Annotated in this window: 88 protein-coding genes and 1 riboswitch; of the genes, 54 read left to right on the top strand and 34 right to left on the bottom strand. The window is 73.1% G+C overall.

Annotation, left to right across the window (positions count from 1 at the left end):
- Window positions 1-186 precede the first annotated feature (186 nt).
- A complete protein-coding gene (locus ABT112_RS18285; RefSeq protein WP_351510753.1) occupies window positions 187-960 on the bottom strand; it encodes an SDR family NAD(P)-dependent oxidoreductase in 774 nt (257 codons plus the stop codon).
- Window positions 961-1143: 183 nt separating this feature from the next.
- Between ABT112_RS18285 and ABT112_RS18280 the strand changes: the two genes are divergently transcribed.
- Window positions 1144-2103: a LysR family transcriptional regulator gene (locus ABT112_RS18280; protein ID WP_351510751.1), complete on the top strand. Its 960-nt coding sequence runs from the start codon at window positions 1144-1146 to the stop codon at window positions 2101-2103.
- 78 nt (window positions 2104-2181) lie between these two features.
- Here the strand turns inward: ABT112_RS18280 and ABT112_RS18275 are convergent, their stop codons facing one another.
- A complete protein-coding gene (locus ABT112_RS18275) occupies window positions 2182-2487 on the bottom strand; it encodes a WhiB family transcriptional regulator (protein ID WP_351510749.1) in 306 nt (101 codons plus the stop codon).
- A gap of 374 nt (window positions 2488-2861) precedes the next feature.
- On the opposite strand from ABT112_RS18275, the gene ABT112_RS18270 reads away from it, so the two are divergent.
- The 4 genes from ABT112_RS18270 to ABT112_RS18255 all read left to right on the top strand — a co-directional run bounded on the left by ABT112_RS18270 (window position 2862) and on the right by ABT112_RS18255 (window position 7381).
- Window positions 2862-3473, top strand: a complete 612-nt coding sequence (locus ABT112_RS18270; RefSeq protein WP_003948568.1) for a response regulator transcription factor — start codon at window positions 2862-2864, stop codon at window positions 3471-3473.
- Between the two features lie 506 nt (window positions 3474-3979).
- Window positions 3980-4582: a sigma-70 family RNA polymerase sigma factor gene (locus ABT112_RS18265; protein ID WP_351510747.1), complete on the top strand. Its 603-nt coding sequence runs from the start codon at window positions 3980-3982 to the stop codon at window positions 4580-4582.
- A gap of 69 nt (window positions 4583-4651) precedes the next feature.
- Window positions 4652-6154, top strand: coding sequence for an IMP dehydrogenase (gene guaB, locus ABT112_RS18260; RefSeq protein WP_351510745.1), 1503 nt, complete (start codon window positions 4652-4654; stop codon window positions 6152-6154).
- 99 nt (window positions 6155-6253) lie between these two features.
- A complete protein-coding gene (locus ABT112_RS18255) occupies window positions 6254-7381 on the top strand; it encodes a GuaB3 family IMP dehydrogenase-related protein (RefSeq protein WP_351510743.1) in 1128 nt (375 codons plus the stop codon).
- 311 nt (window positions 7382-7692) lie between these two features.
- Here the strand turns inward: ABT112_RS18255 and ABT112_RS18250 are convergent, their stop codons facing one another.
- From ABT112_RS18250 to ABT112_RS18240, 3 genes are all read right to left on the bottom strand, one after another.
- Window positions 7693-8220 (bottom strand): hypothetical protein, encoded by a 528-nt coding sequence (locus tag ABT112_RS18250; RefSeq protein WP_351510742.1) that lies wholly within the window; start codon window positions 8218-8220, stop codon window positions 7693-7695.
- Window positions 8221-8402: 182 nt separating this feature from the next.
- Entirely contained in the window at window positions 8403-8999 is a 597-nt protein-coding gene (locus ABT112_RS18245; RefSeq protein ID WP_351510740.1) for a hypothetical protein, read from the bottom strand.
- Window positions 9000-9156: 157 nt separating this feature from the next.
- Window positions 9157-10419 carry a nucleotide sugar dehydrogenase gene (locus tag ABT112_RS18240; protein ID WP_351510738.1) on the bottom strand — a complete coding sequence of 421 codons (1263 nt, stop codon included), beginning with the start codon at window positions 10417-10419 and terminating at the stop codon, window positions 9157-9159.
- A gap of 215 nt (window positions 10420-10634) precedes the next feature.
- Here ABT112_RS18240 and ABT112_RS18235 point away from each other — a divergent pair, with 215 nt between their 5' ends.
- Window positions 10635-12341, top strand: coding sequence for a glycerol-3-phosphate dehydrogenase/oxidase (locus ABT112_RS18235; protein WP_351510735.1), 1707 nt, complete (start codon window positions 10635-10637; stop codon window positions 12339-12341).
- Between the two features lie 254 nt (window positions 12342-12595).
- On the opposite strand, the gene ABT112_RS18230 is transcribed toward ABT112_RS18235, so the two are convergent.
- The gene (locus ABT112_RS18230) at window positions 12596-13861 is read right to left on the bottom strand and encodes an SUKH-4 family immunity protein (protein ID WP_351510733.1); all 1266 of its coding nucleotides are present in this window, start codon (window positions 13859-13861) and stop codon (window positions 12596-12598) included.
- A 91-nt stretch (window positions 13862-13952) separates the two neighbouring features.
- Window positions 13953-15152, bottom strand: a complete 1200-nt coding sequence (locus tag ABT112_RS18225; RefSeq protein WP_351510731.1) for a serine hydrolase domain-containing protein — start codon at window positions 15150-15152, stop codon at window positions 13953-13955.
- Window positions 15153-15350: 198 nt separating this feature from the next.
- Between ABT112_RS18225 and ABT112_RS18220 the strand changes: the two genes are divergently transcribed.
- The 12 genes from ABT112_RS18220 (at window position 15351) to ABT112_RS18165 (ending at window position 32760) form a co-directional block, all read left to right on the top strand.
- Window positions 15351-17372, top strand: coding sequence for a protein kinase domain-containing protein (locus tag ABT112_RS18220; RefSeq protein WP_351510729.1), 2022 nt, complete (start codon window positions 15351-15353; stop codon window positions 17370-17372).
- A gap of 387 nt (window positions 17373-17759) precedes the next feature.
- Window positions 17760-20426: a serine/threonine kinase C-terminal domain-containing protein gene (locus ABT112_RS18215; RefSeq protein ID WP_351510727.1), complete on the top strand. Its 2667-nt coding sequence runs from the start codon at window positions 17760-17762 to the stop codon at window positions 20424-20426.
- A 386-nt stretch (window positions 20427-20812) separates the two neighbouring features.
- Window positions 20813-22501 (top strand): serine/threonine-protein kinase, encoded by a 1689-nt coding sequence (locus tag ABT112_RS18210; RefSeq protein WP_351510725.1) that lies wholly within the window; start codon window positions 20813-20815, stop codon window positions 22499-22501.
- Window positions 22502-22922: 421 nt separating this feature from the next.
- Window positions 22923-23786 (top strand): conjugal transfer protein, encoded by an 864-nt coding sequence (locus ABT112_RS18205; RefSeq protein ID WP_351510723.1) that lies wholly within the window; start codon window positions 22923-22925, stop codon window positions 23784-23786.
- Window positions 23787-23820: 34 nt separating this feature from the next.
- Window positions 23821-24069: a hypothetical protein gene (locus ABT112_RS18200; protein ID WP_351510721.1), complete on the top strand. Its 249-nt coding sequence runs from the start codon at window positions 23821-23823 to the stop codon at window positions 24067-24069.
- Window positions 24069-24662, top strand: a complete 594-nt coding sequence (locus tag ABT112_RS18195; protein ID WP_351510718.1) for a hypothetical protein — start codon at window positions 24069-24071, stop codon at window positions 24660-24662. Before ABT112_RS18200 ends, ABT112_RS18195 begins: the two co-directional genes overlap by 1 nt.
- Window positions 24659-27208: an ATP-binding protein gene (locus ABT112_RS18190; protein ID WP_351510716.1), complete on the top strand. Its 2550-nt coding sequence runs from the start codon at window positions 24659-24661 to the stop codon at window positions 27206-27208. The genes ABT112_RS18195 and ABT112_RS18190 overlap by 4 nt, the downstream gene beginning before the upstream one ends.
- Window positions 27205-27756 (top strand): hypothetical protein, encoded by a 552-nt coding sequence (locus tag ABT112_RS18185; RefSeq protein ID WP_351510714.1) that lies wholly within the window; start codon window positions 27205-27207, stop codon window positions 27754-27756. Before ABT112_RS18190 ends, ABT112_RS18185 begins: the two co-directional genes overlap by 4 nt.
- Complete coding sequence (locus tag ABT112_RS18180; protein ID WP_351510712.1) at window positions 27756-29897, top strand: TrbL/VirB6 family protein; 2142 nt, start codon at window positions 27756-27758, stop codon at window positions 29895-29897. Before ABT112_RS18185 ends, ABT112_RS18180 begins: the two co-directional genes overlap by 1 nt.
- Window positions 29898-29995: 98 nt before the next feature.
- On the top strand, window positions 29996-30829 hold the full coding sequence (locus ABT112_RS18175; protein WP_351510710.1) for a hypothetical protein: 834 nt from the start codon (window positions 29996-29998) through the stop codon (window positions 30827-30829).
- Window positions 30816-31967: a C40 family peptidase gene (locus ABT112_RS18170; RefSeq protein ID WP_351510708.1), complete on the top strand. Its 1152-nt coding sequence runs from the start codon at window positions 30816-30818 to the stop codon at window positions 31965-31967. The genes ABT112_RS18175 and ABT112_RS18170 overlap by 14 nt, the downstream gene beginning before the upstream one ends.
- A gap of 49 nt (window positions 31968-32016) precedes the next feature.
- The gene (locus ABT112_RS18165; RefSeq protein ID WP_351510706.1) at window positions 32017-32760 is read left to right on the top strand and encodes a hypothetical protein; all 744 of its coding nucleotides are present in this window, start codon (window positions 32017-32019) and stop codon (window positions 32758-32760) included.
- A gap of 37 nt (window positions 32761-32797) precedes the next feature.
- Here ABT112_RS18165 and ABT112_RS18160 read toward each other — a convergent pair whose 3' ends face one another.
- Genes ABT112_RS18160 through ABT112_RS18145 form a run of 4 tightly spaced genes read right to left on the bottom strand, consistent with a single transcriptional unit; the run spans window position 32798 to window position 36798 of the window.
- Window positions 32798-33772, bottom strand: a complete 975-nt coding sequence (locus tag ABT112_RS18160; RefSeq protein ID WP_351510704.1) for a hypothetical protein — start codon at window positions 33770-33772, stop codon at window positions 32798-32800.
- Complete coding sequence (locus tag ABT112_RS18155; protein ID WP_351510702.1) at window positions 33769-34260, bottom strand: hypothetical protein; 492 nt, start codon at window positions 34258-34260, stop codon at window positions 33769-33771. The genes ABT112_RS18160 and ABT112_RS18155 overlap by 4 nt, the downstream gene beginning before the upstream one ends.
- A complete protein-coding gene (locus tag ABT112_RS18150) occupies window positions 34257-34967 on the bottom strand; it encodes a hypothetical protein (RefSeq protein ID WP_351510700.1) in 711 nt (236 codons plus the stop codon). Before ABT112_RS18150 ends, ABT112_RS18155 begins: the two co-directional genes overlap by 4 nt.
- Before the next feature lies 1 nt (window position 34968).
- Window positions 34969-36798, bottom strand: coding sequence for a type IV secretory system conjugative DNA transfer family protein (locus tag ABT112_RS18145; protein ID WP_351510698.1), 1830 nt, complete (start codon window positions 36796-36798; stop codon window positions 34969-34971).
- A gap of 378 nt (window positions 36799-37176) precedes the next feature.
- On the opposite strand from ABT112_RS18145, the gene ABT112_RS18140 reads away from it, so the two are divergent.
- Window positions 37177-38805, top strand: coding sequence for a succinic semialdehyde dehydrogenase (locus ABT112_RS18140; RefSeq protein ID WP_351510696.1), 1629 nt, complete (start codon window positions 37177-37179; stop codon window positions 38803-38805).
- A gap of 94 nt (window positions 38806-38899) precedes the next feature.
- Window positions 38900-40726 carry a GMC oxidoreductase gene (locus tag ABT112_RS18135; protein ID WP_351510694.1) on the top strand — a complete coding sequence of 609 codons (1827 nt, stop codon included), beginning with the start codon at window positions 38900-38902 and terminating at the stop codon, window positions 40724-40726.
- Window positions 40727-41026: 300 nt separating this feature from the next.
- On the opposite strand, the gene ABT112_RS18130 is transcribed toward ABT112_RS18135, so the two are convergent.
- Window positions 41027-42082 (bottom strand): LAETG motif-containing sortase-dependent surface protein, encoded by a 1056-nt coding sequence (locus ABT112_RS18130; protein ID WP_351510692.1) that lies wholly within the window; start codon window positions 42080-42082, stop codon window positions 41027-41029.
- Between the two features lie 893 nt (window positions 42083-42975).
- Window positions 42976-43299, bottom strand: a complete 324-nt coding sequence (locus tag ABT112_RS18125) for a chorismate mutase (RefSeq protein WP_351510690.1) — start codon at window positions 43297-43299, stop codon at window positions 42976-42978.
- A 233-nt stretch (window positions 43300-43532) separates the two neighbouring features.
- Here ABT112_RS18125 and guaA point away from each other — a divergent pair, with 233 nt between their 5' ends.
- The 6 genes from guaA to ABT112_RS18095 all read left to right on the top strand — a co-directional run bounded on the left by guaA (window position 43533) and on the right by ABT112_RS18095 (window position 50764).
- Complete coding sequence (gene guaA, locus ABT112_RS18120; RefSeq protein WP_351510759.1) at window positions 43533-45242, top strand: glutamine-hydrolyzing GMP synthase; 1710 nt, start codon at window positions 43533-43535, stop codon at window positions 45240-45242.
- Window positions 45243-45346: 104 nt separating this feature from the next.
- Window positions 45347-45970: a Uma2 family endonuclease gene (locus ABT112_RS18115; protein WP_351510688.1), complete on the top strand. Its 624-nt coding sequence runs from the start codon at window positions 45347-45349 to the stop codon at window positions 45968-45970.
- A gap of 202 nt (window positions 45971-46172) precedes the next feature.
- On the top strand, window positions 46173-46958 hold the full coding sequence (locus ABT112_RS18110; RefSeq protein ID WP_351510687.1) for a class II aldolase/adducin family protein: 786 nt from the start codon (window positions 46173-46175) through the stop codon (window positions 46956-46958).
- 92 nt (window positions 46959-47050) lie between these two features.
- The gene (locus tag ABT112_RS18105) at window positions 47051-48145 is read left to right on the top strand and encodes a hypothetical protein (RefSeq protein ID WP_351510685.1); all 1095 of its coding nucleotides are present in this window, start codon (window positions 47051-47053) and stop codon (window positions 48143-48145) included.
- A 309-nt stretch (window positions 48146-48454) separates the two neighbouring features.
- The gene (locus tag ABT112_RS18100) at window positions 48455-48988 is read left to right on the top strand and encodes a DoxX family protein (protein ID WP_351510683.1); all 534 of its coding nucleotides are present in this window, start codon (window positions 48455-48457) and stop codon (window positions 48986-48988) included.
- Between the two features lie 423 nt (window positions 48989-49411).
- Window positions 49412-50764, top strand: coding sequence for an HAD family hydrolase (locus tag ABT112_RS18095; protein WP_351510681.1), 1353 nt, complete (start codon window positions 49412-49414; stop codon window positions 50762-50764).
- A gap of 290 nt (window positions 50765-51054) precedes the next feature.
- On the opposite strand, the gene ABT112_RS18090 is transcribed toward ABT112_RS18095, so the two are convergent.
- Both ABT112_RS18090 and ABT112_RS18085 read right to left on the bottom strand, forming a co-directional pair.
- The gene (locus ABT112_RS18090) at window positions 51055-51252 is read right to left on the bottom strand and encodes a hypothetical protein (RefSeq protein ID WP_351510679.1); all 198 of its coding nucleotides are present in this window, start codon (window positions 51250-51252) and stop codon (window positions 51055-51057) included.
- Window positions 51239-52528, bottom strand: coding sequence for a PspC domain-containing protein (locus ABT112_RS18085; protein WP_351510677.1), 1290 nt, complete (start codon window positions 52526-52528; stop codon window positions 51239-51241). The genes ABT112_RS18090 and ABT112_RS18085 overlap by 14 nt, the downstream gene beginning before the upstream one ends.
- Window positions 52529-52670: 142 nt before the next feature.
- Here ABT112_RS18085 and ABT112_RS18080 point away from each other — a divergent pair, with 142 nt between their 5' ends.
- From ABT112_RS18080 to ABT112_RS18055, 6 genes are all read left to right on the top strand, one after another.
- The gene (locus ABT112_RS18080; protein WP_351510675.1) at window positions 52671-54494 is read left to right on the top strand and encodes a serine/threonine-protein kinase; all 1824 of its coding nucleotides are present in this window, start codon (window positions 52671-52673) and stop codon (window positions 54492-54494) included.
- Window positions 54495-54750: 256 nt separating this feature from the next.
- Window positions 54751-56055 carry a PspC domain-containing protein gene (locus ABT112_RS18075; RefSeq protein WP_351510673.1) on the top strand — a complete coding sequence of 435 codons (1305 nt, stop codon included), beginning with the start codon at window positions 54751-54753 and terminating at the stop codon, window positions 56053-56055.
- Window positions 56052-56213: a hypothetical protein gene (locus ABT112_RS18070; protein WP_351510672.1), complete on the top strand. Its 162-nt coding sequence runs from the start codon at window positions 56052-56054 to the stop codon at window positions 56211-56213. Before ABT112_RS18075 ends, ABT112_RS18070 begins: the two co-directional genes overlap by 4 nt.
- A complete protein-coding gene (locus ABT112_RS18065) occupies window positions 56210-56908 on the top strand; it encodes a LuxR C-terminal-related transcriptional regulator (protein WP_351510670.1) in 699 nt (232 codons plus the stop codon). Before ABT112_RS18070 ends, ABT112_RS18065 begins: the two co-directional genes overlap by 4 nt.
- A gap of 266 nt (window positions 56909-57174) precedes the next feature.
- Window positions 57175-57345: a hypothetical protein gene (locus ABT112_RS18060; protein ID WP_351510668.1), complete on the top strand. Its 171-nt coding sequence runs from the start codon at window positions 57175-57177 to the stop codon at window positions 57343-57345.
- A gap of 238 nt (window positions 57346-57583) precedes the next feature.
- Complete coding sequence (locus ABT112_RS18055) at window positions 57584-58159, top strand: dihydrofolate reductase family protein (protein ID WP_351510666.1); 576 nt, start codon at window positions 57584-57586, stop codon at window positions 58157-58159.
- 84 nt (window positions 58160-58243) lie between these two features.
- Here the strand turns inward: ABT112_RS18055 and ABT112_RS18050 are convergent, their stop codons facing one another.
- Complete coding sequence (locus tag ABT112_RS18050) at window positions 58244-58648, bottom strand: ATP-binding protein (protein ID WP_351510757.1); 405 nt, start codon at window positions 58646-58648, stop codon at window positions 58244-58246.
- Between the two features lie 295 nt (window positions 58649-58943).
- Between ABT112_RS18050 and ABT112_RS18045 the strand changes: the two genes are divergently transcribed.
- Together ABT112_RS18045 and ABT112_RS18040 are read left to right on the top strand one after the other, a co-directional pair.
- Entirely contained in the window at window positions 58944-59726 is a 783-nt protein-coding gene (locus ABT112_RS18045) for a helix-turn-helix domain-containing protein (RefSeq protein ID WP_351510755.1), read from the top strand.
- Window positions 59723-59974, top strand: coding sequence for a DUF397 domain-containing protein (locus ABT112_RS18040; protein WP_351510664.1), 252 nt, complete (start codon window positions 59723-59725; stop codon window positions 59972-59974). The genes ABT112_RS18045 and ABT112_RS18040 overlap by 4 nt, the downstream gene beginning before the upstream one ends.
- Before the next feature lie 79 nt (window positions 59975-60053).
- Here the strand turns inward: ABT112_RS18040 and ABT112_RS18035 are convergent, their stop codons facing one another.
- The 5 genes from ABT112_RS18035 to ABT112_RS18015 all read right to left on the bottom strand — a co-directional run bounded on the left by ABT112_RS18035 (window position 60054) and on the right by ABT112_RS18015 (window position 64272).
- Entirely contained in the window at window positions 60054-60428 is a 375-nt protein-coding gene (locus ABT112_RS18035; RefSeq protein ID WP_351510662.1) for a hypothetical protein, read from the bottom strand.
- A 254-nt stretch (window positions 60429-60682) separates the two neighbouring features.
- Window positions 60683-61117 carry a roadblock/LC7 domain-containing protein gene (locus ABT112_RS18030; RefSeq protein WP_351510660.1) on the bottom strand — a complete coding sequence of 145 codons (435 nt, stop codon included), beginning with the start codon at window positions 61115-61117 and terminating at the stop codon, window positions 60683-60685.
- A gap of 37 nt (window positions 61118-61154) precedes the next feature.
- Window positions 61155-61940 carry a transcriptional regulator gene (locus ABT112_RS18025; RefSeq protein WP_351510658.1) on the bottom strand — a complete coding sequence of 262 codons (786 nt, stop codon included), beginning with the start codon at window positions 61938-61940 and terminating at the stop codon, window positions 61155-61157.
- A complete protein-coding gene (locus tag ABT112_RS18020) occupies window positions 61937-62413 on the bottom strand; it encodes a hypothetical protein (RefSeq protein WP_351510656.1) in 477 nt (158 codons plus the stop codon). Before ABT112_RS18020 ends, ABT112_RS18025 begins: the two co-directional genes overlap by 4 nt.
- Before the next feature lie 794 nt (window positions 62414-63207).
- A complete protein-coding gene (locus ABT112_RS18015) occupies window positions 63208-64272 on the bottom strand; it encodes a C40 family peptidase (protein ID WP_351510654.1) in 1065 nt (354 codons plus the stop codon).
- Between the two features lie 242 nt (window positions 64273-64514).
- Here ABT112_RS18015 and ABT112_RS18010 point away from each other — a divergent pair, with 242 nt between their 5' ends.
- A complete protein-coding gene (locus ABT112_RS18010; RefSeq protein ID WP_351510652.1) occupies window positions 64515-64868 on the top strand; it encodes a hypothetical protein in 354 nt (117 codons plus the stop codon).
- A gap of 186 nt (window positions 64869-65054) precedes the next feature.
- Here the strand turns inward: ABT112_RS18010 and ABT112_RS18005 are convergent, their stop codons facing one another.
- Window positions 65055-66203 (bottom strand): C40 family peptidase, encoded by a 1149-nt coding sequence (locus ABT112_RS18005; RefSeq protein ID WP_351510650.1) that lies wholly within the window; start codon window positions 66201-66203, stop codon window positions 65055-65057.
- Window positions 66204-66211: 8 nt separating this feature from the next.
- A riboswitch (cyclic di-AMP (ydaO/yuaA leader) is annotated at window positions 66212-66389 on the bottom strand.
- 280 nt (window positions 66390-66669) lie between these two features.
- Here ABT112_RS18005 and pcrA point away from each other — a divergent pair.
- Entirely contained in the window at window positions 66670-69144 is a 2475-nt protein-coding gene (gene pcrA / locus ABT112_RS18000; RefSeq protein ID WP_351510648.1) for a DNA helicase PcrA, read from the top strand.
- Window positions 69145-69364: 220 nt separating this feature from the next.
- Here the strand turns inward: pcrA and ABT112_RS17995 are convergent, their stop codons facing one another.
- Both ABT112_RS17995 and ABT112_RS17990 read right to left on the bottom strand, forming a co-directional pair.
- Window positions 69365-71263 carry a M23 family metallopeptidase gene (locus tag ABT112_RS17995; RefSeq protein ID WP_502975385.1) on the bottom strand — a complete coding sequence of 633 codons (1899 nt, stop codon included), beginning with the start codon at window positions 71261-71263 and terminating at the stop codon, window positions 69365-69367.
- Window positions 71264-71482: 219 nt separating this feature from the next.
- Complete coding sequence (locus ABT112_RS17990) at window positions 71483-72337, bottom strand: esterase/lipase family protein (RefSeq protein ID WP_351510644.1); 855 nt, start codon at window positions 72335-72337, stop codon at window positions 71483-71485.
- Between the two features lie 322 nt (window positions 72338-72659).
- Between ABT112_RS17990 and icmB the strand changes: the two genes are divergently transcribed.
- Complete coding sequence (icmB, locus tag ABT112_RS17985) at window positions 72660-73070, top strand: coenzyme B12-dependent isobutyryl CoA mutase small subunit (protein ID WP_351510642.1); 411 nt, start codon at window positions 72660-72662, stop codon at window positions 73068-73070.
- A 335-nt stretch (window positions 73071-73405) separates the two neighbouring features.
- Here icmB and ABT112_RS17980 read toward each other — a convergent pair whose 3' ends face one another.
- Entirely contained in the window at window positions 73406-75184 is a 1779-nt protein-coding gene (locus tag ABT112_RS17980; protein ID WP_351510640.1) for a DUF5691 domain-containing protein, read from the bottom strand.
- Between the two features lie 124 nt (window positions 75185-75308).
- A complete protein-coding gene (locus tag ABT112_RS17975) occupies window positions 75309-76691 on the bottom strand; it encodes an SWIM zinc finger family protein (protein ID WP_351510638.1) in 1383 nt (460 codons plus the stop codon).
- 328 nt (window positions 76692-77019) lie between these two features.
- Between ABT112_RS17975 and ABT112_RS17970 the strand changes: the two genes are divergently transcribed.
- From ABT112_RS17970 to ABT112_RS17960, 3 genes are read left to right on the top strand one after another with little or no spacing between them, the layout of a single operon-like run.
- Complete coding sequence (locus ABT112_RS17970) at window positions 77020-78132, top strand: ATP-binding protein (RefSeq protein WP_351510636.1); 1113 nt, start codon at window positions 77020-77022, stop codon at window positions 78130-78132.
- Entirely contained in the window at window positions 78129-80990 is a 2862-nt protein-coding gene (locus ABT112_RS17965; RefSeq protein WP_351510634.1) for a DUF5682 family protein, read from the top strand. Before ABT112_RS17970 ends, ABT112_RS17965 begins: the two co-directional genes overlap by 4 nt.
- On the top strand, window positions 80987-82165 hold the full coding sequence (locus ABT112_RS17960) for a VWA domain-containing protein (RefSeq protein WP_351510632.1): 1179 nt from the start codon (window positions 80987-80989) through the stop codon (window positions 82163-82165). Before ABT112_RS17965 ends, ABT112_RS17960 begins: the two co-directional genes overlap by 4 nt.
- Window positions 82166-82557: 392 nt before the next feature.
- Here the strand turns inward: ABT112_RS17960 and ABT112_RS17955 are convergent, their stop codons facing one another.
- Window positions 82558-83421, bottom strand: coding sequence for a peptidoglycan-binding protein (locus tag ABT112_RS17955; protein ID WP_351510631.1), 864 nt, complete (start codon window positions 83419-83421; stop codon window positions 82558-82560).
- Between the two features lie 228 nt (window positions 83422-83649).
- Complete coding sequence (locus ABT112_RS17950) at window positions 83650-84255, bottom strand: DUF6519 domain-containing protein (RefSeq protein WP_351510629.1); 606 nt, start codon at window positions 84253-84255, stop codon at window positions 83650-83652.
- A gap of 456 nt (window positions 84256-84711) precedes the next feature.
- Here ABT112_RS17950 and sucC point away from each other — a divergent pair, with 456 nt between their 5' ends.
- Both sucC and sucD read left to right on the top strand, forming a co-directional pair.
- Window positions 84712-85884, top strand: coding sequence for an ADP-forming succinate--CoA ligase subunit beta (sucC, locus tag ABT112_RS17945; RefSeq protein ID WP_351510627.1), 1173 nt, complete (start codon window positions 84712-84714; stop codon window positions 85882-85884).
- 19 nt (window positions 85885-85903) lie between these two features.
- Window positions 85904-86788, top strand: coding sequence for a succinate--CoA ligase subunit alpha (gene sucD, locus ABT112_RS17940; RefSeq protein ID WP_351510625.1), 885 nt, complete (start codon window positions 85904-85906; stop codon window positions 86786-86788).
- 300 nt (window positions 86789-87088) lie between these two features.
- On the opposite strand, the gene ABT112_RS17935 is transcribed toward sucD, so the two are convergent.
- On the bottom strand, window positions 87089-88405 hold the full coding sequence (locus ABT112_RS17935) for a sigma factor-like helix-turn-helix DNA-binding protein (RefSeq protein ID WP_351510623.1): 1317 nt from the start codon (window positions 88403-88405) through the stop codon (window positions 87089-87091).
- 146 nt (window positions 88406-88551) lie between these two features.
- Here ABT112_RS17935 and ABT112_RS17930 point away from each other — a divergent pair, with 146 nt between their 5' ends.
- The gene (locus ABT112_RS17930) at window positions 88552-91320 is read left to right on the top strand and encodes a cell division protein PerM (RefSeq protein ID WP_351510621.1); all 2769 of its coding nucleotides are present in this window, start codon (window positions 88552-88554) and stop codon (window positions 91318-91320) included.
- A gap of 180 nt (window positions 91321-91500) precedes the next feature.
- Here ABT112_RS17930 and ABT112_RS17925 read toward each other — a convergent pair whose 3' ends face one another.
- A complete protein-coding gene (locus ABT112_RS17925; protein WP_351510619.1) occupies window positions 91501-92031 on the bottom strand; it encodes an SMI1/KNR4 family protein in 531 nt (176 codons plus the stop codon).
- 41 nt (window positions 92032-92072) lie between these two features.
- Window positions 92073-93089 (bottom strand): hypothetical protein, encoded by a 1017-nt coding sequence (locus ABT112_RS17920; RefSeq protein ID WP_351510618.1) that lies wholly within the window; start codon window positions 93087-93089, stop codon window positions 92073-92075.
- A gap of 288 nt (window positions 93090-93377) precedes the next feature.
- Here ABT112_RS17920 and purN point away from each other — a divergent pair, with 288 nt between their 5' ends.
- A complete protein-coding gene (gene purN / locus ABT112_RS17915; protein ID WP_351510616.1) occupies window positions 93378-94016 on the top strand; it encodes a phosphoribosylglycinamide formyltransferase in 639 nt (212 codons plus the stop codon).
- Window positions 94003-95595 (top strand): bifunctional phosphoribosylaminoimidazolecarboxamide formyltransferase/IMP cyclohydrolase, encoded by a 1593-nt coding sequence (gene purH, locus ABT112_RS17910; protein ID WP_351510614.1) that lies wholly within the window; start codon window positions 94003-94005, stop codon window positions 95593-95595. Before purN ends, purH begins: the two co-directional genes overlap by 14 nt.
- 368 nt (window positions 95596-95963) lie before the next feature.
- On the opposite strand, the gene ABT112_RS17905 is transcribed toward purH, so the two are convergent.
- The 3 genes from ABT112_RS17905 to ABT112_RS17895 form a co-directional block, all read right to left on the bottom strand.
- Window positions 95964-97571 carry a serine/threonine protein kinase gene (locus tag ABT112_RS17905; protein ID WP_351510612.1) on the bottom strand — a complete coding sequence of 536 codons (1608 nt, stop codon included), beginning with the start codon at window positions 97569-97571 and terminating at the stop codon, window positions 95964-95966.
- Window positions 97568-98320, bottom strand: a complete 753-nt coding sequence (locus ABT112_RS17900) for an FHA domain-containing protein (RefSeq protein ID WP_351510611.1) — start codon at window positions 98318-98320, stop codon at window positions 97568-97570. The genes ABT112_RS17905 and ABT112_RS17900 overlap by 4 nt, the downstream gene beginning before the upstream one ends.
- A gap of 135 nt (window positions 98321-98455) precedes the next feature.
- Window positions 98456-99034 carry a hypothetical protein gene (locus ABT112_RS17895; RefSeq protein ID WP_351510609.1) on the bottom strand — a complete coding sequence of 193 codons (579 nt, stop codon included), beginning with the start codon at window positions 99032-99034 and terminating at the stop codon, window positions 98456-98458.
- A gap of 220 nt (window positions 99035-99254) precedes the next feature.
- On the opposite strand from ABT112_RS17895, the gene ABT112_RS17890 reads away from it, so the two are divergent.
- The 9 genes from ABT112_RS17890 (at window position 99255) to ABT112_RS17850 (ending at window position 111668) form a co-directional block, all read left to right on the top strand.
- Complete coding sequence (locus ABT112_RS17890; RefSeq protein ID WP_351510608.1) at window positions 99255-100118, top strand: bifunctional methylenetetrahydrofolate dehydrogenase/methenyltetrahydrofolate cyclohydrolase; 864 nt, start codon at window positions 99255-99257, stop codon at window positions 100116-100118.
- Window positions 100119-100140: 22 nt separating this feature from the next.
- The gene (locus ABT112_RS17885; RefSeq protein WP_351510606.1) at window positions 100141-100932 is read left to right on the top strand and encodes a DUF3017 domain-containing protein; all 792 of its coding nucleotides are present in this window, start codon (window positions 100141-100143) and stop codon (window positions 100930-100932) included.
- A 610-nt stretch (window positions 100933-101542) separates the two neighbouring features.
- Entirely contained in the window at window positions 101543-102616 is a 1074-nt protein-coding gene (locus tag ABT112_RS17880; RefSeq protein ID WP_351510604.1) for a helix-turn-helix domain-containing protein, read from the top strand.
- A gap of 662 nt (window positions 102617-103278) precedes the next feature.
- On the top strand, window positions 103279-104268 hold the full coding sequence (locus tag ABT112_RS17875) for a malate dehydrogenase (protein ID WP_351510602.1): 990 nt from the start codon (window positions 103279-103281) through the stop codon (window positions 104266-104268).
- 294 nt (window positions 104269-104562) lie between these two features.
- Window positions 104563-106065 carry an aldehyde dehydrogenase family protein gene (locus tag ABT112_RS17870; RefSeq protein ID WP_351510600.1) on the top strand — a complete coding sequence of 501 codons (1503 nt, stop codon included), beginning with the start codon at window positions 104563-104565 and terminating at the stop codon, window positions 106063-106065.
- Window positions 106066-106125: 60 nt separating this feature from the next.
- Window positions 106126-107664 (top strand): GMC family oxidoreductase, encoded by a 1539-nt coding sequence (locus ABT112_RS17865; protein WP_351510598.1) that lies wholly within the window; start codon window positions 106126-106128, stop codon window positions 107662-107664.
- A complete protein-coding gene (locus tag ABT112_RS17860) occupies window positions 107664-108728 on the top strand; it encodes a quaternary amine ABC transporter ATP-binding protein (protein ID WP_351510597.1) in 1065 nt (354 codons plus the stop codon). The genes ABT112_RS17865 and ABT112_RS17860 overlap by 1 nt, the downstream gene beginning before the upstream one ends.
- Complete coding sequence (locus ABT112_RS17855; protein ID WP_351510595.1) at window positions 108728-110692, top strand: ABC transporter permease; 1965 nt, start codon at window positions 108728-108730, stop codon at window positions 110690-110692. Before ABT112_RS17860 ends, ABT112_RS17855 begins: the two co-directional genes overlap by 1 nt.
- Before the next feature lies 1 nt (window position 110693).
- Complete coding sequence (locus tag ABT112_RS17850) at window positions 110694-111668, top strand: ABC transporter substrate-binding protein (protein ID WP_351510593.1); 975 nt, start codon at window positions 110694-110696, stop codon at window positions 111666-111668.
- Window positions 111669-111917: the final 249 nt, after the last annotated feature.

Here is a 111917-nt window from a genome sequence, read left to right as displayed (position 1 = left end):
CGCGGAAGTAGCCGCCGCGGGCCGGAAGCTTCCGTGTATTTGTGGCCCCCCGGGCCGTAAATATACGTTCCGGAACCCCCCACCCCGGAGGCCCCGTCACCCGCCCCCACACCGACCGGCCGCGCCCCGACCGGCCCGGCAGGGCACCCCGCACCCCGCACCCCGAACCCCGCCCCGCCAAGACCGTCAGCGCGGCCCGTACCGCCGCCCCGTCCGAGACGTGATCCCGCTCAACGCCCCCCGAGGCGCCAGCTTCGCCAGCCCCGCGAGCGCCTTGTACCGGGGATCCGGCACCGACAGCGTCCGCCCCCGCGCCAGATCCTTCATCGCCGCCGCCACCAGCCGGTCCGCGTCCAGCCACATCCAGCCCGGCACATTGCCGGTGTCCATCCCGGCCCGCTCGTGGAACTCGGTCCGCACGAACCCCGGGCAGAGCGCCATCAGCCGCACCCCCGAACCGGCCAGGTCCCGCGCCGCACCCTGGGTGAACTGCACGACCCAGGCCTTGCTCGCGCCGTACGTCCCGCGCGGTACGAACGCCGCCATCGAGGCCACGTTCACCACCCCGCCGCGCCCCCGCTCCCGCATCCCGGACACCGCCGCGGACGTCAGCCGGAGCACCGCCTCGCAGTGCACCTTGAGCATCGTCAGCTCGTCCGCCATGGAGACCTCGAGGAACGTCCCCTTGTTGCCGAAGCCGGCGTTGTTGACCAGCAGGTCCACCGGATGCCTGCGTTCGGCCAGCCGGGCCTCGACCGCCGCGATCCCGGCCTCCGTCGCGAGGTCCGCGACCAGGACGTCGGCCTCGATTCCGTGCCGGTCGTGGAGTTCGGTGGCCTGTTCGGCGAGCCGCCCGGCGTCCCGGGCGACCAGCACCAGGTTGTGCCCGTCGGCGGCGAGCCGCCGGGCGAAGGCCGCCCCGATACCCGCCGTGGCTCCTGTGATCAGTGCAGTCGTCATGCGCGAACGCTAGCGGCCGTCCTCCCGCCAGGCCATGCCCGGTGGCCCGCAGCGGATGCAGCCCCTCCGCCGGCGGCCCGCCCCCGCCCCACGCCCCCGCCCCACGACCCCACCGCAGTCCCGCCCCACGCCCCCGCCACAGGCCCCGCCCCCGCCCCCAAAGCCTCCCTTATGGTTGAGGGCATGATCGAGGCCCGCCATCTGAGAGTGCTCCGCGCCGTCGCGGCCACCGGCTCGTTCTCGGCCGCCGCCCGTGAGCTCGGCTGCACCCAGCCCGCCGTCAGCCAGCAGATGAAGGCCCTCGAACAGTCCGTCGGCACCCCGCTGCTGGTCCGCGCCGGCCGCGAGATGCGCCTCACCGAGGCCGGGGAGGCCCTGGTGCGGCACGCCGCCGGCATCCTCGCCGGGCTCGCCGCCGCGGAGGAGGAGGTCGCCGCGATCGCGGGGCTGCGCGCCGGACGGGTCCGGCTCGTCTCGTTCCCCAGCGGCAGTTCCACGCTCGTACCGACGGCGCTCGCCGAGATGCGCGCGGACCACCCCGCCACCCGGATCTCCCTGGTCGAGGCCGAGCCGCCGCGCTCGGTGGAGCTGCTGCGGGCCGGTGACTGCGAGATCGCACTGGCCTTCCGCTATCCGGAAGTGCGGGGCCGCTGTCCGGAAGTGCGGGGCGCCGACCCGGCCGCCGTCGCGGAGTGGGATGACCTGGTCGTCCGGCCGCTGCTCACGGACCGGCTGGTGGGGGTGGTGCCCGAGGGGCACCGGCTCGCCGCCGCGGAGCGGGCCGGCATCACGGAACTGGCCGACGAGCCCTGGATCGCGGGGTGCCCGCGCTGCCGCCGGCATCTGGTCGAGGTGTGCGAGGAGGCGGGCTTCTCGCCGCGGATCGACTACGCCACGGACGACTACCCGGCGGTGATCGGGCTGGTCGGGGCGGGGCTCGGGGTGGCGCTGCTGCCCGAGCTGGCCCTGGCGGGCCCGTCCGTCGGCGGTGGCTGGGGGGCCGCGCCGGCCAAGGGCGTCGCGACGGTGCGTGTGGAACCGGCCGTGCAGCGCGAAGTCGTGGCGCTCACGCTTCCCGATCTGGCCCGGGTTCCGGCGGTCGGGGCCATGCTCGACCGGCTGGCCCGCGCCGCGCTGCGCTGATCCGGTCGGCAGAATCCCCGGTCGGCGGCGTGCGAGCCGTGATGAATCGTTTCTTCAGTTCCCGTTCCCGCTGTCCTGTCAGTTGCTCGTGGTGGCGATGACCCGGTGCCGGGCCCGCCCCATCAGCTCCTCGCGCTCGTCCTCCGTCAGCCCGCCCCAGACTCCGTAGGGCTCACGGACCGCCAGCGCGTGCGCCGCGCACTCGGCACGTACCGGGCACCGCATGCAGACCTCTTTGGCCGAGGCCTCACGCGCACTCCGGGCCGCGCCGCGCTCGCCCTCGGGGTGGAAGAACAGCGAGCTGTCGACTCCGCGACAGGCGGCCAGGAGCTGCCAGTCCCACAGGTCGGCGTTGGGACCGGGAAGGCGGGAGAAATCTGCCATTGCTTATCCCCTCGGAGGTGTTCCGGTGCGGATACAGCCCGACCGTACATCCACTGTGTAAGTAGATGTAAATATGACTCATTGCGAATCTAGCGACAGACACCGGCAGATGTGAAGAAAAGCCGCCAAATAGGGCATAGTCCATCCGGAGGGCCCGGCCGCGCGGTGTGCTCGATGCGTGTCCGCGCCCTCACGTAGAGTGTTGAGAGCAGCCGACGTAGCCCGTAACTCTTTCGGGTGACCGTCGTTGAGAGTGCGGAGGCGGTTGACGACACAAGTACTCGGGCGCACGTCCGAGGCGGTCAATCGCTCAGGTGACGATTCGTACCAGCCTGGAGGCTCAAGGTGACGCGCATCAGCTGCGGAGGGCGGCCATGACATCCGTCCTCGTCTGCGACGACTCCCCGCTTGCCCGAGAGGCGCTCCGCCGCGCGGTTGCCACCGTGCCCGGCGTCGAGCGCGTGACGACGGCCGCCAACGGCGAGGAAGTCCTCCGCCGCTGGGGTGCCGACCGCTCGGACCTGATTCTGATGGACGTACGGATGCCCGGACTCGGCGGTGTCGAGACCGTGCGGCGGCTGCTGTCCGCCGACCCCGGCGCCCGGATCATCATGCTCACCGTCGCCGAGGACCTGGACGGTGTGGCGCTGGCGGTGGCGGCCGGTGCCCGCGGGTATCTGCACAAGGACGCCTCGCGGGCCGAGCTGCGGGCGACGGTGACCCAGGCGCTCGCGGACCCGACCTGGCGGCTCGCGCCGCGCCGGCTGCGGTCCGCCGAGATGGGCGCCGCGCCCACGCTGACGGCGCGGGAGATCCAGGTGCTGGAGGGGATGAGCCACGGCCGTTCCAACGCCGAGATCGGCCGCGAGCTCTTCCTCTCCGAGGACACGGTCAAGACGCACGCCCGGCGGCTCTTCAAGAAACTCGGCGCCTCGGACCGCGCGCACGCCGTCGCGCTCGGTTTCCGCTGGGGCCTGGTCCGCTAGGCCGGTCCCGTGTCCTGTCGGGCCGGCTCCGGGGTGCCCCGTGCCGCGGGCCGGGGGAGTTCTGTGGACGCCCCCGCCCCGCCCCACGGCTGCCCACCCTCCGGACGCACGGCCGTCCGTTCCGTGCGGAGCTCCGGGGCCCGGGAGGCACCGCGTGCCCGGCCCCGGAGCCGGGCGGCCGGCGGCTCCGTGCCGGGCCGCGGGCCGTCGCCGGGGTGGCGGATGTCACCGGGACGCGGCGGCCCGGGCGTGAGATGGCGAACAGTTCCAGAGCCGGTCGGGGCGGTCCGCCGCAGGAAAAGGGCGGCCCCCGCCGGCACCGCAGCGGGCGGGGTGAGTACGTTTCGCGCGCTCTGCCGCATCCTTGAAGCATGGAGTGTCTCGGGGACGGCTCGGCCGGGGGGAGGGCGCAGGACGTGACAACCGGCGCACCTGCTCATAACGCTTCGGTGCACAACTACGGACGCGGTGCCGAGGAGCATCCCGCGTCAAGGCACCATGGACCGATGCGCGAAGACGAGAACCGGGGCTCCCCCATGGCCTCAGGCCCTGGGGGCATCGCCGCGCTCGTCCATCGCGCGGTCGAGGGTGACGAGCGCGCCACCCACGATCTGCTGGCCCATGTGCACCCGCTCGCACTGCGCTACTGCCGGACCAGGCTGTCGCGGCTTCCGGGGGACGCCCGGCACTTCGTGGACGACCTGGCCCAGGAGGTCTGCCTGGCGGTGCTCTGCGCGCTGCCCCGCTACCGGGACACCGGCCGGCCGTTCGAGGCCTTCGTCTTCGCGATCGCCGCGCACAAGGTCGCGGATCTGCAGCGGGCGGCGATGCGCGGTCCGGGCAGCACGGCCGTGCCGTCCGACGAGATGCCCGAGCAGCCGGACGACTCGCTCGGGCCGGAGGAGCGGGCGCTGCTGAGCAGCGACGCGGAGTGGGCCAAGAAGCTGCTGGCGAATCTGCCGGAGAACCAGCGCGAGCTGGTCCTGCTGCGGGTCGCCGTCGGGCTGACGGCCGAGGAGACGGGCCAGATGCTCGGGATGTCGCCGGGAGCGGTCCGGGTGGCCCAGCACCGGGCCCTGAGCAGGCTCCGGGCGCTGGCCGAGCAGTAGCCTCCGACCACCCCCCGGCGGCCGTTAGCATGGGAGTCCGCGCTGGGCAAGAGCACTGGGGAAGGTGTCATGACTGACAACGTCGACGGAACGCCCGAGAAGTTCGCGATGCTCGGGCTGACATACGACGATGTGCTGCTGCTGCCGGGCGCGTCCGAGGTGCTCCCGAACGCGGTCGACACCTCGTCCCGGGTGTCCCGCAACGTCCGGGTCAACATCCCGCTGGTCTCGGCGGCGATGGACAAGGTCACCGAGGCCCGGATGGCCATCGCCATGGCCCGCCAGGGCGGCGTCGGTGTGCTGCACCGCAACCTCTCCATCGAGGACCAGGCCAACCAGGTCGACCTGGTGAAGCGCTCGGAGTCCGGGATGGTGACCGACCCGATCACCGTCCGGCCGGACGCCACCCTGCGCGAGGCGGACGCCCTCTGCGCCAAGTTCCGGATCAGCGGTGTGCCGGTGACCGACGCCGCGGGCAAGCTCCGCGGCATCGTCACCAACCGCGACATGGCGTTCGAGATGGACCGCAGCCGTCAGGTCCGCGAGGTCATGACGCCGATGCCGCTGGTCACCGGCAAGGTCGGGATCTCCGCCGAGGACGCGGTGGAGCTGCTCCGCCGCCACAAGATCGAGAAGCTTCCGCTGGTCGACGAGGCCGGCGTGCTCAAGGGCCTGATCACGGTCAAGGACTTCGTGAAGGCCGAGAAGTACCCGAACGCCGCCAAGGACGCCGAGGGCCGGCTGATCGTCGGCGCCGCGGTGGGCGTCGGCGACGAGGCGCTGGACCGGGCGCAGGCGCTGGTCGAGGCCGGGGCCGACTTCCTGGTCGTGGACAGCGCGCACGGCCACAGCCGCGGCATCCTCGACATGATCGCCAAGGTCAGGTCCAACGTCCCGGTGGACGTCATCGGCGGCAACGTCGCGACCCGGGACGGCGCCCAGGCGCTGATCGACGCGGGCGTGGACGGCGTGAAGGTCGGCGTCGGGCCCGGCTCGATCTGCACCACGCGGGTCGTCGCGGGCATCGGCGTGCCGCAGGTCACGGCGATCCACGAGGCCGCGCGGGCGTGCAACGCGGCCGGTGTCCCGCTGATCGGCGACGGCGGCCTGCAGTTCTCCGGTGACATCGCCAAGGCCATCGCGGCCGGCGCGGACACCGTGATGCTGGGCAGCCTGCTGGCCGGGTGCGAGGAGTCGCCGGGCGAGATGGTCTTCATCAACGGCAAGCAGTTCAAGTCCTACCGCGGCATGGGCTCGCTGGGCGCGATGCAGTCCCGTGGCCAGGCCGCCTCGTACTCCAAGGACCGCTACTTCCAGGACAACGTGCTCTCCGAGGACAAGCTCGTCCCCGAGGGCATCGAGGGCCAGGTGCCCTACCGCGGCCCGCTGGGCTCGGTGGCGCACCAGCTCATCGGTGGCCTGCGGGCGTCGATGGGCTACGTGGGCTCGGCGGACGTCGCGGAGCTCAAGGAGAAGGGCCGCTTCGTCCGGATCACCGCGGCGGGTCTCAAGGAGAGCCACCCGCACGACATCCAGATGACGACCGAGGCGCCGAACTACAGCCGGCGCTGACCGGAGCGCACTGCGGAGCCCGCGGGCAGAGGCCCGCGGGCTCCGGCATGCGCGTCGGGGATACTGGAACGGCAGAACCTTGAGGGAAGGGCCACACACGTGACTGAGATCGAGATCGGGCGCGGCAAGCGCGGCCGCCGGGCGTACGCGTTCGACGACATCGCCGTCGTCCCCAGCCGGCGCACCCGGGACCCGAAGGAGGTCTCGATCGCCTGGCAGATCGACGCCTACCGGTTCGAGCTGCCGTTCCTGGCCGCTCCGATGGACTCGGTCGTCTCGCCGCAGACCGCGATCCGCATCGGTGAGCTGGGCGGGCTGGGCGTGCTCAACCTCGAGGGGCTGTGGACCCGGTACGAGGACCCGGAGCCGCTGCTCGCCGAGATCGCCGAGCTGGACGAGCGGACCGCGACCCGCCGGCTCCAGGAGATCTACGCGGAGCCGATCAAGGAGGAGCTGATCGGGCAGCGCATCAAGGAGGTGCGCGACTCCGGTGTCGTCACCGCCGCCGCGCTCTCCCCGCAGCGCACCGCGCAGTTCTCCAAGGCCGTGGTGGACGCCGGGGTCGACATCTTCGTGATCCGCGGCACCACGGTCTCCGCGGAGCACGTCTCCGGCGCCGCCGAGCCGCTGAACCTGAAGCAGTTCATCTACGAGCTGGACGTGCCGGTGATCGTCGGCGGCTGCGCCACGTACACCGCGGCCCTGCACCTGATGCGGACCGGCGCGGCCGGTGTCCTCGTCGGCTTCGGCGGCGGCGCCGCCCACACCACGCGGAACACGCTGGGCATCCAGGTGCCGATGGCGACCGCGGTGGCCGACGTGGCCGCGGCGCGGCGGGACTACATGGACGAGTCCGGCGGCCGCTACGTGCACGTGATCGCCGACGGCGGCGTGGGCTGGAGCGGTGACCTGCCGAAGGCCATCGCGTGCGGCGCGGACGCGGTGATGATGGGTTCGCCGCTGGCCCGGGCGACCGACGCCCCCGGCCGCGGCCACCACTGGGGCATGGAGGCGGTGCACGAGGACGTGCCGCGGGGCAAGCGGATGAACCTCGGCGCGGTGGGCACCACCGAGGAGGTCCTGCTCGGTCCCTCGCACACCCCGGACGGCTCGATGAACTTCTTCGGCGCGCTGCGCCGGGCGATGGCCACGACCGGCTACTCGGAGCTCAAGGAGTTCCAGCGGGTCGAGGTGACGGTCGCACCGTCCCAGCACGACAACCGCTGAGCCGTCCACAACCGCTGAGCCGTACGGCGGGCGTTGAGCCGTACGGCAACCGCTGAGCTGTGCGGCGGGCGTTGAGCCGTACGGCAACCGCTGAGCTGTGCGGCGGGCGCTGAGCCGCCGGAGCGTCGGGCCGTGCCACCGGCCGTTGACCTGCGCGGCGGGCGCCGGGCCGTCCCGGCGCTCCGTACGGGACGCGTCCGAAAGCAGGGTGCGGGACGGGATGCCCGTCGGGTGATGTGCCGGAGCCCCCGGCCGCGATGCGATGCGGCCGGGGGCTCTCGTCCGTCCCGGGGGCTTGCCGTCCGCCCCGGTCAGGCGCCGAGCTTCTTCGCGGTGCTGAAGCCGGCGAAGCCCGCGAGCGCGAAGAAGAGCGCGTCGATGGGCTCCAGGCTCTTCTTCCAGGCCTGGGAGAGCAGGTCGAGGTGCTGGGTGAGCACGTCGACGACCGAGCCCTGGCCGATGTCGGAGATCACCAGGGCGAAGCCGAACAGCTGCCCGCAGTAGACGCCGACCAGGCCGAGCACCGCGCCCACGACGGGCAGCACCGGATGCCGTCCGCCGACCTTGCCCAGGACGGCGCCGACGAGGGCACCGACACCGACCGCGAGGTAGCCGATCTGGGTGCCGTCGAAGGCCTTGAAGATCCCGCCGTAGACGCCCGCGCCGATGAGCATGGCGGCCGCACCCGCGACGATCGCCAGGCCGGGGGTGCCCCGGCGCGCGGCCGGGGCCGGGGGCGGGAAGCCGCCGGGCATGCCGAAGGGCTGCTGCGGGGGCGGGTACCCGCCGGGCTGCGCCGGGCCGTACGGCTGTCCGGGCTGCTGCTGAGGCTGGTTCATCGTTCCCCCGTGAAGGTCCCTGTGGCACCGCTTCCGGAATCCGGGCAGAAATCGGACTGGCGTGCGGTTGCGTGGATTTCGGCCAGAACAGTAACAGGTGCTGACGGTCCGGCAAGGGGATTCCACGGTCCGTGACCGGGCCGGCGCCGCGGGACCGGCGGTAGCGCCGGTTCCGGGTGCCGTCAGGGCCGGCCGGGGGACGACCGGTGTTCCGCCACGCGCCGGGCGACCAGGAAGCCCTCCAGGGCGGCGACGGTGTAGAAGGCGATGTCGTTCCTGCTCAGGATCTCGTGCCGCCAGTAGGCGAGGGCCGGTCCGGCGTGCCCGGTCAGCGGATCGACGGCGGAGTACTCCGGCTCGACCGTGCCCACCTGCAGGGCCGCCGCCAGCAGTTGGGCGGCCGCGACCCCGGCCGTGGCCAGCGGGATGCCGCAGAGCGAAGCAGGCAGGGAGCGTCCGCCCGCGGTGCCGAGCGCCACGCCCACGAGCAGGCCGATCGCCAGGGCCCAGTAGCCGAGTTCGTGCCCGGTCCGGCCGAAGGAGCCCTGGGCGAAGCCCAGGACCAGGGCGGCGACCACCGCGGTCGCGGCGCCCATGGCCACCCCGGGGCCGGTGCGCCCGTCGAACGGCCCGCCGCCCGGGGCGCCGTGAGTGCTCAGGCTGCCGCGTGCAGCCGGGTGTCCGCCGGTCTCCGGGGCGCTGCTCCCGGGACTTCCGGACCGCTGCCGGACCGTCACCCCGACGTGCGCCGTCTTCTCGCGTCGCGCGGCATCGCTCACGGAGCGGCTGCGCGGCACCCGAAAGGGCGGCCGCCGGTGAGGTGTCCCTCGGTGGTGTCGTGGATTTCGCCCATCGTCAACTCTCCTGACCCGGCTCGGTGCGAGGCTACTGTCGAAACACGCCCTGGCAGCTGATTCCGGCCGCGGGCCGCGGGAATCACAGCCGGTGGGCCGCGCCCGCGGGTGTCGCGCCCCGGGTGTCCAGCAGCAGTTGGGCCTTGACCGCCAGCCCCTGGAGGTCGTACGTGCGGTGGTGCTGGAGCAGCAGCGTCAGATCGGCCTCGGCCGCGGCCTCGTACAGCGCGTCGGCCCGCGGCACCGGGCGGCCCGTCACCTGCCACTGCGGGACGTACGGGTCGTGATAGCTGAGCTGGGCGCCCATCTCCATCAGCCGGGAGCCGATCTCCCGGGCGGGCGAGCCCTCCTGGTCGCCTACGTCGGGCTTGTAGGTCACGCCGAGCAGCAGCACCCGGGCGCCGCGCGCCGACTTGCCGTGCTCGTTGAGCAGGGTCGCGCAGCGCTGGATCACATAGCGCGGCATCCGGCCGTTGACCTCCTGCGCCAGCTCCACCATCCGCAGCGGGTAGCCGAAGCTGCGGCCCCGGTACGACAGGTAGTTGGGGTCGATCGGGACGCCGTGGCCGCCGACCCCCGGCCCGGGGCGGAAGGCCTGGAAGCCGTACGGCTTGGTCTCGGCGCAGCGGACCACGTCCCACAGGTCCACCCCGATGTCGTGGCAGAAGACCGCCATCTCGTTCGCCAGGGCGATGTTGACGTGCCGGTAGTTGGTCTCCAGGAGCTTGACCGTCTCGGCCTCGCGGGGGCCGCGCGCCCGGACGACGCGGTCGGTGAACCGGCCGTAGCTCGCCGCCGCGGCCTCGGTGCACGCGGGCGTGAGGCCGCCGATGACCTTGGGCACTCCGGCGTGGCCGTGGACGCGGTTGCCCGGGTCGAGACGGCTGGGGGAGTACGCGAGGTGGAAGTCCCGCCCGGCGCGCAGACCGGAGCCCTCCTCCAGGATCGGCCGGAGGAATTCCTCGGTGGTGCCCGGGTAGGCGGTGGACTCCAGCACCACGGTCGCGTGCGGACGCAGCCGCGCGGCCAGCGTGCGGGCGGCCTCGGCCAGCGCGGACAGGTCCAGTGCCCGGTCCTCGCCGAGCGGGGTCGGCACGCAGATCGCGGCCGTGCGGACGCGGCCCAGCTCCGCCGGGTCGGTGGTGGCCCGGAAGCCGCCGGAGAGCATCCGGCGCAGTTCGGCGGCGGTGAGCGAACCGTCCACCGGGGGGCGGCCCGCCCGCAGCTCGGCGACGGTGCGGACGTCGGTGTCGTAGCCGATGGTGGGAATACCCGCGGCGGTGGCGGCCTGGGCGAGGGGGAGACCGAGATGACCGAGTCCGATGACGGCGAGGTCTGCGGGCATGGCTGCGGGCCGTCCTTCCCGAGACGAGGCTCCGTGGCTGGTTGTGCCTGATGCGCTGTATGTAAGGCTAAGCACACATATGACTGATATTGAGGATTGGCTGATGGTGGAGACCCCGGTGTTGCCGCCACGGGCGCAGGATGGCCCGGGGTGCGCAGGCACCGGGAACCGGTCGGCGACGGCAGCGGCGACCCGGATCAGGACGGGAGGCAGCGGTGAGGACAGCGACACTGGGACCGGCCGAGCGCAGTGAGGCACTCGCCCGGATGGCGGAGCGGGAGCTGGACATTCTCGTGGTCGGCGCGGGTGTGGTCGGCGCGGGCACCGCGCTGGACGCGGCGACCCGCGGACTGGCGACCGGGCTGGTCGAGGCGCGGGACTGGGCGGCCGGCACCTCCAGCCGGTCGAGCAAGCTCATCCACGGCGGGCTGCGCTATCTGGAGATGCTCGACTTCGCCCTGGTCCGGGAGGCGCTGAAGGAGCGCGGGCTGCTGCTGGAGCGGCTGGCGCCGCACCTGGTGAAGCCGGTGCCGTTCCTGTATCCGCTGGCCCACCGGGCGTGGGAGCGCGTCTACGCCGGCTCGGGCGTCGCCCTCTACGACGCCATGTCGCTCTCCTCCGGCCACGGCCGCGGCCTGCCCACGCACCGGCACCTGACCCGCACGCACGCGCTGCGGGTGGCGCCCTGCCTGAAGAAGGACGCCCTCGTCGGCGCCCTCCAGTACTACGACGCCCAGATGGACGACGCGCGCTATGTGGCGACGCTGGTGCGCACCGCCTCCGCCTACGGCGCCGAGGTGGCCAACCGGGCCCGGGTCATCGGCTTCCTGCGCGAGGGCGAGCGGGTGGTCGGGGCGCGGGTGCGGGACGTCGAGGGCGGCGGCGAGTACGAGGTCCGGGCCAAGCAGGTGGTGAACGCCACCGGGGTCTGGACGGACGAGACCCAGCGGCTGATCGGCGAACGGGGGATGTTCCACGTCCGGGCGAGCAAGGGCATCCATCTGGTGGTGCCGAAGGACCGGATCCACTCCACGTCCGGGCTGATCCTGCGCACCGAGAAGAGCGTGCTCTTCGTGATCCCGTGGGGTCGGCACTGGATCATCGGCACCACGGACACCGACTGGGACCTGGACAAGGCCCACCCGGCCGCCTCCAGTGCCGACATCGACTATCTGCTGGAGCACGTCAACTCGGTGCTGGCGGTCCCGCTGACCCGGGACGACGTCGAGGGCGTCTACGCCGGGCTGCGCCCGCTGCTGGCCGGTGAGTCGGAGGCCACCAGCAAGCTGTCCCGGGAGCACACGGTGGCCCACCCGGCGCCGGGCCTCGTCGTCGTCGCGGGCGGTAAGTACACGACGTACCGGGTGATGGCCAAGGATGCCGTGGACGAGGCGGTGCACGGTCTGGACCAGCGGGTCGCGGACTGTGTCACCGAGGACGTCCCGCTGGTCGGCGCGGAGGGCTACCGGGCGCTGTGGAACGCCCGGGCGCGGATCGCGGCGGGCTCCGGGCTGCACGTGGCGCGCATCGAGCACCTGCTGAACCGTTACGGCTCGCTGACCGAGGAGGTGCTGGAGCTCGTCCGGCGGGACCCGGCCCTGGGCGAGCCGCTCGCCGCGGCCGACGACTATCTGCGCGCCGAGATCGTCTACGCCGCCTCGCACGAGGGCGCCCGGCACCTGGACGACGTGCTGACCCGCAGGACCCGGATCTCCATCGAGACCTTCGACCGGGGCGCCCGCAGTGCCCGGGAGGCGGCGGAGCTGATGGCGCCGGTGCTCGGCTGGGACGGGAACCAGGTCGAGAAGGAGGTCGAGCACTACGAGAAGCGGGTGGAGGCGGAGCGGGAGTCGCAGCGTCAGCCGGACGACCAGACGGCCGACGCCGCCCGGCTCGGGGCGCGGGACATCGTTCCGCTCTGAACCGGCGGGCGGCGGGGGCCGGTCCGGGGCCCGTGGCGCCCGGGCCGGCGCGCCCCGGGGCCCGGACGGGCGGAGCGGCGGCTCCCGGAGAGCCGGACGGGGGGACGGCCTGCGCGGCGGCACCGCCCGGGACCGTTTCCCGCGCCGGCTGCGCTCCTCGGCAGCGCCGGTCCTCACGACGGGCGGGTTCCGGGACCGTCCGGGCCGTTCAGCCGGGGCCGTCCGGGCCGTTCAGCCGGGGCCGTCCGGGCCGTTCAGTAGCCGTCCTCGTTCAGGACGGTGACGCCGGCGGTGAAGTACTCCCAGACCTCCCCGCTGCGGCTGCCCGGGTCGAGGGTGTCCGGTGCTAGCGCGTCCAGCTCCGCGAAGAAGTCCTCCGCCGCGTCCTCACCGGGGCGCGGATGCCAGCAGGCCTCCATGTAGCGGCGCACACCTTCCAGCACGCGGGTGAAGTGGTCCAGGTCGGGGGAGAGCCGGACGCACTCGCCCTCGGTGACGATGTGGACGCCGCCCTCGTGGCGGTGCAGATACAGCTCGCCGTGCTCGCTGGAGCCGAGGAGCAGCAGATCGGCGGCCTCGACGCCGGCCGGCAGCGCCACCCCGGTCAGCTCCGCATCACTCGGCGGCGTCATCCTCGCCGCCGGGAAGGGCTCGAAGGTCGTCCAGGCGCACGCCCACCACGACGGCAGCCCGACATCGCGCAAATGCGCCCGGCTGCCGGGGTGTTCCAGGGCGTCCGGCAGCTCGTGGCCAGGCGTGCGGACGACGTCGACGGGGGCGAACGCCGCGTCGACACGGTCGGCGGTGAGCGGGCCGGCGGGGGCGGGGCGGGACGGCACGCGCCCCGGCGTGCCCGCCAGCGCGGAGGTGTGGTCGAGGCCGCCCCGCGGCCAGTCGCGCAGCACGTCCGGGTCGGTGTCCAGGAGCGCGAGGCCGCAGGTGTCCGCGACCAGATACCGGGTGCGGCCGTCCGGGGCGACGAGCGGCGTGGCGTGCGCCCAGCTCTCGGGCGCGTACAGGGCCGAGTCCTTCAGCCCGGGAACCGCGTCGTGGCGGGAGGGCAGGGGAGCGGTGGCCTCCTCCGGCGGGGCCGGTACCGGCGAACCGGTCTCCAGGTCGAGCCAGGTGTCCTCCCAGGCCGCCTTCACGCGCAGCAGCTCACGGCCGTTGTGGTGCTGCAGTCCGAGGGCCTCCGGGTAGGTCAGGTTCGGGTGGGCGGAGTAGGTCCGCACCGGGCGCCACCACGCCCATACCGTTCGCCAGGGCATCCCCGGTTCGGCTGCCGCGATCCGCTCGGCGTATGCCTCGTGACCGAGCATCGTCGCGGCGAAGTGGAGCCAGGCCGCGAATTCGGCGCGCGGTACCTCCGCGCTGCCGAATACCGCCTCGGCCTGCCGGAACACCTCGCCCCCCGGGTGGTGTCCGGGCGGTCGGCGCTCGATGTGCTCCCGTACCGCTGCCCGCCCGGCGGCCAGGAGCCGCTCGGGGGCGTCCGCCCATGCGTCCGTCTCGCTGATCATGGCTTCATCCTGGCAGCGAGGTGCGACACGCCGGCGGGCCGGGCGGGCGAGACGGTGCGCCGCGCCGGGCCGCGCTCCGGCGCGCGGCGGCTCAGGAGCGCGGCGCCGGGCTCCTGTGGCAGAACTCCGCCGCGAGGAGCCGGGGTTCCGCCTGCCGGTCGCGGATCACGTCGCTGTTGACGCGGTAGCCGAACACCCGGCGGCCGTCCGCGGTGCCGACGACCAGGACGTAGGAGCCGTTGATGACGCCGTTGTGCCCCCAGAGCGTCCGCCCGCAGGGCAGCCGCACCGGGAACAGGCCCAGCCCGTACTCCCCGTGGGTCCCCGAGGTGTCCCGCATCCGCTCCAGCTGAGCCGCGGGCAGCAGCCGGCCGCTCAGCAGCGCCTGGAGGAAGCGGCCCAGGTCGTCAAGGGTGGAGACCATCTCCCCGGCGGCCCCGGCGCTGGAGGGGTCCAGCGCGGTGACGTCCACGCGCGCCCGGCGCTGGCCGCCGGGGCCGGACGGCCTGGTGGAGTACCCCCGGCCGTGCGGCGCGGGCAGGCCTTCCCGGGTGCCCGGGAAGGAGGTGCCGGACAGCCGCAGCGGACGGAGGATCCGGCGCCGGATCTCCACCGGGTACGGGTGGCCGGTGACCTGTCGGACGATCAGGCCCAGCAGGATGTAGTCGGTGTTCGAGTAGCGGTAGCCGGTGCCCGGCCGGAACCGGGGCGGATGGCGCAGCGCCACCCGGATCAGCTGCCGGGGCGTGCGGGAGCCCGCCCGGTGCACGGGGAGCCCCCTGCCGAAGGACTGTTCCCGCAGCTCGCGGTCGCCGGTGTAGTCGAAGAGTCCGCTGGTGTGGTCGAGGAGTTGGCGGACCGTGATCCGGCGGCCGTCGTTGCCGTTGCCCCGCACCAGGCCCGGCAGGTGCCGCTCCACGGTGTCGTCGAGGCGCAGCCGGTGCTCCGCGACGAGTTGCAGCGTCACCGTGGCCACGAAGGTCTTGGTGACGCTCCCGGCCCGGAACCGGTCCTCGGGCCGGATCCGCCGCTTGCTGCGCACATCGGCCACCCCGGCCGTGCCGAACCAGGTGCGGTGCCCGTCCCTCGCCAGGGCCGCCGCGCCCGGTGCGTCACCCTCGGTCACCAGCCCCCGGACGGCGGCGGACACGCCCGGCCGCGCGGGGGCGGCGGCGGGGCGCTCCTGCGGGGCGCAGCCGCCCGCCAGCAGCGCGGCCAGCACGGCCGCCACCACGGAGGTGCGGGCGGTGCGCTGGGCCATGCCGGGCCTTTCGTCGGGTGGGTCCATCATGACCCGCTCCTCCCGGTGGGACGGCGCCAGGGTGCCCGCCCAGGCGGACCCGGGCCTTCCCCACGCCCGCGCATGAGGGAGAATGAGGGCTCTGCCGGGGGCGGGCCGCCCGAGTTGGAACCGGAAGCGCCGACAGGCCGCCATGGACAACAGCCAACTCGGCGCCATCGTGGATTGATTGCAGCGCTGAGGGGATTCATGTCGAAGGCGGAGCAGACGCAGGGAACCACAGGACGGCTCCTCGCCGGGCGCTACCGGCTCGGAGAGGTCCTCGGCCGCGGTGGCATGGGTACGGTCTGGCGCGCCCACGACGAGACCCTCGGCCGGACGGTCGCCGTCAAGGAGCTGCGGTTCTCGACCAATGTGGACGAGGACGAGAAGAAGCGGCTCATCACCCGGACGCTGCGTGAGGCGAAGGCCATTGCCCGGATCCGGAGCACCGGCGCGGTCACCGTCTACGACGTCGTCAACGAGGACGACCGGCCCTGGATCGTCATGGAGCTCATCGAGGGCTGCTCCCTCGCGGACGCCGTCCGGGACACCGGCGGCCTCACCCCGCAGCGCAGCGCCGAGGTCGGACTCGCCGTCCTCGACGTGCTGCGCGCGGCGCACCGCGAGGGCATCCTGCACCGCGACGTGAAGCCCTCCAACGTGCTCATCGCGGACGACGGCCGGGTCGTGCTCACCGACTTCGGCATCGCGCAGGTCGAGGGCGACCCCTCGGTGACCTCCACCGGCATGCTCGTCGGCGCCCCCTCGTACATCGCCCCGGAGCGCGCCCGCGGCCACAAGCCCGGCCCGCCGGCGGACCTCTGGTCGCTGGGCGGCCTGCTGTACGCCTGCGTGGAGGGCGTGCCCCCGTACGACAAGGGCTCGGCGCTGGCGACGCTGACCGCGGTGATGACCGAGCCGCTGGACCCGCCGAAGAACGCAGGCCCGCTGGAGGAGGTCATCTACGGCCTGCTGGCCAAGGACCCGGCGCAGCGGCTGGACGACGCGGGTGCGCGGGCCCTGCTGGAGGACGCGCTGAGCGCCCCGGAGGACCAGGGGCCGCAGGCCCCCGAGCCGACCCGCACGATGATGCTGCCGACGCCTCCGGTGGAGGAGGAGAAGGCGGCTCCGAAGCCGCAGAAGAAGGCCGCCCCGAAGACGCAGAACAAGGCCCGGACCACGGCGGAGCCGCGGCCGGAGCCGCAGCCGAGGACCAAGCCGCCGGCCCGCGCCGAGGCGGAGGAGCGGATGCGCGGCGCGCTGCAGGCGGTGCGCGGCGCCGCCGTCGCGGCCAAGGAGAAGTCGGCGTCCGTGGCGAAGTCGGCGGCGGCCGCCAAGTCCGCCGCCGCGGCCCGGGCGGCCGGAGCGAAGTCGTCCGCCGGCGCGCGCGGTTCGTCCCCGGCGGGCCCGGTCGGCAACGGCGGGCGGCGGACCACCGGGGTCTCCCTCACCGATGTGGTGCCCCGCCGCACGCTGGTGATCGTTGCCGTGGTCATCGCCCTCGCGGTGATCGGCCTGGTGCTGGCCTTCACGCTGAACGGCGACGACGGCAGCGTCGCCGAGGGGCCGCGGAACGGCGGGGCCACCGCCACCGGGGAGCAGACCCGGGCGGAAGGCACCGGCAAGGGAGCCGGCCAGGACGGCGAGCGGGACGAGGACGCGGGCCGGCCCACCGAGAAGCCGCAGGGCGGCACCGGGAAGGACGAGTCCCCCGAGGACGGGAAGCGCCCGCCGAAGGACGGCAAGAAGGACGGCGACGGCGGGAAGGGCGAGCCGAAGGGCTTCGCCACGGTGTCCAGCAGCCGCTTCCACTTCTCCATGAAGATGCCGGAGAAGTGGAAGCTCACCCGGGTCGCGGGCCAGAACTCGGGCGGCATCTTCAGCGCGTCCGGCGGCTTCCCCCGGGTGCAGGTCGACTTCAGCTCCTCGCCGGGGACGGACGCGGCGGGGGCGTGGCGGAGCCTGGAGCCCGCGGTGCGCAGCAACTCGTCCGGCTACCGCTCGCTGGGCATCCGGAGCGTCGACTACCGGAACTACCCGACCGTCGCCGACTGGTCCTTCGAGCGCACCCAGAACGGCCGTCAGGTGCGGGTGCTGAACCGGGGCTTCAAGGTGGACGGCGACCACGGCTACTCGATCATGATTTCCTGCGGCAAGGACGCCTGGAAGGGCAAGGAGTGCTCCACGATCCGGGACATGGCCTTCAAGACCTTCCAGCCCAAGGACTGAGGCTTCGGGGGCGGGGGGCGGTACTGAGTCCGGGGCCGGGGCCGATACCCGGGCCGATCCCCGGGCCGAGTCCGGGGTCGGGGCCGGTGCCGTCCCGGTCCTAGGGGCCGGCGGGACGGCCGGAGTTGTCCGCGGACGCGAGGACTGCCTCCCCGTCGCGGACGTCCCCGCGCCGACCGTCCGGGGCCGGACCGGCCTGCGGTGAACGGCCGCCCGGACGCCGCAGGTTGTGCCGTCCGCTCGGCAGGGTCCGGCTCCGGCACGTATCGTGAGTCCCCGCGGACCGTACGCAGCCGTAACGCGCCGGAAGTCGACTGGAATTGACGGTTCGTACGGCCGGTGGGTCCGGCTGGGTGAGGTGTGGATCGCGCGCTCCGGGGAGGCGTCGTGGAGGACTACGCGGGTCGGGTGCTCGCCGGCCGCTACCGGCTGCCCCGGCCGCCCTCCGACGTCTACGACCTGGTGGAGACCCGCGCCTTCGACACCTTCAGCGGCCAGGAGGTGCTGGTCCGGCAGATACCCCTGCCGGAGGTGGTGGAGGCCGAGGTCGTCGGCGCGGACGGCCACTACGGCGCCCCCGCGCCCGGGCGTCCGGGCCGGCGTCCCGACGACCCGGCGGTGCGGCGCGCCATCGACGCCGCCGCGGCGGCCGCCGCGATACCCGACCACCCTCGGCTCGACCAGGTCTTCGACGTCTTCGCCGACGACGGCAGTCTCTGGGTCGTCAGCGAACTGGTGGCCGCCCGCCCGCTGGCCGCCCTTCTCGCCGAGAAGCCGATGTCCCCGCACCGCGCGGCCGAGGTCGCCGCCGATGTGCTGACGGCCCTCCGCGCGCTCCACGCCCACGGCTGGATCCACCGCAACATCACCGCGCGCACCGTCCTGGTCTGCGACGACGGGCGGGCCGTGCTCACCGGCCTCGCGGCCGGCGCCGCGGAGGAGGCGCTGTGCGGCTACGACCCGGTGCCGCGGGCGTATGACGACGGCCCCGCGGTGTCCGGCGGCCCCGGTGCGCCGCCGGAGCCGGCGGGGCGGGAGCACCCGGCGGAGGAGAGCGAGGGCCGGGCGGTGGGGAGCGCGGGCCCGGACGACGCGGACCCCGGCACCGGCCCGGACGCCGACGAACCCGGCGCCGGCCTGGGCCCCGAGGCGCACGTGCCCTGGCCCGGCCCTGCCGCGTCCCATGGCGGACCGGACGACCGGGCCGCTCGTGACGCCCGTGACGCTCGTGACGACTGTGCCGCCCGCGACGACCGGGCCGCTCGTGCGGAGGCGATCGCCGCCTACCGGGCGGGTGCCCGGGCTGCGGCCCGTTCGGACCTCCGGCCCGGGACGGAGGCCGCCCCCGGGCTGCCCGCCCCGCGCCGTAGTACCGACGCCGGCCCGCGCGCCGAGGTCACCCCTTGGGCCGCGCCCGCGCCCGGCGACGCCCCGCCGGCGCTGCCCGCCACCCGCGGTGACCTGCCCGCGAGCCCGCTCGAACGCCACCGGGACGGCGACCGGCCTCGGGGCGAAGACCGGCCCTGGGACGACAACCGGTCATGGGGCGGCGATCGGCCCTGGGGCGAAGACGGGCCCTGGGGTGTGCCCGCCGCCCGCCGGGCCGAGCACTCGGAGCACTCCGAGAGCTCCGGACACGCCGGTCTCTCCGGGCATGCCGGCCTCTCCGGGCACTCCGCGCGCGGGCACGGGTACGGACACGCCGCCGGACGTCCGGACGGAGAGCCGCTTCGCGGCGGGTCCCACGGCCGGGCCGACGCCCCGGCCGCCGTCGTCCACCGCGGCCCCGAGACACCGCTGGCCGCCGAACGGGCCCGGCAGGCGCGCATCCTCGTGGTCGGCGCCGTCACCGAGCGCTGGGCTCCCGAGCAGGCCGGTCCGGTCCACGGCAACTGGCAGCTCGCGCCGCCCGTCGGCCCCGCCACCGACCTCTGGGCCCTCGGCGCCCTCCTCTTCCGCGCCGTCCAGGGGCATGCCCCCTTCCCCGAGGAGAGCGCGGCAGAGCTGGTGCAGATGGTGTGCGCCGAGCCGCCCGCCTACGCGGAGGAGTGCGGTGCGCTGCGCCCCGTCGTCGAGTCGCTGCTGCGCCAGGATCCCCTGGAGCGCCCGGACTTCGAGGAGCTGCGTGGCTGGCTCCGCTCGTTGATCCGGTCGGCGCCGGAACCCGACCTCGGCAGCCGTACGGTGACCGTCCCCTCGCTCGGCACCGGCGAGCCTGCCGATCCCCGCCGGCTGCCGGTGCTGCGCCGCCGGGGCGAAGTGGTGCGCAAGCGGCGCGCCACCGACCCGGCCGTGGCGCACGGTCGGCACAAGCGGGGCCGGGAGAAGGCCCGGAGAGGTCCGCGCGCCCTCGGTCTGACGCTGCTGGCGCTGATCCTGCTCGCCCTGGCCGGGGCCGTGGCGTACGCGGTGCTGTTCATGCCGGGGGCCACCGAGGACCGGGGCGCCGCCCGTACGGGGACGGCCGGTTCGGTGAGCCCGGCCCCCGACCCGGCGGGTGAGGGCGGCCCGGCGGACGGGGACGACCGAGGGAGCGGGGGCGCCGGTGGCACGGCGGACTCGTCGTCCCGGGAGACGCTGTCCACCGAGTCCGCCGACCTTCCCGAGGGCTTCGCGGTCCGCAAGGACCCCGCCGGCTTCCGGCTGGCCGTCCCCCGGGACTGGGAGCGCCGCGGCGAGAACTCCCGCGGCCAGGTGCGCTATCTCGGCGGCGACTGCGAGCTGATCGTGGTGCCCGGCCGGGACCGGGTCGCCCGCTTCGGTGGCGACCCCATGGCCTACCAGCAGGACCGGGAGCAGGAGCTGGCGTCGTTCCGGGCGTCCCAGTGGGCCTCGGCCTCCGGGCTCCGCCGGATCGACGTCGGGACCACGGCGATGGCCGAGGGCACCTTCCGGTGGAAGGACAGCAGCGGCCGCCAGGTCTACGGCCGCAACCTGGCGATGATCCTTCAGGGCCGCTACCACCTCGTCCTGGTCCTCGGCCCGGACGACCGGCGCGAGGACGTCGACCGCTTCTTCCGGCACGCGAGCGTGACGTACCGGGTGACGGGCTGAGGCTGACGGGCTCACCGGCCCCTCGGCGGACGGACCCCTTTCCGCCGGAACCGTCTCCACTGGAAGCCGTCCCCGCCGGAACCGTCTCCACCGGAAACCGTCTCCGCCGGAAGCTTCGCTGCCGGAGCCGTGCCGGAACCTTGGCTGCCGGAACCTTGGCTGCCGTAACCGCCGCTTCGGGCCGCGCACTCCGGGCTCGCGCCCGTCGGCCCGCGCCCGCGCACTCCGTAGCCCGAGCTCCGCAGCACGCGCGCCCGCCGCGCTCCGCCTCGCCCCGGACGAACCCCGTGTCAAGCCGACGAGCCGGGCAACACGCCGCACATCCAGGGAAGTCCACCCCGATGGCCCTGTCCCGGCGGGGACACCGGTGGGGCAGGATGGGCCTCATGGTGAGCTACGGCGGTGGCGAGAGCGGACGGCTGCTCGCCGGTCGGTACCGGCTGGGCGCACGGCTGGGGCGCGGCGGAATGGGCGTCGTGTGGCGGGCCACCGACCAACTCCTGGGCCGCCAGGTCGCCGTGAAGGAGTTATACCGGGACGACGGGCTGCCGGAATCGGAGGCCCGGCTGCGGCGGGAGCGGACCCTGCGCGAGGCGCGGACCGTGGCGCAGCTGCAGCACCCCCATGTCATCGTCGTCCACGACGTGGTCGAGCAGGACGAACGGCCGTGGATCGTCATGGAGTTGGTCGACGGCCGTTCGCTGAGCGACCAGCTCGCCGCCGACGGGCCGGTGCCGCCCCGTGAAGCGGCGCGGATCGCGCTCGCCCTGCTGGGCGCCCTGCGCGCGGCCCACGCCCACGGCGTCCTGCACCGGGACGTCAAGCCGGCCAACGTCCTGATGGAGACGGGCAGCGGGCGCGTGGTGCTCACCGACTTCGGCATCGCCCAGGTGAGCGGGGGCACGACCATCACCGAGACGGGCTCGTTCGTCGGCTCGCCCGAGTACACCGCGCCGGAGCGGATGTCCGGCAACCGGACCGGCCCGGAGTCGGACCTCTGGTCGCTCGGGGTGCTGCTCTGCGCCGCGCTGAGCGGCCGGTCCCTCTTCCACCGCGACTCGCTGGGCGGCGTGCTGCACGCCGTCGTCTCCGACGTGATCCGCCCGCCGGACGCCGCGGCGCCGCTGATGCCGGTCGTCCGGGGCCTGCTGGAGCGCGACCCGGACCGCCGACTGGACGCGGCCACCGCCGAGCCGCTGCTCGCGGAGTACCTGCGCACGGGCCGGATGCCGGAGCCGTCCCCTTCCGCTTTCCGGGCGTGGCGGGGTGCGGCGGAGCCGTCGGGGGACACCACGGCTACGGTGTCCGGTCCCGCCGGCGGGCCTCCGGGCTCGGGCGCGACGCGCGCCCGTACGACCGTGGCGGCGGCGCTGCTCGTCGCGGCGGCGCTCGGGGCCGGGGTGGCCGCTGTGGCGATGCTCGTGGACGAGGTGCCCGGAGGGGGCACCAGTGTGGGGCCTTCGGCCACCTCGAGCCGGGACGGCGGAAAGGGCGGTCCGGGCGGGCGGCCGTCCGTGTCCGGGCGGAGCCCGTCCCCCGTGGTGACCGTGACCTCGACGGCCACAGAGACGACCGGCCCCAGGGAGACCGGCGCCCCCGGGACAGCCGGCCCGTCCGGCTCCTCGACGGCGGCGCCGAAGGGCTACCGCACGGTCTTCGATCCCGCGGGGTTCCGGATGGCGGTTCCCGCGGGCTTCACCCGCTCCCTCGATCCCCCACGGGTCCTCTACTCCTCGCCCGGCGCGGTCCTCCGGCTCGGGGTCCGCATCGGGGAAACCGGGGCGGACGACCCGCTGGCCGCGCTGCGCAGGGCGAACGACGAGGGGCCGGAGCGCTACCGGGGATACCGTGAAGCCCGGGTCGACGGGGCCTCGTTCCACGGACGGCGAGCCGCGCGCCGGGAGTTCACCTGGGACGGGGCGGCCGGGAGCGGTCCCCGGTGCACCTACGACCTCACCTGGGACGAGGGAGGCCGCAGGTACGAGGTGTCGATGACGGCTCCGGTCGCCGAACGGGCCCGGGCGCGACGCCACTTCGACACCGCACTGGACACCTTCCGCCGGACCGGCTCGTAGTCCGGCGTCGGCGCGACCGTCCTGTGACGGAGCGTACGAAGGGTGCCACGGAGTGAGTCATACAAACTTGCGAGCCGTCCCTTGATCGTGAATGATCGCCTCCGCACTCATGCGATGACGGGGACATCGGGGGACAGGATCGATGAGCGTGCCCAAGGCGTTGCGCCTTGTTTTGAATCTGCCGGATCCGCAAGGCGACAAATCGGCAGTAAACGGGATGGAACCACAAAATGCGGCGCCCGGCGTCACGCCGACGCCCGCACCGAATGCACCGCAGGTCGACAATCCCTGGGTGGCCGCCGCGGAGCGGGTCGCTTCCGCCAACAACTCGGCGCCCGCTGCCCAGCCGTCCGCGCCGGATTCCTCCGGCACCGGGGGCCGGCAAAGGAAAGGCCCGGGGGCGGCCGGCACGCCGTGGAATGTGCAGGACGAGAAGAGCGGGACGCTCTTCGCCCGCCGTTTCGGCCGAGGGCTCCTCTGGACGGTCGTCGCCCTCGCAGCGGTGACGGGCGTGCGCTCCTGGTTCTTCCCGTCGAAGCCGGTCCAGGGCCCGCCGCCCGTCGTGAAGGCCGGGCCCGTCTACCCCGTCGACACAGCCCAGGCGGTGGCCGCGCGCTTCACCCGCGCCTATCTGACCTGGGACGAGGAGAACCCGGGCGACCGGGAGAAGGCCCTCGCGCTCGACGTCGCCTCGGCGGGCGACCCGGCGATGGGATGGGACGGCAAGGGGAAGCAGGAGGTCGACGAGGTCCACTCGGGCCAGGTGGCCGTGACCGGAAAGGGCCGCGCCCGGGTCCATGTCGAGGCCCACATCCTGCCCGGCACCGGGAAGAACGGCGGGAAGGGCGGCTGGCTGGGGCTGGACGTCCCCGTCGTCCGGGTCGGTGAACGCGTCGTCGTCAGCGGCGAGCCCGGCCTGGTCGGTCCGACGGCCCCACCGGCCCACGTCCCGGAGAGCGATCCGCCCCCGGTCGACGCGGCCATGTTGCAGCGGACCAAGGGCGTCCTCACCCAGTTCTTCAAGGAGTACGCGGCGGGTGACACCTCCACGGTCGCCGCTCCCGGGGCGAAGATTCCGGCCCTCCCGGCCGGCATCGCCCTGGGCGGGCTGGACGACTGGAGCGTCGACGCCGGAAAGGGCAGTGACCGCACCGGCACCGCCGTTGTTCGCTGGGACACCTCCGGCGGTGCGGTGGAACAGACGTACCGGGTCGTCATCACCCGTGTCGCCTCGGCGCAGGCCGAACGCTGGCAGGTCTCCGGCCTGCACGGCGGCGGCAACTGATTCTCCGGAACATTCTCGAAAGAGGCAGGACATCATGCATACGCTGCAGCTTGCGGCAGAGCTCACCGACGGTTCGGATCTCAAGAAGTGGATCCTGCTGATCGCCGGAAACGTCTTCATCGTCATTCTCGCGGTCCGTGGAATCGGCTACTACGCCAAGCGCGAATGGGGCGAACTCATAGGTCACCTGATGGCCGCCGTGGTCATCGCGGGAATCGTCTACGCGCCCAATGTGGCCGTCGACCTGTTCAAGGGAATCTGGAACAAGGTCGCAGGCACCTGATGCGTAAGGGGTACACCTTTACGCGGCACTTCGATCTGGAGACCCGTCAGCACGAACTCATGGGCCTCGACCTCGGCGAGGGAGTGCCGCGGCGCACCCTCGTCCTGGGCGTGCTCCTGCTCGTGGGCTGGTGCGGCGGCCTCCTGATGCTCTTCGGAGCGCCCTCCCAGTACACGTTCTCGCTCTACATGCTGCCGCCGCTGGTGACCGCGGTGCTCGGCGCACAGCGCAGCCGGCGGGTCGACCGGCGCCGCAATCTGACGAGCTGGGCGCTCGCGATCCGCTATGTCGCCGTGGGCCACCGGCCGGTCATCAACGGCGGCCGCCGGGCCGCGGGCCGAGACGAGTGGATCCCGGTGCGGGACCGCTGGGGCGAGCGGGTGGACCAGATCCTCGACCTGCCCGGCTTCGGCGGGCTGGAACGTTTTCTGACGAGCGGCACGGACCGGGCCGTGTCCGCCGGTTCGCCCGTCCGTCTCGCCGCCCGCGCCCGCCTCCACGGGCCTGAGCGGGTGTGGCGGGCCCGCCGCCGCGCCGGTCTGGACAAGAAGCAGTCCTCGGCGGCTGCGTCAACGAGGAAGGGACGTCGGTGAAGATCGGCAAGAGCATCGGACGGTTTCTGGGCCTCGGCACCGAACGGGCCCTCCCGCCCCCGCGGTACGAGGCCGTGGCGGACGGCCTGATCATCACCGACACGGCCGCCGAGGCGTGGTTCGTCCTCTCCGGCTCGAACACCGACCTCATGGCGGAGGGCACGCGCGATGCCGAACAGGACGTCATCGCCTCGGTTCTCGCACGCACCCTGGCGGGCTTCGACTGCCATCTGAAGGTGCTGTGGTCCCCGCTCAATGCCGAGGAGTACCTCCAGGAGACCGAGCAGCTGTTCTCTGCCGGGCAGTACCGCTCCTGGGCCCAGCTGCGGGTCGACCGGCTCGACATGCTGGATCTGCCCAGCCGGCATCTGCTGCTGGGTGTGCGCATGGCGGAGCGCAACAATCAGACCAAGGCCAAGAGCCGTGCCGGCTTCCAGGAGGCCCTGGGGCTCGGCACTCGCCAGGTGTCGTACAAGGAACTCGCCCGGTTCGACGCCCTCACCCGACGGCTGGGGCGTCAGCTGGAGAGCACGCCGTGGCGTGCCCAGCCCGCCACCGTGGAGATGCTGGCCTGGATGATCGCCCGGGAGCAGCACCGCAGCGCGGTGCTGCCGGCCGCCAACGGCGACGGTGCCGTCACCGGCGCCAAGCTTGCGCAGCTCACCCAGGGACGGGTGCTGCCGTATCCGGACCACCTCCGGATCGTGGACCCGCGCGGGCAGGTCACCGCCTGGGTGTCGGTGCTCGCCATGACGGGCTTCCCGGAGGAGATGGAGACCCCCGGCAGCGGCGAGTGGTTGCGTGCGGTCTCGGAGATCACCTACATCCCCGAACAGGACGACCTGGACGGCGGTGGGCAGATCCCCGTCGTGCCGGTGAACCCGGAGGTGTCCGTCCGTTTCGAGGTCATGCACAAGCGGGACGCGCTGAAGGCGATCGATGAGGCCCGCCGACTGGCGAAGGAGCAGCGGCAGTCCGCCGCCAAGCACTCCGCCGGTGAGGCGGGGCGGGAGATCGAGGAGACCGAGCAGGTCATGGCCGACCTGTCCCGCGACATGAAGCGGGACGACGTGACGCTGATCGAGGACCACCCGCGGATCGTGGTCACCAGCGAGGCCGGCCTCGACGACCTGCGCGCCAAGGTCGATGCCGTCATCAGCCACTACGGCGGCATCGGCATCGAGGTCGTGGTGGGCTCCGACGAGCAGCGCGAACTGTGGCTGGAGACCCAGCCGGGCGACCAGCTGCGCGTCGCGGATCTGGGACACACCCGGACCGTCGACGCCTTCGCGGGTTCGTGGTTCTGGGGCGGCGCCCAGGTCGGCGACGACACCGGCCCGATCGTCGGCTACCTCACCGGCTCCACGCCCGGTGTCATGCGCAACGACGTGACCGCGGGCAGCGAACGCGGCGACGCGACGACCTCGGCGTTCATCGGCCGGTCCGGGCGCGGCAAGACCACGGGCATGATGCTGAGCCTGCTGGACGCCGGGTTCCGCGAGGCGTTCGTGCTCGCCCTGGACTTCAAGGGCGACCTGGGCGGGCTGGTCAACGCGGCGCAGGCGTACGGCCTCGATGCGCAGCTGGTGCAGACGGGCACCCACTATGCGGGCGTCGCCGACCTCTTCCGGATGCTGGAGGAGGACGAGCGGGCCCAGATCGAGGTTCCGGCGCAGCTCGGTATCGCGCTGCCGTCGCATCTGCGGGTGCGGGGCGCGGAGACGCCGATCCAGAAGGCGGTCAACCAGGTCATCGCGGACGGGCAGCCGGCCACCTGGAAGGTCGTCGAGCGGCTGCGGAACAGCGACGACCCGCTGGCCCGGGAGGCCGGCGAGGCGCTCTACGAGCTGTCCCTGACCGGTGTCGGCGCCCCGTTCATGGGCCGGCCGTCCGGCGAGGCCATGCTCTCGCCGAAGCCCGGACTGTGGGTCGTCCAGATGCCGGGGCTCTCGCTGCCGGACTCCGACAGCGACCGCGAGGACTGGAACGTCACCCAGCGGCTCTCGGTTGCCCTGATGCACTCGATGATCGCCTACGCGGTCACGACGGCGGGCCGCAAGGACCTCCGGGGGATGCGCAAGGTCGTGGCGGTGCCGGAGGTCCACGTCCTCACGGCCACCCGCGAGGGCAGTGCGTTCCTCCAGTACATCGCGCGGGTGGGCCGTGCTCTGTCGACGGCGCTGGTCGTCGATACCCAGGACCCGGAGAGCCTGGCCGGCCTGACCGGTCTCGTGGAGCAGCTGACCACGGTCTTCGGCTTCCAGCTCACCACGCCGCAGCAGCAGGACGCGCTGGCCGCCCTGCTCGGCCTGCCGGACGGCGAGCACACGCGCCGGCTCATCCAGGCGATCGGTGTGCAGGCCGACGGGGAGATCCGGCACGGCCACTGCATCACCCGCGACCGGCGGTTCGCCTGCGCCACGACGCAGTTCGACATTCCCAGCATCGAACTGCTGGAACTGCTCAGCACCACCCCGACGATCGGCCGGTTCGCGGCCGAGCCGGACAACCCTCGCGAAGGACTCGCACAGGAGGCGATGGCGTGATGCGTGTACGGACCATGCTGGCGAGCACGCTCGTCGTGGCAACGGCGGCCGCGACTCTCACCGGATGCTCCTCCTCCGAGGAGGGGGAGGCGAAGGCCAAGCCGGAGGAGATCGCGCGGAGTTTCTATAAGGCGTACGCAGCTCGGGACTGGAAGACGTACTGCGGGCTGATGACGGCGACTGCGCAACGGAGCGAGATCAAGTCCTACACGGACTCCGATGACACCCTTCCGCGAACTTCTGCCCGTAATTGCGTGAAGGCTCGTGGTTCGATCGGGGGCGGCAAGCGCAAGGCGCCCGATCACGAGTACCGGACCGGCAAGCCGGTCGAGGTACCGGAGACCCCGGAGCACGACGCAGGCGTGGGCATATGGATCTCGAGGCAGCGGTATGACGAGTCCTCCGGGGAAACACGTACCACTGGCCTGGTTCTGCGGCTGGTGAAGCAGAAGGACGAGTCGTACAAGGTCGACCAGCAGGAGCGTCTCTACGACAGGACCTCCACCGACGATGCCTCGGTCACCCGTCTCCTCCAGGGCAGCAATTGATGAGGAAGCGCACGCTGGCCATTCCGGTCGTCGGCGCGTTCGTGACGCTCGTGGTGCTGAGCAACGCCGCCTACGCCGCCGGCCCTCCGGGGGAGATGGATCCGACCGGTCTGGGCGGGCTGATTCCCGAGGCCGTTCCGCCCCCGGGCTCCGGCAAGACCCTCTTCGAGGCGTATCCGGACGCCAGCGCCTGGAAGCTGGACAACGAGTTCGGTGACTGGGACCTGATCGACAAGTTCCTCGGCGGGATCAACTCGCTGCTGATGGCGGCGATCGTGCTCATCGGACGAGCCTGTGTGGTCATCACCCAGTGGGCCCTGCTGGGCGCGTCCGTCCCGGAACTCAACGCGCCGATCACCAAGGCCGTGGGCGGGGCGGCCGGGGCCCTGGTGCCCACCCTGCTGCCCGCGGCGCTGGTCATCGGCGCTCTGGTCGCCTATGGCAACAACAAACGGGCCAACGGCTCCGCGCTGTCGCAGATCGGCTGGCTCTTCGCCTCCGGTGTTCTGGCGATTTCGCTGCTGACCAGCCCGGGCGCCTGGGTGGACGGCATCAACTCGGTCCGCAACATCGGCAATGACGTCACCTTCAGTGTCGCCAGCGCGGGCATCGGCGATCCCGGGAACACCCCCATCAAGATGGATCGCCCGCCGAACTTCGACGCCGTGCCCCGCTGCAAGGACGACGACACCAGCGACTTCTGCACCGCTCTCGTGAAATGCCAGAAGGAGGTGAAGCACGCCAAGGACAAGGCCGCGCGCGAGGCCACGCAGGCACGCTGCGACAAACTCAGCGAGCAGCAGCCCAAACGGGTCGCCATGATGCGCAAGGCCGGCGACGCCGTCTGGCGGACCTATGTGGTCTACCCCTGGTGTCTCGCCGACTTCGGCAGCATCGAATGGTGCCAGTACGTGGGGGAGGAAACGCTCAAGAAGTCTGGCGAAGACCGAGCGAACTATCTCTCGAAACACATGAATGACGATGACGACACTGATGAGTTCGCCGGCAGCAAGTCCGTCGACTGGCGGCAGGGCCACATCCCCGAGGGGCGGTTCGGCGTCCTGCTGCTGTCGATGATCTCGATCCTCATCTACGCGGTCCTCGTCCTCACCCTCGCCTTCGCCTCCATCGCCTCGCTCCTCGGGGCGCTCATGCTGCTCATCGCCGGGGTGATCTTCGCCTGTCTCTGGGTGATCCCCGGCAAGCCCCGGCAATGGGGCGTCAAGTGGTTCGACGCCCTGCTCGGCATGGTGCTCCAGTCCTTCGTCGTCACCCTGGTCCTCGCCTGCCTCCTGATCATCACCACGGTGTGCACCCAGGCGGCCGGTGACCTCGGCTGGTTCGTCGCCTCCGGACTCTCCATCACCGCCGGTCTGGTCGCGTTCAAGTTCCGCCGGATGGTGGAGACCATCGTCGGCTCGATGAGCGCCGCCGGGCCGGAGGCTGCGATCGGCGGGCTGCTGGCCGCCAAGGCCGTCGGCGGAGTGGCCCAGCGGGCCCGGACCATCGGCGGCAACGTCAAGCGCAACGTGGGCCGGATGGCCAACGACCGGTGGGACACGCTGGCCCGGGAACGCGGCGGGACGACGGCGGGCGGGTCGTCCGGTCCGGGCAGGGTCGGCGGACTGCCCGGCGGGCCGAACAAGCCCCTGCCGCCTCCGGGCAGCGCCCCGCCGCCGCTCGCCGCCGGGAACCAGCGGCAGGCACAGCTCGGGCGGAACCGCGGCCAGGTGGCCGCGGAGCGCCTGGGCGGCCCGGCGAAGGGCGACGGCCGCGGCCGGTCGTACCGGCAGGGCGAGCGGGGAGCCTCCCCGGTGCGTCCGCCGAGCCGCAAGTCGGTGCCGGTCAGCGTCATCCAGCCGAACGCCAGGCTGCACCGGTCCGCGGAGCGGACGAAGAACAAGCCGGGCGCCACCGGCCCCGGCAGCCCTGCGAAGGCCGCCGGGAAGGCCGGGGACACCGCGCGGAGCAACACGGCCCGGCGCAGGCCGTACGACGCCCCGTTCCGGCCCGTCGTGCCGCACCGACCGCCGCAGAGCCGGCAGGCGCCCCCGCCGAGCCGGCCGGTCCAACGGCCCCGCCCGGACTCCGGTGGCCGGCACCGCCCGGGCTCCGGCGGCCCGCAGCGGGACGACGGCTGACCGAGCCGCACAGCCCACCGCCGGCGGCAGCGCCCGACGCTGCCGCCGGTGCCATCCCCTCCCACGCCCGTCCATGACGGTTCGACGATGGAGAAGCCATGCCCGCGGATCCCCGCGAACCCGACCACGCGAAACCGAAGCCGTCCACCCCGGAGGACTGGCGCGAGCTGCTGAAGGCGCAGTACGACTACCCCGAGGACCTGGCCGGGCCCGACAGCGGCCGCAAGGAACGCAAGGTCGCCCGCAAGGGATGGCGGGCCGCTGACCGGGAGGCGCGGCGGCAGTACGTCCGAGACCTCCGTGAGCGCGAGCCCGCGACGCCCGGCGGCATCATCGTCATCGTCGTCGCGCTGCTGGTGGTCGGCGGACTGGCCTCGCAGGTCTTCCCCGGAGTCGGCTCCGACGACCGGACGACGGTGAGCACCGGAGGGGCACCCAAGCCGCCCGCCCCCGCGGACGACGGTCCCGACGGGGCGCCGGACTCACCCACCCCGAGCGCCTCCCAGTCGTCCACGGAGGCAGTGGACCGGCAGAACCCCGACCGCGTTGCCGAGGCGTACCTCAAGGCGTTCCTCACCCGGGACCCGGTCGAGGACCAGGGCCACGAGGCATCCGTCCGCCGTGCCTCTCCCTGGATGACGAGTGCGCTCCGGGACAACCTCATCGAGCACCCGGACCCCGCCTACACGAAGCTGGTCATCCTCGGGGGCGTGGCCACCGTCAAGCACGTGACGGTGGAGAAGGCCGGTACCGACCTGCCGGGCGACATTCCCAAGGCCCGGGTCTACCGGGCGGCCACCAGCCGGATCGCGGTGAAGGCCGAGAAAACCACGATCCAGACCCGCGAACTGCACCTGGAGATGCTCTACCGGGATCACGGCTGGGTCGTCTCCCGCATCCTCGACCTGGTGCGGCCCGGTGAAGGGACGTAACGCGGTCCAGCTCGCCGGCGGTCTCGCGGGCCGTGCGGCGGGGCTGAAGTTCGGTGTCGTGGGCGCTGTGATCTTTCTGGCGATGCTGCTGATGCTCGGAAGTTTCGCCGGACCGGGGGACGCCGAGGCATCCGATGGCGACTGCGCCGGGCAGACCGACGACGTCGAGGTGCCGACCGGCCCCGCCGGCTCGAAGGAGCAGGTGGAGAACGCGAAGATCATCGACAAGGTCGCCGCACGGCGCAAACTCCCGGGCCGGGCCACGCTCATCGCGCTGATGACGACGCTCCAGGAGTCCGGGATGCGGAACCTCAACTATGGCGACCGTGACTCGGTGGGCCTCTTCCAGCAGCGCCCGTCGGCGAACTGGGGCAAGAAGGCGGAACTCCTCAAGCCCGAGTACGCTGCGAACGCCTTCTACGGCGGGCGTGGTCAGGGACGCCCGCGCGGCCTGGTGGACATCAAGAACTGGCAGCGTCTGCCGCTCGGCGTGGCGGCCCAGAAGGTCCAGGCCTCGGCCTACCCCGATCTCTACGCGCCGCACGAGAAGGAGGCCCGCCGCATCGCGGAGAAGGCGGGAATCGATCTGGCGCGGGCCGGCAGCGCCGGTGGCGGGGACGCCGGTGGCGGGGACGCCGCCGAAGACGAGGACACCGCCTCCGGCTGCGAGGACAGCGGCGGCGAGAAGCCCGGAAAGCCGGGGGAGCCGTTCCACGACGGCGACGCGTCCTGGCCCGACAAGGTGCGCAACCGGCGGTCCACCAAGGACGCCATCGCCTGGGCCAGGAAGGAGGTCGGCGGTCACGCCGAGTGGCAGCGGCTGTGCCTGGCCTTCACCGCCCGCGCCTACGGATGGAACTTCTCGGGCACCGGGTACGCGGTGGACCTGTACCGGAAGGAAATGCCCAAGGACATGCGGCACGACCGCGACCGCAAACCGCCGCCCGGGGCGCTGATGTTCTGGGACACCGGAAGCCGGGCAGGTCACGTCGCGATCTATATTGGTGACGGCAGGATCGCCAGCAACGACATCAAACGACCGGGACACATCGATATCGTCGATGCCACGGACATCGAGTCGGTGTGGGGGGCCACGTATCTCGGCTGGTCGCCGCCCTACTATCCGCACGCCGGGTGAAGCCGGGTGGGTGCGATCCGGCCCGGGCCGGCAAGGAGTTGAGAATCGGATGCCCGCTGCTGTCGACCTCTCGACGGTTCCCCCGTCCCCCGTGCTCACCATCGTGCTGATGACCGACGGGTCCGTCACCGTGGACGGCGAACCGGTGCCGCCGAGCGGCGATCCGCGCGCGGCCGGGCTGCGCGAGGCGACGGTGAAGGCCGCGTTCCTGGGGCGTCCGGTCCGCGTCAACGCCAAGGAACCGGACGGCTCGCTCTGGCCGTTGGTCGTCGGTCCCGACGGCGCGGTGGCAGCGGTGGAGAGCCCGCACCCGGTGCCCCGCCCTCCCCAGGAGTGGATCGCTGCCCCGTCACCGGAGTACGCGCAGTACTGGGACCGGATCCGCGCGGCCGAGAGCCGCGGCGACCTGCCCGGTGCCGTCGGGGAGGCCGCCGAATTGGTGGCGGAACTCGGCCGACGGTACGGCCCTGAGCACCCGCAGACCGTCAACGCCCTGCACACGCAGGCCTACCTGGCGCTCGTCGCACGGGACCACCCGCAGGCGAGCTGGCTGCACGTCCAGGTCGCCGTCCGCCGCGTCGCCGCGGCAGCGCCGCACGACGCGACGATTCAGGTGGCCCGGAACGCGTTTGCGGCGTGGAAGGAAGTGGCCGACCCCGCGACCGCGGTGCACATCGGACGCGAGGTGCTGGCCATGTGGAAGGCGGTCGCGCGGACCGAGAAGGACCAGCGCATGGTCCGGCGCACCGAACAGCGCCTGGCGGACCTCGCCGGGCGGGTGGCGGCGAGGTAGTGGCTGGGACGGGTGAGGCCTCACAGCCTCACCCGTCTCAGAGGCGGGGGCCCTTGGAGGCCTGTCCCAGGCTCTGCTGGGGCAGTTCCACCGGTGACGGGGACGGTGTGGGCTCCGGGGCGGTTGGTTTGAGCCGGTCGAGGGGGCTGGGCCCGTCGTCCCTCAGGAGCTCCGACAGGTCCTCGCTGATGTCGGGACTGACCTCCGGGCTCGGTGCTTGTCGGGCGGATTCAGCCTTGGCGGCGTTCTCCGTCTTGAGCTCCGCTTCCATCGTGCGGACTTCTTCGACGATGTGGGGGCGGACCCCGGGATCGAGGGTTGCGCGGACCTTGCGCTCGGCGAGCTGCTCCACACCCGGCGGAATGTCGATGTCCTGGTAGTACTCGTTCTGCAGGATGTCGGAGGCTGCCTCGTACTCCTTGGCCAGGTCCCGGTTGCCATCACTGATCTCCTCGAAGTGACCCGAACGGGCCAGTTCGTAGAGCTCGTGCGTTTCCGACTTGATGCGGAAGCTGTCGGGGGTGTGGAACTGGAGCTCGAACTTCTCCTGGGTCTCCGCGTTCTGCCACGAGGTGTTGATGCCCTTGTAGACCGGGTCTTCCCAGAGGTTCTGCTCCTTGCCTGGGATGGGTTCGTAGCCCTGTTCCCGGAGTTGCTCGTAGGTCTGCTTCGTTCCCTCCGTGTACGTCTCGGGCGGGAAGCTCAGCGTGTAGCGGTTGAGGTCCTCGACCTTCCGGGCGGTCGATTCGACACTCTTGCGATTCCGGACCCCGGCAGCTGCCTTCCGCTGGAAGGAACCGAGGGTCTTGAGTGAGTGCTCAAGACCCTCCAGTCGGCTGCCGTGGGACTCGGCCGCACTCTGTTGGATGTTCTTCATCAGGCCGTCGAGACGGTTGCGAGCCGACCGTGCTTGCTCCCAACGGTCGACGACGACCTGATTCTGTTCTGGGGTGAGCGTGAGATGCGATTCCGCGCCCTCGCCCCGCCAGCCCCCCGCTGAATGGTCGCTCACAGCTCAGTGGTCCTCGCGACTCCGCTGATCTCCTGGACCAGCCGTTCGGCTTCGGAGGGGTTGATCTCCACCAGATGCGGGAGGTCGGAGGCACGTGAGTGGAAGTACTCGAAGACCACTGTTGTCGGCCCCCAGGTATCGTCGATCTGGAACGATTCGTCGTAGCGGCGCTCCGGGCTCTCACGTCGGCGTACGACCGTGGTGGGCTTTTCCCCGTCCCGCCAGTCGGCCTCATCCGCGTAGTGGGCCCAGTAGATGACCCAGCCCTGCCGGTCGGCCTCCAACTCCTGGGCGCGCTCGGGGCTCACCGGGTGGAGCTTTTCGGGCATGGGCGGGTACTTGACGTTGGTGTCCTTGATGTTGTGCCACTGCCAGTCGAGCAGCGAGAGGTACTCCCACTCGTCTCCCCGGCTGCGCCACAGGTCGGCGGGCCGCTCCCGCTCATAGCCCACCGTCATGGTCACGAAGTACTCGTACGGAACGGTCATGTCTCGCTGCTCCTCCTGCTCGCGGCGTTCGCCGTGCTCGCTGCATCGATTCTCGTGGCGAGCGCCGCCGGGTCGGTGGGTTTCCCCGGCCGGTCCGGGGCGTGGTCGCTCTCGCAGCTCTTGAACATGTAGTGCTGCCGGATCCGTTCGAGCGTCGGCCACAGCCACATCTGGTGCCAGTACGCCATGTCGGGCCCGGTGCCCGCCGACTGGGTGTCCGCCTGCGCCGCGGCACACCAGGCGGCCCGCAGTGCGGCGAGTTCCTCCGCGACGCCGCCGTGGGCCGGCCAGCAGGGCCAGATCCGCAGGTTGAGCTGCGGTGCGTAGTGCGCGCTGAGCCAGTCGACCCAGGCTGCCAGGTCCCGCCAGTCCTGCTCGGACGCGCGGGCGGACCAGGGGAGCGCGGTGCCCGGGCCCGGGGTCGAGCCCTGCCGGGCCCCGGTCGCCCGAACCCCGCCCGCCGTCGGGCCTCCGCCGGCTTCCAGGGCCTCGAGCCTGCGCAGTACCCCGGCGAGGATCTGCTCCAGATCGCCCTGGTCGCTCTTCACCCGGAGGGCGAACTTCTTGACGAGCTGTTCCAGTTGTTCCCGGTGGGCCTGCTGGGCCGTGGCGTCCCGCTCCAGCCGGTCGATACGGGAGAGCGTGCGGACGGGGTCGACGCGCGCGGCCCCCATGGGACCCGTCTCAGGGGAGTGGTTCTCCGTCATCTCACACCTTCTCGACGGGGCCGGCCGAACCGATCCGGCGGGCCCGGGTGGCCTGTTCGGCGGCCCGTAGCTGCTGACCGTCCCGGCGCCGGTCCCACGGTTCGAGTTCCGCGATGACACCGGGCGCGCCGCGGAAGAGCAGCAGGGCCTGGCCGTTGGGCAACTGGCGGATCTCCTCGGGCCGGAGGATGCGCCGTTCCCGCTCCGACTCCGACGTGGTGTGGGCGAAGAGCCGGTTGGACTCGCGCGAGGTCGAGATCTCCTTGATGTCGGTCTCGCCGACGAGTTCGGAGAAGCGCCGCAGCGCCTCGACGTCCTTGAGTCCGCCCATGACCAGCGTCGCCGCCGCGTTGTCCAGCAGGGTGTCCGCCTCCTGCTGCCCCCACCGGAGGACCGCCTGGGCGAGTGACTGCAGCGCGTAGACGAGGTGGATGCCGTAGCCGCGGGCGTCGGAGGCGAGCGAGGGGAGCTTGGGAAGCGGCGCGACGTTGGCGACCTCGTCCAGGACCAGCCGGAGGAAGGGGTCGAGCCGGCCGGACGGCAGCCGGGGCGCCCGCCGCTTCGCCGCGTCGACGACCTCGCCGAGCAGCATGGTGGTCAGCGGCGAGACGTTGGTGGAGGCGTTGGAGTCGCTGATCAGGACGAGAGTGTCGCAGGAGGCCACGAAGTCGTCGGGCCGGAAGGCCGGGACGCCCTCCTGCGGGGTGACGCAGCGGAGCACCTTGCGCAGCGCGAGGGGTTCGATCTGCGCGGCCAGCGTCTGCCGGGTGGAGGCGACCGTCTCGTCGGCGCCGGTGGAGACGGACCGCAGCAGGACGTCCCAGCCGGGCTCCGCGTCCGGGTGGTCGGTCAGGACGGCGCGCGGCTCGTTCGCGTCCTCCAGATTGGTGGCCCACCGCAGCACGTGCTCGATGGTCCGGCCCTCGAGGGCGGCGGCGTGCAGCAGCCGGGTCAGCGCGGACGACGCGGTCTGCCGGAAGAAGCCGGCGTTGGTGGACGAGCCGTCGTCCGCACCCATGCCGACGGAGAACGACAGGGCGCGGGAGGTTGCGGTCTCGCCGTCCTCGCAGCCGGCGACCGGGTCCCACACCATGCGTTCCGGCCAGCCGACGGTGTCGAGCGGGTCGAAGACCCAGACCTTCCCGTGCCGGGACCGGGGTTCCGCGATGACGTCGAGGACATCGGCGCGGGTCGAGGTGACGACCAGGGGGCCGGGTGTGTCCAGGCAGGCGGGGATGACGACGGTGCGCGACTTGCCCGCGCCGGAGGGCGCGATGACGGCGACCGAGTCCTCGGGCGTGGCGATCAGCGCCTGACCCGTGCCGAGCTGACGGCCCAGCTGCCAGCCGACCTCGCGCAGTTCGGCGCGGGCCGCGGCGCGCGCGTCGTACCGCCCGTCGGACCGGGCGAAGGTCGTCGCCCGGGTCTGCGCGGCGGCGGCCCGCGCCCGCTGCTCGCCCAGGGCGTTCCGGGCCTCCGCGGCCGAGGCGAGTCCCTCACCGGCCCGGGCGCCGGAACGGGTCCTGCGGCTCCGCACGGCCAGGGACAGCAGCAGCGCGGGCCCCAGCAGGAAGACGGCCCAGACGGTGACGGTCACCGGGGTGGAGGCGGGGTGGACGCCGGATCCCAGCCCGGCCAAGGGCTCGTGGAGCACCAGGGCGGTGAGCGTGGCCGCCACATCCGGCAGTTCCAGACCGTCCGCCGTGGCCCACACGGCCAGGTGCCAGGTCACGAACGCGGCCACGATGACGGCCACGGCCTTGGCTATCGCCAACTCGCCCTTGGGACCGCCCCGCTCCTGCGTACGGCCCAGTTCACGTGTGCGTCCCACGTCTTTCCCCCTCGCCCCGTTCCGGTCAAGATACTTGATCTTGCTGCTCTGGGCGGCTGCCATTCAGCCGGTCCGCCGCCGGTTCCCGGCGCCGCCTGTCCGCCAGGGGGCGGCCGTTCTCGCGGCGGCGGGCGGCCCGTACGGCGGTGCCCGGCCCGTGACGGTCACCACGCGTGCCGGGGCCCGGCCGGAACGAGTCCGCTTCCGCCGGCCCGGGGTGCGCCGGCCGGGAACGCCCTGACCAGCAGCATCGCGCCAGTATTCGCTGGCGCGTACGGTTCCGTGCGATCGCGGGCCGCCCACCGGCCGCTCCGCGGCTCCGAAAAACGAGTTACTGACGGGTACCCAAAGCCCTCCCCCCGGAATACGCTCACCCGCATGACGGACTCGCAGGGCAGCACGCACGGCACCGCACCCACCCCTCCCGGCAACCCGGTCTTCGCCACTCCGGCGGGCACCCGTACCGCGGCCGACGTGGTCACTCCGGATCTGGTCGCCCGGCTCACCCGCGGTGTCACCGGCTCCGGCCGGACCGCCAACCACACCCCGTTCACCGGGGAGAAGCTGGCCGATCTGCCCGAGTCCACGCCCGAGGAGGTCGCCGAGGCGTACGAGGCGGCCCGCGCCGCCCAGCAGGCGTGGGCGGCGACGCCCGTGCGGCAGCGCGCCGCGGTCCTGCTCCGCTTCCACGACCTGGTGCTCCGGCGCCAGGCCGAGGTCCTGGACCTGATCCAGCTGGAGACCGGCAAGGCCCGGCTGCACGCCCACGAGGAGGTGCAGGCGGTCGCCCTCGCCGCCCGCCACTACGGCCGCAGGGCCTCCGCCTACCTGCGTCCCAAGGGGCACACCGGGGTGGTGCCCACCCTCACCAAGGTCACCGAACTCCGCCAGCCGCGCGGTGTCGTCGGCCAGATCGCCCCCTGGAACTACCCCCTCGAACTGTCCGTCGGTGACGCGCTCCCCGCCTTCGTCGCGGGCAACGCCGTCGTCATGAAGCCCGACACCGAGACCGCGCTCACCGCCCTGTGGGCCCGGGAGCTGCTGATCGAGGCGGGTCTGCCGGCCGGCGTCTGGCAGGTCGTCCTGGGCGAGGGCCCGGTGGTCGGCCCCGCCGTCGTCCGGCACGCCGACTACGTCTCCTTCACCGGCTCCACCCGCACCGGGCGCGAGGTCGCCCAGGCCGCGGCGGCCCGGCTGGTGGGCTGCTCCCTCGAACTCGGCGGCAAGAACGCCATGCTGGTGCTGAGCGACGCCGACCTCGACAAGGCCGCCGCCGGCGCGGTGCGCGGCTGCTTCTCCTCCGCGGGCCAGCTGTGCATCTCCATCGAGCGGCTGTACGTCCACGAGTCCGTGGCCGACGCCTTCCTGGAGCGGTTCGCCGCCCGGACGAGGGCGATGCGCCTGGGCACCGCCCTCGCCTACGGCGCCGACATGGGCTCGCTGGTCTCCGAACGCCAGCTGGAGAACGTCGTCCGGCACGTCGAGGAGGCCGTGGCCAAGGGCGCCACCGTCGTCGCCGGCGGCCGGCCGCGCCCCGACGTCGGCCCGCTCTTCCACGAGCCGACCATCCTCGACGGGGTGGAGGCGCCCATGGCGGTCTGCGCCGAGGAGACGTTCGGCCCGGTCGTGTCGGTCTACCGGTTCAGCGACGAGGACGACGCCGTCGAGCGCGCCAACGCCACGCCGTACGGCCTCAACGCGAGCGTCTGGACCCGGGACGGCCGGCGCGGGCGGGCCCTTGCCGCGCGGCTGCGCACCGGCACCGTCAACGTCAACGAGCTGTACGCCGCCGCGTACGGCAGCGTCCAGGCCCCGATGGGCGGTATGGGCGACTCCGGACTCGGACGCCGGCACGGCTCGGAGGGCATCCTCAAGTACACCGAGGCCCAGACCGTCGCCCAGCAGCGGCTCATTCCGCTGGGGCCGTCCTTCGGCCTGGACGACGCCCAGTACGCGGCGTTCATGAGCCGGAGCCTGCGCGTGATGAAGGCTCTCCGCCTCCGCTGAGGGGTCCTTGCACTGTGACGCGCCTCCCGGGCGGGCACAGTGCAAGGCCCTCCGAGGGGCCCGCGCCGACCTGCACGTTCCAACGGAGGTACCAGTGTCACAGGAGAACTCCGCCCACGACTACGACGTGATCGTCGTGGGCTCCGGCTTCGGCGGGTCGGTCACCGCCCTCCGGCTCACCGAGAAGGGATACCGCGTCGGCGTCCTGGAGGCCGGCCGCCGCTACACCCGCGAGGCACTCCCCAAGAACTCCTGGGACCTCCGGAACTTCCTCTGGGCCCCGGCGCTGGGCCTCTACGGGATCCAGCGGATCCACCTGCTCAACAATGTCATGATCCTGGCAGGCGCCGGGGTCGGCGGCGGGTCGCTGAACTACGCCAACACCCTCTACGTCCCGCCGAAGCCCTTCTTCGACGACCCGCAGTGGGGCCACATCACCGACTGGCAGGAGGAGCTGAAGCCGTACTACGACCAGGCGCAGCGCATGCTGGGCGTACGGCTCAACCCCACGGTCACCCCCTCCGACGTCCATCTGCAGGCCGCCGCCCACCGGATGGGCGTGGGCGACACCTTCCACATGGCGCCCGTCGGGGTCTTCTTCGGGGACGGGAAGGACGCCGTCAGCGGCGAGGAGCCCGGCACCGCGACGGGGAAGCCCGGCGCCGAGGTCCCGGACCCGTACTTCGGCGGCGCCGGGCCGTCCCGCCGGGCCTGTACCGAGTGCGGCGAGTGCATGACCGGCTGCCGGCACGGCGCGAAGAACACCCTCAACGAGAACTACCTGTACCTCGCGGAGAAGGCCGGGGCGACCGTCCACCCGATGACCACCGTGCTCGCGGTCCGGGAGGACGGCGAGGGCGGCTACCTGGTGTCCACCGTGCCCACCGACCGCAAGCGGAAGCGCGGCACCCGGGTCCGCACCCTGCGCGCCGGCCAGGTCGTGATCGCCGCCGGCACCTACGGCACCCAGACCCTGCTGCACACCATGCAGGACAAGGGTCTGCTGCCGCGGATCTCGGAGCGGCTCGGCCATCTGACGCGGACCAACTCCGAGGCCGTGGTCGGCGCGATGACCGACGACCGCCGCTACCGCCGGAAGACCGGCGAGCCGAGGACCGACTTCACCCGGGGCGTCGCGATCACCTCGTCGATCCACCCCGACGAGAACACCCACATCGAGCCCGTCCGGTACGGCAAGGGCTCCAACTCGATGGGCGCGCTCACGGTGCTCCAGGTCCCGCACGGGGGCCGGGTGCCGCGCGTCCTGGCGTACGCCGGGAAGTGCGTACGGCACCCGCTGCTCACCGTGCGCTCGCTGTCCAACCGCCGCTGGTCCGAGCGGACCATCATCGGCCTGGTCATGCAGTCCCTGGACAACTCGCTGACCACCTACCGCAAGGAGAAGGGCCTGGGCAAGGGGCTGCTGACGGCCCGGCAGGGCCACGGCGCCCCCAACCCGTCGCACATTCCCGAGGGCGCGGAGGCGGCCCGGCTGCTCGCCGACGAGATCAACGGCTTCGCCGGCAGCAACATCGGCGAGCTCATGGGCACCCCGCTCACCGCCCACTTCCTGGGCGGCTGCCCGATCGGGGAGGACGCGGAGAACGGGGTCATCGACCCGTACCACCGGCTGTACGGACACCCGGGCATCCATGTGGTGGACGGTGCGGCGGTCTCCGCGAACCTGGGCGTGAACCCCTCGCTCACCATCACGGCCCAGGCCGAGCGGGCGATGTCGCTGTGGCCCAACAAGGGCGAGGAGGACACCCGTCCGGCGCCGGGCGAGGCGTACGTGCGGCTGGCGCCCGTCGAGCCGAAGTCACCCGTCGTTCCGGAAGCGGCGTTCGGCGCGCTGCGGCTGCCGGTGCTGCCGGTGCCCGCGGTGCCGCCGAAGAAGGCCGCTCCGGCCGCGGACGCCTGAGCGGACGCCCGGCCGGGGAAGCCGGGGCCCGGCCGCGGGCGGTTGAGCGGGCGCCCTGCCGGTCCGTGGGCGACAACGGCCGAGCGGGCGCCCGGCCGGTCCGTGGGCCACAGCGGCCCGCGGGCGGCGGTGACCGGCCGCCCCCGCGCCGCTGTTCGCCGCCCTCCGACGGGATGACGGTCCCGACGGGCCCTCCGACGGGATCAAGGAACCCGACGGAACGGCGAACCCGACGGAACGACGAAGGGGCCGCACCCCCCTCCGGTGCGGCCCCTTCCGGCATGGCCGGGAGGAGTCCGCTTACGCGGCGCTCACCGGGCCCTCGGTCCGGCGGCGGCGCACCACGAAGACGGCGCCCGCGCCGACGACCATCGCGACGCCGCCGACGGTGGCGATCGTCGGCAGCAGCGACGACGCACCGGTCTCGGCCAGGTGGCCCTTCGGGCTGATCGCGGTGTTCCCGGCGGGCTTGGCCGGGATCGGCTTCCTGCCGCCCTGCGGCTTCGGCTCGGCGCCCGGGATCTCGCCCGGCTTCGAACCGGCCGCGAGGATGTCGAACTCGTAGTAGCTCTTGCCCGCGGCGTAGACGCACTCGCCCCGGTCGTCGGCGTAGGCGCCGATGCTGATCGCGAAGCCCAGGCCGGCCGGAGCGGACGCGTCCACGCTCAGCCGCAGATCGACGGAGAAGGACTCGTGCGGCCGCACGTCGGTGTAGCCGACGTAGCCCGCGCCCTCGTCGTTCTCGTTCAGGGAGATGTCCTGCCAGGCACCGGACTCGGGGTCGCGGTACTGGAGCGTCAGGTGGCCGCTGCCGACGCCCCAGGTGTCCTCGTCGATCTGGGCGGCGAAGACGCCGAGGTCGACGCGCTGGTAGGCGGAGTCCGACGCGTTGGAGACGTCCAGCCGGAAGCGGTGGAAGCCGCTGCCCGCGACGATCTTCGAGGGCAGTCCGGAGAAGCCGGTGACGAGGCCGGCGTCGATCTGCGGCTCGTCGCTCTCGTCGCACTCCAGCGGGCCGTCGGTGGAGCCGGCCGTGGGTTCGGTCCCGGTGGTGGCCGTGGCGCTCGGCTTGTCCGTCGCGCCGGTAGTGGCGGAGGAGCTGCTGGACGGCGCGCTGCTGGAGGGCGCCGGGGCCGACGACGAGCTGCTCGCGGGAGCGGGCGCGGAGCTGGTGCTGCCCTCGGGGGCCGGAGCGGTGGAGGTGGAGCTCTCCGGAGCCGGCGCGGTCGAGGTGGACGCGGCGGGGTCCGGGGTCTCGCCGCCGTCGGTCGCGAACGCGGAGGGGGCGGCGAGCAGGGCGGCGGGAACGATGGCGGCCGTTGCGGCAGCCGTCACCAGGGCGCGGCGGAGCATCATGAGACCTCTTCGGGGTCCGGAGTGCTGCATGGGTGGCAGCACCGTCATGGGCAGGCCGTCGCGGTTGGGGGAGCGCGGTAGGGCCGTGCGTGTGCAGATAAGTGACCCGTAAAGGATCCGAAGGGTTGTGCGACGGTACTTCGACTTTCAAGTGATCTGGGTCACATCGCCGGGTGGTGCCTTCGATGCCCGTGGGGCCCCCGCTCCGACGTATCCAGGAGGGGTGCGGGAGCCGGGCGGTCGGCCTTGGTGCGCGCTGCGGCGCGGGGAGGGCGGGGTGGGAGCGGAGTGAGAGCAGGGAGGGCGTGACGGCACACGGAAGCGGCTGGCACACGGAATCGGTCGGCGCCCGGAAGCGGCTGGCACACGGAAGCGGCCGGTGCCCGGGCGTCCCCGGGAACCGGCCGTCCTTGGAGGCCGTGACCGGGCTGCTGTCCCCTGCCGTCCGGTCACGTACCGGAGCGTGGTCCCACGACGCACACCGCTTGGGTCAGTCCTGAGCCAAGCCGCTCGGCACGTCACACGCTCCGGTGATTCCGCCCTGTTGCCACGGGCCCGATCGAACAGGGGCGGAGCCACGCGTGGTTCTCGCTGACCGCACCTGGATGGCACGGACACCGGACTCAACGAAGGGACCGCCCGCCCGGTCACGCGCCGTACGGGTGACCTGTGACGGCTGCCGTACGACCTCCCTTCGATCATGAGCCGGGAGCCGGGAGCCGGGAGCCGGGAGCCGGGAGCCGGGAGCCGGGAGCCGGGAGCCGGGAGCCGGGACCCGGGACCCGGAGCAGGAGCAGGAGCCCGGAGCCGGGAGCCCCGGGCCGGGAGAGCCCGGCCGCGGGACCCCGGCGCACCGCCGGGGCCTCCGGGCCCGCCGGGCCGAACGCACGGTCTCAGACCCGGCCGCGGCACAGCTCCAGCAGCGTCATCGCCAGCGCGGTGCCCGGCTTCCCCAGCTGGCCGCTGTAGTGGTTCAGGATCTCCATCTCGCGGGAGAGGTTCACCCGCCGGCCGCCGGAGGTCATCCGGGCCTGCTGGATCGCCTCCGAGACGGCGATCCGCTCCTGGACGAGGCCGATGATCCGCCCGTCGAGCTCGTCGATCCGCTCCCGGGCCCCGTCGATCAGGGCGGCGGCCGCGCCGGTCCCGGCTCCGGTGTCCGCGGATGCCGGGCCGTGCGCGGGAGCCGGTGCGGGGGTGGTGGTGACGGTGCTCATATCGGTGTCTCCTCGGGGTGCTCGCCGCCCCGAGCCGTCAGGACCCGGAAAAGACAGAACGCCCCGGGCCTGTATCGGCCCGGGGCGCCTGGGAAGTCGCTTGTCAGTGGCTCAAGCAGCACGACCATGGCAGCCGGACGGGCCGGTGCCATAGGTAAAGACGAACGTCGTGTGCTGGTGCATGGCAGCCAGTATGCCCGACCGCGGCCGCCGCCCCCGGGAGGGCCCGGATGATGAGACGGGAGGGCGCGCCTCCCACCCCCGTTAGACTCGGGGGCACCACCTCTGTACAACACCGCCGGAAGGCCGCCGAAGTGCCATCAGCGACCCGCCCCTCGTCTTCGCCGGAGGGAACTCCCGCCGCCCCCGACGCCGACCGCGCACCGGACACGGTCCTGGTCGTCGACTTCGGCGCGCAGTACGCCCAGCTCATCGCCCGCCGGGTGCGTGAGGCCCGGGTCTACAGCGAGATCGTCCCGCACACCATGCCGGTGGCGGAGATCCTCGCCAAGAACCCGAAGGCGATCATCCTCTCCGGCGGCCCGTCCTCGGTCTACGCCGAGGGTGCGCCGCACCTGGGCCGGGAGATCTTCGACGCGGGCGTCCCCGTCTTCGGCATCTGCTACGGCTTCCAGGCCATGGCGCTGGCCCTGGGCGGCACGGTCGACAACACCGGCGGCCGCGAGTACGGTCGCACCCCGCTGAACGTCACCCGCAACGGCTCCACCCTCTTCGAGGGCACCCCGAGCGAGCAGCCGGTGTGGATGTCGCACGGCGACGCCTGCTCGGCCGCCCCGGAGGGCTTCACGGTCACCGCGACCACGGACGGTGCGCCGGTCGCCGCGATCGAGAACGACGAGCGGAAGCTCTACGGCGTCCAGTACCACCCCGAGGTGCTGCACTCCACCCACGGCCAGCAGCTGCTGGAGCACTTCCTCTACCGCGGCGCCGGCCTGGAGCCGAACTGGACCACGCAGAACGTGGTCGAGGAGTCGGTCGCGGCGATCCGCGAGCAGATCGGCACCAAGCGCGCCCTCTGCGCGCTGTCCGGCGGTGTGGACTCCGCCGTCGCCGCCGCCCTCGTCCAGAAGGCCATCGGCTCCCAGCTGACCTGCGTCTACGTCGACCACGGGCTGATGCGCAAGGGCGAGTCCGAGCAGGTCGAGAAGGACTTCGTGGCCGCGACCGGCGTGCAGCTGAAGGTCGTCGACGCGGAGCAGCAGTTCCTCGACGCGCTCAAGGGGGTCTCCGACCCCGAGGAGAAGCGCAAGATCATCGGCCGGGAGTTCATCCGGGTCTTCGAGAAGGCGGCCTCGGAGGTCGTCGCCGAGGCGGGCGCGCACGGCGAGGCCATGGAGTTCCTGGTCCAGGGCACCCTCTACCCGGATGTGGTCGAGTCCGGCGGCGGCACCGGCACCGCCAACATCAAGTCCCACCACAACGTGGGCGGCCTCCCCGAGGACCTGCAGTTCCAGCTCACCGAGCCGCTGCGGAAGCTCTTCAAGGACGAGGTCCGGATGGTCGGCCAGGAGCTGGGCCTCCCGGAGGAGATCGTCCAGCGGCAGCCGTTCCCCGGCCCGGGCCTGGGCATCCGGATCGTCGGCGAGGTCACCAAGGAGCGCCTGGACCTGCTGCGCGAGGCCGACGCCATCGCCCGCGAGGAGCTGACGGCGGCCGGTCTCGACCGCGACATCTGGCAGTGCCCCGTCGTGCTGCTCGCCGACGTGCGCTCGGTCGGCGTCCAGGGCGACGGCCGCACCTACGGCCACCCGATCGTGCTGCGCCCGGTCTCCTCCGAGGACGCCATGACGGCCGACTGGTCGCGCCTGCCGTACGACGTGCTGGCGAAGATCTCCACGCGGATCACCAACGAGGTCGACGAGGTCAACCGCGTCGTCCTCGACGTGACGAGCAAGCCCCCGGGCACCATCGAGTGGGAGTGACCACCTCCCGCTAGCCGACAACGCCGACGCCGTCGCTCATTCGTTTGGGTGGCGGCGTCGTCGTTCGGCCTGGGGAGGCCGGCCGTACGGCCGAGAATCCCGCCATGGGAGGAACCACGTCCGACGAACCACCGCGCCGGTCCGTGCCGTCGCACGCTCCGCGTCGGCCGCGACCACCGAGGGAAGGCTGCACCGTGGACGACCTGTTCGGCCTTGCCGGCCTCCCGCCGCACACCGAGCTGATCGACGGGAGCCTGGTCTTCGCGTGTCCCCAGCGGGAGTTCCATTCGTTGGCGGTGGATCTCCTGGAACACGGGCTGCGCTGTACGGTGCCCGAGCGGTTCCGGGTGCGGCGCGACATGACCGTGGTCATCGACCGATGGCAGGCGCCGGAGCCCGATGTCTCGGTGGTGCGCGCGGAGGCGGCGACCGGCCTGGATCTCACCGCCTACCAGGCCGCCGACGTGGTGCTGGCCGTCGAGGTCGTGTCGCCCGACTCCGAGAAGCGCGACCGGGAGCGCAAGCCGCAGCTCTACGCCCAGGCCGGTATCCGGCACTTCTGGCGGCTGGAGAAGGGCGAGGACGGCCGGCCGGTGGTCTACGTCTACGAGCTGGACGGCGGCACCAATGCCTACGGTCTCGCGGGCATCCACCACGACCGGCTCAAGCTGACCGTTCCCTTCGACATCGACATCGACATCGACCTCGCCGGAATCGACACCCTGTAGGGCGGGGCACGCAGCTCGGTCCCCACCGCTGGAGCCCGGTGCCGCCCTCGGCGCCGGGCGCCGTCGTGCCCATGGCTCCGCGGCCCCCGGCATGTCCCCGCCGAGGTGCGGATCCGGTGAGAGCCCGTCCGGGCCCTGGCCTCCTGCGGTACCGGGCGGTAGCTTCCCTGGCACACGCCATGGACGAGGAGGTTCAGCCGCGATGCCGGAGCCGACGCCGATACCCACCGACCAGCTGCAGTTCGCGATGCCGCCCACCCACGCGTCGCTGGAGGACGAGCGGCGCCACCGCAAGGAACGGCTCACCGCCGCCCTCCGGCTCTTCGGGCGGTTCGGCTTCGAGGAGGGGGTGGCCGGACACATCACCGCCCGGGACCCGGAGTTCACCGACCACTTCTGGGTCAACCCCTTCGGAATGTCCTTCAAGCACATCACCGTGAACGATCTGATTCTCGTCAACCACGAGGGCCAGGTCGTCGAGGGACGCTTCCACGTCAACCAGGCCGCGTTCGCGATTCACTCGCAAGTGCACCGGGCCCGGCCGGACGTCGTCGCCGCCGCGCACAGCCACTCCACCTACGGCCGCGCCCTCTCCTCGCTGGGCGAGCTGCTGGAGCCGATCACCCAGGACGTCTGCGCCTTCTACGAGGACCACGCCCTGTTCGACGACTACACGGGCGTCATCGTGGACGAGGAGGAAGGGCGCCGGATCGCGAGCGCGCTCGGCCCGCACAAGGCCGTCATCCTGCGCAATCACGGCCTGTTGACGGTCGGCGACTCGGTCGACGCCGCCGCGTGGTGGTTCATCACCATGGAGCGGTCCTGCCAGGTGCAGCTGACCGCGAAGGCGGCGGGCAAGCCCGTCCGGATCGACCACGAGAGCGCCGTGCACACCCGGGAGCAGCTCGGGAACGATCTCGTCGCATGGATCAACTACCAGCCCCTGTGGCAGCAGATCACCCGCAGCGAGCCCGATCTGCTGGGCTGATCCTGCGTCCGAAGCGTGCCGATTGCGGCACAATTCCCTCTCGGTGACCGGGCGTTGCCGCGCGTGTGCGGCGAGAGAGGCAGGGTTGTCCCATGGCCGTGGAGACGGCGAGAGACGGATTGCCGGAGGGCGGCCACGGCGGCAGCTGTTCCTGCGGCGCCTGCCCGTACGGCGCCCGTGAGGGGCACCGGCGCGCGGTGGCCGCGTTCATCCGCCGGCGTGAGGAGCTGGCGGCCGGACAGGGGGTGCCCGGCGCGCTCGTCCACTCGGCCGGGGCCTCCCGGCAGTGGGTCGCGGACGAGCTGACGCGGTCCGCCCGCACGGTCGCCGAGTTCGGCCGGGCGGAGGGCCGTATGTGGCAGCGCCGCGGCCGGGGCGGGTTCCTGGGGCCGCTGGTCGGCGACGACAATCGGCTCTCGACGTCCCGGGCGGTCGCCGCGCTCTGGACCCTGGTCGCGGTGGCCGCGGTGCTCGTACCGGCCGGGCGGCTGGCCGTCTCCGGCGGCCTCGACGGACTGCGCATCGGCCACGGCGCCGCACTGCTGACCGTGGTGGCCCTGAGCTGCCTGCTGTCCGTCGCCGTGACGGCCGTGGTCCGGCAGCGGGTGCGGGCGAAGCGGCTGCAGAAGGTCGCCGCCGCCCGGCCGCGGATCAGGGACCTGGTGTCCGACGACGGAGGCCGCGGAAGCTTCGCCGATGTGCAGTATCTGCTGGTGACGGGCGCCGCGGCGGTGGTCGCCGCGGTGCTGCTGGTGCGCGAGCCGCAGCGGCTGCCCGCGCTGCCGTGGGCGGTCGCGGTCCTGGTCGCCCTCTCCGCCGCGACGTATCTGGCGGCGGTCTGGTCGGAGGGCGGCCGGCCGGTCGTGCTGTCGGTCGTCCGGTCCCGGGAGGCCGGCGACCTGGACGGGCCCATCCGGCCCGGGGAGGACATCGAGATCCGGGGCAGCGGCTTCGTTCCGCCGGGCGCGGCGACCCCGGAGGCGCTGGCCCGGGTGGTCGTCCGGATCGGCGCCGTGCATGTGAACGTGCCGCTGGTCCCGGTGGCCGGTGGCTTCGGCAACCCCACGGACGCGGTGCTGACGGTGCCGGTCCCGGCGGAGGTCGAACCGGGACGGGTGGACGTCCAGGTGATCACCGCCGCGGGCGCCGAGACGAACCGCTGCACCATCGACGTGGCCGACGGCTGAGCCGCCCTCTTCGGGACGGGAGGCAGCCGCGTCGGCATCTGCGTCGGCGGACCGGCGAGGGCCGGGAGGCGGCAACGGGCAGGAGGTGGCGAGGGGCAGGAGGCGGGTGCGCCGCGGCCCCCGCGCCGCCCCGCCCGTCTCCGCCCACCCATCCCCACCCCGTCTCCCCACTCACCCCGGCCCGGCACCGGCGCGAGCAGCCACGATGCCGCCCGGACTGAACCCTCGCGGAGCCCCGTTCGTACCTCTCGCAGAAGTCCTCAGGCGTGGGGAGAATCGTGCCTGCACGGCACCGAGGAGGCGGACAGTATGGCTCATACAGATCTTGACCGGGTGGTCGCACGAGGGCCGGACGGGCGGCGTGGCCCGGAGACGCTGCGGGCGGTGGCCTCCCGGTACGCACTGCTGCCGCTGCGGGTCTTCCTCGGCGTCACCTTCATCTACGCGGGTCTGGACAAGCTGACCGACCCGGGCTTCTTCGCGGCCGACGGGTCCGGCTCGATCGGCGAGATGATGCGCTCGGCCCGGGACAACGCCGCGATTCCGGCCATGGTCGATCTCGCCCTCAAGAGCCCGGCCGAGGTCGGGTACGTGATCGCGGCCGGTGAGCTGGCGGTCGGCATCGGCACCCTGCTCGGCGTCCTCGCCCGTCTCGCCGCCCTGGGCGGCGCGCTGATCTCGCTGAGCCTCTGGCTGACGGTCAGCTGGCAGACCCAGCCGTACTACTACGGCAACGACCTGATCTACCTGATGGCGTGGCTCCCGCTGCTGCTCGCGGGGGCGTCGGTGCTCTCCGTCGGCGCGCTGCTGGCCCGCCGCCGCCGACGGTCGCCCTGGCGGTAGTCAGGTAGGCAGGCAGGTAGGCACGTAGAGGCAGGCAGACGGGTGCGGCCCCGGGGCGCCGGAGGTGCGGTCCAGGGCCGGAGCCGCACCCCGGCGCCGAACGACGCACCCCGGCGCCGAACGACGCACTTCGGCGCCGACTGATGCACCTCGGCCCCGAACGACGCCCCTTGGGGCCGGATGCCGCACCTCGACGCCGGAAGACGTGCTTCCGGCCCCCGGAGGCGTACCCTGCCGGGCCCGTAGGAGCCGCCGGAGCCGTGGCAGGGGCGCAGCCGCAAGGGGGACATGCCGCACCACGCCCCGCATGCCCGGCTTCGGGGGCTACGCGGAGGCCGTCCTGCCGGATAAGGTCCGTGATCGACGCCGAAACCTTTCTTCACGGGTTCCGCGCTCGACGCGCCCCCACGCCCAGGAGGTCCCATGCTCCGCCAGCAGGTTCTGAGGCCGGTCACGGCGGGTCTCGCACTCGCTCTCGCCGCCACCGTCGGCACTCCGTGGACGGCAGCGGCGCATGACGCCTCGTCACCCCGCACCTCCCGGGCCGAGTGCCCGCAGCTCCGCAAGGATCTGCCCTGGTACGGCGGCAACCGCGCGAAACTCCAGCGGATGATCGACGAACGCGGCTCGTGTTCCGCGAAGTCCCGCAGCGCGCAGTCCCGCAGCGCGAAGTCCCGCAGCGGTGCCGGGAAGCCGGTCGCCGCGTTCGACTGGGACAACACCATCGTCAAGAACGACATCTCCGACGCCACGCTCGCCTGGATGCTCAAGCACGACAAGATCCTCCAGCCGACGAGCTGGCGCGCCACCAACAAGTGGATGACCGCGGCCGCTCACCGCGCGCTCACCCGGGCCTGCGGTACCTCCGTCCCGGTCGGCCGTCCGCTGCCGACCTCGACGGACACCGGCTGCACCGACGAGATCCTCGACATCTACGAGGGCGCGAAGACCTCGACCGGGGACACCGCCTTCAGCGGGGTGTGGAACCACCGGCGGACCGTGCCCGAGTACGTCTGGATCACCCAGCTCTTCGCCGGGCACAGCCCCGCCCGGCTCACCGAGTTCGCCCGGAAGGCGCGCGCCGAGAACCTCGCCGCGCCGATCGGCTCCGTGCAGAAGGTCGGCACGCACGACTGGGCGGGCTATGTGCGGTACTACGAGCAGCAGGTGGATCTCATCCGCACGCTCCGCAAGGCCGGGTTCGACGTGTGGGTGGTCTCCGCCTCCGCCGAGCCGATCGTCCGCGCCTGGGCTCCCGGCGCCGGGTTCAAGAACAACCGCGTGATCGGCATCCGCAACGTCGTGCGGGACGGCCGTCTCACCACCGGCGTCCAGGGGTGCGGCGACGTCAAGGACGACACCCGCGGCGAGGCGCTGACCTACATGGACGGCAAGCGCTGCTGGATCAACAAGGGGATCTACGGCATCAAGGGGGCCGAGGCCTGGCGGCAGCAGGACCCGGCGCACCGCATCGCCTTCGGCGCGGGGGACGCGGAGACCGACGTCACCTTCGTCGACGACGCCACGGCCGGGCACCTGGTCATCAACCGGAACAAGACCGAGCTGATGTGCCGGGCCTACGACAACGCCGACCGGCGGTGGATCGTCAACCCCATGTTCATCGAGCCGAAGAAGCGGCAGTCGGCGCCCTACCCCTGCGCGACCGAGGGCTACATGAACACCGATGGCGTCGAGGGGCCGGTGCGGCGCCCCGACGGCTCGGTCGTCCCCGACCAGAAGGACCGGGTGTTCCCCAAGGGGACGGCCCGCTCGTAACGGCCTGCCCATCACCGCCTGCTCGTCACGGCCCGCTCGTCACGGCCCGCCGGCTCGTGACGGGGCCGGACTGCGCAGCGGACACGGCGCACGGGGCCGGTCACTTCGTCGCTCCGGCCCCGGCGTCGGCCGCTTCGTAGGTCCGGCCCCCGGCCCCCGGTGCCCGGCCCCGATCGTGCGCGGCGCGCCCGGCATTCGTGCGCGGGCCCGGCATTCGTGCACGGGCCCGGCGTCCGTGCGCGGCGCGCCCGGCGATCCGGCGGAGGGGGCGGGCGTCGGCCCCGGGCTCCTCAGCCGCGTTCGCCGTGGCCGGTGCCCAGGTACACCGAGGCCAGGGCCGCGAGGGAGAGGCCGCCCACGACGACCGGGATCAGCACCCACAGCGCGGTCTCCCAGACGTCGGTGGCGTCCAGGAGCCGGAGCAGACCGGCCGTCAGCAGGACCAGGCCCGCGATCAGTTTCCCCGGTTCGAGGTCATGACGTCGCACGGACCACCTCCACCTGGCCGACTCCGGCCTCCACGTCCAGTTCGACCGTACCCCGCGCCCGGCTGTCCTTCGCCGGCTGGAGGGTGACGCTTCTCTCGATGTCGGGTGCGGAGTCGGCGTCCCCCGGGCCGTCCCCCGGCAACCGGAGTTCGCCCACGCCGACTTCCGCGTGCAGCCGCACCGTGGCGCCGTCCGGGACGACGACCTTCAGACGGCCGAAGCCCAGACTCACCGTGGTGGCGATCCGCTGGCCCTTCCGCAGCTCCACCCCGGACAGGTCGAGGGTGCCCGAGCCGGTGCCGAGTTCGTAGCCGGGCCGGACCGCGGCGGCTGTCGCCGGCGTCCAGGACCGCTGCATCCAGTCGGTCGTCACGCTCTTCGGCAGCGCCGCCACCCCCGCCATCAACGCGCAGGTCAGCAGCGCCATGACGACCGTTCCGGCGCCGGTCCGGCCGAACCGGGAGCTCAGCGCCGTCCCGAGGCCGAACACCCCGAGCGCGGCGGCCAGACCCAGCTCCAGCGTGGTGCCGAGCGGCCGGGCGTCCCAGGAGAGGACGACCACCACCGTGCAGGTGGCCGCGGCCAGCAGGAAGAGCCGGCCGCCGATGCCGTTCCGGCCGGGGAGGGTGTCCTTCGTCTCCCGCGGGACGTCGGCCGGGCCCCACAGATACCCGGTGCCGGTGGGGCCGCTGGTGCCGTCCTTGGTGATGGGATCGCGCCACCAGGACGGAGCGCCCGGCGCGGGCGGCGCGGTGGTCTCGGGTGGCGCGACCCCGTGCGCCGGGGAGTGCGGCGGACTCCCCTCCGCCGTACGGGTGGTGGACCGGTCCGCCGGGCTCTCCCGCTCGGTCCGGCGGCGGTCCTGCGACCGGTGCGCCGCCCCGAGCACCGCGGCCGACAGCATCGCCGAGAACACCAGGACCGGGCCGTTGTCCAGCATCGACAGCAGCAGCCCGCAGCCGACGAGGGCGCACAGCACGGCCGTCAGCGCCGTGCCCTCGACCCGGCCGGACAGCATCCGGCGCAGCTCGTTCTCGTCCTCCCCGTCGAGCGGGATCATCAGCCAGGCGAATCCGTACGCCAGCAGCCCGAATCCGCCCGCGACGGACAGCACGGCCAGGACCACCCGGAAGACGACCGGGTCGACGTCGTAGTGGCGCCCGAGGCCCCCGCACACCCCGGCCACCACCTTGCCGCCGCGGCTGCGCCGCAGCGGCGGACTCGGACGGGGGCCGGGCGCGGGCGGCGTGCCGGCGGCGGTCTGCTGGTCGTTCATGGCTCCATGGTGACGGTGCGGGGAGGCGTGGTGCACCGGGAGCGACCCTGGCCGAACCCTGATATCCCCCCTGGGGACGGGGGGACGCCTCGCCGATATCGTGTCCGGGTCATGACCGGTGGGGGAAACAGAGGGGCGCATCGTGTACGGCGCGGAGTCTGACGAAGGACGGCTGGTCGCCGCGCGGTACCGGCTGCTCGAACGGATCGGCCGCGGTGGCATGGGCACGGTGTGGCGCGCCGAGGACGAGATGCTCGGCCGTCATGTCGCGCTGAAGAAGCTGCATGTGGCGCCGCACCAGACCGACGAGGAGCGCGCCACCCTCTACGAGCGCACCCGCCGCGAGGCCCGCAGCGCCGCCCGTATCACCCATCCCAACGTCGTGGTCGTGCACGACGTCGTCGACGACGGCGGCCTGCCGTGCATCGTCATGGAGTACGTGCCGTCCCGGACGCTCTCCGAAGTCCTCAAGGAGGACGGCCCGCAGGCACCGGACGAGGTGGCCCGGATCGGCCGCGGCATGATCGCCGCGCTGCGGGCGGCACACGACGCCGGGGTGCTCCACCGGGACGTCAAGCCGGGCAACGTGCTGCTGAGCCGGGGCGGACGGGTCGTCCTGACCGACTTCGGCATCGCCATGGCGTCCGGCACCTCCACGCTCACCAAGACCGGTGAACTCGTCGGGTCGGTGGACTACGTGGCGCCGGAGCGGGTCCGCGGCGGGAGCCCGGGGCCCGCCTCCGACCTGTGGGCGCTGGGCGCGACGCTCTATCAGGCGCTGGAGGGGCAGCCGCCGTTCCGCAAGGCCACGGCGATCGAGACCGCGTACTCCATCGCCGTCGACCCGCTGGAGCCGCCCCGTTCGGCCGGTGCGCTGGGCCCGCTCATCGAGGAGTTGCTGGCGAAGACCCCCGAGGGCCGCCCGGACGCGGGCGCCGTGGAGCGGCGGCTGCGGGAGCCGGCGGCCGAGGCGGAGACGGCGACGGTCGACCGCACCCGGGTGCTCGACACGGACGCCGTACCGGAGACGGCGTCCGGTCACGGCGCCGAGCCCGGAACGGGCACGGGAACGGCTACGGATACGGCGCCCGGGTCCGCGCGGCCCGCCGGGAGCTTCGGGCCCGTGATCCCCGGCCCGCGCCAGGAGACCCCGGCGCCCGCGGCGGCGATGCCCGCATCCACCGCGCAGACACCCACCGGAACAACCCCCACCGGAACCGCTCCTCCCGGAACCACCCATTCCGGCATCACCCCTCCCGGCACCGGCCCTTCCGGAACCATCCCCTCCGGCGCGGCCGCCACTGCCACCACTGCCACCACCGCCCCCTCCGGCCGGCGCCGCACCTGGCTGTGGGCGGTGGCCGTCGTGGTGGCCGCCGCGGCGGCGGTGGGCGGCACGCTGATGGCGATGAACGACGCGAACTCCGGTGTGGAGGTGTCCCCCGGGAACTCCCGTCCGGCCGGCTCCGGGGCGTCGAAGGGCACCGAGCCGACGGCCGAACCGTCCCCCGTCCCGCCGGGCTACCACCTGGTCACGGAGAAGAAGATCGGCGTCTCCTTCCCGGTGCCCGACGGCTGGAAGCGGGATCGCAAGTCCACCCCCGAACAGCTCATCTACGTCGACCCGACCGGCCTGGTGGGGGTGCGGATCAATGTCATCGACTTCGCCAGCACCGACCCCCTGGCGCACTTCCGGAACGTCGAGTCCAACCTGAAGGCCGACACCCCCAGTTACAGGCAGCTCCGCATGGACCGGACGAAGTTCCGCGATGCGCCCGCCGCCGTCTGGGAGTTCACGCTCCAGGGCACGGAGCGCAAGTTCCGGGCCATCGACCTCGGCTTCGGCCGGGTGGGCGGCAAGGAGTACGCGGTCTACCTGTCGGCCCCGGACCTGGAGTGGGCGAAGCACCGGCCCATCTTCGACCACGTCCGGAACGGCCTGCGGCTGCCGAAGGACGCGCTGTAGGAGCGTCGGCGGGCCGCTGACCTCGACGGGTCCCGGGGACGGCTCCCGGGACCCTGGGGACCCGCGCTCCCAGGTCCGGAGGCCCCTCGCTCCCGGCGCTGGGGACCCGCGCTCCTGGCCCCGGGGACCCGCGCTCCCGCACCCCCGGGACCCGCGTGTCGGGCGGCCGTCGGGGGCCGAGTGCGGCGCCATGCCCGGGAACCCTCAGGGTCGACCCTGATGCCCCGGCCCCGTCCCGCATGTGACGATCTGAACCATGACCGCCGCCTCAGCCCGCACCGGAGGGCCGTACCCCCCGGCGTCCGAGCCCGCCGACGAGCCCGGCGTGCGCAAGCTCTACCGCAGCGCCGAGGGCCGGATGCTGGGCGGCGTGGCCCGCGGGCTGGCCGGGCACCTCGGGCTGCCGGTCTCCTGGGTGCGCATCGTCTTCGTGGTGCTCTTCCTGGTGGAGGGCCTCGGGGCGCTGCTGTACGCCGGGTTCTGGTTCGTCGTCCCGCTCGGCGTCGGGGGTGTCGACAGCTCCCGCTGGGACCGTCCGCACCTCACGACCGGCGCCGACGGCCGCCGCCGCCTGGCCCGCAAGCCGGACAAGGGACAGCTCTTCGCCCTGCTCGCCCTGGTCGTCGGCCTGGCGGTCTTCGTGGACACGCTCCGGCTCGGCCGGGCCCTCGACGCCTACGTCTGGCCGGCGCTGCTGATCGGCGCCGGTGCGGCCCTCTTCTGGCGGCAGGCCGACAACGCCCGCCGGGCGCACTGGATGGAGGTCGGCCGCAGCAAGCGCGTCCTGCCGGTGGTCCGCGCCGCGGCCGGGGTGCTGCTGGTCTGCCTCGGGGTGACCGGCATCGTGGTGATGCAGATTTCGGTCAAGAACCTCGGCTCGGTGCTCCAGGCCTCGCTCGCCGTCCTCGTCGGCATCGCGCTGCTCGCCGGGCCGTACGTCGTCCGGATGACCCAGGACCTGTCCCAGGAGCGCCTGATGCGCATCCGCGCCCAGGAGCGCGCCGAGGTCGCGGCGCACGTCCACGACTCCGTCCTGCACACCCTCACCCTGATCCAGCGGAACGCCGACGACCCCCGGGAGGTGGCGCGGCTCGCCCGCGCCCAGGAGCGGGAGCTGCGCGCCTGGCTCCACCGGCCCGAGGGCACCGGCCGGGACGCCTCCGACGAGCCGCAGACCTTCGCGGCCGCGGTGCGGCGCGCCGCCGCCGAGGTCGAGGACCACCACGGGGTGCCCGTCGAGGTGGTCTGCGTGGGGGACTGCCCGTTGGAGGACCCGCTGGGGGCCCAGCTCCAGGCCGCGCGGGAGGCGATGGTCAACGCCGCCAAGTACGGTGGCGAGAGCGGGCCGGTCCAGGTCTACGCCGAGGTCGAGGACCGCACGGTGTTCGTGTCCGTACGGGACCGGGGCCCGGGCTTCGATCTCGACGCGGTGCCGCAGGACCGGATGGGGGTCCGGGAGTCGATCATCGGCAGGATGCAGCGCAACGGCGGCACGGCACGGCTGCGGTCCGCACCGGACGGGGGGACGGAAGTGGAGCTGGAGATGGAGCGTTCGCCGTGAACGACGGCGGCAGCGACAAGGGCGGCGTCGACAGGGGCGGCGTCGGCAAGGGTGGCGTCGACAGGGGCGGCGTCGGCAAGGGCGGCGGCAGCGGCCCGTGCCCGGCAATCACGGCAGCCGCGGACGCGGCGGAGCGGAAGACGAGGGACGGACGATGACCGAGGGCACACAGGACGGCACGCCGGCGGACGGCCGGACGGTACGGGTCGTCCTGGTCGACGACCACCGGATGTTCCGGACCGGGGTACAGGCCGAGATCGGGCGGACGGAGAGCACGGGCGTCGAGGTCGTGGGGGAGGCCGCCGACGTCGACCAGGCGGTCACCGTCATCACCGCGACCCGCCCGGAGGTCGTCCTGCTCGACGTCCACCTGCCCGGCGGCGGCGGTGTGGAGGTGCTGAAGCGGAGCGCCGCCCTGATGGCCGACCCGGAGCGGCCGGTCCGCTTCCTCGCCCTGTCGGTGTCGGACGCGGCCGAGGACGTCATCGGTGTCATCCGCGGCGGCGCACGCGGCTACGTCACCAAGACCATCACCGGATCGGACCTGGTCAACGCCGTCTTCCGGGTGGCGGACGGGGACGCCGTCTTCTCCCCGCGGCTGGCGGGCTTCGTCCTGGACGCCTTCGCCTCGACCGACGCGCCGCCGGTCGACGAGGACCTGGACCGGCTCACCCAGCGCGAGCGGGAGGTGCTGCGGCTGATCGCGCGCGGATACGCGTACAAGGAGGTCGCCAAGCAGCTCTTCATCTCGGTGAAGACCGTGGAGAGCCACGTCTCGGCGGTGCTGCGGAAGTTGCAGCTCTCCAACCGCCACGAACTGACCCGGTGGGCGACGGCCCGACGCCTGGTCTGAGCCGTCGGACGGGCCCGTCCGGGCCGTCGGGCGGGCCGCGGCGGTACGGCACGGGACGGGGACATCGCGGGTGGGGCGGGCGGTACCGGTCGGTCTCGGACCGGCGGTCTCTCAGATCTTGATCAACTCTCTGGCCGGGTGAGGCCGGGGGAACTTAGCCTCGACCCCACGCGTGCGGACACCGCCGCATGCCGGACGGTGCGTGGCGGCTGCCACCGCGTTCCGCTGTCCGTCTGCCTCCCCCCCCATATGTGAGGTGCACCGTGGTGAAGGTCGGAATCTGGGTTCTCTGGTTCGCCGTTCTGGTCGTGGTCAACAAGTTCGTGCTCGACAACGAGTGGGCGGAGCTCGTCTTCACGGGGGTCTCGGCCGGTCTCTGCAGCTGGGCGTCGTCCTATGTCGACCGCCGCGGGGCCGCTGCTGGGGAGACTGCCTGAGGGACCACCCCCTGAGCGACGGCTGCCTGAGGGGCCGTCCCGAATCGGAGGACGCGACGACACCGCCGCGCCGCGGTGCGTCGCCTCCCGCCGGATCGGGCGTATCGTCTCGGCCGTGACCGGCGCGTTTCCCCGCGCCGGCCGCTCGTGCCGACCGTCGACCACCCTTCGGTGCCCCCGGGCACCCGCCGGTCCGGCGGTGGGCACAGCGCCCCCGACGACCGCGGCGAGGACTGTCATGCGAAAGATCGTCCTGATGATGTCGGTGTCCCTCGACGGCTACATCGAGGGACCGCACCGGGAAATCGACTGGCACCTCGTCGACGAGGAGCTGCACCAGCACTTCAACGATGAGCTGCGCGGCATGGGTGCCTTTCTGGGCGGCCGGGTCACCCATGAGCTCATGGCGGATTTCTGGCCGACCGCGGACGCCGATCCGGACGCCCCTCCCGTCATGGTGGAGTTCGCCGAGATCTGGCGGGAGAAGCCCAAGATGGTGTTCTCCCGTACCTTGAAGCGGGCGGACTGGAACACCGTCGTCATGCGCGACGTGGTCCCGGAGGAGATCCGGGAACTCAAGGAGCAGCCGGGCGGTGACCTGGTGCTCGGCGGCGCCGGCCTGGCGGCGACCTTCATGCGGCAGGACCTGATCGACGAGTACCGCGTCTACGTCCACCCGGTCCTGATCGGCCGCGGCAAGCCCCTGTTCCCGGACACGGACGCCCGGACGGCGCTCCGTCTCGTGGAAAGCCGGGCCTTCGGCAACGGGGTGGTCCTCCTCCGCTACGAACGGCCCGGAGCGGCTGTGGGGTGACGGGTCCGGTGCGGTGGGCGCTGCCGGGGGCTGTGGATGACGTGCACCCCGCAGTCCCGCCCCTGCCCGGCTGACGCGCGCGGGTCACACCGTCGTCGGGAGCTTGAGTTCGAACCACACGGTCTTGCCGATGCCGCAGCTCCGCGGGTGGACGCCCCACTCGTCAGCCAGCGCGGAGACCAGGGCCAGGCCGCGGCCCGACTCGTCGTCCGCCGACGCCTCCCGGGGTTCCGGCAGGTCGTCGCAGGCGTCTGAGACCTCGATCCGGAGCCGTTCGTCCCGTACGACGCACCGCGCACTGATCTCACGGCCCGGGGAGACCCGCGCATGCCGGCACGCATTGGTCATCAGCTCGCTCAGCAGGAGGACGGCCGTGTCCCGGGTGTCTTCCGGAATGCGCCACGAGCGCGCCTGCTCCCGCAGCAGAACTCTCGACCTCCCGACACTGCGGGCGTGGCGCGGCAGCCGCCATTCGATGTCCTGCGGCAAGCCGTTGGCATACGGCTCGGGTGGGAGCGAGGCGGAGTCCGACGGTTCGGACACGGCGTCGTGAGGAGGGGAGGGAAGAGGATGGGCGGCCATCGGTGTCCTCGGTGCTGAAGTCGCAGGCGCGGCAGGGTCGGTGGGCTGTCACGTGGACAGGGGAAGTTGTCCCGTTTCCGGCACCCAGGGTGCTGACGACCGCCTAGCCTCGGCAGTAGCGACCCGGGTACGGAACGTGGCTGTACCCCGCGCGCACCGAGGAAGGCGAGGTGCGGTGACCACCGAGAATGCCCAGCCGCCGATGGCGTGGCGGTACTGCGGGAACCAGATCAAGCTGTGGCGCACTCAGGCCGGGGTGACCCGCGAGGGCCTGGGCAAGGAAGCCAACTACGACTACGAGTACGTCAAGTCCATGGAGCAGGGCCGCCGCAAGCCGACCCTCCGGCTGCTCGAAGTGGCGGACGAGATGTGCGGGGCGCGGGGGATGCTGCTCGCGGCGCAGGACTATCTGAAGCCGGAGAGGTTCCTCTCCTATGTCCAAGACTTCGTACGGTACGAGGCCGATGCCATTGCGCACAGTTCCTATCAGCCGCAAGTGATCCCGGGGCTACTTCAGACCGAAGAATATGCGCGGAAACTCATCGGCGCGCACTGGCCGCCCTTGGACGACGAGACGATCGATGTGCGGGTGGCGGCGCGGCTGGAACGGCAAGCTCTCCTGGAGAAGCAGACCAGGGCCTTCAGCTTCGCAGTCGGGGAAGGTGCGGTGCGCTTTCCCATCGACAGTGCGGATGCGCACAAGCGGCAGTTGGATCACCTGTCACACATGCTGATGCGGCGCAACATCACCGTGCAGATCATGCCCTTTGGTGGAGTGCACCCTGGTCTCGAAGGATCGTTCGTCCTTCTGGAAACGCCTGAGCACGAGCACCTCGCCTTCGAGGAAGGGCAGATGACAGGCATCCTGTACGCGGACCCCGCTAAGGTCAGCATCATCATGCAGCGACATGCACTGATCCTTCAGCGTGCCCTGAGCCCCGAGGAATCGGCACGCTTCATCACGTCCTTGGCGGAGGAGCTATGAGGGACGAAATCGTGTGGTTCACGTCCAGTCACAGCAGTAGCGGCGGCGGTGAGTGTGTCGAGGTCGCCATCTCCTGGCGCAAGTCCAGTCACAGCGATGACCAGGGCGGAGCCTGCGTCGAGGTCGCCACCTGCCCGGACACCGTCCACGTCCGAGACTCCAAGGACCGGAGCGGTCCGCAGCTGGCGTTCAGCCCCGGCGCCTGGGCGGACTTCGTCGCCTACGCCGCTCGGCAGCCGGTGCGGTGAAGCCGCGGCGGCCGCGGCGCGCGGGGAGCCGGGACCCCTTGTCGGGCTCCCCGCGCGCGGCCGTTGTGCCGGGCCGGTGTCAGACCTCCAGCTCGGACTCGACCTTCCGGAGCTGGTGACGGGCCATCGCGAGGTTCGCCCGGTCCTTGTCCAGGGCCAGGTAGAGGAACAGGCCGTTGCTGCCACGGGACTTCAACAGCCGGATCAGGTGGTACTGGGTCCCGAGCGTGATCAGGATGTCCTCTATCTCCTCCTTGATGCCGAGCATTTCCATGGTGCGGACCTTGGCGCGGACCACATCGGTGTTGCCCGCGGCGGCCACCGACAGGTCGAGTTCCTTGCCCCCGCCCAGGGTTCCCAGCGCCATGCCGCTGGTGTAGTCGACGAGGGCGACGCCGAGCGCCCCCTCTATCGAGGTCATCGCTTCCTTGAGGGCGGTCTCGGTATTGGCCATGGTTGATGCACTTCCTTTCCGTTGGGGTGTTCTCCGCTGGGTCGCGGTGCGGGTCGGCCCGCGCCGGTCGGCGGAATTCGGGGGGTTCGGATCAGGCATGGAGGGTCCGGCGGCCGGAGGTGGAGGAGGGGGCGGGGGCGGGGACGGAGACAGCGGAGCGGGCGGCGCCAGTGGCGGGGGCGGTGGCAGCGGCGGTGCCGGTGGCCAGGACGGCGGGTCGGGGTCGGGCGGCTGACGGTGCCGGGCGGGGCGGGTCACGGCAGCTCCGGGCGGTCGAGGGCGCCGTCGACGAGGTCACCGATGCGGGCACCGGCCCGGCGGCCCTCCAGGTGCAGCCGCCCCACATTGGTCCGCGAGCCGGCCATGACCGTCACGACGGCCGACGTGCCCGCCGCGTAGGTCGCGACATAGCCGTGGTCGCCGCGGAGCAGCAGTTCGCGGAACTCGCCCTGACCGGTGGCGTCCGTCATCCGCAGGGCGACCCCGAGCGCGGCGGCGGTGAGCGCGGCGACGCCCTCGGCCTCCACGGGGGCCGCGTCCTGGGCCAGCACGAGGCCGTCGATGCTCGCTGCCAGGGCGCCGGTCAGGTGGGGGACACGGGCCCGTAACCGCCGCAGCTCGTCGAGGACTTCGGCTTCGGCGGCCAACAGCTGTCTCCTCTCGGCGCGCAGTCTCAAGGCTCGCCTCATGACGGCGTGGAGAGGGCCTGGTGGACGGACCGGGGACTCACAGGCGTGCCTCCAAAGCATCACGAAGCCGGCGCAGCAGGGCTATGTCCGGGTCGGCGGAGAGGTCCGCGACCCAGTCGGGAACGGGATGGGATGCGGGGGGCGGTTCGGACGCGTGGGGTGTCCGGATGTGCCCGGCCGCTGCCAGCCGGCGCACGTCGATCAGGGTGTGGAAGGCCGGGCGGCCCAGCAGCCGGGCGATTCGGGCGGGTGTGCGGAGGCCGTCCGCCAGGTCCAGTACGGCCCGTTGGCGGTGCGTGACCGCGGGGGCGCGGGCCGACGGGTGCCGGGTGACGGGGGAGGTGTCGACGGCCGGCCACGGCCACAGGCCGTCCAGCAGGTCCCGGCGGCGCCGTGACTCCCGGGCCACGTGCTCGGCCCGTACCGGGCGGATCGGGCCGAGCCAGTGCACGGCGCCCTGGCGGAAGCGGGTGGGGCCGTCGCTGGGGGCCAGCGCGAAGTACGCGGCGTCGAACAGCGCGTTCAGGTGGCAGATCTCCAGCTCGCCGTCGCCGAGGCTGCCGCTGTCGACGAGATGGCGGCCGACCCGGCAGTGCGCCCCGGCCCGGTCGACGGCCTCCTGCCAGCGCTCGGCGGGGAGGCGTCCGGTCGTGGTCAGGAGGACGTCGATGCCGGGGGCGGCGTCGCTCTCCGCGTGCACCACGGCGCCGTCGGAGAGGAAGAGGGTGCCGCCGTCGCGGAGGAGTGCGCCGGTGGCCCGGTCGGCGGCGAGGCGGGCCAGCAGCGGGAGTTCGGTGGGCCGCGTCAGTTCGGTGGTTGTCATCCAAGTACCAGCCGCTCGGCGAGGTCCTTCAGGCATATTCGGGCGAGCGCGAGGTTCCCCTCGTCGCGGTCGAGCCACACGTGGACGAAGACGCTGCTGTCGAAGGCGGTCTCCACGAAATGCAGCAGGTGGTAGCCGGTGCGGGTGGTGACGATCACGTCCTCCACGGGGGCGCCCTTGCCGGGGTCGGTGATCTCCGGAGCCCCGAATGTTGCCCGGTCCAGCGCGGGCCGCGGCGGTCCGGGCGGCCCCCAGAGTTCGGCCGGCCGGTGCGATTCGGTGAGCGCGAACGCGGTCTGCTCGGCGGCCATACGGGCCAGTTCGGCGGTCTCCGCCGCGGTGGCCTCGTGGTCGCCGTTGGGCGAGTCGCCGACGGTGCCGAGGGCCAGGCCGCTCGTCCAGTCGACGACCGCGGCCCCGCGGGCGCCGGGCAGCGTCATGGCTTTGAGCAGGCACTCGTCGATTCCGGGCACGCCGACTCCCCTCCCTGTGCAGCGTGCTGACGCTGTGGGAGCGCGTCAGTGACGAAGAGATTACGTACCGTGGCATCGAAGGTGGGGAGTTATGGCATTACCCCGCGGAATATGCCCTTGGATCGCTAGACTCCGCCCCTCCGCCGGCTCGGTGAGCCTCCGGTTCCGCTCCCGGACCGCGGAGCCCGCCTCGCTCGGCGGCAGCGGCGGAGCCGTTCGGCGGCCTGCGGAGAGCCGCCCCCGCCGACCTGAAATGCCGCTCTCTCGCCGCCTTTTCGCAGGTCCGGGCGTCAGGGGGCGTGGACCGGACCTCCGGCTCCGAGAGCGGAGTCACCCCGTCCGGCGACGGCGGCCGGGACGGCGTTACGGCCGTCGGCGCCCGGTGCGGGAGGGGAGAGTGCGGCGGGTTCCGAGGCGCGGAGCGCGTGTGATCTCCGGCACCACCCGGCAGCGTGCGCCCCGCACCGGGCCCGCACTCGGCAACCGGCGATCGGTGATCGGCGATCGGCGCCCGGCGCCCCGCAACGGCTCCCGGCAATCCGGCGCGCCGCAATCGGGATCCGGCGCTCGTCCCCGGCGCCCGACCTCGGCCGCGCGCCGGGCCCGACTGCCGAGAGGGGCCGACGAACGGAACGACCACCCGTGAAGTCGGTGACGAGGGCCGACGGCCGTCGGTCGCCGACCGTCGGTTGCCGGGCCCCGGCCGCGTCCCGCTCCGTCCACGCCGGCCGCGTCCCGCTCCGTCCACGCCGGCCGCGTCCCGCTCCGTCCACGTCGGCCGCGTCCCGCTCCGTCTACGCCGGTCTGCTCGCCCCCGCGAACGGCATCTGGTCGATCGGTGCCAGCCGCACCGGGGCGCCCGGCCGCGGCGCGTGGATCATCTGTCCGTTGCCGATGTAGAGCCCCACATGGCTGATGCCCGAGTAGAAGAACACCAGGTCACCCGGGGCGAGCTCGGAGCGGGGGACGCGCTGCCCCGCGTTGATCTGGGTGTAGCTGGTGCGGGGGAGGGCGACCCCGGCGGCCCGCCAGGACGCCTGGGTGAGCCCGGAGCAGTCGAACCCGTCCGGCCCGGTCGCGCCCCACACGTACGGCTTGCCCAGCGCCCCGTAGGCGAAGGAGACGGCCTGGGCGGCGCGGGCGTTCGGTGCCTTGAGGCGGGCGGTGCGCGGGGCACCGCGGTCCGCGCGGTCCGCACTCTCGGCGGCGTGGTCGTCCTGCCGGAGGACGGCGGCGCGCTGCTTCGCCGTGAGCCGGTCCAGCAGCCGCTCCGCCGCGGCGAGCTTCCGGTGCGCGGCCTTCTTCTGCGTCCGCAGCTCCGCCTGGTGGCCGCGGAGGTCCGCCAGCCGGTCACCCGCCTGGTCACGGACCTGGTCGAGGCCGCGGAGCTGGTGGCGGATCCCGGCGACGGCGGTCGCCTGCCGGCTGCCCGCCCGGTCCATCAGCGAGGCGCGCTCCAGGTACTGGTCCGGCGCGGAGGAGAGCGCCAGCTGGAGCGCCGGGTCGATGCCGCCCGACCGGTACTGGGCGGTGGCCAGCGAACCCAGGGCGTTGCGGGAGGCGTTCAGCCGCTGCGTCCGGCGGGCCGCCTCGTCCCGGAGTCCGTCCAGGGCCTGCTGCGCCTTCACGGCCTTCTCCCGTGCGCCGTTGTACTTCTCGGTGACCTCCTCGGCCTCCTGGTGGAGCCGGTCGACCTCGGCCTTCACCCGGGCGGTGCCGGGGCCGGGGTCGGCCAGCGCGGTGCCCTCCAGGGCGCCTCCGCCCGCGGCGGAGGCGAGTGCGAGGGTCACCGCCGTACGGGCGGTGGTACCGGTCAGCGATCGCCGCCTGGGCTTCCGGTGCGAGGCCACGGCCGCCATCACATCCTTCCAACGGTCCGACAGCCGCGGGGGGTTCGGCCGTCTGGAGGAGGACGCTAAGCCCGCCGGGCGGGAGCAAGTACGAGGATGAGCGGGACTGGGTCCTTTACGTGCGGGTCTGAACGGAAGCCCCGGGTGATTTCTCGCCGCTCTGACGTTTCCCGGTGCGCGCATGATCGAAATGGCGATAGAGCCGGACCCGGCTGCGAGCGGGTGCTATGGGCCCGGTTACGCTCCGCCGCATGGACATATTGATCAATGTCTTCGTCGGCCTGCACATCATCGGCATCGCCTCGCTGCTCGGCGGATTCCTCACCCAGATGAAGGCGATGGGCCAGGGCACGGCGCGGTTCGTCCCCGGGATGCTGCACGGCGCGCTGACCATGCTCGTCACCGGCGTCGCGCTGGTCGGCCTGAACCAGGCCGACGACCAGACCCCGAACACCGTCAAGCTCGGCGTGAAGCTCGCCCTGCTGGTCGTCATCCTCGCCCTGGTCTATGTGAAGCGGGACGAGGAGAAGGTCGAGAAGGGCGCCTTCGCCGCGGTCGGCCTGCTGACGGTCGCCAATGTGTTCATCGCGGTGCTCTGGACATAGCCCCGCAGTCCCGGCCCGGGACGTACCCCCGCAGTCCCGGCCCGGACGTAGCCCCGGAGTCCCGGAAGGGGGCGGCCCCGGCCGGCCGGAAGCGATACTCGGCCCCGATCCGCCCCTTCAATGGCCCCCCGAACGCAGTGCGCCCCACCGGCGGTCCGGTGGGGCGCACTCCGCGTTGTCGGCCGGCTACGAGGGGCGGACGCTGCCGTAGATCGGCATGTAGGTGATCGCCTCGGTGCGGACGTTGGCGCCCGGCTTCGGGGCGTGGACCATCTGGCCGTTGCCCGCGTAGATCCCGACGTGGCTGATGTCGTCGTAGAAGAACACCAGGTCACCCGGCTTGAGATCCTCGGTGGCGACCCGGGTGCCGACCTTCACCTGGTCCCACGTGGTGCGCGGCAGGGAGACCCCGGCGCTCTTCCACGCGGCCTGGGTGAGCCCCGAGCAGTCGAAGGAGTTCGGGCCGCTGGCGCCCCAGACGTACGGCTTGCCTATCTGTGCCTTCGCGAAGGCCAGCGCCTGGGCGGCCTTGGCCGAGGCGGTGCCGGAGTCCGAGTCCTGGCCGGTGCCGGTGCCGGTGGAAGGGCCCGCGCTGTCGCCCCGCTCGGCTTCCTCCCGGCGCTGCTTCTCGGCCTGCTCCCGGGCCAGCTCCTCCGCCTTGCGCTGGGCCTCCTCCTGCTTCCGGCGCTCGATCGCCGCCAGCCGGGCCTTCTCCTCGGCGGTGAGGTCCGACAGCAGATCGCGGGCCTCGGCGAGCTTGCGCTGCACGGTCCGCTTGCTGGCCCGCAGCCGGTCCTGCGAATCGGTGAGCGACTCCAGGCTCCGGGTGGCCCTGCCCCGCTGCTCGGACGCCTCCTCCTGCTCCTCCTGGAAGTCCGAGACGGCCCGCTGCTGCCGCTGGGTCATCCGGTCCATCAGGTGGTTCTGGTCGAAGTAGTCCTGCGGCTGCTCCGAGAGCATCAGCGTTGCGGTCGGGGCCATCCCGCCCTCGCGGTACTGGGCCGCGGCGAGGCCGCCGAGCTTGCGCCGGGACTCGTTCAGCCGCTCCGTCCGCTTCGCGACGTCGTCGACCAGCCGGTCGGTGCGGGAACGCTGGGCGTCGGTGCGCTCCTTGGCCTGGTTGTACTCCTGGGTGGACGACTCGGCCTGGCGGTACAGGTCGTCGACCTTCTTCTGGACCTCTTCGATACTCTGCGGCGGCTCGTCCGGCGCGGCCTGGGCGCTCTGCGACAGCAGCGTCGCGGACGCCACCGCCGCGGTGGTGAGGCCGACGGCCGCGCGGGCGGAGCTGGGGGAGGCGAGAATGCTGGTCCGCGGTTTGCGGTGCGACGCCAAGGCGCGCGTCTCCTTCCGTGGACCGCCTACCGGGTTAGCTGTCGGGTTCGGGCGGATCGGAAGGCTGCCCTACGGCCCGTGCACGGCGTTCGATCCGCGTGCGGAGGGCCGATTCACCCCATTGTTGCTTTGTGGGTCCCCGGCTCCGGGTGCCTGAGGCAGGGCCGGACTCGGCGGAGGCCGCCCGTGCCGACGCGGTCGTCGGCGGGTGGTGCGAGCCGCCTGAGCGAGCACGGTAGCCAATGTGTGGGGGTGCTGTGAAGGCTGGTGTTCGATATGCCCGAAACCTTTTCGTGACCTGAGGTGTGAGCTCGATCATGCCGCCCCCGGCCTCCTGCCGGCCGGGCCCCACGGCCTGTACCTTGCCCGCCGGCGGACCGGCGGCGGCCGGAACGGGACGGTCGCCGCCGCCCGGACGCGGGAACCGGTGTGGGCTGTCGGTCCGGCGGCCTAGACTCGGTGGGCGATGAGCAGCCTCTTTGACGACAGCTTCCTGGCGGACCTCGAGCACTCGGGCGAGGAGCCCCCGCCGCCGCCCGAGGAGTCCGCGCACCCGCGGGAAGAGGTCCCCCACGACCTCTTCGAGGGGCGCTTCGACCACCCCGTCCAGCGGGACGCGTACTACCGCGACGGCGCGCCGAGGCCTGCCATCGACCCGGCCGCGCTGCTCGAGGGCCTGAACGAACAGCAGCGCGCCGCCGTCGTCCACACCGGATCGCCGCTGCTCATCGTCGCCGGCGCCGGCTCGGGCAAGACCCGGGTGCTCACCCACCGCATCGCCCACCTCCTGGGCGCGCGCCACGTCCACCCCGGCCAGATCCTCGCGATCACCTTCACCAACAAGGCCGCCGGGGAGATGAAGGAGCGCGTCGAGGAGCTCGTCGGCCCCCGGGCGAACGCCATGTGGGTGTCCACCTTCCACAGCGCCTGCGTCCGCATCCTGCGCCGGGAGAGCAAGAAGCTCGGCTTCACCTCCAGCTTCTCGATCTACGACGCCGCGGACTCCAAGCGCCTGATGTCGCTGGTCTGCCGGGATCTCGACCTGGACCCCAAGCGGTACCCGCCCAAGTCGTTCAGCGCGAAGATCTCCAACCTCAAGAACGAGCTCATCGACGAGGAGACCTTCGCCGGGCAGGCGTCTGGGGGCACCTCCCAGTCGGAGACTGGGGGAGGCTTCGAGAAGACGCTCGCCCAGGCCTACGCGATGTACCAGTCGAGGCTGCGCGAGGCCAACGCCCTCGACTTCGACGACATCATCATGACCACGGTCCACCTGCTCCAGGCCTTCCCGGACGTCGCCGAGCACTACCGGCGGCGCTTCCGGCACGTCCTCGTCGACGAGTACCAGGACACCAACCACGCCCAGTACACGCTGGTGCGCGAGCTGGTCGGCACCGGGGAGACCGTGCCGGGCCAGGACGTGGCCGAGCTGTGCGTGGTGGGCGACGCCGACCAGTCGATCTACGCCTTCCGCGGCGCCACCATCCGCAACATCCTCCAGTTCGAGGAGGACTACCCGGACGCCACCACGATCCTGCTGGAGCAGAACTACCGCTCCTCGCAGACGATCCTCAGTGCCGCCAACGCCGTCATCGAGCGGAACGAGAACCGCCGCCCCAAGAACCTCTGGACCGAGGCCGGCGCCGGCGCGACGATCACCGGCTATGTCGCCGACACCGAACACGACGAGGCGCAGTTCGTCGCCGACGAGATCGACCGGCTGACGGACGCGGGCGACGCCCGCGCCGGCGACGTCGCCGTCTTCTACCGGACCAACGCCCAGTCCCGTGTCTTCGAAGAGATCTTCATCCGGGTCGGGCTGCCCTACAAGGTCGTCGGCGGCGTCCGCTTCTACGAGCGCAAGGAGGTCCGCGACGTCCTCGCGTACCTGCGGGTGCTCGCCAACCCCGAGGACACCGTGCCGCTGCGCCGGATCCTCAACGTGCCCAAGCGCGGCATCGGCGACCGCGCCGAGGCGATGATCGAGGCGCTGGCCGCCCGGGAGAAGGTCTCCTTCGCCCAGGCGCTGCGCCGGGTCGACGAGGCGTACGGCATGGCGGCCCGCTCCGCGAACGCGGTGAAGCGGTTCAACACCCTGCTGGAGGAGCTGCGCACCATCGCCGAGTCGGGCGCCGGCCCGGCCACCGTGCTCGAAGCGGTCCTGGAGCGCACCGGCTACCTGGCGGAGCTCCAGGCGTCGACCGACCCGCAGGACGAGACCCGGATCGAGAACCTCCAGGAACTCGCCGCCGTGGCGCTGGAGTTCGAGCAGGAGCGGACCGAGGAGGACCCGGGCACCCTCGCCGAGTTCCTGGAGCGGGTCGCGCTGGTGGCGGACTCCGACCAGATCCCCGACGAGGACGAGGAGGGGTCCGGCGTCGTCACGCTGATGACCCTGCACACCGCCAAGGGCCTGGAGTTCCCGGTCGTCTTCCTGACCGGCCTGGAGGACGGCGTCTTCCCGCACATGCGCTCTCTCGGCCAGACCAAGGAGCTGGAGGAGGAGCGGCGGCTCGCGTACGTGGGCATCACCCGCGCCCGGGAGCGGCTCTTCCTGACCCGTTCCACCATGCGCAGCGCCTGGGGCCAGCCCTCCTACAATCCGCCGTCGCGGTTCCTGGAGGAGATCCCGGCCCAGTACCTGGAGTGGCGGCGCACCGGCCCCGCGATGCCGTCGGCGTCGGCGGGTGCGATGGCCGCGGGCTCCTCGCTCTCGTCCTCGCGGACCAAGGCGGGCCCGAGCGGCTTCGCCACGCGCCGCACCACCGACCGGCCGGTGATCGCCCTGGCCGTCGGGGACCGGGTCACGCACGACCAGTTCGGGCTGGGCACCGTCATGTCGGTCGCGGGCAGCGGGCACGACGCCAAGGCGACGATCGACTTCGGCGACGAGAAGCCGAAGGTCCTGCTGCTGCGGTACGCCCCGGTGCAGAAGCTCTGACAGGGGCGGGAGCCGGAGCGGGGGCCGGGGGCTTGACCCGGGTGGGGTGAGGCTCGGACCGGCGCCCGCCGTCGCGGCCCCCGGGGTGGGAGCCCTTCGGGGTGAGAGAGCGGGGGCCGGGCGGCCTCCCGACGGATCAGGCGGCCGGTTGGCGATCGACGATCGCTCGGGTTCGTGATCGACGACCGCTCGGGTTCGGGTCGCTCTGGTCCGGGTCGCTCTAGTTCGGGTCGAGGCCCTTGCTGCGCAGCCAGGGCAGCGGGTCGACGGCGTCGTCGCCACCGGGATGCACCTCGAAATGCAGGTGCGGACCGGTGGAGTTGCCGGAGTTGCCGGAGAAGGCGATGACGTCCCCCGCCTTGACCGAGCCGGAACGGATCTTGGTGCTGCTCAGGTGGCAGTACCAGGTCTCCGTGCCGTCGGGGGCGGTGACTATGGCCATGTTGCCGTAGGCGAGGTTGTACTGCGTGCGGACGGTGCCGTCGGTCGCCGCCATCACGGGCGTGCCGTAGCTGACCGGGAAGTCGATGCCGGAGTGCAGCGACATCCAGTTGACGCCCGCCTGCCCGTACGTCGCGCTGAGCCCGTGCTGTTCGACCGGGATCGCGAACTTCGGACGCAGCGCCTCCTTGCGCGCGGCCTCCGCCTCCTTGCGCTTCTTCTCCTCGAGCTGGCGCTGCTTGAGGTCGATGCGCTCCTGGGTGCGGCTGGCGCGGTCGGCGAAGTCGTCGGCGTCGGCGCTGAGCGTCGCGAGCTGGGTGTCCATCTTGTTGTTGGCCGCGGACGGCTTGACGGCCGCCGGATCGGGCGCGGCCTGGGTGGTCTTGGACTCGTCCGGGGTGGTGTTGCTGACGGAGGCCGCGGCGATCCCGGCCACGCCCATCACGGCGACGGACGGAACGGCGACGGTGAGCAGGGCGGACCGGCGGGCGGGCATCCGGCGGCGGGCGCGGGCGGAACCGCCGCCGCCCCGGCGCGGGCCGGGCAGGAGGGTCGCCGCGGGCTCGTCCTCGTACTCCGCACGGCCGTCGGCCGCGGTGCCCGCCGCCATGCCGTGGGCGGCGGTCGCGTCGTGGCTCGGGGCGTGCTCCGCGCCGTGCGGTTCCGCCACGGCCTCGAAGACCGCGGTCTCCATGGCGGCGAACTCCGCGGGGTCCACCGCCTCGAACGCGGCAGGGTCCACGGCTTCGAACGTCGCGGTGGCTTCGAAAGTCGCGGTGGCGTCGAAAGTCGCGGTGTGCTCGGTGTCCGTCCCGGCGGGCCGGCCGTAGGCGTCGTACGCCTCCGCGCCCGCGGGGGCCCCGTCGGCCGTCGGTCCCGTCGCGTCCCACGGCTGGGGCTGCCCGCTCTCCCACGCCTGTGCGGCGTCGGCGGCGTTCCACGCCTGGGTCTGCTCGGCGTCCCACAGCTGTGTCGCGTCGGCGCCGTCCCACACCTGTGCGGCGTCGGTGGCCCCGGCCCACTGACCGGTGTTCCACTGGCCGGAGTTGTGCTGGTCCGAGGCGTGTTGGCCCGAGGTGTGTTGGCCCGAGGTGTGCTGGTCCGCGGGGTTGTGCTGGTCCATGGCGTACGAACCGGTCGGGTACTGACCCGTGTCGTACTGACCCGTGTCGTACGGGCCGGTGCCGGCCGGGTCGGCCCACCCGGCGGGGCTCCAGTCGCCGGTCCCGTAGGTCGTCTCCAGCGGCTGGGGTGCCGACGGGGCGGGGATGCCCTGCGCCATGCCGTGATCCGCACCGGCCCACAGCGAGGCGTCGTACTGCCCGCTGTCGTACATCCCGGTGTCGTAGGTCGTCGGCTGCGCGGTGTACGCGACGCCGTAACCGTCGGTGCCCTGGGCGCCGTTGTGCCACTGCCCGGCGTCCGGCACTTGGTCCGCGGGGTAGGCGGCGGGGTGGGCGTACGCGCCGGTGCCGTAGCTGCCGGGCATGTCCCCGAAGAGCGGGTCGCCGTGCCCGTAGGCCGCGCCGAGGTTGTCGAAGGTTCCCGTGGCGTAGCCGTCGTACGCGGCGTGAGCACTGGGAATTCCCTGCTGCTCGTACGGCGCGTGGAGCCCGTACGAGGCGTCGGGGACGTGACCGGTCAGGGACGAGTCCTCCGACGGGTGACGGTTGTTCACCACCAACTTCTCTTTCGCCTCGGCAGCAGGAGAATTAGCGGCGACTGTACCCGGCGGTATGCGGCGGCGACAATCTTCAAGAGGTTTCCGGCGGCCCGGGAACGGGCATTTGGCCGCCTTTCGGCGAACTGCGGACCATGGCTTGGCTCGGCGTTCGAATACATTTCGACCCGGGTTCGCTCCGGAGCGATGGAATCACGCCATGCGCCACGCCGAGCGTCACGCCACGGAGGCCGCGTCGGACGAGCCGGTGGCCGACGCCTCGTCGTCCAGCGCCTGGCGGATGCCCGCCGCGACGGCCGCATGGACCGGAAGTGCCAGATGCCCGATACCGCTCACCTGCACGTTATGAGTGACCAGATCCGGATGTTCGAGGCGGGCCGTCTCCAGCGGGACCATCACCTGGTCCAGGTCGCTCCAGAAGCTGACGAAATGCGTGGCGCAATCGGGGGCGGGGCTCGCCAATTCCTCGATCACGTCGGAATCCGGACGCATCTGCCGGACGATGGGATGCGCGGAAAGCAGCGGGATGGCGCGGGTGCCGGAGTGCGGCGTGCCCAGGGTGACCAGGGTGCGAATGCGGGTGTCGCCGCCCAGCCGCTGCGCGTAGTAGCGGGCGATCAGGCCGCCCAGGCTGTGCCCCACCACGTCCACCCGGTCGTGGCCGGTACGGGCGCAGACCTCTTCGATGTGCCGCCCCAGCAGGGTCGCGGCCTCGCGGATGTCACAGCACAGCGGTGAGTAGTTGAGCGCTTCGACCTGGGTCCAGCCGTGCTGGCGCAGTGAACGGCGCAGCAGGACGAAGACCGAGCGGTTGTCGATGAAGCCGTGCAGCAGCAGCACCGGCGGGTGCCCGGCGCCGGGCTCCTCCGGGGTGGGCAGGAGCGTGGTCTCGGGGTCGTCCAGGGGCACCGTCGGTGGAGGGACCGCCTGCCGCTCGGGCGGCCGCTCGGCGATCACGCCGGTCGGGTACAGCACCGCGTGCCCGGCGAGGATCGCCAGGTCCAGTGCCGTGGCCTTGATCAGCGCGGCGGACGGGCGGAGAAGACTGGGAAGAAATGGCAGTGCCCCCATGGCCGACCTCCCGAATGGCACAGCAGGGACGCCTGTGTCCCTCGTGTGCCCTCGCGGGTAGCCGCCACGATGCCCGGTGGTGCGGCTCGGGCCTCCCGTACCGTCCCGTCGCACCGGCCTTCGGCGCTGTGGGTACGGAAGCCCGCTGCGGCTCCCCTTCCATATGTCCCATCGTGTGATTTCCCCCTCGGTGGCCTCCGCGAAACTGCCGGGTGCGCGATGCTTGGGGATAACGTTCGTTCACTCCCCCTGGTCCTGCGGCTGTGGGGGACCCCAGCAGCCGGTGACAGCGACGTCCCGGCAGACGTGCATGGAGGCAGTGATGGGTGTGTCGGGTCCGATCCGCGTCGTGGTGGCGAAGCCGGGGCTCGACGGCCACGATCGCGGGGCCAAGGTCATCGCCCGGGCGCTGCGGGACGCCGGTATGGAGGTCATCTACACCGGCCTGCACCAGACGCCCGAACAGATTGTCGATACGGCGATCCAGGAGGACGCGGACGCCATCGGTCTGTCGATCCTCTCCGGTGCGCACAACACGCTGTTCGCGAAGGTGCTCGAGCTCCTGAAGGAGCGGGACGCCGAGGACATCAAGGTCTTCGGCGGCGGCATCATCCCCGAGGACGACATCGCGCCGCTCAAGGAACTGGGTGTCGCCGCGATCTTCACCCCCGGCACGACGACGACCGAGGTCGTGACCTGGGTACGGGACCACGTCCGCGAGCTGGCTGTCTGAGGGGGTTCCGGGGCTGAGGCCTGGGGCCTGCCCTCGGAGGCTTTGTGCCCGGATCGGGGCCCGGCCCCGGCGAGGCGGGCGCCTGGCCGCCCAGCGCGGAGGCACGCCCCGGCGGGGCGTGCCCCAGGTGCGTACGCCCGGGCGGGGCGTACCCCAGGGGCGTGCGCCCGGGCGGTGCGTGTCCCAGGGGCGCTGGAGCCGGCCGAACGTGTCCTCCGTGAAGTACTCCCATCCGGCGTGACGGTGACGCGGGCACGACCCGATGTGAAGGTGACCCGGGCATATGCCCGCCCGATCGGGAATCGCGGGCCGTCGGGCGGTGCCTGGGGCCTGGCTCAGGGCTGGGCGGCGGGTGGCGTCTCAGGGGGCGTGGTGGATGCCGTGGGCGCTGCCGTGGCCCCGTTGCCGTTGCCGTTGCCGTCCCTGTCGCCGTCCCCGTCGCCGTCGCCGTTGTCCCCGTCGTCCGGGGTCCGGCCCCCGTCCCCGTCAGGTTCGGTCCGTTCCCCTTGCAGCTCGTCCCGCATCGTCGCGCGGAGCCGGAGCGTGCCGACGAGGCGCTGGAACGCCTCGGACCAGTAGCCGCCCGCCCCGGGGGAGGCGCCCTCCGTTTCGTCCGGTATCGCGGTGAGCACCTCCAGGCGCTCGGCGTGCGCCGGATCGAGGCAGCGCTCGGCCAGGCCCATCACCCCGCTGAAGCTCCACGGGTAGCTGCCGGCGTCGCGGGCGATGTCGAGGGCGTCCACCACGGCCCGGCCCAAGGTCTCGTCCCAGGGCACCGCGCACACCCCCAGCAGCTGGAAGGCCTCCGAGAGACCGTGGGCCGCGATGAACTCCGCCACCCAGGCCGCGCGTTCGGCCGCGGGCAGGGTGGAGAGCAGCTTCGCCAGCTCGCCCAGCGAGGTGGTGCTCGCCGCCGCGGCGGCGGACGGCGCGGAGGGGGAGCCGAGCAGGGCCCGCGCCCATGCGCCGTTCCGCTGCCGCACCGCTGCCCGGCACCAGGCGGAGTGCAGCTCCGCCCGCCAGTCGTCGACGGCCGGCAGCGCCACGATCTCCTCCGGGGAACGGCCCCCGAACGGTCCCGCCCAGGAGGACAGCGGGGTCGCCTCGATCAGCCGGCTCAGCCACCAGGCGCGGGCGCCCCGCCCGGACGGCGGCTTCGGTACGACGCCGTCGCGCTCCATGGCGGCGTCGCACACCTGGGGCGGCTCGACCGTGATGACCGGCTCGCCGCCCCGGGAGGCCGGACCGACGCAGCGGCACGCCCGCTCCGCCATCCGCAGCGCGAGCGCCGAGCCGGGAAGAGCGGACAGGAGTTCGGCGGCGGTCGCGCGGACGTTGCGGCTGCGGTCCGACAGCGCGGCCTCCAGGAACGGCTCGTCGGCGGCGGACAGTTCCCCGCGGAGCGAGTCGAGGAACATCAGCCGGTCCTCGGCCCGTTCGGTGGCCCAGGTCGAGCCCAGCAGCGCGAGCCCGTCGGACGGGGCGCGGTGGCGCACGGCGGCGAGGAGCGTGACCCGCTCGGCGAACAGGCCTTCCTCCCAGAGCTGGTGGACCGCTTCTGGCTCAGAGGTGTCAGGCAGCGCTGAACTGCCGGCGGCGCCGCGCAATGCGAACTTCCAGTCCGGGTTCAGCCGTGCCAGCCACAGGGCGCGCGGGCCCGCCAGGGCCAGCGCCTGGGGCCGCAGGTCGCTGCGGGCCCTGGCGGTGTCGAGCAGGGCGGGGAGCAGTTCGTCGGGTGTCCGGTAGCCGTGCCGGTGAGCGGCCGCCAGCCACTGGGGGAGCAACTCCGTGAGGTCGGGTGCCGTGCCGCGGCGGCCCCGGCCGGTGTTCGCACCGGCGGCGCGGTCCGCGAGCAGGGTCGCGAGCCGGTGCCGTGCCGCGGGGGGCAGCGGAGGACGTCGGTCCTCCGGCGCAATGCCGGGGCGCGGCAGGGCGGTGGCCGGGCGCAGTCCGGCCCGCCGGCGGACCGTGACGACGGCCGCCGCGTCCAGCAGTGCCACCGCCGGCTCCCGCCCCGGTGTCCGTACGGGAGGCGTGCGGCGCTCCGTGCCCAGGAGAGCGGCGGTGACCAGCTCTTCCCAGGCGGGAGAGTGGAGTTCGGCGACGGTGCTCATGAGTCCCTCCTGCGGTGGTGCCGCAGGTGTGCGGCGGCGTGTCGAGCGTGGGTGCGGGTGCGGGTGCGGGTGCGGGTGTGGGCGAGGGCGTGATCGTGGGAGTGGTGCCGGCGCATTGCGGTGCTCACAGGGGGACCGCCTCGGCGCCGGCGGCCCCGGACCAGGCGGTGAACGGGGTGAAGCCGCGGTGGCAGACTTCCCCGAAGACCGTCACCGGCCGGCCGCCGGATATCGACGCCAGCCGCCAGAGGCCCGAACGGCCCAGGCAGCGCGGGTCCACCGGGAGCGCGGCGTCACCGTCCGCGTCGGCCACCTGCCAGCCGTCCGGGCCCGGAACCGGCACCACGGCGGACAGCACCACCGGCCACGCCTCCAGCCAGGGGTCGTCGCGCAGGGCGTCCCCGTACTCCGCCAGCGCGGCCCAGACGGCCCGTCCCGGCGGTACGGAACCCGGTCCCGGCTGGGTGAGTTGCTCGCCCAGCGCCGCCCGCAACGGCCGCCCGCCCGGGTAGTAGGCGAGCTCGGCGGTCAACGCGAGGCCGGTGGGGAGCGTGAGGTCCGGTGCCCGCCCGGCCGCACCGAACGCGAGCAGCAGTGCCGACCGCCCGGACTCCTCGCCGTGCAGCCATATCCGGCGGGTGGTCAGCCGGCCGGCCCCGCTGTCCTGGCGGCCGAGCACCAGCCAGCGGTCCCGGACCGCCGCCCCCTTCGTGGCCAGCAGTTCCGCCGCTTCCGTGGTCAGTCCGACCCGGGCGCGGACCGTCGCGGCGAGCGGATCCGGCAGCCGGGCGATGCCCAGGTAACCGCGGTTCAGCAGGTGCAGCAGAGCGCACTCCTCCAGGAGCCGGGCCGGCCAGCCCGCTCCGGAGGCCGCCGCCGCCCCCAACTCCCGCACCCGGCCTGCCAGCCCGGGTGCCTTGGCGTCCACCATGCGGGCCGCCGTCTCGTCCCAGGCCGCGTATCCCGCGCGGTCCGCCCCCGCCAGCCCGCTCCGCAGCAGATCGGTGAGCCGCTGCTCCAGCTCCGTGGCTCCCGCGGCCATCTGCTCCGCCCGTTGCCGGCCGCGCCGTTCGGCCGCGGCCGGATCCGCGCTCCGGGCGCGCTCCGGGGCACCGGCCTTCCGCTCGGCCCGTTGCCGGCGGGCCGCCAGCCACTCCTCGGCCCACTCCGGCGGCGCCTCGGTGTCCGGCACGGCCGCCCGGTCCCCGTCCGCGGAGGAGGACCACAGGAGCAGCAGCCCCAGCGCGTGCTTGCACGGGAACTTACGGCTCGGACAACTGCAGGAATATCCCAACCCGGAACCCGCGTCGGCGCCGTGCAGCGCCACGACCGTCCGGTACGGCTTGCTGCCGCTGCCCTTGCACTCGCCCCACACCGCCCCCTCGTTCGCCCCGGTGGCGGACCACGGTCCGGCCACGCCCAGTCTGCTGCCCGCCTTCTGCGAGGCGGCGTCAGGAGCCAGTGCCAGCACCTGTTCCGCCGCCCAGCGCACCCCCTGCTGAGTCATGCCGATGACGCTACGGTCCGCCACTGACAATCCCGTCCGGCGCTGTCCCGCCGACCCCCGTCGCGGGCGCGGCGGAGCGGTGGTGACGGTGCGATCGTCCCTGGTCAGAGCCTCAAGAGAGTCTGTTCTGTCGATGTGCGGAGTGGCGTCGGCCGTCCGTGCGGCGCGGCGTGATGTGACGGTGCGTGACGCGGGGCGGGGAGAGGCGGTGTCCGGCCGACTGTCAGTGGTGCCGTGCAGAGTTGTTGACGCAAGCGGCCCACGGCACATCGGGGGTGGGCCGCAGGTGATGGCGCCTGCGTGCGCACATCCGCGAGGAGGGGGAGCCATGAGCACCGCGACCACCAGCCGGACCACGAACGACGAGGTACTGCGGCCGCACGCGGAGGACGCCTTCGCCGACGAGCTGAAGGCGCTCGCGGCGGCGGACGACCGGCCGCGGCCCGCCCGTTGGCGGCTGTCGCCCTGGGCCGTCGCCACCTATCTGCTCGGCGGCACGCTGCCGGACGGCACAGTGATCACTCCCAAGTACGTGGGTCCGCGCCGCATCGTGGAGGTGGCCGTCACCACGCTCGCCACGGACCGCGCGCTGCTGCTGCTCGGCGTCCCCGGCACCGCGAAGACCTGGGTGTCGGAACATCTCGCGGCGGCCGTCAGCGGCGATTCGACGCTGCTGGTCCAGGGCACCGCCGGCACGCCGGAGGAGGCGATCCGCTACGGCTGGAACTACGCCCGGCTGCTCGCCCACGGCCCGAGCCGGGAGGCGCTGGTGCCCAGCCCGGTGATGCGCGCCATGGCCGACGGCATGACGGCCCGCGTCGAGGAGCTGACCAGGATCCCGGCGGACGTCCAGGACACGCTGATCACCGTGCTGTCGGAGAAGACCCTCCCCATCCCGGAGCTCGGCCAGGAGGTGCAGGCCGTCCGCGGGTTCAATCTGATCGCCACGGCCAACGACCGCGACCGCGGGGTCAACGAGCTGTCCAGCGCGCTGCGCCGCCGCTTCAACACGGTCGTGCTGCCGCTGCCCGCCACACCCGAGGCGGAGGTCGACATCGTGGCGCGCCGGGTCGACGGGATGGGCCGGTCCCTGGATCTGCCCCCGGTGCCGGAGGGTGTGGAGGAGATCCGCCGCGTCGTCACGGTCTTCCGCGAACTCCGCGACGGGGTCACGACGGACGGCCGGACGAAGCTCAAGTCCCCGTCCGGCACGCTGTCGACGGCGGAGGCCATCTCCGTGGTCACAGGCGGCCTCGCCCTCGCGGCGCACTTCGGCGACGGGGTGCTGCGCCCGGACGACGTGGCCGCGGGCATCCTCGGCGCGGTGGTCCGGGATCCGGCCGCAGACCGGGTCGTCTGGCAGGAGTATCTGGAAGCGGTGGTGCGCGAGCGCGACGGCTGGAAGGACTTCTACCGCGCGTGCCGTGAGGTGACCGGATGAGCGCCGGACCGCTGCTGCTCGGCGTCCGGCACCACGGGCCCGGATCGGCGAGGGCGGTGCGGGCCGCGCTCGACCGGCACCGGCCGCGCGCCGTGCTCGTCGAGGGGCCGCCCGAGGCGGACGGTCTCGTCACGCTCGCCGCCGATCCGGAGATGCGGCCGCCCGTCGCGCTCCTCGCCCATGTGGCCGACGACCCGGCGCGGGCGGCGTTCTGGCCGCTGGCCGAGTTCTCGCCGGAGTGGGTGGCGATCCGCTGGGCGCTGGCGCACGACGTACCGGTCCGGTTCATCGACCTGCCGGCGTCCCACACCCTCGCGATGGCGGACGGCGACGCCCGGCCGGGCCCGGGGGACCGGACCGGTCCGGAGCCCGGGGCCGGCGGCGCGGGTCCCGGCGGGCCGCCCGTCACCGACGGCGGCCCGGCCGGTGACGGGGACGGCCCCGGCGAGCCGGGCGGTGCCGGTGCGGGCGACGGTGGCGCGGAAGGCCGGTTGCGGGTCGATCCGCTCGCCGTCCTCGCCGAGGCCGCCGGGTACGACGACCCCGAGCGCTGGTGGGAGGACGTGGTCGAACACCGGACCGCCGCCGTCCGGCCGGCCGCCGGAGAAGGGGAGCCCGGTGACGGACCGGCCGGCGAAGGGGCCGCCGCCTGCGCCGCCTTCGAGGCGCTGGCCGAGGCCATGGGGGCGCTGCGGGAGACCTGCGAGGACGGGGGCCACGACCGGGATCCGGTGCGCGAGGCGCACATGCGGCTGCGGATGCGGGAGGCCGCGCGCGAGTTCGGCGATGAGTACGCCGTCGTCTGCGGTGCCTGGCACGTCCCCGCGCTGACCCGGCGGACCACCGTGACCGCGGACCGGAAGCTGCTCAAGGGGCTGCCGAAGTCCAAGGTGGAGCTCAGCTGGGTGCCGTGGACCCACCGCCGGCTGTCCCGGGACAGCGGCTACGGCGCGGGCATCACCTCACCCGGCTGGTACGGGCACCTGTTCGACGCCCCGGACCGTCCGGTCGAGCGCTGGATGACCAAGGTCGCCGGGCTCCTCCGCGCCGAGGACCATCCGGTCTCCTCCGCCCATGTGATCGAGGCGGTCCGGCTCGCCGACACGCTCGCCGCCATGCGCGGCCGGCCGCTCGCCGGGCTCGTGGAGACCACGGACGCGATCAGGGCGGTGATGTGCGAGGGGTCGGATGTGCCGCTCGCGCTCGTCGAGGACCGGCTGATCGTGGGGGACGTGCTCGGCCGGGTTCCCGACTCGGCCCCGGCCGTGCCCCTGCAGCGGGATCTGACCGGAACCCAGCGCACGCTGCGGCTCAAGCCCGAAGCCCGGGACCGGGAGTGCGAGTTCGACCTGCGCAAGGACACCGACGCCCGGCGCAGCCGACTCCTGCACCGGCTGCGGCTGCTCGGCATCGACTGGGGGGAGCCGGTGCGGTCGCGGGGCGGGCAGGGGACGTTCCGGGAGACGTGGCGGCTGCGCTGGGAACCGGAGCTGTCGGTGCGCGTCGCCGAGGCCGGGGTGTGGGGCACCACGGTGCTCGCCGCCGCCACGGCCAAGGCCGGGGCCGACGCGGCGTCGGCCGGCTCCCTGGCCGGTGTCACCTCGCTCGCCGAGCGCTGTCTGCTCGCCGGCCTCCCCGACGCGCTTCCGGTGGTGATGCGGGTCCTCGCCGACCGGGCCGCGCTCGACGCGGACGTCGGCCACCTGGCCGAGGCGCTTCCCGCGCTCGTCCGTTCGGCGCGCTACGGCGATGTGCGCGGCACCGATTCCGTCGCGCTCGCCGAGGTGGCCGCCGGTCTGGCCGAGCGGGTCTTCGTCGGGCTCCCACCCGCGTGTGCGGGGCTCGACGCGGACGGCGCGGAGCAGATGCGGGGGCATCTGGACTCCGTCCACACGGCTGTGGGCCTGCTGGCGGAGGCCGCGCCCGCGGAGGCCTCATCCGTGGAGACGGCGCCCGTGGAGACGGCTGCTGTAGGCGCCGGAGCCGGTGCCGAAGTCGGCGCCGTCGAGGCCGGGGAAGGGCAGGTGGGGCGTTCGCCCGCCGTGTCGGCTGTGCGGGCAGAGCCCGCCGCGTCCGCCCCGTCCGCCGTGCGGGCAGAGCCCGCCGCGGCCGCGCCCCGCAACGGGCTGCGGGACCGCTGGGCAGTGGTGCTGCGGACGCTCGCTGGACGCGACACCGTGCCGGGGCTGATCCGCGGCCGGGCGGCGCGCCTGCTGCTCGACGACGGACGGCTGGCGGAGGACGAGGCCGCCCGGCTGATGGGGCACGCCCTGTCGCCCGGCACCGCGCCCGTGCAGGCGGCGGCCTGGATCGAGGGGTTCGTCGGCGGCGGATCCGGGGGCGGGCTGCTGCTGGTCCACGACGAGCGGCTGCTCGGGCTGGTCGACGCCTGGCTCACCGCTGTTCCGGCGGACGCCTTCACTGATGTACTGCCGCTGCTGCGACGGACCTTCGCGGCGTACGAGTCGGGCGTACGGCGCACGCTCGGGGAGCTCGTACGCCGGGGCCCGGCGGCATCCGGGGCGGCAGGCGCGGAGCCGGACGACGGCAGCGGGGCCGGCTTCGGCGCCGGACTCGACCCCGGACGCTCCGCGGCCGTGCTGCCGACGCTGGGCCTGCTGCTGGGACTGGACGGCTGTTCCGGCGCGGACGTTGGCGATTCCGGGCCGGACCAGCACGGTCCTGGGCTGGACCAGCACGGTCCCGGGCCGGACGAGGGCGGTCCCGGGCCGGACGAGGGCGGGGCGGCGCACGGCCGTAACCGCCCCGGGCTCGGCCACACGGACCGTGAACACGACGACCGTGAACACGACGGCCGTGAACGCAACGACAACGACCTTGCGGGGGTGGCGCGATGAGCGGTGCGACGGCACCGGGGACGGGCGGCGAGGCGGCCGAGCGGCTGCGGCGGTGGCGGATGGTGCTGGGCGGGGAGGCGGCGGACGGCACCGGTTACGTGCCGACGGGGCGGGACGCCGCGATGGACCGGACCCTCGCCGCGCTCTACGGCGGTGGCGACAAGGGGGAGGGCGGCGGCCGGTCGGCAGGGCTCGGCGGGTCCGCGCCCCGGGTCGCCCGCTGGCTCGGCGACATCCGCACCTACTTCCCGTCGTCCGTCGTACAGGTGATGCAGCGGGACGCCATCGACCGGCTCGGGCTGTCCGCCCTGCTCCTCGAACCGGAGATGCTGGAGGCCGTCGAGGCGGACGTCCATCTCGTCGGCACGCTGCTCTCCCTGAACAAGGCGATGCCCGAGACCACCAAGGAGACCGCGCGGGCCGTGGTCCGCAAGGTGGTCCAGGAGCTGGAGAAGCGGCTGGCGACCCGCACCCGGGCCACCCTCACGGGTGCGCTCGACCGGTCCGCGCGGATCAGCCGTCCCCGGCACCGGGACATCGACTGGGACCGCACCATACGGGCCAACCTCAAGAACTATCTGCCCGAGTACCGCACGGTCGTCCCGGAGCGGCTGATCGGGTACGGGCGGGCGGCCCAGGCCGTGAAGAAGGACGTGGTGCTGTGTATCGACCAGTCCGGGTCGATGGCCGCCTCGGTCGTCTACGCCTCTGTCTTCGGCGCGGTGCTCGCCTCGATGCGGTCCATCGCGACCCGGCTGGTCGTGTTCGACACCGCCGTCGTCGATCTCACCGACCAGCTCGACGACCCGGTGGACGTGCTCTTCGGAACCCAGCTCGGCGGCGGCACCGACATCAACCGGGCGCTGGCGTACTGCCAGTCGCAGATCACCCGGCCCGCCGACACCGTCGTGGTGCTCATCAGCGACCTCTACGAGGGCGGCATACGGGACGAGATGCTGAAGCGGGTGGCGGCGATGAAGGCGTCGGGGGTCCAGTTCGTGACGCTGCTCGCGCTGTCCGACGAGGGCGCACCGGCCTACGACCGGGAGCACGCGGCGGCGCTCGCGGCCCTCGGGGCGCCGGCGTTCGCGTGCACGCCGGACCTGTTCCCCGAGGTGATGGCGGCGGCGATCGAGAAGCGGCCGCTGCCGGTACCGGACCCGGCGACACCGTGACGGCCTGCTGTGACCGCATCCCGTGCCCCTGCCACCCCGTGCCCCTGCCACCCCGTGCCCCCGCCACCCCGTGCCCCGTCCGGCCGAGCAGTCCCTCGGAGCCCGTCCGTTCGGGCCCGCCCATTCGAGCCTGCCTATTCGGGCCTGTCCGGCCGAGCCCTGCCGGACAGGCGGTGCCGGACGGACCGCCCGCCCGACTGCGTCGGACGGACAGCCGGACCGACCGTGCCGAACGGGCCGTGCCGTGCGGGATGGAACCGTGCGGGAGGGGTCGTGCCGTGCGGGAGGAGGCCGGACGGGCCGGACTCAGTACGGCACCGACTCAGCGCGGCACCGACTCAGCACGGGACCGAGTGGGAGGGCCCCGTCCCGTGCCCGTCACAGCCGGAGCGCTACACGTTGGGCACGTGCAGCCGGTCCCAACTGGCCTTGCCGGGGATGCCGTCCGCGTCGCCTCCGGAGTAGCCCAGCTTGCGCTGCCAGGCCGCGTAGGACTTGCGGTCCGCCTCGGTCCACTCGGGGCCCGGGCCGACCTCGTAGCGGCCGCAGCCCTCGGCCACCAGGCGCCTGCCCATCGCGGTGATGACCCTGCTGCTGCGGCCGGAGCGGAAGAAGGAGGCGCCCGGGAACGGTTCGTACGTGGGCTCGACGGGGCCCTCGGGCGCCGAACTGAGCCGGTTCTGGATCCGGGTGCGCATGCTGTTCATGGTGAAGCCCTTGGGATCGATCTTCCCGGGCTGCCACTCCAGATGCCCGATCACGGATCTCTGCGTCCAGCCGTGCGCCCGGCAGATCGCGGCCGCCGCCTTCTCGATCGCGGTGAGCTGTGCCGCCGGCCACGGGTCGTCGCCGTCTCCGAGATTGATGCACTCGAAGCCGTAGAAGTGCCGGTTGCCGTCGGTGTTGGCCTCGTTGTCGGCGGGCAGCGCCGTCTCGTTGATCACGGCGCGGAGCACGTCGTCGTCGCCGAGTCCGGCGTGGTTCGCCCGGCCGTTGCCGACCAGGTAGACCGTGCCGTCCTTGGCGATGACCCCGTGGCACAGCGGGCCCGGCAGGCTGGAGTGCCCGTCGTAGCAGAGGTCCACCGAGCTCTGGGTGCCCGAGGTGACGGTGTGGTGGATCATCACACCGTGCGTCGGTCCCCAGGGGCCCTTGTGGTTCCGGTTGTGCGTGCGCCAGCTCCTGACCTCGACGACGTGCAGGCCCTCGTCACGGAGGGCTTCGAGCAGCCGGTCGGCGGACAACGGAGTTGCCATCGTGATGCTCCTTCAGTGGGGGATGGGAAGCGGTGCGTCGATAGGGCCTCGGGTTTCTCAAACGCGTGCGCCATGACGCGGCGGGGAGCGGGGACGGGGACGAGCGGTCGTGGTCACGGGGCGGTCAGGACAGGGGTTACGGCACGTCGGCCGCCGTCGGTGGGGACCGGGACGGCCATGGGGCGAGGTATTGCGCGGATCCACCACGTCGCTTCTTGCGCAGATCCACTACGTCGTTCTCACCGTTGTCCCGCACCAGGTCAACGGAGCGAAGTGCAGCAGGACACCGGCCGGATCCCGGAGCAGCGGCCGGCGGGCGGCGTCGACCGGCCACTCCACGGAGCCCGTCGCGGTACGGGCCGGGATCAGCCAGGGGTCTCCGGGGCGGCAGGGCCCCTGGGGGGCGAGCCGGACCCGGACGCCGTCCTCCGGATCGGTCCAGGCGCCCTCCTGGATGCGGAGCGAGCCGAGGGGCGGCTGCCGTTCTCCGGACCGGGCGGGCGGCCGCTGGTGCCGGCGGCGCAGAAAGGGGTGGTGGTCGGCACGTAGTCCGACTCCGTCCAGCGGTTCACCGGACAGCCGGACCCGGCGCCCCGGCAGGTCGACCTCCTCCACACACAGCAGTGGCGCCGGCTCCCCGCGATCGGTATACCCGCTGTCGACCATCTCGACCCCGTCTCCGACCAGGAGATGCAGCTTTTCGCCGGGTTTCTGGGCGGTAAGTTCCGCCCGGATACTGCCGAGTTCGGCCGACAGGAGCACGACGGAGCCGTCGATCCGGTCACCCCGGGTCCCGGAATTCCCGGGATCGTCATGAGCGTGCGAGATCGTCATGACCATGATGGAGAAGGGGCGGCTCCGGCAGAAAGTGATTCCTCGCAAAAGGGGCTCATGGTCGCGGTCAAGTGCTCTCGGTGGAATGTGAGCCGAACGAGCGCAGATCTTGCTGCGGGGATTACGGAGTGAGCTGCGGGGATTGCGGAGCGAAGGGCGGTTGATGACTGTTTGGCCGCGCTTCGGTGGGCGCCCGGCGCTCGTCGGCCCCGCGTCGCGCACCCCGGCTCGTCACGGCCGCTCTGTGACTGTAATCACCGCTCACATGTGACCTGCGATTTAGGGCGCCCGGTCCGACGGGGATAACCTGCGAGGCGGACATGCCGCGTACCCGGACAACGTGTGCGCCTCCCTTGTGACCGCGTCGTCACGCTGCCCTTCGCGGCACGCCCAGGCAGACAACGAACCGCGATCACACCACGACAGCGGTATTGAGACGCAAAGGGACGGACGCGCGTGGACCTGTTCGAGTACCAGGCGAGGGACCTCTTCGCCAAGCACGGTGTACCGGTGCTGGCCGGTGAAGTCATCGATACGCCTGAGGCGGCGCGCGAGGCGACCGAGCGTCTCGGCGGCCGAGCCGTCGTCAAGGCGCAGGTGAAGGTCGGCGGCCGCGGCAAGGCCGGCGGCGTGAAGCTGGCCTCCGACGCGGCGGACGCCGTGGCGAAGGCCGACCAGATCCTGGGCATGGACATCAAGGGCCACACGGTCCACAAGGTCATGCTCGCCCCGACCGCGGACATCGTGGAGGAGTACTACGTCTCCTTCCTGCTGGACCGCACCAACCGCACCTTCCTGGCCATGGCCTCCGTCGAGGGCGGCATGGACATCGAGGAGGTCGCGGCCACCAAGCCCGAGGCGCTGGCCAAGATCCCGGTCGACGCCAACGAGGGCGTGACCCCGGAGAAGGCCGCGGAGATCGTCGCCGCCGCCAACTTCCCGGCCGAGGTCGCCGACCAGATCGCCGAGGCCCTGCAGACCCTGTGGAAGGCCTTCATCGCCGAGGACGCGCTCCTCGTCGAGGTCAACCCGCTGGTCAAGACCGGCGACGGCAAGATCATCGCGCTCGATGGCAAGGTCTCCCTGGACGAGAACGCCGAGTTCCGCCAGGCCCACCACGCCGAGCTCGAGGACAAGGCGGCGGCCAACCCGCTCGAGGCCGCGGCCAAGGCCAAGGGCCTCAACTACGTCAAGCTCGACGGCGAGGTCGGCATCATCGGCAACGGCGCGGGTCTCGTCATGAGCACCCTCGACGTCGTCGCCTACGCGGGCGAGAAGCACAGCAATGTGAAGCCCGCCAACTTCCTCGACATCGGCGGCGGCGCCTCCGCCGAGGTCATGGCGAACGGCCTCGAGATCATCCTCGGCGACCCGGACGTCAAGTCCGTCTTCGTCAACGTCTTCGGCGGCATCACCGCCTGTGACGCGGTCGCCAACGGCATCGTCCAGGCTCTGGACCTCCTCAAGTCCAAGGGCGAGGACGTCACCAAGCCGCTCGTCGTCCGCCTCGACGGCAACAACGCGGAGCTGGGTCGGCAGATCCTGACCGACGCGAACCACCCGCTCGTGACGCAGGTGGACACCATGGACGGTGCGGCCGACCGCGCCGCCGAGCTGGCAGCGAAGTAAAGGAACGGGTCACCAAACCATGGCTATTTTCCTCACCAAGGAAAGCAAGGTCATCGTCCAGGGGATGACCGGCTCCGAGGGCCAGAAGCACACCCGCCGGATGCTCGCCTCCGGCACCAACATCGTCGGCGGCGTGAACCCGCGCAAGGCCGGCACGACCGTCGACTTCGACGGCACCGAGGTACCGGTGTTCGGCTCCGTGAAGGAGTCCATCGACGCCACCGGCGCCGACGTCACCGTCATCTTCGTGCCGCCGAAGTTCGCCAAGGACGCGGTCCTCGAGGCGATCGACGCCGAGATCGGCCTCGCGGTCGTGATCACCGAGGGCATCGCGGTGCACGACACCGCCGCCTTCTGGGCGCACGCCCAGGCCAAGGGCAACAAGACCCGGATCATCGGCCCGAACTGCCCCGGCCTCATCACCCCGGGCCAGTCGAACGCCGGCATCATCCCGGCCGACATCACCACCTCCGGCCGCATCGGCCTGGTGTCGAAGTCCGGCACGCTCACGTACCAGATGATGTACGAGCTGCGTGACCTCGGCTTCTCGTCGGCCGTGGGCATCGGTGGCGACCCGATCATCGGCACCACCCACATCGACGCCCTCGCCGCCTTCGAGGCCGACCCCGACACCGACCTGATCGTCATGATCGGTGAGATCGGTGGCGACGCCGAGGAGCGGGCCGCGGACTTCATCAAGGCCAACGTCACCAAGCCGGTCGTCGGCTACGTGGCCGGCTTCACCGCGCCCGAGGGCAAGACCATGGGTCACGCCGGTGCGATCGTGTCCGGCTCGTCCGGCACCGCGCAGGCGAAGAAGGAGGCCCTCGAGGCCGCGGGCGTGAAGGTCGGCAAGACCCCGTCCGAGACGGCCCGCCTGGCGCGCGCCGCGCTCGGCGGCTGACCTTCCGGTCTCAGCTTCACCAGGGGCGGGGCCCGTACGGACGACCGTACGGGCCCCGCCCTTGTGCGTGCCCGGCGGCCTTGTGCGTGCCCCGGCGGTGGGCCAGGGCGCGGCCCGGTGCGGCGGTCCGGCACAGCGGTCCGGCGAACGCGTGGCGGGGCGAGGCCGGGGCCCGGACCGCAAACCCCGGACCGCAAACCCGGTTTCCCCCGCGCCCGCAAGCCCTCCGTCCCCCACGCCCGCAAGTCCCCCTTCCCCGGCACCCGGAAGTGCCGGAAGCCGCGACTCCGCCACCTGGCTTCAGGGGCTCGCGGCGGGCTCCGCGGCGGACGCATCCGCAGCCGACGCATCCGCGGCCGACGGATCCGGGGCCGACGGATCTGCCGCCGACGGATCCGGGGCCGACGGATCTGCCGCCGACGCATCCGGGGCCGACGGATCTGCCGCCGACGGATTCGGGGCCGTGACGGCGGGCCGCTCGCGGACCTCGGGGACGTACCGGCCCGGGGAGAGCACCGCGAAGACGGCCGTCGTCACCACGAACGCGCCGGTGATGCCGTACGCGGCGGCGGTCCAGCGCCGCGTGCGCCGCTCACTGCCGAGGCGCACGGAGCGCGCCGAGACCGTCCGTACCGGCTGCGCCGACGTCAGGCCGTCGAGCCGGCGCCCCAGGATTGCGCCGTGCAGCGCGGGCGGTGCCTCGCCGATCTCCGGAAGCCGGGCCACCACGGCCGCCCGCGCGCGGGCCAGTCGGCTCTCGGCGGCCGGGAGCGTCGCCTCCACCTCGGCGGCGGTCTCCGGCAGCCCCAGGCCCACCCCGTCGTGGAGCAGCAGTACCCGGCGGTAGCAGCGGGGGAGGGCGAGCACGGCGGCGAACAGCGCACGGTCCGGTCCGGACGCGGTGCCGGCCGGCGGCCTGCGGCGCAGCCAGGGCTGGTGCCAGGGCGAGAGCGCGTACTCGTACGCGGCGGCCCGTACCCAGCCGGCCGGGTCGCGGTCCGCGGTCACCTCGGGCCAGTGCTGCCAGGCCTGGTGGAAGGCGCGGTCCACCGCGCGGCGCGCCAGCCGTCGGCGCCCGGTCAGCACCGTGACCTGCCGGACCAGCGCGGGGGTGTGCGCGGCGCACAGCGTCTCGAAGGCCTGCGCGGGGGCGCTCACGGCGGAGTGCGGAGTGCGCCCCGGCGGTGATGCCCGCCGGAAGCCGGGCGTGCCCGCGGCCGTCCCGCCCCGCACCGTGGCCCGCGCGGCGGCGCCGGAGGGCGGCGTGGTCGGGGTCGGCCTGGTGGGCAGCTCCTCGGCGGCCGGAAGGACGGTGTTCGGACGGACGGTGTTCGGACGGGCCGTGTCCGGACGGGGAGTGTCCGGAAAAGCGGAGTCCGGGCAACCGGTGGCGAGTCGGCCGGTGGCGAGGCGCGCGGCATCGAGGCCGGCAGCGTCGAGGCGGGCCGCGTCGAGGCCGGCGGCATCGAGGCGTGCAGCGTCGAGGCGGGCCGCATCGAGGCGGGCGGCGTCGAGGCAGGCGGCATCGAGGCGGGCAGGGCCCGGGCGGGCGGCGGCCGGGTCCGGTGTGCGCCGTGCCGCCGGGCGCGGCTTCCGGTGGCGTCGTCGCCCGGTCATGCCGCGCGTCCTCCGTGCCGGTGGGCCGACCGGGCGCACGCCCCGCGGTCCCGAAGTGCGAAATGGTGCATACCCATATATTGGGCGACACGACGGCTATTGGTCTGCTCCGTGGATGAATGGTGTGTTGTTGGCAGCATGTCTGCGTGACGCAATTGACCGACCGCAGCACCCCGTTGTCCTCGCGTCTCCCGGCGCGCGCCCGGCGCACGCCCGATGCCGGTGAAACGGCGCTCGGCGGGGTGGTGGCGGCCGCCCTCGGACTGGGTGCCATGACGGTTCCGGTCCTGCTGATCTGGATCGCGGCGCCGTACCCGGACAACGGGCCCAGCGGCGCGCTCCACGTGGCCGCGGCGCTGTGGCTGGCGGCGCACGGGGTCGGCCTCGTCCGGCCCGACGCCCTGTCAGGGGCCGGCGCCCCCATCGGGCTGACGCCTCTGCTGCTCGCGGTGGTGCCGGTCTGGCTGATGTACCGCTCGGCCCGGTACACCGTCGAGGCGCGGGCCGAACGCCTCGGCCGGTACCACTCGGAGGAGGTGGAACCGCCGTACGCCGGCCCCACGATCGGGTGGCTGGCCGCGGGCTATCTCTCCGTCGGCGCGGCGGCCCTCGTCTACACGTCGGGCGGTCCGCTGCACCCCGACCTGCTCGACGCGCTGCTGCACCTGCCGCTCGTCGCCGGGGGCGCGCTGGGGTACGGGGTGTGGGCGGCGAGCGGACATCCGCGCGGGCCGCTGCCCGAGGCGGTCCGGGAGGCGGCCGACCGCGTTCCGGAACAGGTGCGGATCTTCCTCACCCCGGCCCGGCGGGACACCGCCCTGCGGGGCGCGGCGGCCGGCACCGCGCTGCTGCTGGCCGGGGGTGCCCTGCTCCTGCTGTTGTCCCTGGCCTGGCACGGGTTCGTGGGGGAGCAGCCGTTCCTGCGGTTCCCCGAGGCCTGGTCCGGCCGCTGCGGGATGCTGCTGCTGGCCCTCGTCCTCGTCCCGAACGCCGTGGTGTGGGGGGCCGCCTACGGGCTCGGCCCGGGCTTCACCCTGGGCGCGGGCAGCGTCGTGGGGCCGCTCGGCGCGTCCGGGTACCCGTCCCTGCCGGCTTTCCCGCTCCTCGCCGGGCTGCCCGAGCAGGGACCGGGCGGACCCGGCACCTGGTGGGTCGCGGCGGTGCCCGTCGCGGCCGGGCTGGGCGTCGGCTGGTGCACCGCGCGGGCCGCGGTGCCACCGGCGGGCGCGGACACCCCGGGGCGGCCCGCGGGCCCGGCCGCAGCGCAGGACAGGACGACGGCCGTCCGGGACGGCAGGGCCTCCGCCTCGGATAGCAGGGTCTGCGGCCCGGACGGCAGGGTCTGCGACCCGGACGAGCGGCGGGAGCAGACCTTTCGGAGCGTCCGGGAGACGGCTCTGACGGGCGCGCTGTCCAGCGTCGGCTGCCTGCTGGCCACGGCGCTGCTCACCGGGCTCGCCGACGGACCGCTCGGTCGACGGGGGCTCGCCGCCTTCGGCCCGAGCTGGTGGCTGACCGGCCCGGCCGCCCTGGCCTGGACCCTCCTGGTCGGAATCCCCACCGCACTGGTCCTGCGCTGGTGGTGGATCCGCGAACGGCGCCGGGCGCCCGGCGCCGAGCGATGGCTCCGGTCGCGCCTGCACACGCTGCGCCCGCCGGCTGCCCGGCTGCGGGCCCGGACGGGCCGGGTGTTCACGCGCCTGCGGGCATCCCGGCTGTACGGCCTGCTGCGCTCGACGGGACCGGGCCGCCGGACCGGACCGGCCACGGAGGGGGACAGGGCAACGGAGGGCGGGAGGACGGCGGACAAGGCGACCACGGGCGGGGCGACCACGGGCGGGGCGACCGCGGACGGGGCCACGGCAGAGGGGACACCGGCCGACGGGGCGACGGCGGACGGGGCGACGGCGGCCCCGGAGCCCGGGCAACCGGGGGCGAACGGACCTCATGCACCGGGCTCAGGGAAGCCGGGAACGGTGAAAGGACCGCATGCCCCGGGGTCGGGAAAACCGGCACCGGCGAACAGTCCGCACGCACCAGGACCGGCGAACGGTCCGCACGCACCAGGACCGGCGAACGGTCCACACGCAGCGGGGGCGGCGAAGCGCGCACCAGGACCGGCGAACGATCCGCACGCACCGGGACCGGCGAAGCGCGCACCAGGACCCGCAAACGATCCGCACGCACCGGGACCGGACCAGCAGGAGGGAACTCCGGGACCGCCGGCGCAGCGCGACCGCCACGGCCGCAGGGGTGGTCACGGCAGCAGGGGTGGTCACGGCCATCGCGGCGGCACGGACGGCGCCCCCGACCCCGCGGTCGCCGGTGCCCGGCCCCTGCGGCGCAGGCCGGACCGTCCGTCGCTGCCCGGCAGCCGCCCCTCCCCGGCGGACGAGCGCGACGACGGGCGCGGCTCCTGGCTCCCCCTGCCCCGGACCGGCCCGGCCGCCGATCCGCCGCCACCCTCCGCCGGACGAACGGCTTCCCGGTCTCTCTGGCCGCCGCTGCCGCGCAGACGCCGTGCCGCCGACGACCTGCGGCCACCCGCACCGGGACCGCAGCTCCCCCCGGCCCGGCGCGGCGCTGGGGCGGGGACCCGGGACGGCGGCTCCGGGCGCTCGGGCGGGACCCCCGAACGCCGGCCCGCTCCGGACGAGCCCCGCCATGCCGACCGCGCGCCGAACGGCCGGTCCCGCTCCCTGTGGACGCGGCTGCGCCGCACCCGCGGAGCGCCGTCCTCCGGCGGTGGGCAGGGGCCGACAGAGGCGAGGCGGGTGGAGGAGCCGACAGAGGGGCCGGTGCACGGACCTGCGGAGGCGTCGGCAGAGGGGGCGGCGCACGGACCGGCGGAAGAGCCGACGCACGGACCGGCGGAGGAGCCGACGCACGAACCGACCGATGGGCCGACGGACTGACGGACTGACCCGACGCCCCTCCCGGCGGACCGTTCCCGACCGCCGCGCCCCGGACCTCCCTGCCGCGCGCAGCGAAGGTCGTCCGGAGTCCGCCGACGGGCTGCACCCCACCAACCTCGGCCGGCTGGTGCTGAACGAGCCGGGGCCGCTGCCCTTCAGCGGCAGAGCACGTCGAGCCCTTCAGCGGCAGAGCGCGTCGAGATCCGCGGAGAAGGACGGGAACGCGGCTTGGGCCTCGGTGATGATCTCCCGGGCGGGCCGGCGCGGTGTGGTCGCGTGCCGCGCGGCGAGCTCGGCCAGGGCCGCGTCGGGGCTCGCCTCCCGCTCCTCGTACAGCGCGGCCTCCATCGGGCCGAAGCCGTCGGCCAGCACCCACAGGAAGTCGGAGAGGCAGCCGGCCACCACGCCGCGCTCGCCCTCGGAGCCCATGAAGATCACCGGCTGTTCGGCGAGGGGACGGCCGGCCCGTATGCACCAGAGGGCCGCGAGTCCGCCGCCGCCGTTCTGGCCGAAGATCCGGTAGGCGTCGCCGTCCAGCTCCTGGTTCCCGGTCCACTGGCGCAGCCACCGGGTCGTCCGCTCCGGGGAGTCGAAGGCGCCGTACGGCTCGAAGTCGACGCCCTCGCCCTCCTCGCCGTAGTCGAACTCGACCCGGGCGACGTCGGACAGGGCGGGCGGGAAGCGGCGGTCGTCGCCGGGCGTGTCGGTCATGCGGATCATTGTGTACGCCGCCACCGACAGCGCCCCGCGGGTCAGTTGCGGGTGCTCAGCAGCGGGCGCAGCTGCTCGGGGAGCAGGTCCTCGCAGGAGTGCCGGGACGACTGGGTCAGGGCGTCGTTCACGCAGGTGTAGTAGTCGCGGTAGACGATCTGGAAGGAGAACGTCGCCGCGACGATCGCCAGGGCGAGACTCCCGGTGACCAGTCCGCTGACCGCCGCCGTCGTCTGCTGCCGGGGGTTCCCGGCGGGTGCGCTTCCGGTGCCGTCGCCCGGTGTCCCCGGCTCGGCCGTGGCACCCGTCCCGACGTCCCCGGCCGCCGCGCCCGTCCGCGGGCGGACCGGCTTGCCGCGCAGGGAGCTGACGCCCCAGTAGAGCGCGAGGGCGCCCAGCAGCAGCGCCACCTCGGGAATGCTGAACAGCGCGAAGAAGAAGGCCCACATGCCCGCGAGCAGGGCGTAGCGGGCGCGCCGCTGGAGCGGGTCGGTCGGGTCCCAGCGCAGTCCGGCCGGGCCGCCCGGGCCCTTCTGTCCGCCCTGGCCGTCGGGGCCGCCGGTGTCGTTGCTCTGCTGCGGTCCCGGGCCGGGACGGGTGCCGAAGCCGCCGCTCTGCCGGCCGGGCTGACGGCTGCTCCACTGACTGCCCCAGGGCTGCTGCCGGTTCCGGCCGTCCTCGCCCTGCCCGTTACCGCCCTGCCCGCTGCCGTCCTGCCCGCTGCCGTCCTGCCCGTTGCCGTCCTGTCCGTCGCCGTGCCCGCCGTTCCCCCGGCCGCCGTTCCCCTGCCCGTCGCCGCTGCCGCCGTCCCCGCCGGGCCGGCCGTCGTGGTCGCCGCCCCGCGGGGTGCGGGGCCGCCAGGGCTGGTCCGGGCGGCCCTCCGGCGGGGGAGCGAAGGGGTTGTCCTCCCCGTCCGGGGACGGGGACGCCGAGGGCCGGCGCTCGCGCAGCAGCGGCACCGGCGCAGCCGCCGGTGCCCACGGCAGCCCCGCCGGGTCGAGGGAGGGTGCCGTGGAGAGCGGGAGTCGGAGAGCCGCGCGGCGGCGTCGGTCCGGCATCTGGAGTGAGTCTTCCCCTTGTGTCGTCGTCTCCCCTGGAGGGTCCGGGCCCTCCGGGGCCGGGCCCCGGGCGGGACGGGTCCGTGACGCAGACGCTACCTTCCGCGCGCGCCCCCGTCCCGTGGGGGCCGTTCGGTGTGCCGGTATCGTTGCTGACGTTCGAGGGCTTCGTAGGGTCTTCCGTATCGCGGGAATCCCTTCGTTTGTACGACTCTACGACCCGGGAACCCCGCCAACCGCAGGGTCCCTCCCCCGATTGCCGGGAGGGCTGCCACGAAAGAGCTCCTTGTGTCCTCGCACCGTCCCCGCTCCGGACCGGCCCGGCTGGTCGTGCTCGTCTCCGGTTCCGGTACGAACCTCCAAGCCCTGCTCGACGCGATCGCGGCCGCCCCGCAGGGGTACGGCGCCGAGATCGTCGCGGTGGGAGCCGACCGCGACGACATCGCGGGCCTCGAACGTGCCGAGCGTGCGGGGATTCCGACCTTCGTGTGCCGGGTGAAGGACCACCCCACCCGTGCCGCGTGGGATCTGGCGCTGGCCGAGGCCACCGCCGCGCACGGCCCCGACCTGGTCGTCTCGGCGGGCTTCATGAAGATCGTGGGCAAGGAATTCCTCGCCCGGTTCGGCGGCCGGTTCGTCAATACGCACCCCGCCCTGCTGCCCAGCTTTCCCGGCGCCCACGGCGTCCGCGACGCGCTCGCGGCCGGCGTGAAGGTGACCGGGTGCACCGTCCACTTCGTCGACGACGGCGTCGACACCGGCCCGATCATCGCCCAGGGCGTGGTCGAGGTGCGGGACGAGGACGACGAAGCCGCTCTGCACGAGCGGATCAAGGAAGTCGAGCGAGCGCTGCTCGTCGATGTCGTGGGGCGCCTGGCCCGCCACGGCTACAGCATTGATGGACGAAAGGTACATGTCGGTGAATAACGAGGGATCTGTGACCGCCGAGGGAACGCAGCGGCCCATCCGTCGCGCGCTGATCAGCGTCTACGACAAGACCGGCCTGGAGGAGCTGGCCCAGGGCCTGCACGCGGCGGGCGTCGAGCTGGTCTCGACCGGTTCCACGGCCGGGCGGATCGCCGCCGCCGGGGTGCCCGTCACCAAGGTCGAGGAGCTCACCGGATTCCCCGAGTGCCTGGACGGCCGGGTGAAGACCCTGCACCCGCGCGTCCACGCGGGCATCCTCGCCGACCTGCGGCTGGACGCGCACCGCGCGCAGCTCGACGAGCTGGGCGTCGCCCCGTTCGAGCTGGTCGTGGTGAACCTCTACCCGTTCCGGGAGACCGTCGCCTCCGGCGCGAGCCCCGACGCGTGCGTCGAGCAGATCGACATCGGCGGCCCCTCCATGGTCCGCGCCGCCGCGAAGAACCACCCGTCGGTGGCCGTGGTGACCAGCCCCGAGCGGTACGCCGACGTGCTGGCCGCGGTCCGCGACGGCGGCTTCGGCCTCGCGGCGCGCAAGCGGCTGGCGGCCGAGGCCTTCCAGCACACCGCGGCCTACGACGTGGCCGTGGCCTCCTGGTTCACCGGCAGCTACGCCCCCGAGGAGGGCTCCGCGGGCCTGCCGGAGTTCGTCGCCGGCGCCTGGGAGCGCAAGAACGTCCTCCGCTACGGCGAGAACCCGCACCAGGCCGCAGCCCTCTACACCGACGGCACCCCCGAGGGCATCGCCAACGCCGAGCAGCTGCACGGCAAGGAGATGTCCTTCAACAACTACATCGACACCGAGGCCGCCCGCCGCGCCGCGTTCGACCACGACGAGCCCTGCGTCGCGATCATCAAGCACGCCAACCCGTGCGGCATCGCGATCGCCGGGGACGTGGCGCAGGCGCACCGCCGGGCCCACGAGTGCGACCCGCTCTCCGCGTTCGGCGGCGTCATCGCCGTCAACCGCCCGGTGAGCGTGGCGATGGCCGAGCAGGTCGCCGAGATCTTCACCGAGGTGATCGCGGCCCCCGGCTACGAGGACGGCGCCGTCGAGGTGCTCGCCCGCAAGAAGAACATCCGGGTGCTGCGGGTCGAGGGCACGCCGCTCCAGCCGGGCGACCTCAAGCCGGTCTCCGGCGGTGTGCTGGTCCAGCAGAGCGACGCCTTCCAGGCCGAGGGCGACGACCCGGCCAACTGGACGCTCGCCACCGGCGAGCCGCTGGACGCGGCGGGCCTGCGCGGGCTGGCCTTCGCCTGGCGCGCCTGCCGGGCCGTCAAGTCCAACGCCATCCTGCTCGCCAAGGACGGCGCGACCGTCGGCGTCGGCATGGGCCAGGTGAACCGGGTCGACTCGGCGAAGCTCGCCGTGGAGCGGGCCGGCGCCGAGCGGGCGGCCGGTTCCTACGCCGCCTCCGACGCTTTCTTCCCGTTCCCCGACGGGCTGGAGGTGCTGACGGCGGCGGGCGTCAAGGCCGTGGTCCAGCCCGGCGGGTCGGTCCGTGACGAGCAGGTCGTCGAGGCCGCGCGGAAGGCGGGCGTGACGATGTACTTCACGGGGACGCGCCACTTCTTCCACTAGGACGCCGCTTCCACCGGGACGCCGCTTCCACCAGGGCCCCGCTTCCACCGGGACACGCCCGGAAGCAGGACACGCCCGGGACACGGCCCCGAAGCAGGACACGGCCCAGAAGCAGGACACCGCCCGGGCGGCGGGCAGGAGCGCCGTCTCAGGAAGTCCGTTCCGGAAGCCGGTTCCGGAAGCTCGTGGAGAAGCCCCGGCCCGTCGGCCGGGGCTTCTCCTGTCCCGGCCGACGGGCCGCTCCGGTCTCCGTGCCCCGGTCCCCGCGCACTCGGCGCGGAGTCCGGGGCTCCCCCGGGAGACCCCCTCCCCGTCGGCCACGATCCTCGCCCCGTGCCGGGCGGTGCGGAACCTCGGATCTGCGAGGGTCACCGCTCCCCGCGCGGGGTGTACTCCTGGAGGTGGCGCGCCACCCGGTCCGCGTAGCCGCGGTTGCGTTCCGGTACCCCGCCCGCTTCGTTCACCCGGGCGAACGAGGTCCGGTACGCCACGGCCACCAGCACTTGGCGGTCGCCCCGCAGGCCGGGGTCCAGGCGCGGCGCGATCACGCACAGATAGCGGCCGACGGCCGGGATGGACACCTCGGGCGGGAACGGCGGCTCCGGCTCGCCCGTCGCGGGCACCTCGTCCGGCGGGAGGTAGGAGCCGAGGACCCGGGGGGTCCACCGGGCGATCCCGTACTCGTCGCGGGCCGGGTCGGAGAGGTCCGGGTCGAAGTCGCTCTCCGCCTTGAGCAGCGCGGCGATGAGCGCCGGGGTCACCTCCTCCCGGGTGCAGCGGTGCGCGGCGTCGACGATCAGCCTGCGGTACGCCACCGGTACGCCCGCGTCCGTCCGTAACTCCTCCCGGCCGTAGGCGGCACGGGCCGCCTTCCCGTCCGCCGCGGCCCCGCCGTCGCCCTCGCTCAGCACGCCCAGGCCGTAGCCGAGGGCCGTCACCGCGACCGTGGCCGCGGCGGCGGACGCCCCGATCAGGGCCCGGGAGCGGCGCGCGGCCGGTCCGGACAGCCGCCGGGCGAGCCGCTTCGGCAGCCGCGGGGAGCGGCCCACCCCGGCCAGCTCCTCCACCCGGCGCAGCACCGCGCGGGCCGGGTGCGCGGCGCGCTCCTCGTGGGTGCGGGCGAGGCAGTCGGCGATGAGCCGGCGCCACTCCGGCGACAGGCCGGGGGAGAGCCGCAGCTCCTCGGCGCCGCGGGCGTACCGCACGGTCGCGTCGCGGCGGGCGGGGACGGAGGCGCCGGGCATCGGCAGCGTCCCGGTCAGCACCAGATGCGCGACCACGCCGAACGCCCAGACGTCGGCGGTCGGCCGGATCTGCTGGCCGCGCTCGCCGACCTCCGACCAGAGCAGCTCCGGAGGCGTGTAATCCGGGGTGGAGAACGCCGGGGTGTACGCGTGGGTGCCCTCCAGCTCGGCGGCCAGATTGAAGTCGCCGAGCCGCACCTCGGAGCCCCGGGAGTCCGGGCGGTCCAGCAGCAGGACGTTGCCGGGCTTGAGGTCGCCGTGCACCCAGCCCGCCTGGTGCAGCTGCGCCAGCCCCTCGGCGATCTGCGCGAGCAGGGCCGGGCCGTCCGCCACCGGCCCGCCGCCGGCCCGCTCGACGACGGCGTCCAGCGACTCCCGGGCGCGCTCCAGGACGAGCACGGTGGCGCCGTCCAGCTCCGGGTGCTCCGGATCGTCGACGGTCAGCGCCTCGTACATCCGGATCAGCCGCGGGCGGCGCAGCCTGCGGTGCAGGTCCAGCTCGCGCCCGGCCAGCTCCGCGAGATGGCGCAGCTGGCGGGGCGTCCGGGTGCCGGTGGGAAGGAACTTGAGCGCCGCGGTCGTGGGCAGGTCCGGCGGTCCGGCACCGGCCGGTGCGCGGCGCCGGGCCGCGTACACGCTGCCGAACGCCCCGCCGGCCAGCGGCTCGCGCACCTCCCAGCCGCCGACCCGGTACCCCTTGGGCACCTGCACCGTGAACGGGCCGCCGCTCACCCGGCCTTCCCCTCGACGACGCCGAGCTGGTCCTCCCGCACCAGGTCGAAGCGGAGGGCGAGGGAGACCAGCGACTCCTTCTTGCCGTTCAGCCGGGTGCCGCCGCCCGGGGCCGAAGGAGCGCTCTCCGGCGGCGGCTTGAGGCGCAGCTTCACCGCGAGATAGTCGATGTTCCACTGCACGGTGGTGCGGTTCACCGCGGGCCACACCGGCTTCAGGCGCTCCACGACCTGTTCGACCGTCGGGAGCGGGGCGTGGGGTTCCCCGCGCAGCCGCGGCTCGCACAGCGCGGCGAGGACGAGGAAGTAGCGCTTGCCGCGGTCCAGCGGGAAGGGCAGGGCGGTGGGTTCGCCGCCGGTGCCCTCGCTGTTCTCCAGGTAGTCGTGGCGCGGGGCCCAGACGTCGAAGCCCACCAGGTCGTTGCCGGCGGGCAGGACGACACGGGAGAACTCGAAGGGGACGGGCGCGTCGACGCGCCCCGGGCCGATCTTGATGTGCTCCCCGGCGCCCTCGGGGTTCTCCACGACATAGGTCTGCCGGCGGCTGCGGTTGGTCAGCGTCCAGAACGTGGCCGTCGCGGTGATCTCACCGGCCGAACGGGACACCCCCGCATGGTCGATCGCCAGATACGGACCGTCGCCGGAGGGCCGTATGTCCGTGCGGCCGAAGCGGAGCGTCGCCCCGGGCTCCAGCCGCAGCTGGGAGTCCGGACCCCGGGATCCGTCGGGCACCACGATGACGCTGAACACCTACGTTCCTCCCGGCCTGAGGATCGGCGGCGTCCAGGCTACTGAGACGCAGATCACGCCGGCAACGCGGCGCGAGGGGCGCACCGCCTTCTGCGGTGCGCCCCTCGGGAGTGCGTGTGCTGCCGGCGGCGGCCCTCAGTAGCGAGGGCGGTTGAACCAGGCGGCACCGTCGGCCTTGGCCAGGAACACGATGACGAGAATGCTGAGGATCGTGTGGACCAGGCCCACCAGGATGAACGGGTAGATGCCGAGCACCGCGGTGATCGAGGCGAAGACGATGGCGGTGACGCGTATGCCGTTGCCGCCCTTGCCGAACTTCGCGCCGAGGAAGACGGCGAGCACGCCCCAGGCCAGGACCACCACGGCGAGGCCGTAGATGGCGCCCGTCGAGAAGTCGGCGAGCTGCTGGAACTGCACGTCGTCCTTGTACAGCGGGTCGTCCTGGGCCTTGCCCACCGCGACGGCGGTGAACATGAAGAGCGCGGCGCCGATCACCTGGAACGCGGCGATCACGAAGAGCAGGATCCGGGAGGCGGTCACGCCGCCCGGCATGCTCGTCGGAGCGCCGCCCGGGTAGCCGCCGTACCCCTGGCTGACCGGCGGGGCCTGCGGGTAGCCGTAGCCGGGCTGGCCGGGGGGCTGCTGCTGCGGGTAGCCGTAGTTCTGGCCCTGCTGGGGCTGGGCATACGGGTTGTTCGGGTCGGGATAGCTCATGACTTCCTCCGAGCGCTGGTACGGATGACAAGCGCGCACGGAGGTTGGATCCGTCAAGTGCAACAGCGGCCCGCCCCCGTAACGCCGCGATTCCGCACTATCGTCGTGCCCGTGTCAACAGATTGTCCAGCCAAGATCCTCAAAGGTGGCGAATCGGTAACCTTCATGAGACGGAAGCCCTGATTGGATCGACCGGACCCCGATCCGGGAGGATGGACCCATGACCGCCCAGATTCTCGACGGCAAGGCCACCGCAGCCGCGATCAAGTCCGAGCTCGCCGCCCGCGTGGAGGCCCTCCGGGCCCGTGGCATCACCCCGGGTCTCGGGACCCTGCTGGTCGGGGACGACCCGGGCAGCAAGTGGTACGTCGCGGGCAAGCACCGCGACTGCGCGCAGGTGGGCATCGCCTCCATCCAGCGGGAGCTGCCCGGGACGGCCACCCAGGACGAGATCGAGGCCGTGGTCCGGGAGCTCAACGAGGACCCGGCCTGCACTGGCTACATCGTCCAACTGCCGCTGCCCAAGGGCATCGACACCAACCGGGTCCTGGAGCTGATGGACCCGGCCAAGGACGCCGACGGGCTGCACCCCACCAACCTCGGCCGGCTGGTGCTGAACGAGCCGGGGCCGCTGCCCTGCACGCCCAACGGCATCATCACGCTGCTGCGCCGGCACGGTGTGGAGATCAACGGCGCCCATGTGGTGGTCGTCGGCCGCGGTGTGACCGTCGGCCGCTCGATCGGTCTGCTGCTCACCCGCAAGTCCGAGAACGCCACCGTCACCCTCTGCCACACCGGCACCCGTGACCTCTCCGCCCAGCTGCGCCAGGCGGACATCGTGGTCGCCGCCGCCGGTGCCACCCACATCGTGAAGCCGGAGGACGTGAAGCCGGGCGCCGCCGTGCTGGACGTGGGCGTGAGCCGGGACGAGGACGGCAAGATCGTCGGCGATGTGCACCCCGGCGTGGCGGACGTCGCCGCCTGGATCTCCCCGAACCCCGGCGGGGTCGGCCCGATGACCCGCGCCCTGCTGGTGCAGAACGTCGTCGAGGCGGCCGAACGGCATGCGCTCGCCGCAGGCTGACCGGGAAGGGGCGGTGGCAGCCATGGCTGAAGAGACCGGCCCGGACCGGACGTCCGGATCCGCCGACGCCGACGGCGCGGCGGCGGAGACCGCGCCGAACGAGACCGCGTTGAACGAAGCTGCGCCGAACGAGACCGTGCCGAACGAGGCTGCGGACGCCGCCGGGACGACGGACGGCGCCGCCACGGACGCGCAGGCCACGGACGCGCCCGACGCGAATGCTGCCGCCTCGGCCTCCGCCTCGGCGGGCGGCCCGGGCACGGACGGCGCGGCGGGCGACTCCGGTACGCGTACCGCTTCTGACGAGGTGCGCACTGGTCCTGACGACGCGCGCACCGGTTCTGACGCAGAGGCCGACGCCGAGACCGGTTCCGGTGCCGAGGCCGGCTCCGGTGCGGAGTCGGCGGACGCCGAGGGGGTCCGGCCCGCCCGCAGCCGCCGGTTCCCCCGGCTGACCCGGGACACCGCCCGGCCGGAGGGCGGCGGACGGGCCGCGTCCGGCGGGGCACCCGCCCCCGCGCGCCAGTGGCCGCTGCTCGCCGTCATCGGCGGGACCGCGGTCGGCCTGCTGGTCGTCGCGACCGACGCGGGCCGGGCGGGCACGCTCATCATCGGGCTCTCGCTGATCGCGGCCGCGGTGCTGCGGCGCGTCCTGCCGTCGGTGGGCATGCTGGCCGTGCGGTCGAAGTTCACCGACATGGCGACCTACGGCGGACTGGGCCTGGTCATCGTGCTGCTGGCGATGATGATTCAGCCCAGTCCCTGGCTGGACATCCCGTGGCTGGAGGACGTGGCGCACTTCTCCGTGGAGTGACGTCCCTCTGCGGTGACTTCCCCCTGCGGTGACTTCTCCCTGCGGTGGGTTCCCGTGGCCGGGCCGCCGTGAGTGAACCGCCGGTCCGGTGCCGGAGCGTTTCCGGCCGGGCACGTGCGGTGAATTCCGTGTGCAGCGATGAACCGAACAGCGGCGCCCGTCCTCTCCCCCGTGGGAGGACGGGCGCCGCTGCGTTTCCCAAGCGGAACCGGAATGCCGGCGTTCTCCAGGTGCCGGCCCGACGGGCCGACGGGCGCGGAGTCCGCTCCGGTAGCCCGGTGCCGCCCATAGAGGATCTTGGAACGAGCCCGGGGACTCAATGGGCCGTGGCGGCCTGTGGCACGGCGGTGACCGTTCCATCGAGGTGCTGCGCTTACGCAACAACTGTCACCCGGTTGCAACCGCGCACCCGCGAGCCAGTGCGACAATCGGAAGGACCGAGGGGCGCGTAGGGGGCGCAGTCCCGGTGCGCTTGTCCGCACGCCCCTCCGGAGGGAATTGACATCCCCGGTGATGCATCACCGTGTGCGGTCCCGGGCCAGAGCCTCGGGGGAGGGCTCACGGCGCCGGGAGGACACCAGCACGGCACGGGGGGAACAGGGGGAGGCACATGCCTCGTTGGAGGGCGCTGCCGGAAGAGCTCGATCCGCAGGTGCGGGAGTTCGCCGGCCAGCTCCGCAGGCTCGTCGACCGCAGTGGCTTGGGTATCGCCGCCGTGGCGGACCGGACCGGCTACAGCAGGACGTCGTGGGAGCGCTATCTCAACGGGAGGCTGCTGCCTCCCCAGCGCGCCGTGATCGCCTTCGCGGAGGTGACCGGGGCCAACTCCGGCCACCTGACCACGATGTGGGAGCTCGCGGAGCGTGCCTGGAGCCGTTCCGAGATGCGGCACGACGTGACGATGGAGGCGATCCGGGTCTCCCAGGCGCGGGCCGCGCTGGAGGAGTTCGAGGCGAAGGGCGGGAAGAAGCCCGGGCCGGGCAAGCGGGCCGCACCGCCGGTCCGTCGCGGCGGCGCCAAGGACACCGGCGGGCCGCAGTCGCCGGCCACGGCGGCCGGCCCTGGTGCCGACGGGCCGGGGGCCGTGTCGCCCACCGGGGCGGGTGGGGACGGGCGGCCGGGTGCCGTGGACGGTTTCGACCCCGTGACACCGCCGGAACGGCCGGACGGCGACGACCGGCCGCGCCGCTGGACGGCGCTGCTGGTCAGCGGTGTCGTGGGCGCCCTGCTGCTGGTCACCGCCGCCGTGCTTCTCTTCGGCCCCGGCTCCGGCGGCGACGAGGAGGTGCGGGCGGCCAAGCCCGCCCCGAAGCCGACCGTGTCGAAGACCCCGAAGCTGCCGGCCGGGGTGAAGTGCACCGGTGAAGCCTGCTCGGGCAAGGACCCGGAGACCATGGGCTGCGGCGGCAAGTACGCGAAGACGGTGGCCGACGCGACGGTCGGCACCGCGTTCATCGAGGTCCGGCACAGCACCGTCTGCGCGGCGTCGTGGGCCCGGATCACCCAGGCCGCTCCCGGTGACACGGTCAAGATCACTGCGGACGGGCAGGCGGAGAGCGACGCGGCGGGCCCGGGCACCGAGGCGTACACGCAGATGGTCGCGGCGGAGGCGCCGGACGGGGCCGAGGGGTGCATCCGGACGCAGGCCGGTCAGCAGGGCTGCGCGCAGCCGCGCACCGGCTGACCGCGCGTTCTGCGCCTTCCGCCCCTGCCGGCCGCCGGCTCTCGTGGGCGGCCGGACCGGCCGCCCACGGGAGACGTCGGCCGCCGGCCGGGCCCCTCGGCCGCGGGACCCTACGGCTGCCGACCCCGCCGCCCACCGGACCCGCCGACCCCCGAATGTGCCGCCGGTCGCCCCCGCCGCCCGCCGGACCTGCCCGTTCCCGAGTGGGAAGGGTGCGGAGGGCGGCCCCGCCGGCCGGGCCGCGTGGGCGGAGGGAGGGGTTCCGCGGGCCCGTGCCCATAGGGGCGGATCCGGCCATCGATCCGGCTGAAATTCGTAGGCATGGCCCTGGGGGAGGGGGGAAGGCGTTCGGCACCCCCCACGGGTACGGTCCACCCCCCGGCGGCCGCTCGCCATCCCCCCCTCAGGGCGAGCGGCCGCCACCCCTTTGCGGGGAGGCCGGCCGCTGGGCAGGAGGCCGCCCGTGCCGGAGGCCGGGGCTCGGGTGAGCCCGCGGGGGCTCCGGTGAGCCGCACCACACGGGCCCGGGGGTTCGTGGAGGGCCGCGCAGGATAGCCTGACGGGCGGGTCTCCCGCAGTACCCAAGAAGGCTGACGCCGGGCCGGAGACCCACCACACAGGGCAGGGACACCCACCGCCAGGTTCGCAAGCAGGAGATCGCCATGACCCGCACTCCCGTCAATGTCACCGTCACCGGCGCCGCCGGCCAGATCGGCTACGCGCTGCTCTTCCGCATCGCCTCCGGTCACCTCCTCGGCGCGGACGTGCCGGTCAAGCTCCGCCTGCTGGAGATCCCGCAGGGGCTGAAGGCCGCCGAGGGCACCGCCATGGAGCTCGACGACTGCGCGTTCCCGCTGCTCCAGGACATCGAGATCACCGACGACCCGAACGTGGGCTTCGCCGGTGCGAACGTCGCCCTGCTGGTCGGCGCCCGCCCCCGCACCAAGGGCATGGAGCGCGGTGACCTGCTCGAGGCCAACGGCGGCATCTTCAAGCCGCAGGGCAAGGCCATCAACGACCACGCCGCGGACGACATCAAGGTGCTCGTCGTCGGCAACCCGGCCAACACCAACGCGCTGATCGCCCAGGCCGCCGCCCCGGACGTGCCGGCCGAGCGCTTCACCGCGATGACCCGCCTGGACCACAACCGTGCGCTGTCCCAGCTCTCGAAGAAGACCGGTGTCCCGGTCTCCGAGATCCGGAAGCTCACGATCTGGGGCAACCACTCGGCCACCCAGTACCCGGACATCTTCCACGCCGAGGTCGCGGGCAAGAACGCCGCCGAGGTCGTGAACGACGAGCAGTGGCTGGCCGACAGCTTCATTCCGACCGTGGCCAAGCGCGGCGCCGCGATCATCGAGGCCCGGGGCGCGTCCTCGGCCGCCTCCGCCGCCAACGCCGCCATCGACCACGTCCACACCTGGGTCAACGGCACCGCCGAGGGCGACTGGACCTCCATGGGCATCCCGTCGGACGGCTCCTACGGCGTCCCGGAGGGCCTCATCTCCTCCTTCCCGGTCACCACCAAGGACGGGAAGTACGAGATCGTGCAGGGCCTGGAGATCAGCGACTTCTCCCGGACCCGCATCGACGCCTCGGTGGCGGAGCTCGCCGAGGAGCGCGACGCCGTCCGCGGTCTCGGCCTGATCTGATCCGCACCACCGCGCCCGCCCCGGCGCACCCGAAGCGCCCCCGGACGGCACCGCCGCCGGGGGCGCTTCGGCGTTGTGGCCCGCCTCACTCCTGACGATGTGTGGGTGGTCACAACCCATGTCCAGAGTTGGGTGGTTATGAGAGTCTCCGGGTGGGCGGTTCCTCAGCCGCCACGTGAGACAGGCCACTTAGCGTTAACCTTTAGGCATACGTTTTTGAGTTCGGGATAGGGGTCCCTGCTGCTGGGTTGCACCCAGCGCGGAACATTTCAGGCAGGGAAGGCAGAACTCAACGTGTCGGCAACTGAGACGATCCACGTAGACGGCGTGTGGCGCGCCGCCGCATCCGGTGCCACCCGCGAGGTCCTCGACCCCGCCGACGCCAAGACTCTGGCGCTGGTGGCCGAGGCCGGCGCGGACGACACCGAAGCGGCCATCGCCGCCGCCCGGCGTGCCTTCGACTCCGGCCCCTGGCCGCACACCCCCGTCGCCGACCGCGCCGCGCTGCTGCGCCGCGTCGCCGACCTGCTCCAGCGGGACCGCGAGGACATCGCGCTCATCGAGAGCCGGGACACCGGCAAGACCCTGGAGGAGGGCCGGGTCGACGTCGACGACGTGACCAACGCCTTCCGTTACTTCGCGGACCTCGTGATGAACGAGAGCGGCGGCCGGGTCGTGGACGCCGGTTCCCCCGAGGTGCACAGCGTCGTCGTGCACGAGCCGGTGGGCGTCTGCGCGATGATCACCCCCTGGAACTACCCGCTGCTCCAGGCCAGCTGGAAGGTGGCCCCGGCCCTCGCCGCGGGCAACACCTTCGTGCTCAAGCCCAGCGAGGTCACCCCGCTGTCCACCGTCCACCTGGTGAAGCTGCTTCTCGAGGCGGGCCTGCCGAACGGTGTCGCCAACCTGGTCACCGGCGCGGGCGACCCGGTCGGCGCCCGGCTCTCCGACCACCCGGACGTCGACCTCGTCTCCTTCACCGGCGGCCTCGCCAGCGGCACCAAGGTCATGCAGGCCGCGGCGCCCTCGGTGAAGAAGGTGGCCCTGGAGCTGGGCGGCAAGAACCCCAACGTCGTCTTCGCCGACGCGTGCGCGACCGAGGAGGGCTTCGACACCGCCGTGGACCAGGCCCTCAACGCGGCCTTCATCCACAGCGGCCAGGTGTGCTCCGCCGGTGCCCGGCTGATCATCGAGGAGTCGGTGCGCGACCGGTTCGTCGCCGAGCTCGCCCGCCGGGCCGAGAAGATCAAGCTCGGCCGCGGCACCGAGGACGGCGTCGAGTGCGGCCCGCTCGTCTCCGCGCAGCAGCTCGCCAAGGTCGAGGCGTACGTCGCCTCCGCCCGCGAGGAGGGCGCGGTGGTGCGCTGCGGCGGCAACCGCCCCGAGCCGACCGAGGTGCGCCCCGCCACCGGCTACTTCTACGAGCCGACCGTCCTGGACTACTGCCACGGCGAGATGCGGGTGGTGCGCGAGGAGACCTTCGGGCCCATCCTCACCGTGGAGACCTTCCACACCGAGGACGACGCCGTCGCCCTGGCCAACGACACCGAGTACGGCCTCGCGGGCGCCGTGTGGACCTCCGACGCGGGCCGTGCGCGGCGTGTCGCCGGACGGCTCCGGCACGGCACCGTGTGGATCAACGACTACCACCCGTACCTCCCGCAGGCCGAGTGGGGCGGCTTCGGCAAGTCCGGCATCGGCCGTGAGCTGGGCCCGGCCGGGCTGGCGGAGTACCGCGAGTCCAAGCACGTGTACCAGAACCTGAACCCGCGCCCCGTGCGCTGGTTCTCGGGCTGACCGCCCGACTGTTCGCAGCACCGCGCATCACGCACGCACTTTGCAGAGGAGCACAACCCCTTGACTGTTTACGACTACGTCGTGGTCGGCGGCGGCACGGCGGGATCGGTGATCGCCTCCCGCCTCACCGAGAACCCGGATGTCACCGTCGCCGTGATCGAGGGCGGCCCGTCCGACGTCGACCGTCCCGACGTCCTCACCCTGCGGCGCTGGCTCGGCCTGCTCGGTGGGGACCTGGACTACGACTACCCCACCACGGAGCAGCCGCGCGGCAACTCCCACATCCGGCACAGCCGCGCCAAGGTGCTCGGCGGCTGCTCCTCGCACAACACCCTGATCAGCTTCAAGCCGCTGCCCGGTGACTGGGACGAGTGGGCCGAGGCCGGGGCCGACGGCTGGGACGCGGCGTCCATGGACCCGTTCTTCCACAAGCTGCGGAACAACATCGTCGCCGTCGACGAGAACGACCGGAACGCCATCGCCCGGGACTTCGTCGACGCCGCGCAGGCCGCGCTCGACGTCCCCCGCGTGGAGGGCTTCAACAAGAAGCCGTTCCACGAGGGGGTCGGCTTCTTCGACCTGGCCTACCACCCGGAGAACAACAAGCGGTCCTCCGCCTCCGTGGCCTACCTCCACCCGCACATGGAGGCCGGCGACCGCCCCAACCTCCACCTGCTGCTGGAGACCTGGGCGTACAAGCTGGAGCTGGACGGCTCGCGCGCCACCGGCGTCCACGTCCGCTCCAAGGACGGCGCGGAAGAGCTGATCGAGGCCCGCCGCGAGGTGCTGGTCTGCGCCGGCGCGGTGGACACCCCCCGGCTGCTGATGCACTCCGGCATCGGGCCGCGGAAGGACCTGGAGGCGCTGGGGATCCCGGTCTCGGTCGACCTGCCGGGCGTCGGCGAGAACCTGCTCGACCACCCCGAGTCGGTCATCGTCTGGGAGACCGACGGGCCCATCCCGGAGAACTCCGCGATGGACTCGGACGCCGGGCTCTTCGTGCGCCGCGACCCCGAGTCGCGCGGGCCGGACCTGATGTTCCACTTCTACCAGATCCCGTTCACCGACAACCCGGAGCGGCTGGGCTACGAGAAGCCCGAGCACGGCGTGTCGATGACCCCGAACATCCCCAAGCCGCGCAGCCGCGGCCGGCTGTACCTGACCAGCGCCGACCCCGAGGTCAAGCCCGCGCTGGACTTCCGGTACTTCACCGACGAGGACGACTACGACGGCCGCACGCTGGTCGACGGCATCAAGATCGCCCGTGAGGTCGCGAAGACCGAGCCGTTCGCCCACTGGCTGAAGCGCGAGGTCTGCCCCGGCCCGGAGGTCACCTCCGACGAGGAGATCAGCAGTTACGCCCGCAAGGTCGCCCACACCGTCTACCACCCGGCGGGCACCTGCCGGATGGGCGCGGTCGGCGACGACCAGGCCGTCGTCGGCCCCGACTTGAAGATTCGCGGCCTCGACGGCATCCGCATCGCCGACGCCTCCGTCTTCCCCACGATGCCCGCCGTCAACCCGATGATCGGGGTCCTGATGGTCGGGGAGAAGTGCGCCGAATTGCTCCAGCAGACCACACCGGGAGGTGATGCGTGATGAGTACGACCACTGAGCCGGTGTTCTCCGTCCGCAACCTGTGGAAAGTCTTCGGTCCCAAGGCCGGCCGGATACCCGGCAGCCCCGAGGCCGAGCTGTCCGCCGAGGAACTGCGCCAGAAGACCGGCTGTACCGTCGCCGTCCGCGACGTCTCCTTCGACGTCCGCAAGGGCGAGGTCTTCGTCGTCATGGGCCTCTCCGGCTCCGGCAAGTCCACGCTCGTCCGGTGTCTGACCCGGCTCATCGAGCCCACCAGCGGCGAACTGGCCATCGACGGCGAGGACGTGCTGGGCATGGACTCCGGGCGGCTGCGCGAACTGCGCCGCCACCGCGCCGCCATGGTCTTCCAGCACTTCGGCCTGCTGCCGCACCGCACCGTCCTCGACAACGTCGCCTACGGCCTGGAGATCCAGGGCGTGAAGAAGGCCGAACGACGCGCCCGGGCCGCCGAGATGGTGGAGAAGGTCGGCCTCGCCGGCTTCGAGCAGCGCCGCCCCAGCCAGCTCTCCGGCGGCCAGCAGCAGCGCGTCGGCCTGGCCCGCGCCCTCACCGTCGACCCCGAGGTGCTCCTCTTCGACGAGCCGTTCAGCGCCCTCGACCCGCTCATCCGCCGCGACATGCAGGAAGAGGTCATCCGCCTGCACCGCGAGGAGGGCCGGACGATGGTCTTCATCACCCACGACCTCAGCGAGGCGCTGCGCCTGGGCGACCGGATCGCGCTGATGCGCGACGGCGAGATCGTCCAGCTGGGCACCCCCGAGGAGATCGTGGGCTCCCCGGCCGACGACTACGTCCGGGAGTTCGTCCGCGACGTGGCCCGCGAGCAGGTCATCACCGTCCGCAGCGCGATGCGCCCGCTGGACGCCGGTGAGTCCGTGACCGGTCCCGCGCTCGCCCCCAGCGCCACCGTCTCCCAGGCCATCGCGGCCGTCGCCCGCTCCGGCGACCCGGCCGCCCGGGTCATGTCCGACGGCAAGCTGCTCGGCATCGTCGACCACGAGCGCCTGCTCGGCGTCGTCGCCGGCACCGAGGGCGAACCGGAAGGCGAGGAGGTGCCGGTCTGATGGCCACCGTCACCGCCGCCGAGAGCGCCGGCCCGATCCGGCCGCTCTCCGCTCTCCTCCGCAACCGCGCCCTCGGCAAGCTGCTGCTGCTCGCCGTCGCCGCGGCTGTGCTGGTGCCCCTCGCCGACGCGCAGTGGGCGTCGGGCCTGTGGCCCAAGGCACTCACCGTCGACCTGACCGAGCCGCTCGGCAAGGCCAGCGACTGGATCAGCGACAACCGCGACAGCCACCCGCTGTTCCTGTACTTCTTCGGGCACATCAGCAACGCCGTCGTGCTCTCCGTACGCGGGGTCTACCTGCTGCTGCTCGCCCTCGGCTGGGCCGGGGTCACGGCCGCCGCCGGGCTGATCGCCTGGCGTCTGGCGGGCATCCGTCTCGCGCTCACCGCCCTGGCCTCCATCGTGGTGTGCGGCCTGCTCGGCATGTGGGTGCCGACCATGCAGACCCTCGCGCTGATGGTCGTGGCGGTCGCCTTCTCCGTCATCCTGGGCGGACTGCTCGGCCTCGCCGCCGGGCTCTCCGAGCGGATGTACCGCGGGCTGCGGCCCGTGCTGGACACCATGCAGGTGCTGCCCGCCTACTCGTACCTGCTCCCCATGGGGATGGTCTTCGGCAACGGCGTGCCGGCCGCGGTCATCGCGACCGTCATCTACGCGGTGCCGCCGATCACCCGGCTCACCGCCCTGGGCCTGCGCAACGCCGACGCCGGGGTCATGGAGGCCGTCGCCTCCCTCGGCGCCACCGGCCGGCAGCGGCTGCTGACCGCCCGGCTGCCGCTCTCCCGCAAGGAGCTGCTGCTCGGCGTCAACCAGACGATCATGATGGCGCTGTCCATGGCCGTCATCGCCTCCGTCATCGGCGCGGGCGGTCTCGGCGACCGCGTCTACCAGGCCCTGTCCTCGGTGGACGTCGGCGCCGCGCTCGCCGCGGGCATCCCGATCGTGCTGCTCGCCGTCGTCCTCGACCGGACGACGGGCGCGGCCGGTGAGCGGATCGGCGCCGAGCCGACCGGCTCCCCGCTGCTGCGCGGCTGGCGCGGCTGGACCGCCGTCGCCGCCGTCACCGCGGTCCTCGCCCTCGCCGCGCGCCTGTCGGGCAGCCTCACCTGGCCGGAGAGCTGGACCGTCGCCATCGCCGAGCCGGTCAACACGGCCAAGGACTGGATGGTCGACCACATCTACACCGGTGTGCCGGTCGTCGGCGGTACCGCCGACTGGGCCGGGCACTTCACCTCGTGGATCCTCGACCCGCTGCGCAGCGGCCTCCAGGGCATGCCCTGGTGGCTGGTGCTGCTGGTCGTGGCCGCGCTGGCCTGGCTGATCGGCACCTGGCGCACCGCGCTGACCGCCGTTCTCGCCATGGCCACCATCGGCGTCCTCGGCGTGTGGAAGCCCTCGCTGGACACGCTGTCCCAGGTGCTGGCCTCGGTGGCGGTCACGCTGGTGCTCGGCTTCGCCATCGGTATCGCCGCGGCCCGCAGCGCCCGGGTGGAGAAGCTGCTGCGACCCGTGCTGGACGTCTTCCAGACCATGCCGCAGTTCGTGTACCTGATCCCGGTCGTGGCGCTGTTCATGGTCGGCCGTGCCCCGGCGGCGGCGGCAGCCATCGTCTACGCGCTGCCCGCCGTCATCCGCATCACCACCACGGGGCTCCGTCAGGTCGACCCGGCCGCCCTGGAGTCCGCCCGGTCCATGGGCGCCACCAGCCTCCAGCAACTGCGCCAGGTCCAGCTGCCGCTGGCCCGCCCGGCGCTGCTGCTCGCCGTCAACCAGGGCGTCGTCCTGGTCCTCGCGGTCGTCGTCATCGGCGGACTCGTCGGCGGCGGTGCGCTCGGCTACGACGTGGTGGCGGGCATCGCGCGCGGTGAGCTGGCCACCGGCCTGGTCGCCGGCGCCGCGATCGTCTGCCTCGGGCTGATGCTCGACCGCGTCACCCAGCCCACGGAACGCCGGAAGGGGGCCTGACATGGCTCGGATACGTATGCGGACGAAGCTGCTCGCCGCTCTCGCCTCCGGTGCCGCCCTGCTCGGTGCGAGCGGCTGCGGCGCGGCGGACATGACCAAGCAGGGGTCGCCGTACGCCAACGCCGAGGGTGCGAAGAGCGTGACGCTCTCGGTCCAGTCCTGGGTCGGTGCGCAGGCGAATGTCGCGGTGGCGAAGTACCTGCTCGAGAACCAGCTGGACTACCGCGTGGACACCGTCCAGGTCGACGAGATCCCCGCCTGGGACGCGCTCGGCCAGGGCCGGGTGGACGCGATCCTGGAGGACTGGGGCCACCCGGAGCAGGAACAGCGGTACATCAAGGACAAGAAGACGATCACCGCCGGCGGTGATCTGGGGGTGACCGGCCACATCGGCTGGTTCGTGCCCAAGTACTTCGCGGACAAGCACCCGGACGTCACCGACTGGAAGAACCTCAACAAGTACGCGGACCAGTTGAAGACCCCGGAGAGCGGCGGCAAGGGCCAGCTGCTCGACGGTTCGCCGTCGTACGTCACCAACGACAAGGCGCTGGTGAAGAACCTCCACCTGAACTACCAGGTGGTGTTCTCCGGCTCCGAGGCGGCGCAGATCACCCAGATCAAGCAGTTCGCCAAGCAGAAGAAGCCGTTCCTGACGTACTGGTACGAGCCGCAGTGGCTGTTCAACCAGGTGCCGATGGTCGAGGTGAAGCTGCCGAAGTACACGGACAAGTGCGGTGCGAAGGACCCCGAGGCCATCGACTGCGCGTATCCGAAGACTCCGCTGCAGAAGAACTTCAACACCGACTTCGCGAAGAAGGGCGGCAAGGCCGCCGAGTTCCTCAAGAAGTTCCACTGGTCCAAGGACGACCAGAACGAGGTGTCGGAGATGATCGCCGCCGACAAGCTGGCTCCCGAGGAGGCGGCCGAGCGGTGGGTCAAGAAGCACCCGGATGTCTGGAAGGCCTGGATGCCGTAGGGGTGTAGCAGGCTTGCAGCGCCCGCGGCGGAACGTTTTTCGTTCCGTGGCGGGCGCTGCTGCTGTTTCGGGGGGTTACGGGGGTGCGGGGTGCGGGGTGCGGGGTGCCTTGCCGGGCCGGGGTTCGGGCGCGGGTGCTGCGTGGGCGGGCGGGTGACGGGGCCTCCGGGGTGGGGGGTTCCGGAACGTATATTTACGGCCCTCGGGCGGCCTCCTTGCTCCAATTCTTATACCGGTATTAGTATCACG

Origin of the sequence: Streptomyces sp. NPDC002055, from assembly GCF_040296705.1 — a bacterium.
Classification (GTDB): domain Bacteria; phylum Actinomycetota; class Actinomycetes; order Streptomycetales; family Streptomycetaceae; genus Streptomyces.
This window is presented reverse-complemented; position numbering and strand designations above follow the sequence as displayed.

Excerpts from the sequence above, each read along its gene's own strand:
- guaA (WP_351510759.1), top strand. The coding sequence starts at position 43,533 with ATGAGACGGGAGGGCGCGCCTCCCACCCCCGTTAGACTCGGGGGCACC.
- ABT112_RS17965 (WP_351510634.1), top strand. The coding sequence starts at position 78,129 with ATGAGCGCCGGACCGCTGCTGCTCGGCGTCCGGCACCACGGGCCCGGA.
- ABT112_RS18175 (WP_351510710.1), top strand. The coding sequence starts at position 29,996 with ATGCCCGCGGATCCCCGCGAACCCGACCACGCGAAACCGAAGCCGTCC.
- purH (WP_351510614.1), top strand. The coding sequence starts at position 94,003 with ATGTCGGTGAATAACGAGGGATCTGTGACCGCCGAGGGAACGCAGCGG.
- ABT112_RS17990 (WP_351510644.1), bottom strand. The coding sequence starts at position 72,337 with ATGGGGGCACTGCCATTTCTTCCCAGTCTTCTCCGCCCGTCCGCCGCG.
- ABT112_RS18230 (WP_351510733.1), bottom strand. The coding sequence starts at position 13,861 with ATGATCAGCGAGACGGACGCATGGGCGGACGCCCCCGAGCGGCTCCTG.
- ABT112_RS18055 (WP_351510666.1), top strand. The coding sequence starts at position 57,584 with ATGCGAAAGATCGTCCTGATGATGTCGGTGTCCCTCGACGGCTACATC.
- ABT112_RS18220 (WP_351510729.1), top strand. The coding sequence starts at position 15,351 with ATGTCGAAGGCGGAGCAGACGCAGGGAACCACAGGACGGCTCCTCGCC.
- ABT112_RS17950 (WP_351510629.1), bottom strand. The coding sequence starts at position 84,255 with ATGACGATCTCGCACGCTCATGACGATCCCGGGAATTCCGGGACCCGG.
- ABT112_RS17880 (WP_351510604.1), top strand. The coding sequence starts at position 101,543 with ATGCCTCGTTGGAGGGCGCTGCCGGAAGAGCTCGATCCGCAGGTGCGG.
- ABT112_RS18095 (WP_351510681.1), top strand. The coding sequence starts at position 49,412 with ATGCTCCGCCAGCAGGTTCTGAGGCCGGTCACGGCGGGTCTCGCACTC.
- ABT112_RS17920 (WP_351510618.1), bottom strand. The coding sequence starts at position 93,089 with ATGCCGGACCGACGCCGCCGCGCGGCTCTCCGACTCCCGCTCTCCACG.
- sucD (WP_351510625.1), top strand. The coding sequence starts at position 85,904 with ATGGCTATTTTCCTCACCAAGGAAAGCAAGGTCATCGTCCAGGGGATG.
- ABT112_RS18040 (WP_351510664.1), top strand. The coding sequence starts at position 59,723 with ATGAGGGACGAAATCGTGTGGTTCACGTCCAGTCACAGCAGTAGCGGC.
- ABT112_RS17855 (WP_351510595.1), top strand. The coding sequence starts at position 108,728 with ATGGCCACCGTCACCGCCGCCGAGAGCGCCGGCCCGATCCGGCCGCTC.
- ABT112_RS18240 (WP_351510738.1), bottom strand. The coding sequence starts at position 10,419 with ATGCCCGCAGACCTCGCCGTCATCGGACTCGGTCATCTCGGTCTCCCC.
- ABT112_RS18045 (WP_351510755.1), top strand. The coding sequence starts at position 58,944 with ATGGCGTGGCGGTACTGCGGGAACCAGATCAAGCTGTGGCGCACTCAG.
- icmB (WP_351510642.1), top strand. The coding sequence starts at position 72,660 with ATGGGTGTGTCGGGTCCGATCCGCGTCGTGGTGGCGAAGCCGGGGCTC.
- ABT112_RS18015 (WP_351510654.1), bottom strand. The coding sequence starts at position 64,272 with ATGGCGGCCGTGGCCTCGCACCGGAAGCCCAGGCGGCGATCGCTGACC.
- ABT112_RS18280 (WP_351510751.1), top strand. The coding sequence starts at position 1,144 with ATGATCGAGGCCCGCCATCTGAGAGTGCTCCGCGCCGTCGCGGCCACC.
- ABT112_RS18210 (WP_351510725.1), top strand. The coding sequence starts at position 20,813 with ATGGTGAGCTACGGCGGTGGCGAGAGCGGACGGCTGCTCGCCGGTCGG.
- ABT112_RS17970 (WP_351510636.1), top strand. The coding sequence starts at position 77,020 with ATGAGCACCGCGACCACCAGCCGGACCACGAACGACGAGGTACTGCGG.
- guaB (WP_351510745.1), top strand. The coding sequence starts at position 4,652 with ATGACTGACAACGTCGACGGAACGCCCGAGAAGTTCGCGATGCTCGGG.
- ABT112_RS17890 (WP_351510608.1), top strand. The coding sequence starts at position 99,255 with ATGACCGCCCAGATTCTCGACGGCAAGGCCACCGCAGCCGCGATCAAG.
- ABT112_RS17960 (WP_351510632.1), top strand. The coding sequence starts at position 80,987 with ATGAGCGGTGCGACGGCACCGGGGACGGGCGGCGAGGCGGCCGAGCGG.
- ABT112_RS18085 (WP_351510677.1), bottom strand. The coding sequence starts at position 52,528 with ATGAACGACCAGCAGACCGCCGCCGGCACGCCGCCCGCGCCCGGCCCC.
- ABT112_RS18065 (WP_351510670.1), top strand. The coding sequence starts at position 56,210 with ATGACCGAGGGCACACAGGACGGCACGCCGGCGGACGGCCGGACGGTA.
- ABT112_RS18105 (WP_351510685.1), top strand. The coding sequence starts at position 47,051 with ATGGCCGTGGAGACGGCGAGAGACGGATTGCCGGAGGGCGGCCACGGC.
- ABT112_RS18100 (WP_351510683.1), top strand. The coding sequence starts at position 48,455 with ATGGCTCATACAGATCTTGACCGGGTGGTCGCACGAGGGCCGGACGGG.
- ABT112_RS18155 (WP_351510702.1), bottom strand. The coding sequence starts at position 34,260 with ATGACCGTTCCGTACGAGTACTTCGTGACCATGACGGTGGGCTATGAG.
- ABT112_RS18285 (WP_351510753.1), bottom strand. The coding sequence starts at position 960 with ATGACGACTGCACTGATCACAGGAGCCACGGCGGGTATCGGGGCGGCC.
- ABT112_RS18270 (WP_003948568.1), top strand. The coding sequence starts at position 2,862 with ATGACATCCGTCCTCGTCTGCGACGACTCCCCGCTTGCCCGAGAGGCG.
- ABT112_RS17850 (WP_351510593.1), top strand. The coding sequence starts at position 110,694 with ATGGCTCGGATACGTATGCGGACGAAGCTGCTCGCCGCTCTCGCCTCC.
- ABT112_RS17980 (WP_351510640.1), bottom strand. The coding sequence starts at position 75,184 with ATGAGCACCGTCGCCGAACTCCACTCTCCCGCCTGGGAAGAGCTGGTC.
- ABT112_RS18200 (WP_351510721.1), top strand. The coding sequence starts at position 23,821 with ATGCATACGCTGCAGCTTGCGGCAGAGCTCACCGACGGTTCGGATCTC.
- ABT112_RS18165 (WP_351510706.1), top strand. The coding sequence starts at position 32,017 with ATGCCCGCTGCTGTCGACCTCTCGACGGTTCCCCCGTCCCCCGTGCTC.
- ABT112_RS17895 (WP_351510609.1), bottom strand. The coding sequence starts at position 99,034 with ATGAGCTATCCCGACCCGAACAACCCGTATGCCCAGCCCCAGCAGGGC.
- ABT112_RS18115 (WP_351510688.1), top strand. The coding sequence starts at position 45,347 with ATGGGAGGAACCACGTCCGACGAACCACCGCGCCGGTCCGTGCCGTCG.
- ABT112_RS18110 (WP_351510687.1), top strand. The coding sequence starts at position 46,173 with ATGCCGGAGCCGACGCCGATACCCACCGACCAGCTGCAGTTCGCGATG.
- ABT112_RS17875 (WP_351510602.1), top strand. The coding sequence starts at position 103,279 with ATGACCCGCACTCCCGTCAATGTCACCGTCACCGGCGCCGCCGGCCAG.
- ABT112_RS18130 (WP_351510692.1), bottom strand. The coding sequence starts at position 42,082 with ATGATGCTCCGCCGCGCCCTGGTGACGGCTGCCGCAACGGCCGCCATC.
- ABT112_RS18035 (WP_351510662.1), bottom strand. The coding sequence starts at position 60,428 with ATGGCCAATACCGAGACCGCCCTCAAGGAAGCGATGACCTCGATAGAG.
- ABT112_RS17935 (WP_351510623.1), bottom strand. The coding sequence starts at position 88,405 with ATGACCGGGCGACGACGCCACCGGAAGCCGCGCCCGGCGGCACGGCGC.
- ABT112_RS17885 (WP_351510606.1), top strand. The coding sequence starts at position 100,141 with ATGGCTGAAGAGACCGGCCCGGACCGGACGTCCGGATCCGCCGACGCC.
- ABT112_RS18010 (WP_351510652.1), top strand. The coding sequence starts at position 64,515 with ATGGACATATTGATCAATGTCTTCGTCGGCCTGCACATCATCGGCATC.
- ABT112_RS18275 (WP_351510749.1), bottom strand. The coding sequence starts at position 2,487 with ATGGCAGATTTCTCCCGCCTTCCCGGTCCCAACGCCGACCTGTGGGAC.
- ABT112_RS18195 (WP_351510718.1), top strand. The coding sequence starts at position 24,069 with ATGCGTAAGGGGTACACCTTTACGCGGCACTTCGATCTGGAGACCCGT.
- ABT112_RS18030 (WP_351510660.1), bottom strand. The coding sequence starts at position 61,117 with ATGAGGCGAGCCTTGAGACTGCGCGCCGAGAGGAGACAGCTGTTGGCC.
- ABT112_RS18250 (WP_351510742.1), bottom strand. The coding sequence starts at position 8,220 with ATGAACCAGCCTCAGCAGCAGCCCGGACAGCCGTACGGCCCGGCGCAG.
- ABT112_RS18150 (WP_351510700.1), bottom strand. The coding sequence starts at position 34,967 with ATGACGGAGAACCACTCCCCTGAGACGGGTCCCATGGGGGCCGCGCGC.
- ABT112_RS17860 (WP_351510597.1), top strand. The coding sequence starts at position 107,664 with ATGAGTACGACCACTGAGCCGGTGTTCTCCGTCCGCAACCTGTGGAAA.
- ABT112_RS18225 (WP_351510731.1), bottom strand. The coding sequence starts at position 15,152 with ATGATGGACCCACCCGACGAAAGGCCCGGCATGGCCCAGCGCACCGCC.
- ABT112_RS18075 (WP_351510673.1), top strand. The coding sequence starts at position 54,751 with ATGACCGCCGCCTCAGCCCGCACCGGAGGGCCGTACCCCCCGGCGTCC.
- ABT112_RS18140 (WP_351510696.1), top strand. The coding sequence starts at position 37,177 with ATGACGGACTCGCAGGGCAGCACGCACGGCACCGCACCCACCCCTCCC.
- ABT112_RS18180 (WP_351510712.1), top strand. The coding sequence starts at position 27,756 with ATGAGGAAGCGCACGCTGGCCATTCCGGTCGTCGGCGCGTTCGTGACG.
- ABT112_RS18265 (WP_351510747.1), top strand. The coding sequence starts at position 3,980 with ATGCGCGAAGACGAGAACCGGGGCTCCCCCATGGCCTCAGGCCCTGGG.
- ABT112_RS17925 (WP_351510619.1), bottom strand. The coding sequence starts at position 92,031 with ATGACCGACACGCCCGGCGACGACCGCCGCTTCCCGCCCGCCCTGTCC.
- ABT112_RS17955 (WP_351510631.1), bottom strand. The coding sequence starts at position 83,421 with ATGGCAACTCCGTTGTCCGCCGACCGGCTGCTCGAAGCCCTCCGTGAC.
- ABT112_RS17975 (WP_351510638.1), bottom strand. The coding sequence starts at position 76,691 with ATGACTCAGCAGGGGGTGCGCTGGGCGGCGGAACAGGTGCTGGCACTG.
- pcrA (WP_351510648.1), top strand. The coding sequence starts at position 66,670 with ATGAGCAGCCTCTTTGACGACAGCTTCCTGGCGGACCTCGAGCACTCG.
- ABT112_RS18125 (WP_351510690.1), bottom strand. The coding sequence starts at position 43,299 with ATGAGCACCGTCACCACCACCCCCGCACCGGCTCCCGCGCACGGCCCG.
- ABT112_RS18025 (WP_351510658.1), bottom strand. The coding sequence starts at position 61,940 with ATGACAACCACCGAACTGACGCGGCCCACCGAACTCCCGCTGCTGGCC.